This window comes from Pontibacter deserti (assembly GCF_023630255.1).
Classification (GTDB): domain Bacteria; phylum Bacteroidota; class Bacteroidia; order Cytophagales; family Hymenobacteraceae; genus Pontibacter; species Pontibacter deserti.
In genome coordinates, this window is the sequence record NZ_JALPRS010000001.1 from 1,038,085 (window position 1) to 1,153,427 (window position 115,343).

At 43.8% G+C, this 115,343-nt stretch carries 106 protein-coding genes and 2 tRNA genes (2 of these 108 only partly in view); 74 read left to right on the forward strand and 34 right to left on the reverse strand.

Annotated features, from left to right (window positions below):
- The 8 genes from MJ612_RS04460 to bshB1 all read left to right on the forward strand — a co-directional run.
- Positions 1–317, forward strand: the 3' portion of a protein-coding gene (locus tag MJ612_RS04460; protein ID WP_317233037.1) for an START-like domain-containing protein. 88 nt of this gene lie to the left of the window's left edge; only the last 317 of its 405 coding nucleotides appear in the window; the start codon falls outside the window, past its left edge; the stop codon is at positions 315–317.
- Positions 318–422: 105 nt separating this feature from the next.
- Positions 423–1,838 (forward strand): LptF/LptG family permease, encoded by a 1,416-nt coding sequence (locus tag MJ612_RS04465; RefSeq protein ID WP_187029826.1) that lies wholly within the window; start codon positions 423–425, stop codon positions 1,836–1,838.
- Between the two features lie 110 nt (positions 1,839–1,948).
- On the forward strand, positions 1,949–2,224 hold the full coding sequence (gene rpsO, locus MJ612_RS04470; protein ID WP_187029828.1) for a 30S ribosomal protein S15: 276 nt from the start codon (positions 1,949–1,951) through the stop codon (positions 2,222–2,224).
- A gap of 135 nt (positions 2,225–2,359) precedes the next feature.
- A complete protein-coding gene (pnp, locus tag MJ612_RS04475) occupies positions 2,360–4,501 on the forward strand; it encodes a polyribonucleotide nucleotidyltransferase (protein ID WP_187029830.1) in 2,142 nt (713 codons plus the stop codon).
- Between the two features lie 186 nt (positions 4,502–4,687).
- The gene (locus tag MJ612_RS04480) at positions 4,688–5,551 is read left to right on the forward strand and encodes a sigma-70 family RNA polymerase sigma factor (protein WP_025605096.1); all 864 of its coding nucleotides are present in this window, start codon (positions 4,688–4,690) and stop codon (positions 5,549–5,551) included.
- A gap of 150 nt (positions 5,552–5,701) precedes the next feature.
- A complete protein-coding gene (trxB, locus tag MJ612_RS04485; RefSeq protein ID WP_187029832.1) occupies positions 5,702–6,640 on the forward strand; it encodes a thioredoxin-disulfide reductase in 939 nt (312 codons plus the stop codon).
- A gap of 140 nt (positions 6,641–6,780) precedes the next feature.
- Positions 6,781–7,830 carry a M23 family metallopeptidase gene (locus tag MJ612_RS04490; RefSeq protein ID WP_187029834.1) on the forward strand — a complete coding sequence of 350 codons (1,050 nt, stop codon included), beginning with the start codon at positions 6,781–6,783 and terminating at the stop codon, positions 7,828–7,830.
- A gap of 12 nt (positions 7,831–7,842) precedes the next feature.
- Positions 7,843–8,562 carry a bacillithiol biosynthesis deacetylase BshB1 gene (gene bshB1 / locus MJ612_RS04495; RefSeq protein WP_187029836.1) on the forward strand — a complete coding sequence of 240 codons (720 nt, stop codon included), beginning with the start codon at positions 7,843–7,845 and terminating at the stop codon, positions 8,560–8,562.
- 69 nt (positions 8,563–8,631) lie between these two features.
- Here bshB1 and accC read toward each other — a convergent pair whose 3' ends face one another.
- Positions 8,632–10,131 (reverse strand): acetyl-CoA carboxylase biotin carboxylase subunit, encoded by a 1,500-nt coding sequence (gene accC, locus MJ612_RS04500; RefSeq protein ID WP_187029838.1) that lies wholly within the window; start codon positions 10,129–10,131, stop codon positions 8,632–8,634.
- Between the two features lie 209 nt (positions 10,132–10,340).
- On the opposite strand from accC, the gene MJ612_RS04505 reads away from it, so the two are divergent.
- Positions 10,341–11,579, forward strand: a complete 1,239-nt coding sequence (locus MJ612_RS04505; RefSeq protein ID WP_187029840.1) for an aminotransferase class I/II-fold pyridoxal phosphate-dependent enzyme — start codon at positions 10,341–10,343, stop codon at positions 11,577–11,579.
- 106 nt (positions 11,580–11,685) lie between these two features.
- Positions 11,686–11,877: a histone H1 gene (locus MJ612_RS04510; RefSeq protein ID WP_162344393.1), complete on the forward strand. Its 192-nt coding sequence runs from the start codon at positions 11,686–11,688 to the stop codon at positions 11,875–11,877.
- Between the two features lie 79 nt (positions 11,878–11,956).
- On the opposite strand, the gene tyrS is transcribed toward MJ612_RS04510, so the two are convergent.
- Complete coding sequence (gene tyrS, locus MJ612_RS04515) at positions 11,957–13,261, reverse strand: tyrosine--tRNA ligase (RefSeq protein WP_187029842.1); 1,305 nt, start codon at positions 13,259–13,261, stop codon at positions 11,957–11,959.
- A 257-nt stretch (positions 13,262–13,518) separates the two neighbouring features.
- Here tyrS and MJ612_RS04520 point away from each other — a divergent pair, with 257 nt between their 5' ends.
- The 10 genes from MJ612_RS04520 to trmB all read left to right on the forward strand — a co-directional run bounded on the left by MJ612_RS04520 (position 13,519) and on the right by trmB (position 25,477).
- Positions 13,519–14,244: a hypothetical protein gene (locus MJ612_RS04520; protein ID WP_187029844.1), complete on the forward strand. Its 726-nt coding sequence runs from the start codon at positions 13,519–13,521 to the stop codon at positions 14,242–14,244.
- A gap of 85 nt (positions 14,245–14,329) precedes the next feature.
- The gene (gene holA, locus MJ612_RS04525) at positions 14,330–15,376 is read left to right on the forward strand and encodes a DNA polymerase III subunit delta (protein ID WP_187029846.1); all 1,047 of its coding nucleotides are present in this window, start codon (positions 14,330–14,332) and stop codon (positions 15,374–15,376) included.
- Positions 15,377–15,591: 215 nt separating this feature from the next.
- Positions 15,592–18,651, forward strand: coding sequence for a tetratricopeptide repeat protein (locus MJ612_RS04530; RefSeq protein WP_187029848.1), 3,060 nt, complete (start codon positions 15,592–15,594; stop codon positions 18,649–18,651).
- Between the two features lie 29 nt (positions 18,652–18,680).
- On the forward strand, positions 18,681–20,369 hold the full coding sequence (locus tag MJ612_RS04535) for a TonB-dependent receptor (RefSeq protein ID WP_187029850.1): 1,689 nt from the start codon (positions 18,681–18,683) through the stop codon (positions 20,367–20,369).
- 6 nt (positions 20,370–20,375) lie between these two features.
- Positions 20,376–21,503 (forward strand): HU domain-containing protein, encoded by a 1,128-nt coding sequence (locus MJ612_RS04540; RefSeq protein ID WP_187029852.1) that lies wholly within the window; start codon positions 20,376–20,378, stop codon positions 21,501–21,503.
- Position 21,504: 1 nt separating this feature from the next.
- Positions 21,505–22,212: a MotA/TolQ/ExbB proton channel family protein gene (locus MJ612_RS04545; RefSeq protein ID WP_250419052.1), complete on the forward strand. Its 708-nt coding sequence runs from the start codon at positions 21,505–21,507 to the stop codon at positions 22,210–22,212.
- A gap of 2 nt (positions 22,213–22,214) precedes the next feature.
- The gene (locus tag MJ612_RS04550; protein WP_187029854.1) at positions 22,215–22,613 is read left to right on the forward strand and encodes an ExbD/TolR family protein; all 399 of its coding nucleotides are present in this window, start codon (positions 22,215–22,217) and stop codon (positions 22,611–22,613) included.
- A 14-nt stretch (positions 22,614–22,627) separates the two neighbouring features.
- The gene (locus MJ612_RS04555) at positions 22,628–23,506 is read left to right on the forward strand and encodes a TonB family protein (RefSeq protein ID WP_187029855.1); all 879 of its coding nucleotides are present in this window, start codon (positions 22,628–22,630) and stop codon (positions 23,504–23,506) included.
- A gap of 9 nt (positions 23,507–23,515) precedes the next feature.
- Complete coding sequence (locus MJ612_RS04560) at positions 23,516–24,808, forward strand: bifunctional folylpolyglutamate synthase/dihydrofolate synthase (RefSeq protein WP_187029857.1); 1,293 nt, start codon at positions 23,516–23,518, stop codon at positions 24,806–24,808.
- 3 nt (positions 24,809–24,811) lie between these two features.
- Complete coding sequence (gene trmB, locus MJ612_RS04565) at positions 24,812–25,477, forward strand: tRNA (guanosine(46)-N7)-methyltransferase TrmB (protein ID WP_187029859.1); 666 nt, start codon at positions 24,812–24,814, stop codon at positions 25,475–25,477.
- Between the two features lie 148 nt (positions 25,478–25,625).
- Here trmB and trpF read toward each other — a convergent pair whose 3' ends face one another.
- Entirely contained in the window at positions 25,626–26,246 is a 621-nt protein-coding gene (gene trpF / locus MJ612_RS04570) for a phosphoribosylanthranilate isomerase (protein WP_187029862.1), read from the reverse strand.
- Positions 26,247–26,476: 230 nt separating this feature from the next.
- Here trpF and mnmA point away from each other — a divergent pair, with 230 nt between their 5' ends.
- From mnmA to MJ612_RS04595, 5 genes are all read left to right on the forward strand, one after another.
- Positions 26,477–27,607 (forward strand): tRNA 2-thiouridine(34) synthase MnmA, encoded by a 1,131-nt coding sequence (gene mnmA, locus MJ612_RS04575; protein ID WP_187029864.1) that lies wholly within the window; start codon positions 26,477–26,479, stop codon positions 27,605–27,607.
- On the forward strand, positions 27,604–28,323 hold the full coding sequence (locus MJ612_RS04580) for a hypothetical protein (RefSeq protein ID WP_187029866.1): 720 nt from the start codon (positions 27,604–27,606) through the stop codon (positions 28,321–28,323). Before mnmA ends, MJ612_RS04580 begins: the two co-directional genes overlap by 4 nt.
- 6 nt (positions 28,324–28,329) lie before the next feature.
- The gene (locus MJ612_RS04585) at positions 28,330–29,979 is read left to right on the forward strand and encodes a S8 family serine peptidase (RefSeq protein WP_187029868.1); all 1,650 of its coding nucleotides are present in this window, start codon (positions 28,330–28,332) and stop codon (positions 29,977–29,979) included.
- Positions 29,980–30,047: 68 nt separating this feature from the next.
- Positions 30,048–30,704 carry a ribulose-phosphate 3-epimerase gene (gene rpe / locus MJ612_RS04590; RefSeq protein WP_187029870.1) on the forward strand — a complete coding sequence of 219 codons (657 nt, stop codon included), beginning with the start codon at positions 30,048–30,050 and terminating at the stop codon, positions 30,702–30,704.
- 13 nt (positions 30,705–30,717) lie between these two features.
- Complete coding sequence (locus tag MJ612_RS04595; RefSeq protein WP_187029872.1) at positions 30,718–33,150, forward strand: TonB-dependent receptor; 2,433 nt, start codon at positions 30,718–30,720, stop codon at positions 33,148–33,150.
- Between the two features lie 57 nt (positions 33,151–33,207).
- On the opposite strand, the gene MJ612_RS04600 is transcribed toward MJ612_RS04595, so the two are convergent.
- Positions 33,208–34,077: a DUF2911 domain-containing protein gene (locus MJ612_RS04600; RefSeq protein WP_187029874.1), complete on the reverse strand. Its 870-nt coding sequence runs from the start codon at positions 34,075–34,077 to the stop codon at positions 33,208–33,210.
- Positions 34,078–34,555: 478 nt separating this feature from the next.
- Between MJ612_RS04600 and MJ612_RS04605 the strand changes: the two genes are divergently transcribed.
- The 13 genes from MJ612_RS04605 (at position 34,556) to MJ612_RS04665 (ending at position 52,115) form a co-directional block, all read left to right on the forward strand.
- Positions 34,556–39,457 carry an HYR domain-containing protein gene (locus tag MJ612_RS04605; protein WP_187029875.1) on the forward strand — a complete coding sequence of 1,634 codons (4,902 nt, stop codon included), beginning with the start codon at positions 34,556–34,558 and terminating at the stop codon, positions 39,455–39,457.
- Between the two features lie 333 nt (positions 39,458–39,790).
- Positions 39,791–40,642: an ATP phosphoribosyltransferase gene (hisG, locus tag MJ612_RS04610; RefSeq protein ID WP_222619601.1), complete on the forward strand. Its 852-nt coding sequence runs from the start codon at positions 39,791–39,793 to the stop codon at positions 40,640–40,642.
- A complete protein-coding gene (gene hisD / locus MJ612_RS04615) occupies positions 40,642–41,922 on the forward strand; it encodes a histidinol dehydrogenase (RefSeq protein ID WP_187029877.1) in 1,281 nt (426 codons plus the stop codon). Before hisG ends, hisD begins: the two co-directional genes overlap by 1 nt.
- Entirely contained in the window at positions 41,923–42,978 is a 1,056-nt protein-coding gene (gene hisC / locus MJ612_RS04620) for a histidinol-phosphate transaminase (protein ID WP_187029879.1), read from the forward strand.
- A 67-nt stretch (positions 42,979–43,045) separates the two neighbouring features.
- A complete protein-coding gene (gene hisB, locus MJ612_RS04625) occupies positions 43,046–44,140 on the forward strand; it encodes a bifunctional histidinol-phosphatase/imidazoleglycerol-phosphate dehydratase HisB (RefSeq protein WP_187029881.1) in 1,095 nt (364 codons plus the stop codon).
- A gap of 320 nt (positions 44,141–44,460) precedes the next feature.
- Positions 44,461–45,870 (forward strand): anthranilate synthase component I family protein, encoded by a 1,410-nt coding sequence (locus tag MJ612_RS04630; protein WP_187029883.1) that lies wholly within the window; start codon positions 44,461–44,463, stop codon positions 45,868–45,870.
- Position 45,871: 1 nt separating this feature from the next.
- On the forward strand, positions 45,872–46,435 hold the full coding sequence (locus tag MJ612_RS04635; protein WP_187029885.1) for an anthranilate synthase component II: 564 nt from the start codon (positions 45,872–45,874) through the stop codon (positions 46,433–46,435).
- A gap of 83 nt (positions 46,436–46,518) precedes the next feature.
- Positions 46,519–47,529, forward strand: coding sequence for an anthranilate phosphoribosyltransferase (gene trpD, locus MJ612_RS04640; RefSeq protein ID WP_187029887.1), 1,011 nt, complete (start codon positions 46,519–46,521; stop codon positions 47,527–47,529).
- 44 nt (positions 47,530–47,573) lie between these two features.
- Complete coding sequence (trpC, locus tag MJ612_RS04645; RefSeq protein ID WP_187029889.1) at positions 47,574–48,389, forward strand: indole-3-glycerol phosphate synthase TrpC; 816 nt, start codon at positions 47,574–47,576, stop codon at positions 48,387–48,389.
- Positions 48,386–49,018, forward strand: a complete 633-nt coding sequence (locus MJ612_RS04650; RefSeq protein WP_187029891.1) for a phosphoribosylanthranilate isomerase — start codon at positions 48,386–48,388, stop codon at positions 49,016–49,018. The genes trpC and MJ612_RS04650 overlap by 4 nt, the downstream gene beginning before the upstream one ends.
- Positions 49,019–49,145: 127 nt before the next feature.
- The gene (trpB, locus tag MJ612_RS04655; RefSeq protein WP_187029893.1) at positions 49,146–50,336 is read left to right on the forward strand and encodes a tryptophan synthase subunit beta; all 1,191 of its coding nucleotides are present in this window, start codon (positions 49,146–49,148) and stop codon (positions 50,334–50,336) included.
- Positions 50,326–51,108: a tryptophan synthase subunit alpha gene (trpA, locus tag MJ612_RS04660; protein WP_187029895.1), complete on the forward strand. Its 783-nt coding sequence runs from the start codon at positions 50,326–50,328 to the stop codon at positions 51,106–51,108. Before trpB ends, trpA begins: the two co-directional genes overlap by 11 nt.
- A complete protein-coding gene (locus MJ612_RS04665; RefSeq protein ID WP_187029897.1) occupies positions 51,105–52,115 on the forward strand; it encodes a bifunctional 3-deoxy-7-phosphoheptulonate synthase/chorismate mutase in 1,011 nt (336 codons plus the stop codon). The genes trpA and MJ612_RS04665 overlap by 4 nt, the downstream gene beginning before the upstream one ends.
- 183 nt (positions 52,116–52,298) lie before the next feature.
- On the opposite strand, the gene MJ612_RS04670 is transcribed toward MJ612_RS04665, so the two are convergent.
- The gene (locus MJ612_RS04670; protein WP_187029899.1) at positions 52,299–54,347 is read right to left on the reverse strand and encodes a S9 family peptidase; all 2,049 of its coding nucleotides are present in this window, start codon (positions 54,345–54,347) and stop codon (positions 52,299–52,301) included.
- Between the two features lie 313 nt (positions 54,348–54,660).
- Between MJ612_RS04670 and hisH the strand changes: the two genes are divergently transcribed.
- The 4 genes from hisH (at position 54,661) to hisIE (ending at position 57,503) form a co-directional block, all read left to right on the forward strand.
- Positions 54,661–55,242 (forward strand): imidazole glycerol phosphate synthase subunit HisH, encoded by a 582-nt coding sequence (gene hisH / locus MJ612_RS04675; RefSeq protein WP_187029901.1) that lies wholly within the window; start codon positions 54,661–54,663, stop codon positions 55,240–55,242.
- Entirely contained in the window at positions 55,239–55,961 is a 723-nt protein-coding gene (gene hisA, locus MJ612_RS04680) for a 1-(5-phosphoribosyl)-5-[(5-phosphoribosylamino)methylideneamino]imidazole-4-carboxamide isomerase (protein WP_187029903.1), read from the forward strand. Before hisH ends, hisA begins: the two co-directional genes overlap by 4 nt.
- On the forward strand, positions 55,955–56,713 hold the full coding sequence (hisF, locus tag MJ612_RS04685) for an imidazole glycerol phosphate synthase subunit HisF (RefSeq protein WP_187029905.1): 759 nt from the start codon (positions 55,955–55,957) through the stop codon (positions 56,711–56,713). Before hisA ends, hisF begins: the two co-directional genes overlap by 7 nt.
- A gap of 184 nt (positions 56,714–56,897) precedes the next feature.
- Positions 56,898–57,503, forward strand: coding sequence for a bifunctional phosphoribosyl-AMP cyclohydrolase/phosphoribosyl-ATP diphosphatase HisIE (gene hisIE / locus MJ612_RS04690; protein ID WP_187029907.1), 606 nt, complete (start codon positions 56,898–56,900; stop codon positions 57,501–57,503).
- Between the two features lie 67 nt (positions 57,504–57,570).
- Here hisIE and MJ612_RS04695 read toward each other — a convergent pair whose 3' ends face one another.
- Both MJ612_RS04695 and MJ612_RS04700 read right to left on the reverse strand, forming a co-directional pair.
- The gene (locus MJ612_RS04695; protein WP_187029909.1) at positions 57,571–58,437 is read right to left on the reverse strand and encodes an alpha/beta fold hydrolase; all 867 of its coding nucleotides are present in this window, start codon (positions 58,435–58,437) and stop codon (positions 57,571–57,573) included.
- Between the two features lie 33 nt (positions 58,438–58,470).
- On the reverse strand, positions 58,471–59,037 hold the full coding sequence (locus tag MJ612_RS04700; RefSeq protein ID WP_187029911.1) for a TetR/AcrR family transcriptional regulator: 567 nt from the start codon (positions 59,035–59,037) through the stop codon (positions 58,471–58,473).
- A gap of 207 nt (positions 59,038–59,244) precedes the next feature.
- Between MJ612_RS04700 and MJ612_RS04705 the strand changes: the two genes are divergently transcribed.
- A complete protein-coding gene (locus tag MJ612_RS04705; RefSeq protein ID WP_187029913.1) occupies positions 59,245–60,054 on the forward strand; it encodes a metallophosphoesterase in 810 nt (269 codons plus the stop codon).
- A 130-nt stretch (positions 60,055–60,184) separates the two neighbouring features.
- Positions 60,185–61,108, forward strand: coding sequence for a universal stress protein (locus MJ612_RS04710; protein ID WP_187029915.1), 924 nt, complete (start codon positions 60,185–60,187; stop codon positions 61,106–61,108).
- A gap of 16 nt (positions 61,109–61,124) precedes the next feature.
- Here the strand turns inward: MJ612_RS04710 and MJ612_RS04715 are convergent, their stop codons facing one another.
- Complete coding sequence (locus tag MJ612_RS04715) at positions 61,125–61,751, reverse strand: carbonic anhydrase (RefSeq protein ID WP_187029917.1); 627 nt, start codon at positions 61,749–61,751, stop codon at positions 61,125–61,127.
- A gap of 252 nt (positions 61,752–62,003) precedes the next feature.
- On the opposite strand from MJ612_RS04715, the gene MJ612_RS04720 reads away from it, so the two are divergent.
- A complete protein-coding gene (locus tag MJ612_RS04720; RefSeq protein WP_250419053.1) occupies positions 62,004–63,254 on the forward strand; it encodes an aspartyl protease family protein in 1,251 nt (416 codons plus the stop codon).
- Positions 63,255–63,266: 12 nt separating this feature from the next.
- On the opposite strand, the gene MJ612_RS04725 is transcribed toward MJ612_RS04720, so the two are convergent.
- On the reverse strand, positions 63,267–63,554 hold the full coding sequence (locus MJ612_RS04725; protein ID WP_250419054.1) for a hypothetical protein: 288 nt from the start codon (positions 63,552–63,554) through the stop codon (positions 63,267–63,269).
- 520 nt (positions 63,555–64,074) lie between these two features.
- Here MJ612_RS04725 and MJ612_RS04730 point away from each other — a divergent pair.
- The 8 genes from MJ612_RS04730 to argH all read left to right on the forward strand — a co-directional run bounded on the left by MJ612_RS04730 (position 64,075) and on the right by argH (position 72,584).
- Entirely contained in the window at positions 64,075–64,773 is a 699-nt protein-coding gene (locus MJ612_RS04730) for a GNAT family N-acetyltransferase (RefSeq protein WP_187029919.1), read from the forward strand.
- Positions 64,774–64,794: 21 nt separating this feature from the next.
- Positions 64,795–66,006 carry an argininosuccinate synthase gene (argG, locus tag MJ612_RS04735; protein WP_187029921.1) on the forward strand — a complete coding sequence of 404 codons (1,212 nt, stop codon included), beginning with the start codon at positions 64,795–64,797 and terminating at the stop codon, positions 66,004–66,006.
- Entirely contained in the window at positions 65,988–66,998 is a 1,011-nt protein-coding gene (gene argC, locus MJ612_RS04740) for an N-acetyl-gamma-glutamyl-phosphate reductase (protein ID WP_187029923.1), read from the forward strand. Before argG ends, argC begins: the two co-directional genes overlap by 19 nt.
- 150 nt (positions 66,999–67,148) lie before the next feature.
- The gene (locus tag MJ612_RS04745) at positions 67,149–68,300 is read left to right on the forward strand and encodes an aspartate aminotransferase family protein (protein ID WP_187029925.1); all 1,152 of its coding nucleotides are present in this window, start codon (positions 67,149–67,151) and stop codon (positions 68,298–68,300) included.
- Between the two features lie 2 nt (positions 68,301–68,302).
- Positions 68,303–69,256, forward strand: coding sequence for a Rossmann-fold NAD(P)-binding domain-containing protein (locus MJ612_RS04750; RefSeq protein WP_187029928.1), 954 nt, complete (start codon positions 68,303–68,305; stop codon positions 69,254–69,256).
- A gap of 85 nt (positions 69,257–69,341) precedes the next feature.
- Entirely contained in the window at positions 69,342–70,136 is a 795-nt protein-coding gene (gene argB, locus MJ612_RS04755) for an acetylglutamate kinase (protein ID WP_187029930.1), read from the forward strand.
- Positions 70,137–70,138: 2 nt separating this feature from the next.
- Positions 70,139–71,203 (forward strand): M20 family metallo-hydrolase, encoded by a 1,065-nt coding sequence (locus tag MJ612_RS04760; RefSeq protein ID WP_187029931.1) that lies wholly within the window; start codon positions 70,139–70,141, stop codon positions 71,201–71,203.
- A 46-nt stretch (positions 71,204–71,249) separates the two neighbouring features.
- Complete coding sequence (argH, locus tag MJ612_RS04765) at positions 71,250–72,584, forward strand: argininosuccinate lyase (RefSeq protein ID WP_187029933.1); 1,335 nt, start codon at positions 71,250–71,252, stop codon at positions 72,582–72,584.
- Between the two features lie 17 nt (positions 72,585–72,601).
- Here argH and MJ612_RS04770 read toward each other — a convergent pair whose 3' ends face one another.
- Entirely contained in the window at positions 72,602–73,309 is a 708-nt protein-coding gene (locus MJ612_RS04770) for an MCP four helix bundle domain-containing protein (RefSeq protein WP_250419055.1), read from the reverse strand.
- Positions 73,310–73,487: 178 nt separating this feature from the next.
- Here MJ612_RS04770 and MJ612_RS04775 point away from each other — a divergent pair, with 178 nt between their 5' ends.
- From MJ612_RS04775 to MJ612_RS04805, 7 genes are all read left to right on the forward strand, one after another.
- The gene (locus MJ612_RS04775) at positions 73,488–74,204 is read left to right on the forward strand and encodes a cysteine peptidase family C39 domain-containing protein (protein WP_187029935.1); all 717 of its coding nucleotides are present in this window, start codon (positions 73,488–73,490) and stop codon (positions 74,202–74,204) included.
- A 7-nt stretch (positions 74,205–74,211) separates the two neighbouring features.
- Positions 74,212–75,684 (forward strand): RimK family protein, encoded by a 1,473-nt coding sequence (locus MJ612_RS04780; RefSeq protein WP_187029937.1) that lies wholly within the window; start codon positions 74,212–74,214, stop codon positions 75,682–75,684.
- Positions 75,677–76,936: a carboxylate-amine ligase gene (locus MJ612_RS04785; RefSeq protein ID WP_187029939.1), complete on the forward strand. Its 1,260-nt coding sequence runs from the start codon at positions 75,677–75,679 to the stop codon at positions 76,934–76,936. Before MJ612_RS04780 ends, MJ612_RS04785 begins: the two co-directional genes overlap by 8 nt.
- Positions 76,930–77,658, forward strand: a complete 729-nt coding sequence (locus MJ612_RS04790) for an N-formylglutamate amidohydrolase (protein ID WP_187029941.1) — start codon at positions 76,930–76,932, stop codon at positions 77,656–77,658. The genes MJ612_RS04785 and MJ612_RS04790 overlap by 7 nt, the downstream gene beginning before the upstream one ends.
- A gap of 206 nt (positions 77,659–77,864) precedes the next feature.
- Positions 77,865–78,467, forward strand: coding sequence for a YqaE/Pmp3 family membrane protein (locus MJ612_RS04795; protein WP_250419056.1), 603 nt, complete (start codon positions 77,865–77,867; stop codon positions 78,465–78,467).
- A gap of 151 nt (positions 78,468–78,618) precedes the next feature.
- Complete coding sequence (locus tag MJ612_RS04800; RefSeq protein ID WP_187029943.1) at positions 78,619–79,572, forward strand: DnaJ C-terminal domain-containing protein; 954 nt, start codon at positions 78,619–78,621, stop codon at positions 79,570–79,572.
- 22 nt (positions 79,573–79,594) lie between these two features.
- On the forward strand, positions 79,595–79,951 hold the full coding sequence (locus tag MJ612_RS04805) for a hypothetical protein (protein WP_187029945.1): 357 nt from the start codon (positions 79,595–79,597) through the stop codon (positions 79,949–79,951).
- On the opposite strand, the gene MJ612_RS04810 is transcribed toward MJ612_RS04805, so the two are convergent.
- Positions 79,926–80,687: a pseudouridine synthase gene (locus MJ612_RS04810; RefSeq protein WP_187029947.1), complete on the reverse strand. Its 762-nt coding sequence runs from the start codon at positions 80,685–80,687 to the stop codon at positions 79,926–79,928. The genes MJ612_RS04805 and MJ612_RS04810 overlap by 26 nt on opposite strands.
- A 163-nt stretch (positions 80,688–80,850) precedes the next feature.
- Here MJ612_RS04810 and MJ612_RS04815 point away from each other — a divergent pair, with 163 nt between their 5' ends.
- Complete coding sequence (locus tag MJ612_RS04815; protein ID WP_187029949.1) at positions 80,851–81,051, forward strand: hypothetical protein; 201 nt, start codon at positions 80,851–80,853, stop codon at positions 81,049–81,051.
- Position 81,052: 1 nt separating this feature from the next.
- On the opposite strand, the gene MJ612_RS04820 is transcribed toward MJ612_RS04815, so the two are convergent.
- Positions 81,053–81,313 carry a hypothetical protein gene (locus MJ612_RS04820; RefSeq protein ID WP_187029951.1) on the reverse strand — a complete coding sequence of 87 codons (261 nt, stop codon included), beginning with the start codon at positions 81,311–81,313 and terminating at the stop codon, positions 81,053–81,055.
- Between the two features lie 181 nt (positions 81,314–81,494).
- Here MJ612_RS04820 and MJ612_RS04825 point away from each other — a divergent pair, with 181 nt between their 5' ends.
- From MJ612_RS04825 to MJ612_RS04845, 5 genes are all read left to right on the forward strand, one after another.
- Positions 81,495–81,923 (forward strand): hypothetical protein, encoded by a 429-nt coding sequence (locus MJ612_RS04825; RefSeq protein ID WP_187029953.1) that lies wholly within the window; start codon positions 81,495–81,497, stop codon positions 81,921–81,923.
- Between the two features lie 133 nt (positions 81,924–82,056).
- Positions 82,057–82,332, forward strand: coding sequence for a GIY-YIG nuclease family protein (locus tag MJ612_RS04830; RefSeq protein ID WP_187029955.1), 276 nt, complete (start codon positions 82,057–82,059; stop codon positions 82,330–82,332).
- A 99-nt stretch (positions 82,333–82,431) separates the two neighbouring features.
- Positions 82,432–83,430, forward strand: coding sequence for a cation diffusion facilitator family transporter (locus MJ612_RS04835; protein WP_187029957.1), 999 nt, complete (start codon positions 82,432–82,434; stop codon positions 83,428–83,430).
- Positions 83,431–83,525: 95 nt separating this feature from the next.
- Positions 83,526–84,197 carry a peptide-methionine (S)-S-oxide reductase MsrA gene (gene msrA, locus MJ612_RS04840; RefSeq protein ID WP_187029959.1) on the forward strand — a complete coding sequence of 224 codons (672 nt, stop codon included), beginning with the start codon at positions 83,526–83,528 and terminating at the stop codon, positions 84,195–84,197.
- Positions 84,198–84,272: 75 nt separating this feature from the next.
- On the forward strand, positions 84,273–84,680 hold the full coding sequence (locus MJ612_RS04845) for a phage holin family protein (RefSeq protein ID WP_187029961.1): 408 nt from the start codon (positions 84,273–84,275) through the stop codon (positions 84,678–84,680).
- Positions 84,681–84,736: 56 nt separating this feature from the next.
- On the opposite strand, the gene MJ612_RS04850 is transcribed toward MJ612_RS04845, so the two are convergent.
- The 5 genes from MJ612_RS04850 to MJ612_RS04870 all read right to left on the reverse strand — a co-directional run bounded on the left by MJ612_RS04850 (position 84,737) and on the right by MJ612_RS04870 (position 90,262).
- Entirely contained in the window at positions 84,737–84,994 is a 258-nt protein-coding gene (locus MJ612_RS04850; RefSeq protein WP_187029963.1) for a TFIIB-type zinc ribbon-containing protein, read from the reverse strand.
- Between the two features lie 289 nt (positions 84,995–85,283).
- On the reverse strand, positions 85,284–86,414 hold the full coding sequence (locus MJ612_RS04855; RefSeq protein ID WP_187029966.1) for a tetratricopeptide repeat protein: 1,131 nt from the start codon (positions 86,412–86,414) through the stop codon (positions 85,284–85,286).
- 73 nt (positions 86,415–86,487) lie between these two features.
- Positions 86,488–89,037, reverse strand: a complete 2,550-nt coding sequence (gene gyrA / locus MJ612_RS04860) for a DNA gyrase subunit A (RefSeq protein WP_187029968.1) — start codon at positions 89,035–89,037, stop codon at positions 86,488–86,490.
- An 80-nt stretch (positions 89,038–89,117) separates the two neighbouring features.
- Positions 89,118–89,276 carry a hypothetical protein gene (locus MJ612_RS04865; RefSeq protein ID WP_187029970.1) on the reverse strand — a complete coding sequence of 53 codons (159 nt, stop codon included), beginning with the start codon at positions 89,274–89,276 and terminating at the stop codon, positions 89,118–89,120.
- 212 nt (positions 89,277–89,488) lie between these two features.
- Positions 89,489–90,262, reverse strand: a complete 774-nt coding sequence (locus MJ612_RS04870; protein ID WP_187029973.1) for an SDR family oxidoreductase — start codon at positions 90,260–90,262, stop codon at positions 89,489–89,491.
- A gap of 77 nt (positions 90,263–90,339) precedes the next feature.
- On the opposite strand from MJ612_RS04870, the gene MJ612_RS04875 reads away from it, so the two are divergent.
- Positions 90,340–91,068, forward strand: a complete 729-nt coding sequence (locus tag MJ612_RS04875; RefSeq protein WP_187029975.1) for a hypothetical protein — start codon at positions 90,340–90,342, stop codon at positions 91,066–91,068.
- Positions 91,069–91,123: 55 nt separating this feature from the next.
- Here the strand turns inward: MJ612_RS04875 and MJ612_RS04880 are convergent, their stop codons facing one another.
- The 6 genes from MJ612_RS04880 to MJ612_RS04905 form a co-directional block, all read right to left on the reverse strand.
- The gene (locus MJ612_RS04880; RefSeq protein WP_187029977.1) at positions 91,124–92,140 is read right to left on the reverse strand and encodes a metal-dependent hydrolase; all 1,017 of its coding nucleotides are present in this window, start codon (positions 92,138–92,140) and stop codon (positions 91,124–91,126) included.
- An 80-nt stretch (positions 92,141–92,220) separates the two neighbouring features.
- Complete coding sequence (locus MJ612_RS04885) at positions 92,221–93,387, reverse strand: hypothetical protein (RefSeq protein ID WP_187029979.1); 1,167 nt, start codon at positions 93,385–93,387, stop codon at positions 92,221–92,223.
- A 130-nt stretch (positions 93,388–93,517) separates the two neighbouring features.
- Positions 93,518–93,590, reverse strand: a tRNA-Thr gene (locus MJ612_RS04890).
- A 58-nt stretch (positions 93,591–93,648) separates the two neighbouring features.
- A tRNA-Thr gene (locus MJ612_RS04895) sits at positions 93,649–93,721 on the reverse strand.
- Positions 93,722–93,846: 125 nt separating this feature from the next.
- Positions 93,847–96,000 (reverse strand): DUF349 domain-containing protein, encoded by a 2,154-nt coding sequence (locus tag MJ612_RS04900; protein ID WP_187029981.1) that lies wholly within the window; start codon positions 95,998–96,000, stop codon positions 93,847–93,849.
- Positions 96,001–96,030: 30 nt separating this feature from the next.
- On the reverse strand, positions 96,031–96,603 hold the full coding sequence (locus tag MJ612_RS04905) for a YqgE/AlgH family protein (protein ID WP_317233038.1): 573 nt from the start codon (positions 96,601–96,603) through the stop codon (positions 96,031–96,033).
- 225 nt (positions 96,604–96,828) lie between these two features.
- On the opposite strand from MJ612_RS04905, the gene pdxH reads away from it, so the two are divergent.
- From pdxH to MJ612_RS04925, 4 genes are all read left to right on the forward strand, one after another.
- The gene (gene pdxH / locus MJ612_RS04910) at positions 96,829–97,479 is read left to right on the forward strand and encodes a pyridoxamine 5'-phosphate oxidase (RefSeq protein WP_187029983.1); all 651 of its coding nucleotides are present in this window, start codon (positions 96,829–96,831) and stop codon (positions 97,477–97,479) included.
- Between the two features lie 51 nt (positions 97,480–97,530).
- Positions 97,531–98,829, forward strand: coding sequence for a DUF1015 domain-containing protein (locus MJ612_RS04915; protein WP_187029985.1), 1,299 nt, complete (start codon positions 97,531–97,533; stop codon positions 98,827–98,829).
- Positions 98,795–99,379 carry a Maf family nucleotide pyrophosphatase gene (locus tag MJ612_RS04920; RefSeq protein ID WP_187029987.1) on the forward strand — a complete coding sequence of 195 codons (585 nt, stop codon included), beginning with the start codon at positions 98,795–98,797 and terminating at the stop codon, positions 99,377–99,379. Before MJ612_RS04915 ends, MJ612_RS04920 begins: the two co-directional genes overlap by 35 nt.
- A 139-nt stretch (positions 99,380–99,518) precedes the next feature.
- Entirely contained in the window at positions 99,519–100,703 is a 1,185-nt protein-coding gene (locus tag MJ612_RS04925) for a class I SAM-dependent rRNA methyltransferase (protein ID WP_187029989.1), read from the forward strand.
- A gap of 174 nt (positions 100,704–100,877) precedes the next feature.
- On the opposite strand, the gene MJ612_RS04930 is transcribed toward MJ612_RS04925, so the two are convergent.
- The 9 genes from MJ612_RS04930 to sdaAB all read right to left on the reverse strand — a co-directional run bounded on the left by MJ612_RS04930 (position 100,878) and on the right by sdaAB (position 109,685).
- Entirely contained in the window at positions 100,878–102,272 is a 1,395-nt protein-coding gene (locus MJ612_RS04930; protein WP_187029991.1) for a methyltransferase RsmF C-terminal domain-like protein, read from the reverse strand.
- Between the two features lie 141 nt (positions 102,273–102,413).
- Entirely contained in the window at positions 102,414–102,806 is a 393-nt protein-coding gene (locus MJ612_RS04935; protein WP_187029993.1) for a (deoxy)nucleoside triphosphate pyrophosphohydrolase, read from the reverse strand.
- A 22-nt stretch (positions 102,807–102,828) separates the two neighbouring features.
- Positions 102,829–103,446 (reverse strand): hypothetical protein, encoded by a 618-nt coding sequence (locus tag MJ612_RS04940; RefSeq protein WP_250419057.1) that lies wholly within the window; start codon positions 103,444–103,446, stop codon positions 102,829–102,831.
- A gap of 244 nt (positions 103,447–103,690) precedes the next feature.
- Entirely contained in the window at positions 103,691–104,131 is a 441-nt protein-coding gene (locus MJ612_RS04945; protein ID WP_187029995.1) for a VOC family protein, read from the reverse strand.
- Between the two features lie 186 nt (positions 104,132–104,317).
- Positions 104,318–105,001 (reverse strand): DUF2625 domain-containing protein, encoded by a 684-nt coding sequence (locus tag MJ612_RS04950; protein WP_187029997.1) that lies wholly within the window; start codon positions 104,999–105,001, stop codon positions 104,318–104,320.
- 126 nt (positions 105,002–105,127) lie between these two features.
- Complete coding sequence (locus MJ612_RS04955) at positions 105,128–106,117, reverse strand: NAD(P)H-dependent glycerol-3-phosphate dehydrogenase (protein ID WP_187029999.1); 990 nt, start codon at positions 106,115–106,117, stop codon at positions 105,128–105,130.
- An 18-nt stretch (positions 106,118–106,135) separates the two neighbouring features.
- Positions 106,136–107,524, reverse strand: coding sequence for an efflux RND transporter periplasmic adaptor subunit (locus MJ612_RS04960; RefSeq protein ID WP_187030001.1), 1,389 nt, complete (start codon positions 107,522–107,524; stop codon positions 106,136–106,138).
- A 6-nt stretch (positions 107,525–107,530) separates the two neighbouring features.
- Entirely contained in the window at positions 107,531–108,985 is a 1,455-nt protein-coding gene (locus tag MJ612_RS04965) for a TolC family protein (protein WP_187030003.1), read from the reverse strand.
- A gap of 22 nt (positions 108,986–109,007) precedes the next feature.
- Complete coding sequence (gene sdaAB, locus MJ612_RS04970; protein ID WP_187030005.1) at positions 109,008–109,685, reverse strand: L-serine ammonia-lyase, iron-sulfur-dependent subunit beta; 678 nt, start codon at positions 109,683–109,685, stop codon at positions 109,008–109,010.
- A 324-nt stretch (positions 109,686–110,009) separates the two neighbouring features.
- Between sdaAB and MJ612_RS04975 the strand changes: the two genes are divergently transcribed.
- The 3 genes from MJ612_RS04975 to MJ612_RS04985 all read left to right on the forward strand — a co-directional run bounded on the left by MJ612_RS04975 (position 110,010) and on the right by MJ612_RS04985 (position 113,286).
- Positions 110,010–110,975 carry a tryptophan 2,3-dioxygenase family protein gene (locus MJ612_RS04975; RefSeq protein WP_187030007.1) on the forward strand — a complete coding sequence of 322 codons (966 nt, stop codon included), beginning with the start codon at positions 110,010–110,012 and terminating at the stop codon, positions 110,973–110,975.
- 276 nt (positions 110,976–111,251) lie between these two features.
- On the forward strand, positions 111,252–112,829 hold the full coding sequence (locus MJ612_RS04980; RefSeq protein ID WP_187030009.1) for an NAD(P)/FAD-dependent oxidoreductase: 1,578 nt from the start codon (positions 111,252–111,254) through the stop codon (positions 112,827–112,829).
- Positions 112,830–112,923: 94 nt separating this feature from the next.
- Positions 112,924–113,286 carry a CoA-binding protein gene (locus tag MJ612_RS04985; protein ID WP_187030011.1) on the forward strand — a complete coding sequence of 121 codons (363 nt, stop codon included), beginning with the start codon at positions 112,924–112,926 and terminating at the stop codon, positions 113,284–113,286.
- A gap of 139 nt (positions 113,287–113,425) precedes the next feature.
- Here the strand turns inward: MJ612_RS04985 and MJ612_RS04990 are convergent, their stop codons facing one another.
- Entirely contained in the window at positions 113,426–114,250 is an 825-nt protein-coding gene (locus MJ612_RS04990; protein WP_187030013.1) for an SDR family NAD(P)-dependent oxidoreductase, read from the reverse strand.
- 153 nt (positions 114,251–114,403) lie between these two features.
- Positions 114,404–115,343, reverse strand: the final stretch of a protein-coding gene (locus tag MJ612_RS04995) for an ABC transporter permease (protein ID WP_317233039.1). The gene runs 1,628 nt beyond the window's last position; only the last 940 of its 2,568 coding nucleotides appear in the window; its start codon lies beyond the right edge, outside the window — the gene reads right to left on this strand; its stop codon occupies positions 114,404–114,406.

Here is a 115,343-nt window from a genome sequence, read left to right on the forward strand (position 1 = left end):
GCGGTTTGGCAGAATGGTTTTGCGACGATGTAAAAGTAGAAGCAAACAAAATATACAATTTCATCTGGGACGGTCGCAGCCATTTTGCTGAAATGACTGGTTTCCGTACTAACCGATCCGTACGTTTCCTTTTCCTGGATGAAAATCGCCAGCATGTTTCTGATCCATCTTATATAGACTTCTCAATTGAATCGAGTGAGCTTACACAGGAGCAGTTTCTGAAAGTAATAGATTATTCTGAAGAAGAAGACCAGGAAGAACTGGCCGAACTTTGGGAGCACCTGATGCAAAACCTGAGAGAAATAGTAGGCGGGTAGCGCACGGTCTGGTTCTGCTGCGTATCTTTGCACGATTTTTGGGGCCTGGGTGTTACTTTATAATCCGGCAGCTCCATGCAAGGCCGCTACGGTTTTTTTGCTCTCATGAAGAAATTAGATAAACTGATTATACGGTCGTTCATCGGCCCGTTTATACTTACATTTGCTGTAGTAGAGTTTATACTGCTCACACAGTACATGCTAAAATACCTCGACGAGTTGGTTGGTAAAGACCTTGGTGCGAGCGTGTTTGGCGAACTCCTTTTCTACTTCAGCCTTAATATGGCTCCTGTAGCCCTGCCGCTGGCGGCGCTGCTTTCGTCGCTTATGACCTATGGTACTTTAGGCGAGCACCACGAACTAACTGCCATCAAAACTTCCGGTATTGCTCTGCCACGCATCCTGCGCCCGGTTTTCTTTTTTACAGCAGTACTCGCAATTTGCGCCTTTTTCTTCAATAATAATATAGTACCTAAAGCTAACCTCAAAGCTTATAGTTTGCTTTGGGATATCAGGCAGACCAAACCTACCATGAACTTTAAGGAGGGTGCTTTTTATAATGGTCTACCGGGGTATAGTATAAAAATAAATGAAAAGCTAGGAGACGGAGGTACGTTACGCGATGTAATGATCTATGATCATACCCAGGGAGGCAATAATTCCAGGGTTATACTTGCCGACTCCGGGCGTATGTACACCCAGCATAATGAAAAGTATCTCGTTTTAGAGTTGTTCAGAGGTAATATTTATGTGAATCAGAACGACGGGACTTTCCGTGGATCCAACGAACAGTTTGTTCGACAGCGTTTTGATGAAAGCAAGATCATGTTCAATCTTTCTTCTTTTGACCTAAGCCGTACCCGCGAAGAGTACTTTGCTGAAAACAAAATGATGAAGAACATCACCGAACTTAAAGTTGTGACAGATTCTCTTACTAAACAGAATACTGACGAGCTCGCTAAGTTTGTAACCAATGTAGATCCTTTTTATATGTATATGAAAGTGGATACTACGCGATCTAAGTTTGGCGGCAGAGCAACTATCAATAAAGAAGTAATTAAAGAGTTGCCGGAGCCAACTTTATCTACAATGGTGATGGCTAAAAATAAAGCCCGAAATATTAAGAGTTTTACATCCAGTTACATTGAGCGCGTAAACAGCACAGTACGCGAAGCCAATAACTTTGAAATTGAGATCTGGAAGAAATATACTCAATCAGCCAGCATCCTGGTAATGTTCCTGATAGGGGCTCCGCTAGGTGCTATTATAAAGAAAGGTGGTTTGGGGGTACCGGTAATCATTTCGATCGTCTTCTTTATAGTTATGTATGTGCTTTCTATACTTGGCGAGAAATGGGCACGCGAGGGATTGGTACCTGTGCCGGTAGGGATGTGGGCATCTAATGCTATACTTATACCTATAGGCTTGTTCTTCCTGTACCAGGCTCGAAACGACTCCAGTTTATTGGAAATTGATTTCTGGCGTAAATTACTTACCAGGCTGAAGCGCAATAAATTGTAATTCCTGTTAAAAATAGAGCAGGTAAATAGTTTTTGATTAATTTAATTTTTTATATCTTTGCGGCTTATACGGCAATCTCATAGATAAAAACAGATTGATATTTATACGAAATGAAATTAACTACTGAAGCGAAACAAGAAATTTTCGAAAAGCACGGCATAAGCAAGTCTAAAACTGACACTGGTTCAGCTGAGTCTCAGATCGCGCTTTTCACTACACGCATTACTGATCTTACAGAGCACCTGAAGATTCATAAAAAAGATTTCAGCACCCGCCTGGGCCTTCTGAAACTGGTAGGTAAAAGAAGAAGATTGCTTAACTACCTTCAGAAAATCGATATCGAAAGATACAGAGCTATCATTAGCGAGCTAGGTATCAGAAAATAAACTATTTGGATTAGGGAATTCACAAAGGGAATTCCCTAATCTTTTTTATACCACTTCCGAATTCCTTCTTTGCCAGTACCCGACAGTGGCCGCAATGGGCAGCCCTGTTTTTTGATGCTAAAAAAATAATTGAAGATGTCACAAAACGCGATTACAAAAACTATCTTTCTTCCGGATGGCCGGGAGATAACTATTGAAACTGGTAAATTAGCCAAACAAGCCGATGGCTCTGTTGTGGTGAAAATGGGAAACACCATGCTGCTTGCTGCTATTGTTTCCAATAAAGAGGCCCGTGAAGGCGTTGACTTCCTGCCACTTTCTGTTGACTATCAGGAGAAGTTCGCTTCATCTGGTAAAATCCCTGGAGGTTTCTTAAAAAGAGAAGCTCGTCTTTCTGACTACGAAATATTGGTTTCGCGCCTGGTAGACCGTGTGCTGCGTCCGCTGTTCCCGGATGATTATCATGCTGAAACACAAATGACGATACACCTGATCTCTGCTGATACGGAGATTATGCCTGATGCACTTGCAGCTCTGGCGGCATCTGCTGCACTGGCTGTGTCTGATATTCCTTTTAACGGACCGATCTCTGAAGTACGTGTTGCTCGTATTGATGGCCAGTTAGTTATTAACCCTACTGTTTCTGACCTGCAGCGTGCTGACATCGATATGATGGTTGGTGCTTCTATGGACAGCGTTGTGATGGTAGAAGGTGAAATGAGTGAAGTTTCAGAGGCAGAAATGCTGGAAGCTATCAAATTTGCCCACGATGCCATTAAAGTTCATTGCCAGGCACAGCTGGAGCTTGCTGAGATGGTAGGTAAACTGCAGAAACGTGAATACTCTCATGAAACGCATAATGAAGAGCTACGCGAAAGAGTACGCACTGCTACTTACGATAAAGCATATGCTGTTGCAATGCGCGGTAGAGCTAACAAAGCTGAGCGTAAAGAAGGGTTCGCAGCTGTTCTGAATGAGTTTGTGGAGTCTTTGGGTGAGGAGCATGGTTATGATATGACCATGATCAAAACCTATTACCACGATGTTGAGAAGGAGGCTGTTCGTAACATGATTCTGGATGAGCGTGTGCGTTTAGATGGCCGTAGACTAGATGAGATCCGCCCGATCTGGTCAGAGGTGAACTATCTGCCTGCTACACACGGTTCAGCGATCTTTACTCGTGGTGAGACTCAGTCTTTAACTACAGTAACCTTAGGAACAAAGCTGGACGAGCAGATGATCGACAGCGCAATGGTATCAGGTACAAATAAATTCTTATTACACTATAACTTCCCTGCATTCTCAACTGGTGAGGTGAAGCCGAACAGAGGTCCTGGCCGTCGTGAGATCGGACACGGTAACCTTGCGCTTCGTGCTCTTAAGAAGGTATTGCCAGCAGATGCAGAGAATCCATATACTATCCGTATCGTTTCCGACATCCTGGAGTCTAACGGTTCTTCATCTATGGCTACAGTTTGTGCAGGTTCACTTGCACTAATGGACGCTGGTGTACCTGTTAAAGGTGGCGTATCTGGTATCGCAATGGGCCTTATCACAGATGAGAAGACTGGCAAATTTGCAGTGCTTTCTGATATACTTGGTGATGAAGACCACCTTGGTGATATGGACTTTAAAGTAGCTGGTACTAAAGATGGTATTACTGCCTGCCAGATGGATATTAAAGTTCACGGTTTATCTTACGATGTACTTGGCCAGGCACTTGAGCAGGCAAGAGGCGGACGTTTGCATATCCTGAACGAAATGAGCAAGACTATCGCTGCTGCTAACGCAGATTACAAGCCGCATACGCCACGTTCGTTCAACATGATCATCGATAAGGAGTTTATCGGTGCTGTTATCGGACCAGGTGGTAAAGTAATTCAGCAAATTCAGAAAGATACTGGTGCTACTATCATCATCGAAGAGAAAAACGAGAAAGGTCACGTAAACATCTTCGCCAGCAACCAGGACTCAATGAACAGCGCAGTTTCTAAGATCAAAGGAATTGTTGCTCAGCCTGAAATTGGTGAAGTATACATTGGTAAAGTTAAGTCTATACAGCCTTACGGTGCCTTTGTTGAGTTTATGCCAGGTAAAGATGGCTTACTTCATATTTCTGAGATCAAGCACGAGCGTGTGGAAACTATGGACGGCGTACTGGAAGTAGGCGAGGAAATAAAAGTTAAGCTTATCGACGTAGACAAGAAGACTGGTAAGTTTAAACTGTCTCGTAAGGCTATACTTCCGAAACCGGAAGCTCCTCAGCAAAATCAGTAATATTTTCAGGGCTCCTGATGCTGCAACAGGTTGACTGCTATGGCATCAGGAGTTTTTATTTTTGGATTCGCGTACAGGTTCTTGATTTTATTCGTAATATGTAAGAACTTTGCGCGATTTTCTGATGTTACCAAACCTGAGAGCCCAAATAAAAATTTCACATTTTTGCAATTATAATATACTCTGATGAGACAACTCAAGATAAGCAAACAGATCACGAACCGCGAAAGCCAGTCCCTTGATAAATATTTACAGGAGATTGGTAAAGTAGATTTGCTTACACCAGACGAGGAGGTTTCGTTAGCACAGAGAATCAAAGAGGGAGATCAGTTTGCACTTGAGAAACTAACAAAGGCTAACTTACGCTTCGTGGTATCTGTAGCAAAGCAGTACCAGAACCAGGGGTTGTCTTTAGGTGACCTTATCAACGAAGGTAATCTGGGTCTGATCAAAGCAGCGAAGCGTTTCGACGAAACAAGAGGTTTTAAATTCATCTCTTATGCCGTATGGTGGATCCGTCAGTCCATTCTGCAGGCTTTGGCCGAGCAGTCGCGTATTGTGCGTTTACCATTGAACCGTGTGGGTTCACTTAACAAGATCTCTAAGTCGTTTTCAGAACTGGAGCAGAAATTCGAGCGTGAGCCTTCACCTGAAGAAATTGCTGAAGTACTGGAGCTGACAACTGCTGAAGTAGTTGATACCCTGAAGATTTCAGGCCGCCACGTATCTGTGGATGCCCCGTTTGTGCAAGGCGAAGAAAACCGTTTGCTGGATGTTCTGGAAAACGAAGACGAAGAATCACCAGACATGGGTCTTATGAATGATTCGCTTCGTAAAGAAGTACAGCGTGCACTTTCTACTTTAACCAAGCGTGAAGCTGATGTAATAACATTATACTTTGGCTTGAACGGAGAACACTCGCTTACACTGGAAGAAATAGGTGAGAAGTTTAACCTGACCCGTGAGCGTGTTCGCCAGATCAAAGAGAAAGCGATCAGAAGACTTCGCCATACATCAAGAAGCAAAGCACTGAAGCCATACTTAGGTTAACCCTGAAGTATACTTAGCAAAAGCCCCGGCCAGAAGCCGGGGCTTTTGTCGTTTATAAGATGTTGTTTAGGCTATTTATGCCAACAGGATGCAGGCAAAGGAGCAGATTTTTTGTATACTTGCATCCAAAATAAATTGCACCGTATTTCCATGGAAATAGAAAGAGTTAAATGCCTTATTATCGGTTCTGGCCCTGCCGGTTATACCGCTGCTATATATGCATCCAGAGCAGGTCTTAAACCTGTTTTATATCAGGGTTTACAGCCTGGTGGTCAGCTTACCATTACCAACGATGTAGAGAATTATCCTGGCTATCCGGATGGAATAAACGGACCGGCGATGATGGAGGATTTCAGAAAGCAGGCAGAGCGATTTGGTACTGATGTGCGCTATGGTATTGCCACTGCAGTTGATTTTTCCGGGCAGCCGCATAAAGTAACAATTGACGACCAGAAAGTAATTGAAGCCGATACTGTGATCATTTCTACGGGTGCATCAGCTAAGTGGCTGGGTCTTGAATCAGAAGCTAAACTGAATGGGAACGGGGTTTCTGCATGTGCTGTATGTGATGGTTTCTTTTACCGCGGACAAGAGGTAGCTATAGTTGGTGCCGGTGATACTGCTGCTGAGGAAGCTACATACCTGGCAAACCTTTGCAAAAAAGTTTACATGATCGTGCGTCGGGAGGAAATGCGTGCCTCGATTATTATGCAGGAGAGAGTAAAGAAGACCCCAAACATTGAAATTCTGTGGAATTCTGTAACAGATGAAATCTTAGGGGATGATGTGGTTACAGGCGTGCGCGTTAAGAATGTGCTGACTAATGAAACAAAAGAGATTGCGGTAAGTGGTTTCTTTGTAGCAATAGGACATAAGCCTAATTCTGATATTTTTGCGGAGTACCTCAACCTTGATGAAAACGGTTACATTCGTACCATTCCAGGCACTTCCAAAACGAATATAGATGGTGTTTTTGCATGCGGCGATGTACAGGATTATACTTACCGTCAGGCAGTTACGGCGGCAGGTTCTGGTTGCATGGCTGCACTGGATGCAGAACGTTACCTTGCCGCAAACGATTTGCACTAAATTTTTATAGTAGTAGCGCCATATACCTGCACTTTATTTTAATTTATAGTGTTGGTGTGGCTACAATAAAGTGGCTTTGAAGAAGTTTATGAATGCGAAAAGCGCAAGCATAACCATCAGAATGCCTAATTGAAAAACCAATGCCAAAGTTTAAAAGTCCCTTATCAGTTGTACTTTTTCTATTCTGCTTATTGTTCCTTGCTAATGGCGCAGTAGCACAGAAGAAAGCCAAAGACCTGTTTAAGGTAAAATCTCCTAAAATTCAGTACGTTCGGCCTGATACAACTATACTTATAAAGTATGAAGAGTTTGACGATGAGAACTCTGATGCAGGCAAGTCTATTAATTTTAGTCCTAAAAAGGAGCTATCTATAGTTAGTGAAGACACAAGCGAACTGGACCTGGGTGAGCAGCATATCCTGGAAGTATCAGACGAAGTTTTGATCGATTCATCCTGGATCAGGATTGCCGGCTATTATGCCATCTGGGATACACGGAATATCAATCCGTACCGCATGGATGCTAGGCAGCTAAAAGATACAGTAGATGTGAAATTGTATGATCCGCGCGCGAACCGTAACTATAAAATGCCATTGGTATCTACGCCTGTAACAAGTCATTTTGGTCATAGAGGTTACCGCTGGCATTACGGTACCGATATAGACCTTGACACGGGGGACAGCATTTTCTCAGCTTTTGATGGTGTGGTGCGCATAAACAAGTGGGATGGTAGCGGCTATGGTAATTACATTGTAGTGCGTCACTATAACGGCCTTGAGACACTATACGGGCACATGAGTAAAGCCATAGCTAAACCTGGCCAGTTTGTAAAAGCAGGTGAAATGATCGGTTTAGGTGGTAGTACAGGTCGTAGTTCCGGCCCACATCTTCACTACGAAGTACGTTACCAGGGTAACCCGATGGACCCTGAGAACATCTACGACTTTCCTGATTACCTCTTAAAAGGTCAGAACTTTCAGATTACTTCTGCGCTGTTTAATTATTATAACAAAGCTAAAAGAAGCTCATCCAGCAGCGGACGCAGATCATATTATCATACGATTCGTAAAGGAGATACTTTATCAGGAATTGCCAAAAAATATGGCGTATCTGCAAGCCAAGTAGCAAGACTTAATGGCATGAGTACCCGTTCCACCTTACGTGTTGGAAGAAAGTTACGTGTGAGATAACAATACAAAACTATGAAATTAGATATACTTACTTTTGCCGCCCACCCAGATGATGCTGAATTAGGTTGTGCCGGTACTATCATAGCCCATATTGCTGCCGGTAAAAAAGTAGGTATTGTTGATCTTACAAGAGGGGAGCTCGGAACACGTGGCACCCCTGAAACCCGTGCTGCCGAAGCAGAAGCGGCATCTGAGATTATGGGATTATCTGTGCGGGATAATCTTGATTTTGCTGACGGTTTTTTTGTAAACGATAAAGCACATCAATTAAAGATTATAAAAAAAATACGGCAATACAAACCTGAGTTGGTTATTATGAACGCCATTCACGATCGTCACCCGGACCACGGGAGAGGATCACAGGTAGTATCTGAAGCTTGTTTTTTGGCTGGACTTAAGATGATCAAAACTTCAGGACCTGACGGAGAGAAGCAGGAGGCATGGCGTCCTAAAGTAGTGTATCATTTTATTCAGGATCGGTATATTAAGCCAGACGTGATTGTAGATATTACTCCTTTTTGGGATAAGAAACTGGAGAGTATTCGGGCCTTCAAATCCCAATTCTTTAATCCGGAAGACACCTCTGAAAACACATATATTTCCTCACCGGAGTTTATGGAGTTCCTGGAAGCAAGAGCCAAAGAATACGGGCATGCTATAGGTGTAAAATACGGGGAAGGATTTACTGTGGATCGCCACATTGGAGTTAAGAGCTTATTTGATCTGATCTAATATAGTTCAGGTATAAAAAGAAAGGGCGCTATTAACTATAGCGCCCTTTCTTTTTATTTATACTTACGGTTAGGTTCTGTTCTTTCTCCAGTTTGAAGTCTTAGGTGCGTTATGCACAGCACCATTTTCTGTTAGCTTTGGCTTTTGTTTCTGCATCAGCATAGCAGCGAGGGCCACAGCTATTTCTTCTTCAGCTTCAGATGCCTGTGGTTTTAAAACATCTGGTGTAAAGTAGCGCTCAATAAATTTAGTGTCGAAGTTACCGCTTACAAAGGCCTCGTGCTGCAATACATACTTACCAAATGGGAGCGTGGTTTCTATACCTGTTATCTGGTATTCATCAATCGCACGAATCATTTTCTCAATAGCTTCCTGACGATCCTTACCAAATGTAACCAGCTTCGCGATCATCGGATCATAGTAAATGGGTATATCCATACCTTGCTCAAAGCCATCATCTACACGTACCCCTAAACCTTGCGGACGCTTATACGTTTCCAGTTTTCCAATATCAGGTAAGAAGTTATTGGTAGGGTCTTCAGCATAAACGCGCAACTCTAACGCGTGGCCATTTATACTTAATTCTTCCTGACGAAAAGCTAAGGTTTTCCCTTCTGCTACCTGTATTTGCTCGCGTACAAGGTCTAAACCAGTAATTTGTTCAGTTACCGGGTGTTCTACTTGTAAACGGGTGTTCATCTCTAGGAAGTAGAAGTTCAGGTTCTCATCAACTAAGAACTCAACGGTGCCGGCTCCTACATAATCGCAGGCTTTCGCTACATTCACGGCACAGCGGCCCATTTCTTCCCTCAGTCCAGGTGTAAGTACAGCAGATGGTGCTTCTTCAATTACTTTCTGATGGCGACGCTGTATAGAACACTCACGCTCAAATAAATGCACAATGTTCCCATGTGTATCACCTAACACCTGAATTTCGATATGGCGAGGGGATCCGATATATTTTTCAATAAATACGGATCCATCGCCGAATGCAGAAGTAGCTTCGCTTACAGCTAACTGCATCTGTTCTTCGAAGAACTCTACACTCTCTACCACACGCATACCTTTGCCACCACCACCGGCACTGGCTTTGATAAGTATAGGGAAACCTATTTTCTGTGCGATCAGCTTTGCTTCTTCTACATCAGTAATGGCATATTCGGTGCCAGGCACCATAGGGATGTTATACTTGGCAACAGCAGCTTTGGCGGCCAGTTTGCTACCCATCAGCTCAATGGCTTCCGGCGACGGACCTATAAAGATTAAGCCAGCTTCTTCTACAGCCTTGGCAAATCCAGCATTTTCAGAAAGGAAGCCGTAACCCGGGTGAATAGCATCTACGTTTAACTGCCTGCAAACATCAATAATAACATCACCACGCAGGTATGATTCGTTAGATTTTGGTCCTCCTACGCAAACCGCTTCGTCTGCAAAACGTACATGCAGTGCGTTGCGGTCAGCTTCGCTATAAATAGCAACTGTTTTAATGCCCATTTCCTTAGCGGTACGCATTACACGAAGTGCAATTTCGCCACGGTTGGCAACTAATATCTTATTTATTTTTCTCATGCCGGAGCTGTGGTTAATCTGAGTTCAAAGAAACGGGTTTGCAGCCAAACTTAAAAGCCATATATTTAAAAAAGCCTTTTACTGCAAAGGTTTACATTGTAATTGATAGCACAAAAACTTAAATTTGCGCTGCTTTATGCAAAAATTCGTATGAATGCATATTAAGCACATTAAGACTGAAATATCCCGATAACTAAATTATTACTCAAGTGGATTTATTTGAAAAACTGAAGACCAACAGAGGTCCGTTAGGTAGCCACTCCCATTATGCGCATGGTTACTTTACTTTTCCTAAACTGGAAGGGGAGATCGCTCCACGCATGAAATTCAGGGGCAAGGACGTTCTAACCTGGAGCCTTAACAACTATTTAGGTCTTGCTAACCACCCGGAAGTACGTAAAGCTGATGCTGAAGCTGCTGCAGAGTGGGGTATGGCTTACCCGATGGGTGCCCGCATTATGTCTGGTAACTCTAACCACCACGAAAAATTAGAAGCAGAACTGGCCGAGTTTGTTCAGAAGCCGGATGCGTTGCTTTTAAACTTCGGTTACCAGGGTGTGGTATCTATTATTGATGCCTTAGTTGATCGCCACGATGTAATAGTTTACGATGCAGAGTCGCATGCCTGTATAATTGATGGTTTACGTCTGCACCAGGGCAAGCGCTTTGTGTATGCGCACAACGATATGGCCAGCCTTGAGAAACAGTTAGAGCGTGCTACGCGCTGGGCTGAAAATACAGGTGGTGCTATACTTGTGATTACAGAAGGTGTATTTGGTATGTCTGGTAATCTGGGCAGCCTGGATGAAGTGGTGAAGTTAAAAGAGAAGTTTCAGTTCCGTTTATTTGTAGATGATGCACACGGCTTTGGAACGATGGGTAAGACTGGTGCCGGTACTGGTGAGCACTTAAACTGCCAGGATGGTATCGATGTATACTTCTCTACGTTTGCCAAGTCAATGGCCAGCATTGGTGCCTTTGTGGCTGCTGATGAGCAGGTGGTAGAGTATCTTCGCTATAACATGCGTTCGCAAATCTTTGCTAAGTCGTTGCCAATGCCTTTGGTAATTGGTGCCCTTAAGCGTTTAGAGTTACTGCGTACCAAACCTGAGCTTAAAGATCAACTATGGACAGTAGTAAACGCACTTCAGTCTGGCTTGCGCGAAAAAGGCTTTAATATCGGTACAACAACTTCGCCTGTAACACCGGTATTCCTGAACGGCCAAATTCCTGATGCTACGCAGTTAACGCTGGACCTACGTGAAAACTATAACATCTTCTGTTCAATAGTAGTGTACCCGGTGGTACCGAAAGATGTGATCATGCTGCGTCTGATACCTACGGCTGCGCACACACTGGATGATGTAAAAGAGACGATTGATGCCTTCGAGAAAATTGCACAAAAATTGGACAAAGGCTTGTACTCTAAGTCACCGGTTACCGCTTAGTTTGCTCTAAAGGCATATATTAAATTTCTTTAATTTTTGCTTGTTATTACTAAATGTGTATATTAGAGCTATTAAACCAAATGTTTCACTATAACAAATAGCTCTAATGAACAACAACTTTAGCAAACTGAGAGACCTTGTTATGTCGCTTGAATCCGATTTCGAAAAGTTCTACGACAAAAACAACGCTGCTGCAGGTACACGTGTACGTAAAGGCATGCAGGATCTGAAAAACATGGCTCAGGACATCCGTAAGGAAGTTCAGGACATGAAAAACAGCACTGCTGATAAAAAATAGTAATCAGACAGACTACTGAAAATAAAAAAGGTGAACTGAAAAGTTCACCTTTTTTTATTCATAATTTATTGATTTATAGCTAGTTAACCTTTACCAGGTAATAATTCTTTTTACCTTTTTGTACAACCAGGTATTTGTCCTGAAGCAGCTCATAGTTTACAGGCTCATCAGGGTTCTGTACTTTCTGGCGGTTTACACTTACCCCACCATTCTTGATCATGCGCTTAGCTTCACCCTTCGATTCGAAGATCTGGCCGCTGGTTAAATCAGAGAGCAGGTCACTGATGCCTGGGGCTTCAGCGTAAGCAGATTTGCTAACTTCTATCTGCGGCACTCCCTCGAATACAGAAAGCAGAATTTCTTCTTTTAACCCTTTTAGTGTCTCTAAATCGCCTTTTCCAAATAAAATTTCTGAAGCTTCTATCGCAGCTAAATAATCTTCTTCAGAATGCACCCGAATTGTAACTTCTTTAGCTAAGGCTTTCTGCAAAACACGCAGGTGAGGAGCTTGTTTGTGCTCTTCTGTCAATCGTTCAATTTCATCTTGAGGAAGTAAAGTATAAACCTTAATTAGTTTTTCCGCTTCTTCATCAGAGAGGTTAAGCCAGAACTGGTAGAATTTGTATGGTGAAGTTAAAGTAGCATCCAACCAAATGTTGCCGCCTTCAGATTTTCCGAATTTAGTACCATCCGATTTTGTTACCAGCTTTCCTACTAAAGCATAAGCTTTGCCACCATCCATACGACGGATGAGCTCAGTGCCGGTTGTAATGTTACCCCACTGATCGGAAGCACCCATCTGCAGTTTAACCCCTTTGTTTTTATACAAATGATAGAAGTCGTAGCCCTGTATCAATTGGTAGGTAAATTCTGTAAATGATAGGCCTTCGGCACGGTCACCATCTTCGTCGGCACTGATTCGTTTTTTCACTGAATCTTTGGCCATCATATAGTTTACCGTAAGGTGCTTACCTACCTCGCGCAGGAAGCCCAGAAAGCTGAATTCTTTAAACCAGTCGTAGTTGTTCACAATTTCAGCAGAGTTGGTTCCGGCGTTAAAGTCCAGGAATTTCTCCAGCTGTACTTTTATACTTTCCTGGTTGGCACGCAAAGTATTTTCATCAAGTAGGTTCCGTTCAGCAGACTTGCCTGATGGGTCACCGATCATACCAGTTGCTCCACCAACCAATGCTACAGGCTTGTGGCCAGCACGCTGCAGGTGCACCAGCAACATAATAGTAGCCAGGTTACCAATATGTAAAGAGGAGGCAGTCGGATCGAAGCCAATGTAACCAGTGGTCATACCAGAAGCTAATTGCTCTTCGGTGCCTGGCATGAAATCATGGAGCATGCCTCTCCATCTTAATTCTTCTATCAGATTCATTTATAGTTCAAGCTTTCTATTCAAGGCAAATATATAAAAGAGTTGGAAGTTAACACGGGCTAAATGCTTTTCTTAAGCTATAGTTTACAGTATAGGCTCTTATAGTTTAATGCAATTTAAACTTGTAACCACCTTTTTCAAGTGTTTAGTACAGCACTTTCTGCTGTTTACTATAAGTTAGTTATATGGCCGAACAAATACTATAAGCTGTAGTACAAGAAAGCAAACCTCTGCTGGTATACTTATTTGATACTTCAATGACTTTACCTGCTGCACCGCTAATTGATCCAGCCTTGGCTGACTCCCGGGTATCTAGAATTGAATATCTTATTCTGGGTATAGTTGCTGTGCACATAGCTTTAGGCATTGGCAGTTTCCACTACAACAGGAGCTTCTTCGACAGGTATATAGTGGAAGACGGGTATATTGAGAACATCACTGCACTTACGTTGCTGTTTATTTCTGTCATTTTATGGATAGCTGCTTATAGAAACAATGGGGTTTTACGACTTGCCCTCGGCTTTGTAGCCCTGGTGTTTTTATTCGGAAGCGGGGAGGAGATTTCATGGGGGCAACGCATCTTAAATTTTCAAACACCTGGCGAGTTAAAAGATGTGAACACACAAGGCGAGTTTAACCTACATAATATTAAACTGAATGATGTAAAGCTGAACAAGCTGATCTTTGGTACAGTGATGTATACAGGCATTATTTTATACTTTGTTATTTTGCCAGCGCTGTATCAGTTCAGGTCTTTTTTTCATACCCGCAGCTATATGCTTTTGCCGTTGCCTAAGTTAGAGTGGGGGATCATGTACCTGGGTATCTTTCTGGTGCTCTTCTTTATACCACATGGTAAACTCTGGGAACTGCAGGAGTTTACCTTTTCTGTTTTTTTGCTTTCCTCTCTGTTTTTCCAGTTCAACCCCAAGTTCTATACGTTGGTGTCAGGAGGCAGGGCTAATTATACTTTTGCCGGCTAATAATTGGGGTTTATACTTTCATTTTAACCCTTATGCCTTAAATTTGTGTAGCAGAATTTTTACTACTTAGCCCTACCTGTTACACATGGCGCACACCCCCGAGAGTATTTTAGAACAACTCCAGAAACGCAATTTTGCTCCCGTATACTTCCTGCAGGGCGAGGAACCTTATTACATCGACCTGATTTCGGACTATATAGAGCAACATGCATTGCAGGAGCACGAGAAAGGCTTTAACCAGGTAGTTATCTATGGTAAGGATGTGGATGTGGCAACGGTACTACTACAGGCAAAGCGCTTCCCGATGATGGCCGACCGCTCGGTGGTTATAGTTAAAGAAGCCCAAAGTATACAGGATATAGACAAAGAAGAAGGAGCGAAGCAACTCGAAGCATACCTGCAGAATCCGTTACCTTCCACCATACTGGTGCTCGGGTACAAGCACAAAACACTGGACGGCCGGAAGTCTATATCAAAGGCTTTTGCGCAGCACGCTGTCATGCTGACTACCAAAAAGCTTTATGACAACCAGGTGCCGGCATGGGTTAACAGCTACCTGAAATCTAAAAATATCAAAGCTACGCCGCAGGCAGTACAGCAACTCAGTGATTTTATAGGTGCAGACCTGTCAAGGTTAGCAAATGAGATAGACAAGTTGTTACTGAACCTGAAGCCGGGGCAGACAATTGATGAGCGTGTAGTACAGGAAAATGTAGGCATCAGTAAAGAGTATAATATCTTTGAACTGCAGGCTGCTATCATTGCCCAGGATGCTTTAAAGGCAAACCGCATTGTAAATTACTTTGAGGCCAATCCCAAAAATAACCCGGTAATTCCTAACATAGGTATGTTGTTTTCGTTTTTTACGAAACTCCTGAGCCTGCAGGCTGCCACTGATAAATCGGAAGCTGGTATTAAAAAGTTGTTAGGACAGCAAGCCTGGAAGGTAAAGGAATACCAGTATGCCATGCGCATTTATCCTATAAACAGAGTTGCAGATATCATACATTTTATCAGGGTAGCGGACCTTCAATCGAAAGGTATAACCGGGGGCGATATGAGTGAAGCTGATATTCTGCGGGAGTTGGTGTTTAAGATTTTGCATCCGGTGCCCAAAGCGTTACCTGTTTAATATTTCAGGAATAGCACAATATTTTAGTTTGCCGGACATTATATACTAGTAAAGCTATGTTTTGTGCTGTAGCTGCATTTATTGGTGTTGCGGCAGGAGAGGTCGCCAAAAATTGTTAACTTTGACTGAAGTGGCACGTACAGTTCGCCATTTATACTTTACTTGATATCAAAACGATTAAGCCTGGTTAAGCCAGGCCGTTTTATGAACATACTATGAAGATAGCGTACAAAATAGCACTGGCTTCGGTACTGGCAGGTGGCTCGCATGTGGTGGTAGCCCAGAATACGCAGGTATTTACGGCCAAAGACAAATACTTCCATGAGGGGTTAGAACTTTTTGATCGTGCCAAGTATGGCGCTGCCCAGGAAGCCTTCCGCAAGTATATTGAGCTGATCGGAGACGATGCAAAAACGGCAGATGCGCAATATTATTACGCGCTGAGTGGTTTATACCTGCTACACCCGGACGCTGAACAGCTTATACTTAACTTTGCTAAAAATTACCCGGCTCACCCCAAAACAGCCCTGGCTAATTATGAACTTGGCCTGTACTACTTTGAGCAGAAGGACTATAAGAAAGTAGTAGATCTGCTAAAGCAGGCACCAACACATCTTTTAAGTATAAAACAAAACAAAGAGCTGGAATTTAAGCTGGGTTATTCTTATTTCGCTACTAAGGATTTTGCGAACGCTAAAATATACTTTGATAAAAACAAAACGAACGGCTTCAGAGAAGAAGAGCATCGTTTTGCTTATGCATCAAACTATTATTCGGGCTATATTTCTTACCGCAACGGTGATTATGCTGCTGCCAAAGCAGACCTGAAAATTGCTGAAAAGAATGAAGCATACGCGCAGATCGTGCCTTACATGATCACTGAGATCCTGTATAAGGAAAACGATGTGTATGAAGTTATTCGTTACGGTGAAGCCTCCCTTGCACGCACCCCGAAAGTTCAGCAGTCTGACGAGATTGCGCTTTTAGTTGGAGATGCCTACTACCAGCGTGCCGATTATAAAACTGCTGACAAATACTTTAACCAGTATGCGCAGGGCAAAAAGTCGCTTGACCCTGTAGTGCAGTATAAAATTGCCTATACCGACTATAAGAACAATAACTATAAAGATGCTATTGTTAATTTTAAAGCGGTAGCGCTTAAAAAAGATGCACTTGGCCAGAATGCAGCTTATTATTTAGGTTTATCCTACCTGCGCGAAAACAACAAGCAATTTGCATTAACAGCTTTTGACCAGGCCCGCAAAAACGACCACGACAAAGATGTAACAGAAGCATCGACACTTAAATATGCTCAGGTAAACTATGAACTGGGTAACTATAGAGAAGTAATTAATTCACTTACCAGCTTCAGTAAAGATTACCCGGACTCTGACCAGGCAGCTGAAGCAGACGACTTATTAAGCGAAGCATATTTCAGCTCTAACAACTATCCGGAGGCAATCCGCCACATAGAGAGCATGCCGAAAAAGAGCTGGAAAATACTGCAGACGTACCAGCGCGTTACCTACTATCATGGCGTAAATCTGTTTAACGAAGCTAAATTTCCTGCTGCCGTTGCGATGCTTGATAAGTCGTTGCAGTACCCTTATGATAAAGAAGTAACAGCCGCCAGCCACTTTGTAAAAGGCGAAGCCTATTCTGTTGGCCAGCGCTACGACGATGCCATTAACAGCTATGCTGCCGTATTCCGTAACACAACTGCTGGTAAATCAGATTATTACCTGAAGTCGCGCTATGGCATCGGCTATGCATACTATAACACCAAACAGTACGACAAAGCATTGCCTCATTTCCGTGAGTTTGTGAACGGCACTAAACCAAGTAACCCGAATCACTACGATGCCATGCTGCGCCTTGCCGATCTGTACTATGTAAGCAAAAACTATAAGCAGGCAGAAGATCTGTACGAGAAAGTAATTGCTTCTAACTCACCGGATAAAGATTATGCCTACTTCCAGCGTGGGGTATTGGCAGGTATAAATGGTAATAAAGCCCAGGCAGAGCAGAGCCTGAAAAAAGTACTGAACGAGTTCCCGCAATCGCGTTATGCCGATGATGCTCAGTACCAGGCTGCCGTACTTGATTTTGAAGCTGGTAACTATGGCCCGGCTGTGGAAGGATTCACACAACTGATAAACTCTGGTTCTTCAAGCAAATTGTTGCCTAACGCACTTCATAAACGCGGGCAGGCATATGCTAACCAGGGCAAGCACAATGAAGCTATTCAGGATTACAAACGCGTACTGGATGATTTTCCGACCTCTAAGATAGCAAGCGGTGCGCTTTATAGTTTACAGGAATCGCTGGCTGCCCAGAACCGAAGTGAAGAATTTGACGCATACCTGGCAAAGTATAAGTCCAATAACCCGGAAAGTACAGCTCTAGAAAGCATTGAATTTGAAGCTGCTAAAACGCTATACTTCAACGAGAAATATGAGCAGGCAATAACTAAACTGGAAGCTTATTTAACTGCTTATCCGAAGAGCCCATATGTAAGTGATGCCCGCTACTTCCTGGCAGATTCATACCTGAAGAAGGATAACCAACAGGCTGGCTTACAGCGCATGAAAGAAGTAATTGCCGAAAACAAATCGGAATACGTTAACCGTGCGATACAAAAAGTTGCTGATATCGAGTTTGCTGCTAAAAACTATACAGAAGCTATAAAATACTATAGCCGCCTGCGCGATGTGGCTGCTAACCGCAAAGAGCAGCAGAATGCACTGACCGGTCTGATGATGAGCTACTATAACACCAACGATTATGCAAACAGCAAGCGTATAGCCAGCGAACTGATAAGCCAGGGGAATGCAGCGATCAATGCTTATAATACAGCCATGCTTTACAGAGGTAAGTCAACGTACGCTCAGGGTGACCTGGCGCAGGCACTGAAGGAACTCCGTGAAACAGCAGGTGCGGCATCGGATGTACATGGCGCTGAAGCTCAATACCTGGTTGCTGAGATTCTGTATAAGCAGAAGAAGTATAAAGAGTCGCTGGATGAAGCATTTGCCTTTAATAATAAGTTCTCGAGCCATGATTACTGGCTGGGTAAATCGTTCCTGATAATTGCTGATAACTACACCGCCCAGAATGAACTGTTCCAGGCTAAAGCAACCTTAAATTCTATTATCGAAGGCTCTCCTGTAGCAGAGATAGTGGAAGAAGCGAAGCAGAAACTGGAGAAGCTAAATGGTGGTAGCGGCAATGATACCACCAAAGTGAACAATGGTGGTGAGCAGGAGCAGAAGTAACATACAGTATAAGACAGAGAAGCATCAAAATGAAGAATAAGATAAGAAAAGCATCGCTGGCCATTGTGTTGTGTGTTGGCTACGCATTTATGAATTCGGCCCATGCTCAGAACAACGGCTGGGGCGAAGGAGCAAAGCTGGAAGATGCTGAAGTAGTAGTAGAAAAGAACCGTGTAATTGAGCTGCCTAATGCAGCCCGTAACTTCGAGAAATTTAAAGTTGAACCACCAACCGTAGCAGATAAAACAATCCGTTACCGCTTTACCGACTATCGCTTGCCAGAGCAGGATATAGAACTGCAGATGCGCGTGCTAACTATAAAGCAGGACGAGCTGACCAAATTATATGGCAACTACCTGAAGGCAGGCTTTGGAAACTATGCTACTTTATACTTAAAAGGTTATTTCCATAACAAGCGTTCTGAAACAGCATCTTATGGTGCAGAGGTTAGCCATGTTGGATCAGCACGTGGCCCGGAAGTACAGGGTCAGTCGGCGGTTTCGAATAGCAGCATTGGTTTGCATGGAGAGCGCTATTTGCCGGGCTTTACCATTGGTGGCCGGCTAGGCTATGAGCGAGACAAGAACCATTTCTATGGGTATGCTCCAGCACTGAAAGATGAAGTAGACAAAGATACAACTAAGCAGATATTTAACAGGATCAATGCGAACGGTTATATCCATAACCAGACGTCAGATTCGCCGGTGTTGTACAAGGCAGGAATAAAGCTAAATTACCTGAACGACCGCTTTGACATGAGCGAAGCCAACGTTGCCCTGAATCTGAATTCAGAATATACTATCGATACGCTTTCAGGATTCAGAGTAGATGCTGACTTGTCGTTCGTATCACATAAAGATTCGAGCAGTGTATCTCGCCCTTTCTTTAAACTTAATCCAAGCTACGAGCGCCAGTTTGGAGTTGCCCGCATAATGCTGGGGGCTAATGTAGCCTATACTGGGGATGAAGTAAATGATGCGCGCAAGTTCAATATCTATCCTCAGATAAGATTAGGGTTAGAGCCTATAGAAGATAACCTGCTGATCTATTTCGGTTTAGGTGGTGATTTGCAAAGAGTTACTTTATATGAACTAACAAAAGAGAATCCTTGGATCGCTCCTAAGGTAGAAGTAGCTGATATTAATAAAGGTCTGGAAGTATATGGAGGTTTTTCGGCTAACTTATCCAACTATGTGCACCTGACCGGGCGTGTAGCTTACCAAAATTACCGTAACCTATACTTCTACAACAACTCCAGAGCTGATTCTACCAAGTTTGACCTGGTTTATGACGATGGCGTAACAAATGTTTTAAATATTTATTCGGAGGCAGTTTTCGATTATATCGATGAAGTCCGCCTTGGTTTAAAGCTTGATTATAACAAGTATAACACAGCATCATTAGACCAACCCTTCCACCGTCCGGATCTGATGGCGAGTGTTTTTGCGACCTATAACTTCTACGATAAGATTCTCTTTAATTCAGAACTTTACTATATTGGGAGTTCATTCGGACGTGTGTACAGACCAGATGGTTCTTTTGTAACACGCGAGACGGACAACATTATAGATCTTAACCTGAAAGCGGATTACAAGTTTACGAATACCTTTACTGTATTCCTGATGGCCAATAATTTATTGGGCAACAAATACGAAAGGTTTGTAAATTACCCCGTGAAGAGTATAAACGTGATAGGAGGCGTTACCTATTCATTCTAGTAACCTATGGTAGCAAAGCACATTAAGTCCTTGCTCTATGACCACGACTGTGTCATCATCCCGGGATTTGGCGGGCTGATAACCCGTTACGTACCGGCCGTGGTACACCCGGTAAAACATACCATTACACCACCTTCCAAACGGGTGGCTTTTAATGAGAAGCTGATCTTAACAGATGGCCTGCTCATCAACACAATTGCTTACCATAACAGCATATCGGCTGTTGAGGCGCAGCAGTTAGTGGCAGCATTTGTTAATCAGGCAAACGAAAAACTTAAAACCGATAATCGCTTTGAACTAAGTGATATTGGTATTTTCCGTTATAATGCCGCCCATCGCCTTGAGTTTGAATACAGGGAAAGCGATAACCTGCTGGAAGCAAGCTTCGGTTTACCGGAGATAACTGCAAGACCGGTTAGAGCAGAAGAATCTGTAGTACTGCGCACCTTACTGAAAGACCGTGAACCGGCACAAGCACAACAAGGCAATAAATTTAAACGCCGCCTGCGCAGAGCTTATAGTGCAGCTGCTGGTCTTGTAATTGCCGGCCTTACCGGCTCAGCATTATACTTGTTATCTATACAGACAGAGTATAACCTTAGTAGTCTTAATCCTATCACCTTATTTACCTCGGGTACGTTTGGCAATCAAACCATGCCTGCCACACGCTATACTTCAGATTACTTACCACTTTCTTTAACTGAACGCCAGTTAGCGTATCAGGAAGTTTTACGTTCTACTGAGTTTGGTATAGCTGATCTGCCATTACTTGAAGAACAAAATATAGCTGATGAAGTTAACATAGTTGACACTGTTGCTTTAAATGCGCTTGCTGAACCTGAAATAAATCAGGAAGTTATAGTTGAAGAGCCTGCTGAGCCAGTGCTTACAATTAATGAAAGAACCGGTCGTTTTTATATCATTACCGGTGGTTATGCCCGCATGCAGAATGCTGAGGCTGGCCGCGACGAAGTAAGAGAGAACGGCCACGATGGCAAAGTGCTTACACCATTAAAAGGCAGCAGATTATTCCGCGTATCCGTAGCTGATTTTGCTACTGCCGAAGAAGCACAGGCTGCCATGAACGAATACAGAAAAACATACGGAAACTCAATCTGGGTACTCAATAACTAACATGACATCACTCTTATTACAAATTACTACCGGTGCACCAGCCGATACTACTGCTCTTGCAGAAGGTACCGCAGCTGCAGCTGATACATCCGTTTCTCTTATTGATCTGGCCATGTCAGGCGGATGGGCCATGTATCCGTTGGCTATACTTTCGCTGGCTGCCGTTTATATTTTTGTAGAGCGTTATTTAACGCTTAAAAAAGCAGCCAAAAACCCTGAAGGTTTTAACGACCGCATTAAAAGCATGGTATTGGCTGGCGATATAAATGGAGCTAAAATGCTGTGTGCACAAACTAATACGCCTGTTGCCCGCATGCTTTCTAAAGGTATAAGCCGCATCGGTAACCCACTTAAAAACATTGAAACTTCTATTGAGAACGTAGGAAAGATCGAGATTAGCCGCCTGGAGCGTAACCTGGCCGGTCTGGCAACTATAGCAGGTGCTGCTCCGATGCTAGGCTTCCTGGGTACTGTAACCGGTATGATTCAGGCATTCATCGCAATTGCTCAGGCCGAAGGTTCTATCAGCCCGAAATTACTTTCTGGTGGTATCTATGAAGCGATGGTAACGACAGCTGCTGGTCTTATTATTGGTCTTCCGGCATATGTTGGATATAACTACCTGGTTGGCCGTATTGATAACATTGTGCATTCCATGGAATATTCGTCTATTGAGTTCCTTGATCTGTTACAAGAACCACAACTATAAGCATGAATTTACGCTCAAAAAACAGGATAAACGCAGAATTCAGTATGTCGTCTATGACGGACATCATTTTCCTGCTGCTTATCTTTTTTATGCTTACTTCTAACTTCGTTACACCTTCGGGTTTGCCGGTTAGTTTGCCTTCCAGCAAAACATCCAACATCGTAATGCAGAAAATTAGCGTTACTATAACAGGTGACTTAAAGTATTACTTGAATGAACAACCGATTGCCCTTGCTGACATCGAACCACAATTGGCAGCACTTTTGCAGGAAACTCAGGAGGGGGAAGGTGTTGTTGTGTTACATGTAGACAAAACAGTGCCTGTAGAGCACTTAGCTCGCGTGGCCGGTATTGCTGCCAACCTGAAAGCAAAAGTAACACTGGCCACGTTGCCAGAATAAGTATAAAATAAATTATGTCAGTAGCCTTATCACAGGAAGAAAAGAAGAATGAGCGTATTGCCGCAGGCGTAAGCGTGGCAGTGCACATACTTCTGCTTTTGCTTCTGATTTACGTAATGGCCTGGCGCGCTCCCGATCCGCCTGCCGCAGAACTGGGTATTGAGCTTAATTTCGGGATGGATAACGTAGGAAGTGGGGATATACAAACTACGGCTACTCCAAACGAGTCGAAGAACGTGGAAGACAGCAAACCTGCGCCTACTCAACCTGATGCTCGTCCGGAACCAAAACCAACCGTTACGCCAACACCGCCACAGCCTGTAGAAACGCCCAAAGTGCAGACTACAACTGCGGATGCACCTGTTTCAGTTAAAGAGGATGTAAAGCCACAGCCTAAGCCGCAACCAAAAGAGGAAGTGGTAAAAAAAGAGCCTGAAAAACCAAAAGCGTTGTACCCGGGCAAACCTACTACCAGTACTGGAACCGGTAAAAGCGGTACATCAAACGAAGCGACTGGTAACAATAACGGCGATAACCCGGGCACAGTAGGCGACAAAGGCTCACCGGATGGTAAACTGGATGCCAAAGCCCTTTATGGTAAATCTGGTGGTGGTGCAGGTGGTTCGTTAAACATGGCCGGATGGGGCTGGGGAGATATACCGAAACCACGCGATAACTCAAGCGAAACCGGTAAAGTAGTAATTAAAATCACCATTAACCCGGATGGTACTGTAGAGAATGCAAGAGTTGTGGAATCTACGGTATCTGCGCAAGTGGCAGAGATATATCGTATGGAGGTATTTAAGAAAGCAACTTTCGTGCGCCTGGGCGGCAATGATGATTATGGAAAAGGAGCCACAGGCTTTATAACTTATACAATCAAAACCAGATAGCCTATCTTAATGACCTATCAGGAAGTTTTAGATTACCTATACCAGCAATTGCCGATGTTTCAACGCATCGGCAATGTTGCTTTTAAGAAGAGCCTCGACAATATTATTGCTCTTTGTGATGCGATGGGGAACCCGCAGCATACCTTTAAAACAGTACATGTTGGCGGCACCAATGGCAAGGGCAGTAGCTCTCATATGCTGGCAGCTATACTTCAGGAGGCTGGTTATAAAACAGGGCTTTATACTTCGCCACACCTTAAATCCTTTACAGAACGTGTTCGCATTAACGGTGTAGAGTTGCCAGAGCAATACCTGATCGACTTTGTAGAGAAGTATAAGTCGCTGTTCGAAGAGGTGCAGCCATCCTTCTTTGAAATGACGGTGGCGCTGGCATTTAAATATTTTGCTGATGAGCGGGTTGATGTAGCAGTAATTGAAGTAGGTTTGGGCGGCAGACTGGATTCTACAAATATAATTACCCCGGAAGCTTCTCTTATCACCAATATTGGTTTCGATCACCAAAATCTGCTGGGCGATACATTGCACGCCATAGCTTCAGAAAAGGCAGGTATCATTAAACCGGGCATTCCGGCAACTATAAGCCTTAAACAGCCTGAAATTGAAGATGTATTTAAGGCAAAAGCAGCAGAGGTTAAGGCACCTTTATACTTTGCTACTGACAACTATCAGGTAGTACTTAAGAGCCATACGTTAGAGCAACAGGTATTTGATGTATACAGGCAAGACCAATTATACTTATCTGATCTGAAGCTTGACCTGACCGGAATTTACCAGCGCTACAACCTGCCGGGCGTGTTGCAAACCATAACTATACTTTCAGAGCATGGCTTTAATATATCAGAAGTTGCGATAAGAAACGGACTGGCAACTACCAAGCAACTGACTGGGCTGAAGGGGAGATGGCAGGTGTTGGGTAATCATCCCTTAACTATTTGTGACACTGGTCATAATGTGGATGGAATTAATCAGATACTTACACAGTTACATAGCCTGCAGCCAAAGCAGGTGCACTTTGTGTTCGGGGCAGTTAACGATAAAGATGTTACTACCATACTTGAGATGCTTCCGAAGAGTTATACCTACTATTTTTGTCAGGCAAGTATACCAAGAGCATTGCCTGTTACTGAATTACAGCAAAAGGCCGAAAGCGTTGGTTTACAAGGCAAAGGTTATACATCGGTGGCAGATGCTGTTCAGGCTGCAAAGGAAAATGCTGCTCCGGATGAGGTTATTTTTATTGGCGGCAGTACCTTTGTAGTGGCAGAGATTGAAGAACTATAAATAATGGGAAGATCTAAATTAGCGAAATTCGCAACGATAGCTGAACGCGACAACGTGGTGCAGGATGGCGATGAGAAGTATGGGAAGCTGGCCGGTAAGTGGCGTTCAGAGCACTTTAGCAACAATAACCCGATTATATTGGAGATTGGCTGTGGCCGGGGAGAGTATACCGTAGGTATGGCCCGTCTGCATCCTGAAAAGAATTTTATAGGCGTTGATATCAAAGGAAATCGTATCTGGAAGGGGAGTTCTTTGGCTGTTGAAGAAGGGCTGGAGAATGTAGCGTTCCTGCGCACATTCATCGAAACTGTTTCAGATCATTTTGCTGAAGGCGAAGTGGATGAGATCTGGATCACTTTTCCAGACCCACGCCCGAAAGACCGTGACATAAAGCGTCGCCTTACTTCGCCTCGTTTCCAGGAAATGTATAGCTACATGCTGAAGCGTGATGGCATTATTCACCTTAAAACCGACAACCAACCGCTGTTTGATTATACTTTAGAAGTGTTACAGGATCGAAAAATAAAGCACTTGGTATCTACAACGGATCTTTATACTTCGGACCTGCAGGAACATACTATGGGAATATATACAACCTATGAAAAGCGTTACCTGGCCGAAGGTATAGCTATCAAATACCTGCAATACAAACCGGTTAAGGAAGTTTAGGAAGTAAGAGTTTGTGAGTTAAAGAAGTAAGAAGTGATTTTATAGTTTGAACAAAAAACGTAAAACAAACAGAAAAGCCCGCTCAATTTATACTTGGGCGGGCTTTTCTGTTTGTAGTTAAAGTATACTTCTTAAACTTACTAAACTCCTAGTCTTCCAATTCTTCAAATATTTCCTGTAATTCGTCGAAGTTCTTGTAGCCCGGACGAATTTCCTGACCGCCTTGTAAGCCAATACCTGTTGGTTTTATCTTTTTGATGATATGGCTTACGTTGTCTTTCTGGAGTCCGAAACCGATATAAACCTGGTGTTTCTTAGCTACTTCACGTAACAGCTTTTCATTGGTCTCATCAATGCTGTTAAAGTCAGTCGAGTAAATAATGAAGCTATCTACGTAAGGGCTGTACAGGTCCATCATCTCCAGCAACTCGCTTTCTACAGTATCTTTATTGATGAAAACTTTTTGAATCACCGGGCGATTGATCTCTTCAATCTCATCGATCAGGTAAGGCGTATCCAGCTGTATCAAGTCAAGGTTAAATTCTTCCGCCATCTCGTTTATGATATCAGGCTTGGCTCTTTCAAACTCACCAGCCAGTTTCACGCCCGATACCCAACCCGCAATTTCTTTCAGGGTTTGCGGCTGCACGCGCTCCGGGTCGTCCAGTTTCAGGTTAAAACCTATTACATCTACACCCATGCCAGCACAGTAGCGTGCATCGCTCAGGTTGTTTACTCCATTTACTATTACTGAGGTACGTAAGCCCATATAAAGTTATACTTAAACAATAAGTGCAATTCCTTGTTATACTTTCAACTGCCAAAGTAAGCCCGATTCAGTTTTTAATGCCACATTTTTTTAACTTTTTTAGCATACGATGCTATTACAGCTAATGGCACGACTCCAATATTCGCTCCCCTGAAATCTTTATTACTCCCTGGTTGTTGCTATATTTGTATCAAAATTTAAAGAAGTAGTATTTTTAGTACCTTACATACATGAGTAAATTAGGAAGGGTTTTAGTTGCCATGAGCGGCGGTATCGATAGTTCTGTAGCAGCAGTAATGTTACACGAGCAAGGATACGAAGTGGTTGGTATGACCATGAAAACCTGGGATTATGCCTCAAGCGGCGGTAACAAAAAAGAAACTGGCTGCTGCTCCCTTGATTCTATCAACGATGCCCGTAACATAGCGGTACAATTAGGTTTCCCGCATTATATTATTGATATCCGTGAAGAGTTTGGCGATTTTGTGATCAATCATTTTACAGATGAATACCTGGCCGGTCGTACACCTAACCCATGTGTGCTTTGCAATACGCACATTAAATGGGATGCCTTGCTTCGTCGTGCTGACCAGTTGGGCTGCGATTTTATAGCAACAGGGCATTATGCCAAGATTCGGGAAGAAAATGGCCGTTATGTGATCTCTAAAGGCCTGGATGAGAACAAAGATCAGTCTTATGCGTTATGGGGAATTTCTCAGAAAAGCTTAAGTCGTACTATTTTCCCGTTAGGTGGTTTACGTAAATCAGAAATTCGCCAGATGGCCATGGACCGTGGTTTTACCGAACTTGTAAACAAACCTGAGTCTTACGAAATCTGCTTTATACCTGACAACGATTACCGTGGCTTCCTGAAACGCCGTATTGAAGGCCTGGAAGAGCAGGTTGCCGGTGGCGAATTTGTGCTGGAAGATGGTACAGTAGTAGGCAAGCATGAAGGTTATCCGTTTTATACGATAGGTCAGCGTAAAGGCCTTGGGGTAGCGCTGGGTTTTCCGGCATATGTTACCCGCATCGAAAAAGACCTGAACCGTGTGGTATTAGGTAACTTTGAAGATCTGGCTAAAAACGCCATGACAGTGGGTAAACTGAACATGGTGAAGTATGAGAACTTGATTGACAGGCCAATACCAACTATAACTAAGGTACGTTATAACGACCCGGGTACTGATGCGATCATTGAACAGGAAGGAGATAAAATGAAAGTTCATTTCCTGCACGGCGTTCACGCGATTGCTCCTGGTCAGGCTGCCGTATTCTATGAAGGCGATGATGTAGTTGGTGGCGGATGGATTGAAACGAACTATAACCTCGACTATACTTTAGACGTTCTCCCATCATGATAAAAAAATTGTTGTGCTGGTTTGTACTCGCTTTCGTTGTAGTTAGCTGCGACGAAAGCGATGTTACACCTGATCCGGTTGCCCGTGGCCTCAACTTTTATCCGTTAGAGGTAGGCGATTATAAGATCTACGATGTAACTGACATACATTACCAGAACAACAAGCCAACAGAAACCCGCTTCCAGATGCGTGAGTGGGTAGCCGATTCTTTTCTGGATCAGACAAACACCCTCACTTATAAAATTATCCGCTCTGTAAGGCCAAATGCTGAAAGCGTATGGGTGGATGATTCTGTAATGGTTGTAACCAAGAACAACAGCAGCGTTATACTTACTAAGGATAACACAAAGTATGTAAAGCTGGTATTCCCGGTAAAAAATGGCAAAACCTGGGAGGCTGATGCATTCAACAATAATTATGTGAATGACGATGAGCGGGAGAAACATACCTATGCAGGCCTTGATCAGCCTTATACCTTAGATGAACTGGTATATGATAGCACTGTTACAGTTATTCAGGGCGAACCGCTGAATACCGTAATTAACTTTGATGACCGTAAAGAAGTATATGCCCGGGGTATCGGTAAAATTTACCGCTTGTTTAACCGCAAGGTTTTTGATACCTGTGATACCGAAGAATGCCCTGACGAAGGGGAGGATTATATTCTGGACGGTCATGAGCGCCACGAAGTACTGATCGAGTACGGTAAACTATAAACCATTATGCAAAAGCTGTTACTGCTTACGCTGCTTTATTTTTGCTTTGGCATGCTGCATGCCCGGCAGACTGATGAGCCTAAGAAGTACCTGATTTACCTTGCAGATAAAAACAATACCCCTTATTCTATTCAACATCCGGAGCAATTTTTAAGCACAAAATCTATTGCCCGCCGACTACGCCAGCAAATACCGGTTACAACCAGAGATCTGCCTGTAGACCCAGCCTATGTACAAAGTATAAAAAGCAAAGGAATTGAAGTATGGTATACTTCCCGCTGGTTTAATGCAGTTGTCATACGGGCTACGCAAACGCAGCTCACCGAAATTAACTCACTGCCTTTCATAAAAGGTACCAGAGCCCTGAACCGGCTGTCATCTTCCTCAGAAAAAGCAGTAACAAGTATAAAGTATGATCTTAGGGTAACATCTGAAGCTACCGGACCTTCCCTGGAAGATAAAGACTACGGAAAGACATTTCATCAGGCAGAGATGTTAGGTGTTACTGATCTGCACGAAGCTGGTTTTCATGGAGAAGGAATGACCATAGCCGTTTTTGATGCGGGATTTCCTGCTGTAAACTCAATTCCTGCTTTTGCGCACCTTTTTCAGGAAAACCGAATAGCAGGTACCTATGATTTTGTTGAGAAAAAGAAGAACGCTTTTAGTGCTAATTCGCATGGTACTATGGTGCTCTCGACAATGGCAGCGTATGCTCCCGGTTTAATGATCGGAACAGCTTACAAAGCAAACTACCTGCTGCTACGTACCGAAGATGCCGCTACCGAACATAACATAGAAGAAGTAAACTGGTTGCTTGCTGCTGAGTACGCCGATAGTGCCGGAGCCGATGTGATCAACTCCTCTCTTGGTTATTCTGTATTTGATGCTCCATCCGTAAGTTATACTTACGACCAGATGGATGGGAACACAGCTATAGTTACGAAAGCTGCCGACTTTGCTGCTGCCACTGGTATGTTAGTAGTAGTAAGTGCCGGAAACGAAGGTAATAAAGCCTGGCAATACGTTACCGCACCTGCCGATGCCGATTCTGTACTCACCGTTGGTGCTGTTGATTCGCTGGGTACAGTTGCTTCGTTCAGTTCCCGTGGGCCAGCTGCAGATGGCAGAATCAAACCTGATGTAGTAGCAATGGGAGCCAGTGTTTATGTTCTTAATACAGCTGGCAATATTGTCAAGAGCAATGGTACTTCTTTTTCCGGGCCAATCATGGCTGGTTTTGCAGCTTCCCTGTGGCAGGCTTATCAAACCCGGTCCAATTATGAGATCATCCAGTTTATCCGTCAGCTAGGGCATCTTTCCGGAGCTCCGAACAACACACTTGGGTATGGCATTCCTAACTATAGCCGTACCGTTACCGGATTACCCACACCAGGCAGCAACAATGGAGTGATGGTAGTAAACCCGGTAACCGGTAATGAACTCGTGCTATTATTATCTGAGCCCTGGACAAATCAACGAGCGGAACTACAGCTACTGGATACAACAGGAAAGTTAATCCTGAAGAAACAGTTGCAACCTAACCTAGAACGGCAAACCCTGGATTTGCAGCCACTGGCGCTTCAGAAAGGCGTTTACCTTTGCCGCATAAGTTCCGGTAAACAGATTACTACCGTACGGTTCGTTAAATTATAGGGTTTATACTTGCCCATGTAGTCAAGTATAAATTTAAATCTTATTGATAAATCTATACCTTTGCCGGCATGAGACCTCTAATTGCCCCTTCTGTACTAGCTTCTGATTTCGCAAACCTGCAATCGGAAGTAGAAATGCTTAACAAAAGCCAGGCTGACTGGCTGCACATCGATATTATGGACGGCCGTTTCGTGCCGAATATCTCCTTTGGCTTTCCGGTAATGCAGGCTATAAAAAAGCATGCCCAGAAGCCAATGGATGTGCACCTGATGATCGTAGAGCCGGAATTATACATTGAGCAGTTCCGTGCAGCAGGTGCAGACGTTATTTCAGTACATATCGAAGCCTGCAACCACCTGCACCGTACCATTCAGCAGATCAAAGCGACAGGTGCCAAGGCCGGAGTAGCTGTAAACCCGCATACTTCTGTAACGCTGCTGGAAGATATTATCGCTGACCTGGACCTGGTTTGCCTGATGTCTGTGAACCCTGGCTTTGGTGGCCAGAAGTTTATTGAAAACACATATCGTAAAACAGAAGCTTTAAAGAACCTGATCATACAGCGTAATTCTCAGGCGCTTATTGAAATTGATGGTGGCGTAAACCAGCAGAATGCACCACAGCTTTTAAATAGTGGAGCTGATGTTTTAGTTGCTGGCAGCTTTGTGTTCTCAGCCGCTGATCCATTAGGCACTATTGCCAACCTGAAGCACGTATCTAAATAATAGTTTAAACCTGATGCTGAAGTACCTGTCGGTATGGTGGATATTGCTTTTGCCGCTGGGTACGCTGGCTCAACAGGGTACTATAAAAGGTACTGTTCGTACGCCCGATAATAAACCTCTTGAGCTGGCTACAGTTGGCATCAAAGGAACATCTATCGGTAAGCAGACAAACCCCACAGGTGACTTTATACTTCAGGTGCCTGCAAATCAGCAACTGGAGGTGGTTGTGCGATACCTTGGCTACAAAGAGCTGATACGTAAGGTAGAAGTAGCGACAGGTGAAACTATAACCTTACAACTTACCCTGGAGCCTGATCCTAAACAACTTAATACGGTTCAGGTACAGGGAAAACGCGATAGTGATACAAGAGAGCAAGCCAGCACCACTACATTAGACCCACGCCTAACCAAGAATCTGCCTTCAGCTTATGGCGACTTCAATAAGATACTGGTCACACTTCCAGGCGTAAGCAGCAACAACGAGCTTTCAAGTACATATTCTGTTCGTGGCGGTAATTATGACGAGAACCTGGTGTATGTGAATGGCATTGAAATATACCGCCCGTTTCTGGTGAGCAATGCACAGCAGGAAGGCTTGAGCTTTGTAAATCCGGACCTGGTTGACAATATTGAATTTTCTTCCGGTGGCTGGCAACCTGAGTATGGCGATAAGCTTTCGTCGGTGTTAAGTATAGCTTACAGAAGACCCACCACTTTTGCTGCAACTATTACCGGTAGCCTGACCGGCGGCGCAATTCACTTAGAAAATGGTTCTAAAAACAGGAAGGTCTCTTACTTGCTGGGGGTGCGCCACAAAAACGGCCAGTATATGCTGCAAAGCCTGCAAACTGATGGAGAGTATAAACCTAAATTCAGTGATGCGCAGGCCTATGTAAGTTTAGATTTAAGTAAAGGAGCGGAACAGGCCGGCAAAACTACACTTGGTATACTTACCAGTTATGCCAATAACGATTTTCTTGTAATCCCGGAATCCAGAGTTACTACATTTGGTACACGACAGGTGCCTTTACGGCTTTATGTAGGTTTTGATGGCCGTGAGAAAATGAATTATAACACGTACCAGGCCGGAGTGAACCTGGCCCACCAGTTTACATCAGGCTATACTTCGGAGCTTATACTTTCAGGAGTAGAGTCTCGGGAGCGGGAATTTAGGGATATAGAAGCCGGCTACCGGATCTGTGAAATGGATAACAGCGGTAATTTTGAAGAATGCCAGATGGTGCTGGGGGTTGGCAGCGAATTTAATCATGCCCGAAATGCCTTGTTAGCCCGAATATTTACCGCAGAATTAAGAAATACATGGCAGCTCAATCAGCGCAATCAATTGCAGTTCGGGGTAAAAGTAGGATCAGAGAAGATAGAGGATGAGCTGGATGAGTACGGATTTACTGACTCTGCGGATTACGTTTCCCAAACGTATACTTTACAATCCGGATTTAATCAGAATACTCTTCGTTATAACGCTTACCTGCAGCACTCATTTGATCTGGATACGCTTAAGACCCTTACTTATGGTGTACGTGCGAGTTACTGGGACCTGAACGGGGAATGGCTTTTCTCACCACGGGTACAGTATTCATTTATTACAAAACATAATCCTGATCTATCCTTTAAAGCGGCATTGGGTGTGTATTACCAGCCACCATTTTACCGAGAACTCCGCAATTTTGAAGGTACAGTCAACAAAGAGCTGAAGGCGCAGAAATCTGTACATGCCATAGTGGGTAGCGATTACCTATTCAAAGCCTGGAACCGTGATTTTAAACTTACCACAGAGCTATACTATAAACATCTGACAAATGTAGTGCCGTATGACATTGATAACGTGCGGCTGCGATACTATGCCCTGAACAATGCGAAAGCATATGCTGCAGGTCTGGATGTTCGGGTAAACGGAGAGTTTATAAAAGGAGCAGAATCTTGGTTTAGCCTGGGCTTACTTACCACTAAAGAAGATGTGCAGGGTGATTCTGTGAATGTTTATGGTGCAGAAGGGCAGGAAACGGGCAGAGTGGAACAAGGCTACATCAGAAGGCCATCGGACCAACTGGTAAATATTGGTGTATTTTTTCAGGACCATTTACCTGACAACCCTACTATAAGAATGTACTTGAACCTTGTGTATGGAAGCGGTTTGCCATTTGGGCCGCCCCGCCAACCTGAGTTTAGAAGCTCATTTTCAGGCAAATCCTACAAACGCATTGACATAGGTTTCTCAAAAGTGCTGGTGATGGAAAACGACTTGCTGGATAAAAACAGGTTCGCTTTAGAAAGTTTATGGATAGGATTGGAAGTGCTGAATATTATAGATGCCAATAACAGAGTATCTTATACTTATGTAAATGATATGAATGGGATAACGTATGCTGTTCCTAATTATCTAACTGGTCGTCGCCTGAACGTCCGTTTTGTTGCTAAATTCTAGCAAGTATAAAAGCAATAAAAAGGAGCCTTCATTGCTGAGGCTCTTTAAGTAACATCCTTACATTTTACGTTTTTTCCAGGAATTGTAAGCATTCTCAATATCCTGGGCATATGTCTGATAACTTTCTGGTTCTTCCTTCCCGAGTTTTATAGCTTTAGCTGTTAAATCTGCAGCCATTTCGTATTCTTTATTTAAAGCATAAAGCTTTGCCTTAACCCAGTTATTAAAGAATGTTTCTTTGATAGAGATCGATTTGTTTATCAGTTCAAGTGCTTTCTGGTGAAGTTCTTTACGCGCTACCATATAATCAGCGCATTGTGCCCAGATATACCAGTCATCAGGAGCAGCTTTCTTCAAAGCTTCTTCTATGTTTGCAAGCGCTTTTTTCTCGATCTCAGTTTCAATGCGCAACGAGATCTGCGAAGTTTCCCAGGTAAGGTTCAGGTAACCAGTGTTCATGCCGATATCAGAAAAGCTGAACTGCATGGTTTCGTGGTGTGGTACTTTCTTAGGGTTTACCCTAACATAAGCTACATCCTGCAGTTCGTCGTAACCTTCTAATCCCCATAAGGTTGTATCGCGGTTTAAAACCACATTCCATACACTGTCGCTTTCCGGAAGTATAAAGAAAGAATATGTTCCGGCAGGCACACGTTCGTGGTTCAGGAACAATTCATCGGTAAAGGTGATGAGAGTAGCTTCGTTGGCACCGGCCCGCCATAATTTGCCATAAGGCACTAATCCTCCAAATATCTTTCGGCCTTTAACACCGGGCGCATGGTAACGGATAGAAATATCAGTTAGACCAATGGTTTGTTTGATTTCTGCTGCCGGGCTAGGCTGTGGTAATCTTACCTGAGCAGATGCAATATTGCAGGTACTAAGTATATATAGTAGAAACAGTAGACTTAACAGGTACCTTTTCATGGGTAATGAATATTTAAAGTTTTCGGAGCTACTATATTAACCCGAAAAACCTTGCCATTTATGAGTTTTACTTAAAGAATTACAAAGGTAAATCATAACCTCCAAACTTCCTGCTATACCTAATATTCTGTTACAAAAGATGATAGCATAATTTTAATTTAAAGAAATTGTTCACTTGCCATTTCCATCTGTTTACAATCCTAATAACTCCTTCTACATTTTATATAGCCTCACCTGAACTTAATACAACTTTTTCTTATTTTATTTGTATAATATCTGAAATTATTATAAACCCTTCATTATAAATTACTAAAACATCTTATTGTACAAAGTGCTAGTCTTGTAAATAGACAAGTACATATTATTCAGGTTTACTTCTTAAACTGTTGCAGGTAAACTTTGCCCTAATGTTGCGCTATAGGCTGCCTGTAGCGAGATAAACTGGAGAAAAAGTAACTATAAATTAACCCTCTATCATATGAATGTTAGAACTCTACTAAATCAAAATTTTAAATGGCGGGTATTGTATCTCGCAACGTTCATCGCCACTTTATCTATTATAGGAGTAAGTGCACTAGACATATATCAACCCTCAGTAACCTCTGATAAAGAGGATTACTATCCTGGCGATACTGCACATATTACTGGTTATGGTTGGACGCAAGACCAAATTGTTTATGTAGAATTAAAGGAAGAACCGGATTACCCGGATTTTCATAAATATGAAGTAACTGTTGATTCAAATGGTACTTGGAGAATTGATTATCCAATTGAATGGCGGCATTTAGGTGTTAAATTCACGGTTGTTGCCGTCGGTAAACAAAGTGGTTATACTACCACGCATATTTTTACCGATGCACCGAGGGTAGGATCTGTTACCATTTCCCCAATTATAAGAGAAACCTGCATACCTACAGGTAGTAATACCAGTACCGTGACTTATATAGTTGACCCAACCCGTGGATCCGCACAAGGCTCAAATGGTAATACCACAGTTGGATTCTGTATTACAGGACTTCCATCAGGGGTAACTTCTTCATTTGATCCAACAACTGTAAGTTCAACTGGACAAGCTGATTTTCCTGCGACAACCTTAACTTTAACAACTACATCGAGTACTCAAGCTGGGACTTACATTTTCACTGTGAAAGCTTTTAATACAAGCTCAGGTAATTGTAACACTGCTCTAGATTTTGCTATTGCAACTGGTACGTTAATTGTGAACCCCACTCCAAATGCTCCATCAGCGCCTTCTCCTCAAGCTTTCTGTTCAGCAGATGAACCAACTGTTGCTGATCTAACGGCTACTGGTTCTAACCTGCAGTGGTATACATCTGAGAACGGTGGAACTGCTTTAGCTTCAACAACTGCTCTTGCAAGCGGTAACTACTACGTTAGCCAGACTACCAACAACTGCGAAAGCGCCAGAACTACTGTTGCAGTAACGGTAAATGAAACTCCTGCTACACCAACAATTACGGCTGAATCAAACACGACTGTATGTCCAGGTAGTTCTGTTATATTAACTTCTTCTACCTCAAGTGGAAATCAATGGTATAGGAACCGAACTGTTATTTCTGGAGCAACGAACCAATCATTTACAGCAAGTGAGAGTGGATCTTATACAGTTGTTGTAACATCAAATGGCTGTTCTTCTGCTGCATCTGATCCTGTTGTAGTAACAGTTGAAGATAACACTCCTCCAGCAACGCCAACTATAGCTGCTGCCACAGGTGAGTGCTCCGTTACAGTAACAGCTCCAACTACAACAGACAACTGTGCAGGCACCATTACTGGTACAACTACCAATCCTACAACTTATACAGAGCAAGGTACCTATACAATTACCTGGACCTTTGCTGACGGCAATGGCAATACCACAACTCAGACCCAACAAGTGATTGTGGATGATGTTACAGCACCTGAACTAACAGCAGCTGAGAATCAGGAAGTAGCATTGAACGATAACTGTTCGGTTATTATCCCGGATGTGAGAGGTACAGCTACTGATAACTGCCAAAGTGTGACTATCACGCAAACTCCAGCTATTGGCGCAGTAGTGAAAGCTGCAGATGGTCAACAGATCAGTGTAAATATTACTGCTACCGATGCTGCAGGTAATACCGATGATGCAACCGTAACACTTACAGCACAGGACTTAACGGCACCAACTATTACAGCACCAGCAGATGTGCAGGTCTCAGCAAATGCTTCCTGCCAGGCCTCTGATGTAGCATTGGGTACGCCAACAACAGCCGATAATTGCACAGTAGCTTCTGTAACTAACAACGCACCAGCAACCTATATTTTAGGAGAAAACCGGGTAAACTGGACAGTAACTGACGCGGCTGGCTTAACGACCACCGCTACACAGATCGTAACAGTGGTGGATAATACTGCACCAGCAGCACCAACTATACTTGCTGCCAGAGGTGAATGTTCTGTAACTGTTACTGATGCGCCAACTGCTCAGGACAATTGCGGTGGTACAATTACCGGCACAACTTCAGATCCGCTGACCTACACACAGCAGGGTGAATACACCATTACATGGTCTTTTAACGATGGTAACGGAAATACTTCAACTGCTACTCAGCAAGTTATAGTTGATGATGTGACAGCCCCTGTGGCACCTGTTTTGGCTGATGCTACAGGCGAGTGCTCCGTAACCGTGACCGCTCCAACAACAACCGATAACTGTGCGGGAACTATAACTGGTACCACTACTAGTCCAACCACTTACAATGAGCAGGGCACTTATACCATCACCTGGACATTTAATGATGGCAATGGCAATACAATTACTGCTACTCAACATGTGATTGTAGATGACGTAACTGCGCCGGTAATAGCTGCTGTTGAGCCTGTAACTGCGCCAGCAGACGCAGACCAATGCAGCGCTACTCTAACTATAACTGCCCCTGAAGTTACTGATAACTGCGAAGCTAACCCAGTTACAGGAACAAGAGATGACGGAGCAGCTTTAGACGCGCAGTATCCGGTAGGTACTACAACTATAACCTGGAATGCAACCGATGCGAATGGCAATGCAGCCACTCCGGTAACGCAAACAGTTACGGTTAATGATATACAAGCTCCAACTATAACAGCACCGGCCGATGTTGAAGTAGCAGCGGACGCTTCCTGCCGAGCCTCAAATGTAGCACTAGGAACACCAACTACAGTCGATAATTGCTCAGTTGCTTCAGTATCGAACAATGCTCCTTCTAGCTTCCCGCTAGGCGAGACCCAGGTAATCTGGACAGTAACTGACGCGGCTGGCTTAACTGCTACCGCTACGCAGGTAGTTACTGTTGTAGACGAAACTGCTCCGGTACTTACAGCCGCTGCCGATCAGGAAGTTACCTTAGGTGAAAATTGCTCAGTAATTATACCTGATGTTAGAGGCACTGCCACTGATAACTGTTCTGCTGCAACCATTACCCAGTCTCCTGTTGCAGGTACAACAGTAGCGGCTGTTGATGGTCAGCAAATAATTGTGACCGTAACTGCTACTGACGTGGCAGGAAATAGCTCGACCGATCAAGTGACGCTGACAGCCCAGGATGTAACAGCTCCGGTTCTGACCGCAGCTGCTGACCAGAATGTAGAATTAGGTGCCAGCTGCTCTATAGTTGTTCCGGATGTGACTGGTTCGGCTACTGATAACTGCCAGGGCACAACTATAACGCAAGCTCCGGTAGCTGGCACTGTAGTAAACGCCACTGATGGCGAACAGATCGCTGTTCTGGTAACGGCCACAGATGCTGCCGGAAATACCGATACAGATGAGGTAGTACTAACAGCTCAGGATATTACAAATCCAATAGTGGTAGCAGGCTCAGACCAGACATCTGGCACCGATTCCGGTGCTTGCACGGCAAGAATTGCCATTCCTGATGCTACATTCAGCGATAACTGTGCTGGCAGCCAGCTTAGTTGGGAAATGACTGGCGCAACAACTGGCAATGGTAACGGGCAAATAGGTACCTATACTTTCAACAGTGGTGTAACTACAATTACTTATACTGCTACTGACGCAGCTGGCAACACAGCTACTGACCAACTGTTAGTAACGGTAACTGACGATGAAGCTCCGGTGGTTACTGCCCCAGCAAATATTGTAGTCTCTACAGATCCGGGTAAGTGTGGTGCAGTAGTTAACTATACTATGTCAGCTTCTGATAACTGCTCAAATGTTACTCCGGAAATGACAGCCGGTCTTAGTTCAGGAGCTACATTCCCTGTAGGAACAACAACAGTAACTTACGAAGCCTCTGATGAAGCCGGTAACAAGACTACTCAAAGCTTTACTGTAACTATTCAAAATGCTGCACCATCCAATTTGGTTATTACCGGTCCGGTTTCTCCAATTCAGCTTGGCTCAGATGTAACACTTAAGGCATCATTCACCGATGAGAACATAGCATCTGCAACCTGGGATTGGGGTAATGGAGCTACCACTACGCAAGCAATAACTGGTTCCCCAATTTCAGCTACTTATAAGTATGCGCAACCTGGCGTTTATACTGTAGGACTCACAGTTAAAGATCATTGCGGTGAAAGCACTTCAACTCAGTTTAACTATGTAGTTGTATTTGATCCTAACGGTGGATTTGTGACTGGCGGTGGCTGGATTGATTCACCTCCGGGTGCTTATGTAGCCAATCCTACGCTTGTTGGTAAAGCTAACTTCGGTTTCAATGCCAAGTATAAAAAAGGCTCAACTGAAGTGGATGGTAACACAGAATTCCAGTTCAAAGCAGGTGATCTGCACTTTAAGAGCTCTGCACACGATGCAATGACCTTGGTTGTTGCAGGCTACAAAGCGATGTATAAAGGTGTAGGAAGTGTAAATGGTAATGATAACTATGCTTTCATGGTTTCTGTAATTGACGGTAATCTTAAAGGTAAAGCAGAAGCCGACAGATTCAGGATTAAGATCTGGGACAGACGAAGTGGCGCTATTGTATATGACAACCAGTTAGGTGCTGCCGATAATGCGGATGCAACTACAGCTATTGGCGGAGGCTCCATCGTGATCCATGATGCGAAAGGTGGTTCTCTATCAACCTCTACTACTGCCAGGTTGGTTACGCCATCCACAATCCAACAGGAAACAGGCAAATTCTACAATTACCCGAACACATTTACTGACAGAACAACGATAGCCTTCAGTTTAGACAGAGAGGAGAGCTATAGTCTGGAAGTATATGATATGCGAGGAGCTTTGATCAGAAAAGTAGACATGGGCGTAGCGAAAGCTGGTAAGCTGTATGAATATGAATTTGATGGAACCAACATTTCAAAGGGTATCTACATTGCCAGATTAGTAACACCTTCAGGGGCAAGATCAATTAAGATGTTACTTAGCAAATAAACCTGTTTATCAGACCAACTATAAAGTGCCGGTTTCTTTAGGAGCCGGCACTTTATTTTTATTAGGCCTTTCAAACTTTTCCTGCATTTTATAGTTTACTAAAAAATCCTGCTTACTTTTGCAGCACATAATGCGCAACACCACGTTACATAGCATCCTTTCTACTCCGGCAACTACTTTTGCTTGTGGTATTGCTGCGCACATACATCATTTCCATCATTCCTCGTAAGAGGAATCCAATTAACATATAGCCCCCGTTGGGTGTATACCCATTTATACGTTGCAGGAAGCAGGGTATAGATCGCCTTTATTTTCATTTTCAGAATAATATTTATGCTTCGTATAGCTATCCAAAAATCAGGCAGACTCAGTGATGATTCGCTTAAACTGATCCGTGAGTGCGGCATCTCGTTCATCAGCAGCAGCCTGAAACTAAAAACAGAATCAACTAATTTTCCGCTCGAGATACTCTTTCTCCGCGACGATGATATACCTGGTTATGTAGCCGATGGCGTGGCCGATATTGGTATAGTTGGCCAGAATGTGCTGGTTGAAGAAGGCATGCAGGACCTGACCGTAGAGGAGCTTGGTTTCTCGAAATGCCGTCTGTCGCTGGCTGTGCCTAAAGCCGATAACTATAGTTCAGTAGAAGACCTGAACGGGAAGAACATCGCTACATCTTACCCTAATTTGCTGCAGTCTTACCTTTCAGAACGCGGGGTGCAGGCCAATATTCATACTATAAGCGGGTCTGTAGAGATCGCGCCAAGTATAGGTCTGGCTGATGCTATTTGTGATATTGTGAGCTCTGGCAGTACACTTATCAGCAATGGTCTGAAGGAAGTGGAACGCGTATTTAAATCGCAGGCAGTACTGATCGCTAACAAAGCACTAAGCGGAGAAAAGCAGGAGATACTTGACAAGCTTTTATTCAGAATTCATGCGGTGCAACGTGCCCAACGCGCTAAGTATATTTTGCTGAACGCGCCAAACGATAAGGTAGCAGAGATCTCAGAATTGCTGCCTGGAGTTAAGTCACCAACTGTACTTCCGTTGTTAGAAGAGGGATGGAGCTCGTTACACTCTGTTGTAAACGAAGACGATTTCTGGGAAATTATTGAGAAACTGAAAGCGACAGGGGCACAGGGAATTCTGGTTGTTCCAATCGAGAAAATGATCATCTGATGAAAAAGATCCTATACCCGGAAACTATAGTTTGGCCTGAGCTGGCAAAGCGCCCTGTAAAAGATCTGCAGGAACTGGAGCCAACCATACGCAGCATTTTTAAGCTGGTGCAGGAGCAGGGCGACGAAGCTTTGTATCAACTCGCAGAAAAGTATGATGGCAAACGTCCGGAGCAATTACTCGCTACAGCCGAAGAACTGGCATCTGCAGAAAGTGAAATAAGCCCGGAACTGAAAGAAGCGATACTGCAGGCTTATAGTAACATTCAGCTTTTCCATTTGCAGCAGGCAGAACAAATGCCTATAGTGGAAACGATGCCGGGTGTAAACTGCTGGCGTAAAAGTGTAGCGATCGAGAAAGTAGGTTTATACATTCCGGGAGGAACGGCACCGCTTTTTTCTACGTTGCTGATGTTGGGTGTGCCTGCTAAACTAGCTGGCTGTAAGCAAATTATACTTTGTACACCGCCATCAAAAGAAGGTGCTATTCATCCGGCCATTCGCTATACGGCTGCTTTACTGGGCATCGAAACTATAGTGAAAGCAGGTGGTGCACAGGCAGTGGCAGCACTGGCTTTTGGTACGGAAAGTGTGCCGGCTGTGAGCAAAATATTCGGACCCGGAAACCAGTATGTAACCATGGCGAAGCAGCTGGTAGCGCAACTAGGCGTGGCTATCGATATGCCGGCTGGTCCATCGGAAGTATTGGTGATGGCCGATGAAACTGCTAACCCTGCTTTTGTGGCGGCAGATCTTCTTTCACAGGCCGAACATGGACCAGACTCTCAGGTGGTGTTGCTGAGTACTTCTGAAACTATAGTTGACGAGGTAATCGCTGAAATTCAAAAACAATTACAGGAACTGCCTAGAGAAGCAGTAGCAGCCCAAGCACTGGAAAACAGCATGGCTATAGTTCTGGAAAATGCACAACAAATGCTGGACTTCTCGAATCTATATGCACCAGAGCACCTCATACTTGCCATTAAAGAGCTGGAAACTGTAGCAAATGGCGTGGTAAATGCGGGCTCGGTTTTCCTTGGCAACTATACACCCGAAGCAGCCGGCGATTATGCGTCTGGTACGAACCATACGTTGCCAACCAATGGCTATGCCCGTGCCTACAGTGGCGTGTCGCTGGATAGCTTTGTAAAGAAGATCACGTTCCAGCACATCACTACAGAAGGTTTGCAGAACATTGGCAGAACCATTGAAGTGATGGCCGAAGCCGAAGGGTTGCAGGCGCACAAAAATGCAGTAAGTATCAGATTAAAGACGCTATAAATGTTTGATCTAGAAAGTATAGTTCGCCCGAATGTATGGCGCATGAAACCCTATGCATCGGCCCGCGATGAGTTTAAAGGCACTGCCAGTGTATACCTGGATGCCAACGAAAATAACCTGGGCAGTTTAGCCGGCAGCAACTATAACCGCTACCCGGATCCGCACCAGAAAGCGCTTAAAAGTAAGATTGCAAGTATAAAAGGAGTGAAGCCTTCGCAGATATTCCTGGGAAATGGGTCTGATGAAGCGATTGATCTTTTGTTCCGTATGGTTTGTCGCCCAGGCCAGGACCGTGCATTATTTTTACCGCCAACCTATGGCATGTATGAAGTGTCGGCTAACCTGAACGATGTGGAGCTGGATACCGTGCAGCTGACTGCTGATTTCCAGATACCGGTGGCCGAAGTTTTGAGAAATGTGAAGCCTGAAACAAAACTCATCTTCATTTGCTCGCCCAACAATCCGACAGGTAATTCTATTAAATCAGAAGACATTGAAGCCATACTTGACAATTTTGACGGTCTGGTTGTAGTTGACGAAGCGTACATTGATTTTTCGGAGGAGCCAAGCTGGACCACCCGACTACAGGATTTTCCAAACCTTGTAGTGCTGCAGACTTTCTCCAAAGCATGGGGAATGGCTGGCCTGCGCCTTGGTATGGCCTTCGCTTCCGAAGAGATCATTACGCTGCTCGACAAAATAAAGCCGCCGTATAACATAAACGAAGCTACCCAGGAACTTGCCCTGAAAGCCCTTGATCAGGATGAGCAACTGAAGTATATGATCGAAGAGATTATCCAGGAACGACAGATGCTGGAGACGGCTCTGCCCACCTTGGCTATAGTTGAGAAAGTGTATCCTTCAGATGCCAACTTTATACTTGTAAAAGTAACTGACGCTAATAGCCTTTATAGTTACCTTTTAAATAAGGGAATTGTGACCCGTAACCGCTCCAGTGTGCCCGGCTGCGACAATTGTCTGCGCATATCTGTTGGTACCACCGACGAGAACCAGCAACTATACCAGGCAATAGCAGAATTTAAGACGCAAGATTGAAGACACAAGACACATGATTTGTGCAGTCTTACGTCCTACGTCTTGTGTCTTACATCCATTAAATAAAATGAAAAAAGCATTATTTATAGATCGCGACGGTACCATACTTGTCGAGCCCAAAACCGATTACCAGGTAGATTCTTTTGAGAAGTTTGAGTTCATCCCGAAAGTGATCCGCAATTTGTACAAGATCTACACCGAACTAGATTACGAGTTTGTGATGGTTACCAACCAGGACGGGCTTGGTACTGACTCTTACCCGGAACATACTTTCTGGCCTTATCAGAATAAGATGCTGGATATACTAAAGAGCGAAGGCGTAGTGTTTGAAGATATCTTGATTGACCGCAGCTTCGAGCACGAAGGATTGGAAACGCGCAAGCCCGGCATCGGGATGATGAAAAAGTACCTGGAAGAAGAGTATGATCTGGCGAACAGCTACGTGATCGGCGACCGCCTGACTGATGTACAACTGGCGAAAAACCTGGGCGCAAAAGCTATACTTCTTGCCGATTTTCAGAGCGAAGACGCTGCCCTGAACACCAACGATTGGGACGAGATCTATACTTTCCTGAAGCTGCCAGAGCGCAAAGCAAGTGTCCGCCGCCAGACTTCCGAGACTGATATCCAAATAGACCTGAACCTGGATGGAACCGGAAAGTCAGATATTAAGACTGGCCTTGGCTTTTTCGACCACATGCTGGAGCAGCTGGCCCGCCACGGAAACGTAGACCTGAGAATAGCTGTTAAAGGTGACCTGCACATAGACGAACATCATACCATAGAAGACACTGGTCTGGCCTTGGGCGAAGCTTTCCTGAATGCGTTGGGAGACAAAAAAGGTATTACGCGCTATGGCTTTTTACTCCCTATGGACGACATACTGGCGCAGGTGGCGATTGATTTTGGAGGTCGGCCGTGGATTGTTTGGGATGCCGAATTTAAACGCGAAAAAATAGGAGACATGCCAACCGAAATGTTTTTCCACTTCTTCAAATCTTTCTCCGACACCGCTAAATGCAACCTGAACATCAAAGCAGAAGGCCAAAACGAACACCACAAGATTGAAGCAATCTTTAAAGCTTTTGCCAAAGCCATACGCATGGCGGTACAGCGTAACCTGAACGATAATTCTTTGCCATCAACAAAAGGGGTTTTATAATTTGTTAGTTTACAAGTAGTTGCGGGTCTGTTTTAACCTAAGTATAAGCAATAGCTTAAAAATAAAACTGAAGTATAGTTTGCTTTTGAAAAATCGGGGCTTACATTTGTGACTTCGCAACTATAAGCGCTGCGAAATTAAACTGAACATGATCCAGAATCTTCATCTTACTGCATGGTGGTGGCACGTTACGCAAAATATCGTGAACAGCCCGGCTATGCATTTTTTGAAGAGATAGTATAGTCTTAAGCCAAAGGTATCAAAGGCCTGCTGTTCACCTGAACAGCAGGCCTTTTTTGTTTTTAGCCCAAACCAGAACCATGCGTAACTATAAAATAACAACCAACTATAAACGATTGCTCGCAGATACACTTACCCCGGTTAGTGTATACCTGAAACTGCGCGACCGTTACCCAAACAGCATTCTGCTCGAAAGCTCTGACTACCACGGTGCAGAGAACAGCTTCTCGTACATCTGCTGCAGCCCGATGGCAAGTATAAAAGCCGAAAATGAGGTACTGACGGAGCTTTTACCGGATGGAAGTATAAAGCAGACGCCTATCACAAAGGATGTAAATGTGCCGGCGCAACTGGCTGCTTTTGCGCGAAGCTTTGAGGTGGAGCAGAATGGGTTTAACTTCATCAACAACGGCCTGTTCGGGTATATGAACTACGATGCGTTGCGCTACTACGAAGACATCGAGCTAAACCTCCGCCCGGACCGCCAGCAACTGCCGGATTTATACTACGCGGTGTATCGCTACATCATTGCCATCAACCACTTCACCAACGAAGCCTATATTTTCTCGCACAACTATGATAAGAGCGACGATGATGGTATTGCGCAATTAGAGGCCCTGCTAAACAGCCGAAACATCCCGATCTATACTTTCAAAACTACTGCAGAAGAAGCTTACAACATCAGCAGCGAAGGGTTTTTGAAAAATATTCAGAAGGCCAAAGAGCATTGCTTCCGGGGCGATGTGTTTCAGTTGGTGCTTTCCAGAAGGTTTGAGCAGGCCTTCCAGGGAGATGAGTTTAATGTGTATCGGGCGCTTCGTTCGGTTAATCCTTCGCCATACCTGTTCTACTTCGACTACGGCAGCTTCAAGATCTTCGGTTCTTCTCCGGAGGCGCAACTAGTGATCAAAGAAGGTAAGGCCAGCATTTTCCCGATTGCAGGTACTTTCAGAAGAACCGGTGACGACGCTGCCGATGCTGCACTGGCTGAAAAGCTGTTAGCCGACCCTAAAGAGAATGCAGAACACGTAATGCTGGTTGACCTTGCCCGCAACGACCTGAGCCGCAACGGCCACAGCGTAGAAGTAGAGACTTTCCGCGAGATCCAGTATTACTCGCACGTCATTCACCTGGTATCTAAGGTATCCGGTCAATTGCACGACCAGGAAGATTCGCTGCAGATGGTGGCCAGTACTTTTCCGGCGGGTACGCTTTCCGGAGCACCTAAGCACAAGGCCATGCAATTGATCGACAAGTACGAAACAACTAACCGTGCTTTTTACGGTGGCTGTATTGGCTTCCTGGATTTTAACGGCAACTTCAACAGTGCCATCATGATCCGCTCGTTTCTGAGCAAAGATTACAAGCTGTTTTACCAGGCTGGAGCCGGTATTGTGGCGGCTTCTAACCCGGAGAGTGAACTGCAGGAGGTAGATAATAAGTTAATGGCATTAAGACGTGCGCTTCAACTGGCACAGGAGATAAATTAATATGAACGTTCTGGTAATCGATAATTACGACTCATTTACTTACAACCTGGTACACCTGCTGCAGGAATTAGGCGCTAATGTAACGGTGCGTCGCAACGACAAAACGACTTTGGAAGAAGTAGCAGGTTTTGACAAGATCATGCTTTCTCCCGGTCCGGGAATACCCGACGAAGCTGGTATGTTGAAAGAGATTATCCGCAAGTTCGGACCAACGAAAAGCCTGTTCGGTGTGTGTTTAGGACATCAGGCAATAGGTGAAGTATACGGTGGCAAGTTGTTTAACAGCAACGAAGTATGGCACGGCGTAGCTACGCCAATTCGTGTGGTATGCGAGGAGGAACCACTATTCACGAACCTGCCAAATCAGTTTAACACCGGCCGATACCACTCCTGGCTGGTAGAGCAGGAATTACCCAAGTGCCTGGTGCCAACAGCAGTAGATGAAACTGGGAACATCATGGCGCTGCGCCACAAGGAATATAATGTGCGAGGCGTTCAGTTCCATCCGGAATCAGTGCTGACCGAGCATGGTAAGGAGATCATCAAGAACTGGTTAATGGCTTAACTGTCATCTTGACGATAGGAGAGATCTGAATTGGAAAGTATAAGATTTATCGCTCTGGCTCGAAATGACAAAATGTAAGCAACATGAAAGAAATACTCAATCACCTATTTGAACATAAAACGCTGAGCAAAGAGCAGGCGCGGGAAGTGCTGGTAAATATTGCAGGCGGCAAATATAACCAGAACCAGATCTCTAGCTTTTTAACGGTGTACATGATGCGCAGCATTACCGTGGAGGAGCTGGAAGGGTTCCGGAATGCACTGCTGGACCTTTGCCACCGCGTAGACTTGTCGGCTTATAACCCTATTGATCTGTGCGGTACGGGTGGTGACGGCAAGGATACGTTTAATATTTCCACGTTGTCATCTTTTGTGGTGGCTGCCAATGGTATACCTGTAGCCAAGCACGGTAATTATGGTGTGTCTTCGTCCTGCGGTTCCTCCAATGTGCTCGAAGCACTGGGTATAAAGTTTACTACAGACATCGATAAGCTGGAGCGAAGTATAGACAAGTATAACATCTGTTTCCTGCACGCGCCGCTGTTTCACCCGGCCATGAAGAGTGTGGGGCCGATCCGGAAAGATCTGGCAGTGAAAACTTTCTTCAACATGCTCGGTCCAATGGTGAATCCGGCTTTCCCGAAACTGCAGATGGTGGGAGTTTACAGTTTGGAGCTTGCCCGCATGTATAGTTACCTGTACCAGCAGCAGCCCGATGTAAAGTACAGCATTATCCATACTTTGGATGGCTACGACGAGATCTCTCTGACCAGTCCGTTTAAAGTCATCTCTGATAACCAGGAGTCCTTGCTGGACGCAGAGGCACTTGGTTTGCCGCGCCTGCAGCACGAGCAGATCAAAGGGGGAGAAGGCATTGCCGAATCGGCGGAGATCTTTTTAAAGGTACTGAAAGGTGAAGGAACATCTGCACAGTCTGCCGTAGTTTCCGCCAACGCCGGAATGGCTATACAATGCGCCCGACCTGAACTCAATCCTGTGGAAGCTGTTTTGCTAGCTAAAGAAACGCTGGAATCAGGAAAAACTTACGTGTTATTTAACAGCTTTATAAACGATAAGAATTTTGTGGAAGCTTGATCATCTTCATATCTCCACATCTCCTAATTTACAAATCAAAAGACATGAACATACTCGACGAAATCATTGCCCATAAATACAAAGAAGTAGCTGAACGCAAAGACTTATACCCGGTAAAGCTGCTGGAGAAAAGCCTGTACTTCGAGACACCTTGCCTGTCGCTGGAGCGCTACCTGTTGCGCCCGGACAAAAGCGGGATCATTGCCGAGATCAAACGCAAGTCCCCATCCAAAGGCGATATCCATCCTTACGTATCGGTGGAGCGCACTTCTATTGGGTACATGCAGGCAGGCGCTTCGGCTTTGTCTATCCTTACCGATACCAACTACTTTGGAGGCAAGAACGAAGACCTGGTAACAGCCCGCAAGTATAATTTCTGTCCAATCCTGCGCAAAGATTTTATGGTTGATGAATACCAGATCGTTGAGGCAAAATCAATTGGTGCCGACGCCATATTGCTGATCGCAGCCGCTCTGGAACCTGCTCGTCTGAAAGAACTGGCTGCTTTTGCCCGCTCATTTGGTTTAGAGGTATTGTTGGAAGTACACAATAAGGAAGAACTGGACGAGACTCTGAACGAGTTTGTAACGGTAGTTGGCGTGAATAACCGAAATCTGAAAACATTTAAGACAGATGTGGGCTTATCGTTTGAACTGGCGCAGTACATTCCTGCTGGTATCACTAAAGTTTCGGAGAGTGGCTTGAGTCAGGCGAAAACAGTGGTTGAGTTGCAGCAGGCTGGCTACAACGGCTTCCTGATTGGAGAGACGTTTATGACCGACAGCCGTCCTGAGCGTGCTGCCGCTGCTTTTGTAAAAGAACTGCGCCAGTTACAGGAGCTTAAAGCACAGGTAGTATGAAAGTAAAAGTATGCGGCATGCGCGAGCCGGAGAACCTGAAGCAGATCTCAGCGCTTTTGCCGGATTACATAGGCTACATCTTTTACGAAGGATCCAAACGCTATTGTGAAGGAACTATAACTCCAGGGCTATTAGCCGAACTGCCGTCAAGTATAAAAAAGGTAGGTGTCTTCGTGAATGAATCCACTGAAGTTATACTGGACACAGCCCGAAAGTATAATCTGGAGGTAATACAGCTGCATGGGAGAGAAACTCCAAGACAATGCAAAGAATTGCAAGAAGCTGGCTTAGAAATTATAAAGGCCTTCTCGGTAGATGATAGCTTTGTTTTTGAAAATGTACTGCTCTACGAAAGGAACTGCGACTTTTTCCTGTTCGATACCCGTGGAAATAATTACGGCGGTAACGGAACAGTCTTCGATTGGGAAATACTAAAAGGTTACTTATCTGATAAGCCATACTTCCTGAGCGGCGGACTGAACCTGGAAAACCTGAAAAGCCGTGAATTTGAAAGAATCTGGCCGAAGCCTTTTGCGCTGGATGTAAACAGCGGTTTTGAGCTGGAGCCCGGAGTGAAGGATGTAGAGAAAGTGAAGGAGCTGATTAAACTTATTAAAGAGAAGAGTTAAAACTGTCATCTCAACGATAAGAGAGAACTGAGTCAGATTTCTCATTCCATTCGAAATGACAAAAAGTATAAATGACAATAGCTACAAATTAGTCTTGTGTCTAACGTCTAAAATCTAACGTCTGATTATGAACTATAAAGTTGACGAAAACGGCTTCTATGGCAAGTTTGGTGGTGCATACATACCAGAAATGTTGTACCCGAACGTGGAGGAGCTGCGCCAGAATTACCTGAAGATCATGGCAGAGCCGGATTTCCAAGCAGAACTGCAGAATTTGTTGAAAGATTATGTAGGCCGGCCAACACCGCTCTACTTTGCCAAGCGTCTTTCTGAAAAGTATAACACTAACATTTACCTGAAACGCGAAGACCTGAACCATACTGGTGCGCACAAGATCAACAATACAGTTGGACAGGTGCTGATGGCAAAACGACTTGGCAAAAAACGCATTATTGCCGAGACAGGTGCTGGTCAGCATGGCGTGGCTACGGCTACAGTTTGTGCGCTGATGGGGCTGGAGTGTATCGTGTACATGGGTGAAGTAGACATTCAACGTCAGGCACCTAATGTGGCCAGAATGAAAATGTTAGGCGCTACTGTATTGCCTGCTACAAGTGGAAGCAAAACCCTGAAAGACGCCACCAACGAGGCCATCCGCGACTGGATCAACAACCCGGAAGATACTTATTACATCATCGGTTCGGTTGTCGGTCCGCACCCGTACCCTGACATGGTGGCGCGTTTTCAATCAGTTATTTCAGAAGAGATAAAAGCACAGCTGAAGGAAAAAACCGGCAGCGAGAACCCGGATTATGTGGTGGCTTGCGTGGGCGGTGGCAGCAACGCAGCAGGCGCTTTCTACCATTACCTTGATACGCCGAAGGTAAAACTGGTTGCCGTGGAAGCAGCTGGCCTGGGTGTAGATTCCGGTGAGTCGGCAGCTACGTCGGTACTAGGCAGAGAAGGTATTATACACGGCAGCCGCACCTTGCTTATGCAGACAGAAGACGGACAAGTAACGGAGCCTTACTCTATTTCGGCGGGTCTGGATTATCCTGGCGTAGGTCCGCTGCACGCGCACCTGCACCAGTCTGGAAGAGCCATTTTTGAAAGTATAACCGATGACGAAGCACTGCAGGCCGTATTGGAACTGACAAGGTTAGAAGGAATCATACCTGCATTGGAAAGTGCCCACGCCCTGGCAGCACTTGGCAGAATAGGAGCAAAGCCTGAGGAAACTATAGTTGTGAACCTTTCCGGCCGCGGCGACAAAGATTTAACCACCTACTTAGACAGATTTGAGCTCCATGGGAAATAGAATAAAGACACTCTTTGAACAGAAGCCGCAGGGATTGCTGTCGCTATACTTTACAGCCGGTTATCCGAACTTAGAAGATACTGTTCCGATCATCCTGGAGCTGGAAAAGAATGGCGTTGACCTGATCGAGGTAGGTATGCCTTTCTCTGATCCATTGGCCGATGGACCTACCATACAACAAAGCAGCGAAGTTGCCCTGCGTAATGGCATGACCATCCCAAAGCTGTTTGAGCAGTTGAAAGACATTCGCAAGCACACTCAGATTCCGCTGGTGCTGATGGGCTACCTGAACCCGGTTATGCAGTATGGCGTGGAGCGCTTCTGCCAGAAAGCCAGAGAAATCGGTATAGATGGAATCATCCTGCCGGACCTGCCGCTTTCAGATTATGTGCGGGAGTATAAGGAGTTGTTTGAGCAGAATAACCTGAGCAAAATTTTCCTGATCACGCCACAAACTCCGGAGCAGCGCATTCGTGAGATCGACAGCCACACCAATGGCTTTGTGTACATGGTTTCCTCTGCGTCGGTAACGGGCAGCACGAACGGCAATGCTGTGGTTAACACAGGTTATTTCGAGCGGGTAGGACAGATGGGGCTTCGGAACCCGGGCATGATCGGCTTCGGCATTCATAACCGCGATACGTTTTCGCAAGCCTGCAACCACGCACGCGGCGCTATCATTGGCAGTGCCTTTATCAAAGCATTGGCACAGGAAGGTAGCCTAGAACAAAACATCCAGACATTTATCCAGAGCATTAAACAAGAAGTATGATCATACAATTGCAGCAAGGTATACCTGCTGAACTGAAAGAAAATATCCTGCAGCAGATAAAAGCTGTCGGCTTTAAAGGCAATGAAGTCCTGACGCAGGAAGGCCATTACATTGTAGGTATAGGCAAGAAAGATTTCGATATCCGCACGATTGGTCAGCTGCCCGGCGTGGCAGACATTCACCGCGTGTCGGATGAGTATAAACTGATTTCTCGCAAGTGGAAAGTTGAACCAACCCGCATTGACTTAGGTAATGGCGTGGTGATTGGCGAAGGTCAGTTCAGTATTATGGCCGGACCATGCTCCATCGAAAGCGAAAAGCAGATTGAGCTGGTGGTGCAGCACCTGGTAGAAAACAACGTGAAGATCATGCGTGGGGGCGTGTTCAAGCCGCGTAGTTCGCCCTATGCTTTCCGAGGGCTTGGGCTGGAAGGCTTGCAGATGTTCCACCGCATTTGCCGTGAGAATGGGATCAAGATCATTACCGAAGTAATGCAGGTATCGCAGATCGAAGACATGATCGATTATGTGGATGTGTTCCAGGTAGGAGCCCGCAACAGCCAGAACTTTAACCTGCTGGATTCTCTTGGTGCGGCGCAGAAGCCTGTGCTATTGAAACGAGGAATTTCCGGTACGCTGGAGGAACTGCTGCAGGCTGCAGAGTATATTTTTTCAAACGGAAACGAAAAGATTATGCTGTGCGAGCGTGGTATTCGCTCTTATGAAAATTCCTACCGCAATGTGCTGGATCTGAATGCAGTGCCAGTGCTGAAAGCTAAAACACATTTACCGGTAATAGTTGATCCTTCGCATGGTATCGGCTTGCGCGATTATGTAGAAGAAATGTCGTTGGCAGCTGTAATGGCAGGGGCTGATGGCGTGATCTACGAAACACACCAGAAGCCGGAGGAAGCTTTTTCAGATGGTCAGCAGACGTTAAATTTTAAAGAATCGGAAAGGCTGATCCGACGTATGCGCCAGGCTTATGCTTTAAGGGAGAGTTTCTAAAGAGAGCTCTCCCCTTGAGGGGAGTTAGAGGGGTGTTAATTTAGCAGGTGACTTTTACAACTGGATTTACACCCCTATTGAGCAATGCTCGCAACTCTAAAGCTCTCGCTTTAAGTTTTCCTCAAGGGAACAGTCTCACACAAATAAAAAGCCCGGTACTTAACAGCACCGGGCTTTTATACTTTAGTTGTTGGCTGGTTTCAGCGTTTCGTCTAACCATTTAAAGAACTCACGCTGCCATACAATCGCGTTTTGCGGTTGCAGTACCCAGTGGTTCTCGTCTGGCAAGTATAACAGGCGGCTCTTAATGCCTTTCAGCTGTGACAGTTGGAATGCTTGTAAGCCCTGTTCAATACCTACACGGAAGTCCTGCCCACCCTGAACGATCAGGATTGGGGTGTTCCATTTGTTGGCGTGCTCGATCGGGTTAAACTCTTTGTAAGCCTGAGGGGCTTTGGTTTCCCAATACGGGCCTTTCAACTCGTTGTTAGCAAAGAAAAGCTCTTCTGTAGTGCCGTACCAGCTGCGCATGTCAAACAAGCCGTCGTGTGCGATAAAGGTTTTGAAGCGATTTTCGTGCAGACCAGCCAGCATGAACACCGAGTAACCGCCGTAGCTGGCACCCACAGCGCCCAGTCTGTCTTTGTCAACGTACTTTTCTTTGGCAACATCATCAATGGCAGTCAGGTAATCGCGGATGGCTTGTCCGCCCCAGTCGCCGCTGATCTGGCGGTTCCATTCATCGCCGTGACCCGGCATGCCGCGTCTGTTTGGTGCCACCACAATATATCCGTTTGCAGCCATCAATTGCATGTTCCAGCGGTAAGAGTAGTACTGTGTAAGCGCCGACTGCGGACCACCCTGGCAGTAAAGCAGTGTCGGGTACTTCTTGTTCGGGTCGAAATCCGGAGGGTAAACTACCCACGAGAACAGGTCTTTGCCATCGGTAGCTTTGGTAACGCGTGGCTCTACTTTGCTCAGTGAAAGCTTGCTGTAGATCGCGTCGTTCACATTGGTCAGTTGCGTCAGTTTACCAGATTTCAGGTCTACTCTGTAAAGTTCTGCAGCGTGGTTCATGTCAGCGCGCGACACGATCAGGCTGTTACCTGACTGGCCTGCAATATCATTAATATCAAACTGCCCTTTGGTAAGCTGCTTTATACTTTTAGCCGAGAACTTGCCAAGGTTTTTCGGTAGCGATACTTCAAAAATTTGGATCGTACCTTTAGTTGGCGCTACAAACCAGATCTTGCTGCCATCTTTGCTCCAGGTAAAGGAATTTATAGTTTCATCCCAGTCTTTGGTCAGGTTATACTTCTGTCCGGTTTTGGTGTCGGAAATGATCAGGTCGTTCTGGTCGGCTTCGTTACCGTCTTCGTCCATCGCCAGCCAGGCAAGCTTGGTAGCATCTTCCGAAAAGGCAGGAGCGTTGTCGTAGCCCATATTGCCTTCGGTAAAGTTAGTTGTTTTGCCAGTGGCTATGTCGTATCGGTAAATATCCGTGTTGGTGCTTACAGCGTATTCTTTGCCGAACTTCTTCTTGCTTACATAAAGTATAGCTTTGCTGTCCGGGCTCCAGATCATGTCTTCCAATCCACCAAACGGCATTTGCGGCGTATCGAAAGGCTCATCTTTCATAATGTCGGTAGCCGTGCCGATCTTGCCATTGTTGTAAGGGGCAAAGAAAACGTGCTGAAACTTACCATCTTCCCAGGTATCCCAGTGGCGGTAGTTCAGGTCGTCGTACACGTAAGCGTTTGATTTCTTCAGCTCAGGGTAAATATCGGTGCTGTGCACATTTTTCACTTCTACCTCGCGCGTAAACATAACATGCTTTCCATCTGGCGAGAAGCGCACGTTGCTCAGGCTGCCCTCAAGGTTTGTCAGTTGCTTTGGCTCGCCTTTACCTCCTGTTAGTTGCCACAGCTGGCCTTTGTGCAGGTAAATGATATCGCCTGTTACCTTGTCTACTTTAACTATACTTTCGCCACCTTTCGCTGATGTGATCTGCGTGGCTTGTCCGCCAGAAACAGGAATACGGTAGAGGTTGCGCTCACTGCCGTTTTCTTCCATATTTACATAGCCAACGCTGTAAATAACTGATTTGCCATCGGGCGTTACCGTCTCAGCCGAAACGCGCCCCAGCTTCCAGAGCAGTTCCGGAGTCATGCGCTGTTGTGCCTGCGCTATACTTACAGCAAACACGCCAGCCAGTATCAATGTCTTTTTCATACTTCAAATGTAACTTAATTGGCTGTATTCTGAAATTATACTTAAGCGAAGAGATTGCAAGATTTTGTAGTTCCTGAACTATACTTGTCTTATATTTGCAGCAATGAAAGGCACAATGGCTCATATGCACCATCATCATGCACGAAGCAACAGTTTCGGAGCCAATAGCCTATGGATTTGCTAGAAGTATAAATTCAATATATCCAAAAGCCTGACTCCGAAACGAGTCAGGCTTTTTTGTTTTTGGATTAATCAGGATTTATACTTCAGCACTCATTCGTAATTCGTAATTATTAATTCGTAATTAATTAACATGAACTTAGTTATAGTTGATTACAAGGCAGGTAACGTGCAATCGGTGATGTTTGCGCTGGAACGGCTGGGAATAAATGCCACCCTGAGCTGCGACTTCGAAACTATAAAGTCTGCCGACAAGGTGATCTTTCCGGGCGTAGGCGAAGCGTCATCGGCCATGGCCCAGCTGAAAGCCCGCAACCTGGAGAAGCTGTTGCCGACGTTGGAGCAGCCATTCTTTGGTGTTTGCTTGGGCATGCAGCTGCTTTGCCAGCATTCTGAAGAAGGCAATACCGATCTTCTGGGTATTATTCCGCTGCCGGTTAAGCGTTTCGAAACAGACTTGAAAGTACCGCACATGGGCTGGAACCAACTGGAGAAGCTGCAATCGCCACTTTTTGCAGGTATAAACGAAGGCGAGTATGCCTACTATGTGCACAGTTATTACGTGCCTCTTTCGGAGTATACCATTGCCCAGACCTCGTACCCGGAGCCTTTTTCGGCTGCCTTACATTATAAAAACTTCTATGCTGCGCAATTCCACCCAGAGAAAAGCGGACCTGCCGGCTCTCAAATCCTGAAAAATTTTTTAGCCCTATGATGGAGATCATCCCAGCGATAGACATAATCGGCGGCCAGTGCGTGCGCCTCACCGAAGGCGATTTTGCACAGCAAACCACCTACGACAGCAACCCACTTGAGGTAGCCAAACGTTTTGAAGCAAGTGGTATCAAACGCCTACATTTAGTAGACCTCGATGGTGCGCGTGCCAAGAAACCGGTGAACCTGGCAGTACTGGAAAGTATAGCGGCCAACACAGGCTTAACCATAGATTTTGGTGGTGGACTTCAGTCGGATGAGGCGGTGAAGCAGGCATTTGACGCTGGAGCCGCGCAGATTACAGCCGGAAGTATAGCGGTGCGTGAACCGGAAACGGTGAAGAACTGGTTAATAAAGTATGGCCCGGACAAGATCATCATCGGGGCAGATTTTAAAGGCACCAACATCGCCATCAGCGCCTGGACCGAAGAGAGCAAATACCCGTTGCAGGACTTCATCTCAGGTTATTTGAAAACGGGAGCCAAGCTGTTTATCTGCACCGATGTGAGCAAAGACGGTAAATTGCAGGGACCATCAATCAATACCTACCGTCATCTGAAACTGACACTACCGGAAGCCGGTATTATTGCCAGCGGCGGCGTTACCACAGTAGAAGACCTGGAGCAACTACAGGAGATCGGGGTTAAAGGTGCTATCATTGGCAAAGCCATTTATGAAGGCACCATTTCATTAAAAGATTTAGAGCAATTCCTATGTTAACCAAACGCATTATTCCTTGCCTTGATATAAAGGATGGCCGCACCGTAAAAGGCATACGCTTCGAGAACATCCGCGACGCAGGTGACCCGGTGGAGCTGGCCAAATGGTATGCAGAACAGGGCGCTGACGAACTGGTTTTCCTTGATATTACCGCCACCAACGAAGAGCGCAAGACCTTTGCCGAACTTGTGCGCGATATTGCCCGCCACATCGATATTCCTTTCACAGTTGGCGGTGGCATTAGTGCGGTTGCTGATGTTGAACTGCTGCTGCAGGCCGGTGCTGACAAAGTATCCATCAATTCAGCTGCTATCAAGAATCCTAATCTGGTTAAAGATCTGGCGAGCCGATTCGGGAGCCAGTGCGTTACCGTTGCCATCGACACTAAGTATACAGAAGCCACCGGCTGGAAAGTATATACCCGCGCTGGCACCGTGGAAACAGAATGGGCAACTGTAGACTGGGCAAAAAAAGTGGTTGAACTGGGCGCCGGTGAAATTCTACTGACAAGTATGAACAACGACGGTACCAAAGCAGGCTTCGCACTGGACATCACAAAAGTAGTTTCAGAGGCTGTTTCTGTTCCGGTTATCGCTTCTGGCGGTGCTGGCAACATGCAGCACTTTGCAGACGCTTTCAATAAAGCACACGCCGACGCCGCTTTAGCAGCCAGCCTGTTCCACTTCCGCGAACTGGAGATACCAGACCTGAAGCAGTTCCTGAAAAAGCAGGGAGTGGATGTGAGGATATAAAATATCTGGCGCCGGAATTTTTCCGGTGACTTGAAGTGTGCGTGAGTCTCCAGACTCACTATTGTAAACTATAAAATAAGCGAGTCTGGAAACTCGCATACACAGTAGGCACGAGATGAATTCTCGCGCCAGGGTCAGAAGGAAGTATAACTTTCTAACTCTCTAACTTCTAAACTTTCTAACTATGTTAGATTTCGATAAAATGGGTGGATTGGTGCCCGCTGTGATACAGGACGAACAGACAAGCCAGGTGCTTATGCTGGGCTACATGAACCAGGAGGCACTGGAAAAAACGCAGCAGGAGGGACTGGTAACATTCTTTTCACGCACCAAAAACCGCCTCTGGACCAAAGGCGAGACATCCGGCAACACCTTGCAGGTGATAAGTATAGCCGAAGATTGCGACAACGATTCGCTTCTGATCAAAGTGAAACCCAACGGCCCGACCTGCCATACCGGTGCAACCAGCTGCTTTGGTGAAGAAAACGCCTCCAGAAGAGCAAAGGCCATTCAGTTCATAGCCCAACTGGAAGATGTGATCCAGCAGCGTAAAGTTAATTCGGCGGAAGGGTCTTATACAAATTTCCTGTTTGAGAAAGGCGTAAACAAAATAGCCCAGAAAGTAGGAGAGGAAGCTGTAGAAACTGTTATTGATGCGGTAGCAGGAAAACTAGATACCATGAAAGGCGAAGCTGCTGACTTGTTGTATCACCTACTAGTGTTGTTGGCTGCCACTGGCTTAGAACTAGCTGATGTGGTGGCCGTGCTGCAGGAGCGACACAAGAAGTAAGGAGTAGAACTATTATGTAAAACAGTGTCAAGTATAAGTTATACTTGACGCTGTTTTTGTTTTATACCTAACCAATAAATCGCTGTATCGCTTCGGCTATTTCGCCTCCACGTTCTTCCTGCACAAAATGGCCTGCTTTATACTTTATCACTTTTGTCTCCGGAAATTCCTGTTGCCATTTATCCAGAAAATGCAGCGGCAATAGTTTATCCTTTTCGCCCCAAAGTATAAGTTTGTTTATACTTCGTAGTTTCTCACGTTGCTCCCATAATTCGGCAAAATATGCGTTAGAGTCGTGTAATGCCACTGCAAATTTCCAGGTACCTAACCGGGCTTGCGGCGAAGTAAATGGCTTCAGGTAATGATTGTGCACATCCTTAGTCAGGTGTTTGCGCTCGTGGTAGCCTTTGGGTAGCAGAAAACGTGGCGAGAAACCTAATTGCAAATACATAAAACGACCCACACCTCCGCTCAGGAATTTGCTTACTTTCATCATCTGTTTTTCTTCTTCCAGGTTCCACATCCAGGTGTTCAGTATTACCAGGTTCTTCACGTTCTCAGGGTGGCGCAGGGCGTAACGCAAACCTATCGGGCCTCCGAAATCATGCACAACCAGCGTAATGTTCTTCAGTTGCAGATGGTCTATTAATCGTTCCAAGTTATCGGCATGGGCCTCGGGTGTGTAAGCAAAATCCATCTCAGTTGGTTTATCAGATAAGCCGAAACCTAAATGATCGGGGGCAATGCAGCGGTGGGTTCTGCTTAGCCGCTTTATCTGCTGGCGCCACAAGAAAGACCAAGTTGGCGTTCCGTGCACAAAAACTATGGCATCGCCAGTCCCTTCATCTACATAATGCATATTGCCTTGTGGCAACTGCAACGTGTGGTGCGCGAACGGGTAAAGTATACGATCAAGCCATTTAGGAGAATTCATAGTTCTGTATTTTTTAGTTAGCAGAGCGGCACATTAGTGCTTTTTATACTTCATTATCAGCAAGGTAGCTACGTCGTCAATTGGGTAATTGTCATAGAGCAAAAAATGGTGAGCCATTCCGTCAATGGAAGCAAAAAGAAGTTTAGCCTCCAGATCAGGAAATGGGATACTGGCTTCAACCAGATTCTTTTTTATCTGTGTTTTAATAAAAGAGGTTTGTTCATTCATCTGGTTCACCAGTTGCTTTACCACTTCCGACTGCATTCTTATCCCGTGTAGCAGCTTCCAGAAGTCCTTTTTCTCTTTCAGGATCTTAATTGTCTGGCGGATGTGGTGCTCTATACTTGTCTGTGGAGTCTGATCATTATCTGTTTTTAGCAATGAAGCTTTAATGTCTTCATAGCCTTGTTTAAATATTTCTACAAGAAGTTCATCCTTACTTTTAAAATAATTATACATCAGGCCAAGCGAAATTCCTGCTGTTTCAGCTATTGTTCGGATTGATGTTTTATCGAACCCCTTTTGAGAAAATAGCTGTAGGGCTGTTTCAATTATTAAATTTTTACTCGCTTCTCTACGTTGGTTTACTTCTAATTTCATATATGAATGAACGTTTGTTCAACAGCAAAGTTATCTTTTTATCTATGTAAGTTGCGGTCATAGGTAAGGAAATATGAGATTGGTGACTTTATTTATAGAACCTTTCAGAATGCGTATACTCAAAACATCTCAATCTCATTAGTTTAACACAAACCTATCTGGCCTGTTTTCAGTTATATCTAAGTCTGACAGAGAAATTTGTGTGAGATGGTTCAGATTAAGGACATCAGCGGATATTTGGTTCATAACGATGAGAGTGGCCCCTTTGATATCATCGGGGATGTACACGGCTGTTTTGATGAACTAAAAGAACTGCTTGAAAAACTAGGCTATCATATTTTATTTGATGATGCTACTAATAGCTATACTGTCACCCCGCCTGCTAAACATAAAGCTATATTTATTGGAGACTTAGTAGACCGTGGCCCTAAATCTCAGGAAGTATTGCGACTTGTAATGGATATGGTTGATGCCAACCAAGCTTATTGTGTAAGTGGAAACCATGACGATAAATTATACCGCAAACTTATAGGAAGAAATGTGCAGGTACGGCATGGACTGGAACATACAATGGAGCAATTAAGCCATTGTAGTGCTGAATTTATAGCGCGTATCCGTAGTTTTCTAGGGTCGTTACCTCATCATATTTTGCTGGATGATGGCCGCTTGGTAATTGCCCATGCCGGCTTAGCGGAGCACCTGCACGGTAGCCATAATCGTTCGGTTCGGGATCTTTGTTTATATGGACCAACAACCGGAGAATTAGATAAAATGGGTTTGCCTGTACGGCTGGACTGGGCTGCGAATTATACCGGACATGCAATAGTTGTGTACGGTCATACACCTGTTCAGGAACCTAACTGGCGTAACAACACTATTAACATTGACACCGGTTGCGTATTTGGTGGTAAATTAACTTCACTCACTTACCCTGACCATATACTTACTTCTGTTCCGGCTCATAAAGTATATGCTGAACCTGTTCGGCCATTCCTGCAACATAACATTAGTGCCTAAATAGAACTGTTAGCACCGGGTTATAAATAAATTCTGATTTAAGTACACTATTGTATTCTGTCAACGTACCTTAATTATCAGGTATCAAACCTCTTATGATCGGTATTCTGTCAGATAAATCTACATAATTATGGATGAGCTGAAAAACCTGCTGGTAGCCTTAGACCATACCAAAATGGACGAAGTGCTGGTTTGCTATACTGCCTTCTTGTGTTCGCTGATGCCCATAGAAAAGGTTCATTTTGTACATGTGCGCCGGCGTCAGGAAATACCTATGGAAGTTCTAAAGAACCTGAATATAACAGAAAATACCAGTGAACCAGAGTTCCCCATAGAAGAAATGGAGCAGTTGGTGCGTCTTTATATGTCAAGCAATAACAAGGTACGGACAGATGTACAGATTTCAGATGGCTCACCTATAAAAGAACTCCTAAAATTAATTAAAGAAAAAGATATTGACCTGGTTGTTTGTGGTAGAAAGCTTCGGCTTCACGGGAGCGGAATTTTACCGCATAAACTGGTGCACTCCGGTAAAACCAGTGTGGTACTTGTGCCTGAAATAGCATCGCCGGAATTAAACCGAATAGTAGTAAGTATTGATTTCTCTGAATACTCCTTGATGACAATACGCTACATCTTACAGATGACGAAGATGCTTCCTGAACTTGAGATCATCTGCCTGCATGTATACGAAGTACCTTCAGGTTATATTACTTTAGGTATAACCCACGATTTATTTGAAGAACAGATTCGTCGGTTTGCAGAAGAAAAATATCAAAAATTGCTCACTCAAATTCCTGAATTAAAAGAAAGAGCCTATCTGAAACTTGTAAGAAAGAACATACCGGAAGATACGGGCGAAGTGCTGGTGTTGGAAGCAAAACGGGCCAAAGCGAATCTTCTGGTAATAGGTGCTCGTGGTTTATCCGCAACCTCTCTGTTTCTTATGGGCAGCGTAACTGAAAAAGTAATTCGTTATAATGCTGAAATTCCGTTGATCATATTCAAAAAGAAAAACGAAAGCCTAGGGTTTGTAGATGCTTTGATCGGATAGATTATAAACGCTTAAGTTATGGCATTATACCCAGCGCCTGCCACTCACTGATCGGTAGTTTAAGATCTTTAATTAAACCGTTTTCGATATCCAGTACCCAACCATGAACAGTAGGGTATTTTAATGTCTTGTAAGCGCGGTGCATAACCGAAGTAGTACAGATGTTTTTAACCTGTGCCAGCACATTAAGTTCAGCAAGTTTTTGCAGCCGTTCTTTTTCTGTTGGCATGTTATCTATTTCCTGGCGATTCTGCATGTATATATCGCGGATAGGGCTTACCCAGTTCTCCACCACGCCGGTAGCTGTTCCTTTGTAGGCGGCCTCTACACCACCACAGCAATAATGCCCGCAAACTACAATGTGTTGCACATCCAACGCTTCTACAGCATACTCCAGCACAGCTAGCAGGTTCATATCTGTCAGCGATACCTGATTAGCTACATTACGATGTATAAAAAGTTCGCCGGGCTCTGTCTGGGTGAAGCTGGAAATTGGCATCCTGCTGTCAGAGCATCCGATATAAAGAAAAGGAGGTTTCTGCCCCTGTGCCAGCTGCTTGAAATACTCAGGTGTCAGTTCAAGCTTTTCGGCTACCCATTTCTTGTTATTGGCTATTAGATCATCGTACTCGTGGTAGTGCATGGGCTTTTAGTTAAAGTAAAGTAGCATACAATTAAGCGTAGCTAGCCTGTAAAGATAGACAAGATAATCTTAGCAGGTATAGGTTTGTTCATCTCTACTACCTCATTACTAAGTTAATGTACCTTCAGTTTTAGATGCTTTGTACTCTACAAAACAATATACGCCATTGTAATTAGTTTTAATTAATTTGATTATAATCAGGATATTACGTATATTATCATTAAATGTAATAAGTAGCTAAACCTGCCCGATATGACAAAAGCATTTTACCCAATGTTGCTTTGTCTGCTGCAGTGCTTCCTTGTAATAATAGGGGCACAAGGGCAATCTGTTCCTGTTGATACAGCTTACTTTACACATAATCATAAAAAGCTTAAGATTCCTTTCAAACTGGCGCATAACCTGATCGTCATACCTGTCTCTATCAATGATTCTAAGCCTCTTAATTTTATACTTGATTCTGGTGTAAACAGTACACTTATCACTAAATTGGATTATACTGACTCGCTTAGTTTAAACAACTCTACTAAGATTACCGTGCAAGGGCTAGGAGAGGGCTATACCATGGAAGCATTGATCTCCAGAAGTAACAGCATGCAACTAAAACATATCAGGGGCGAGAATCAGGAGGTATATGTATTGCTGGAAGATGTTTTTAACCTTTCCACCCGAATGGGAATGCCCATACATGGTATAATAGGCTATGATATCTTTAAAAACTTTATAGTTAAGATTAATTACAGTGCCCAGGTTATTACGCTCTACAGACCCGATGCCAAGATCAGGATAAACAAAAAAGCAGAAGTTCATCAACTACATATTGAAGACTGCAAACCATATGTTTTTGCAAAGGTCAGGCAGTATAACGGCGACTCTTTAAATGTGAAACTGGTAGTAGATACAGGTGCCAGCCACTCCCTGTCGTTATACCTGCCAACCCATGAAAAACTGAAGTTACCTCCTAAAGTGATGGAAGCTTACTTAGGACGTGGACTTAGTGGCGACATACACGGAAAAATTGGTAGAATAGATGGTATGTCCTTAGGACGATATGATTTTACTGATTTACCAGCATCATATCCTGACGAAGAAGCTATAAGGCTTGCGCTAAATGTGGCTAACCGAAACGGTAACCTCGGTTCAGATATTTTAAAGCGATTTAATGTAATATTCGATTACCCACACAACAGACTCATCCTGTACCCAAATGGGAAGTATAAACAACCATTTAGTTACAACATTGCAGGTTTTGAAGTAAGCACTCCTATGCCGGGCATAAATGTTTATGTGGTATCAAATGTGTCTAAAAATTCCGCAGCGCAAGAAAAAGGCATCGAGGTTGGGGACCAGCTAGTATCTATAAACGGGCAGGACTGTAAAGATCTGGATTTAAACAGAATACTCAATTACCTGGACGGAAGGCCGGGCCAGCAGCTGCGTCTCATCTTTAAGCGGGACTTGAAACCTTATAAAGTAAGTTTAACCTTACAAAACAGGATCTGACAAACTAAGTCTCTATTTGGAGACCTGCTGAAAATCCTGCAGAATTTGCAGGACAAGCAAAATACCCGCCATTATGATAAGGAAAATTCCGGTATACATCCTGGCTTTAGGAATGGGTTTAGTTTCTACATCACCAAACTCATTTACACTGCTGAAGCGAAGGTTGCTTAACAGGAGACCGTTCCCGAAACTGAGCCAGATTGCAGCCGTTAGTGCCTGTCCGAACAGGAAAAGTGTAACCAGTCCAATCACAGAAAATAAGATGCCGATCATGACCGGCAGGTTCAGGTTTTTCATCATCTTAAAACAGAAATGCTGCAAGTTAAGCTATAAACAGGCAATGCCAATATAACTATAGCTGTAGCATGTATTAACTATAACAAATTTATATGATGTATAATTTTTAATTGAATTTTGGGCGGAATGTTGTTTAATAAATTTTTTAATGAAAACATTTGCACGGCTTTAGCAGTATTTAAACGCTCAAGCTGTTTTACATTTAAATTAAGAAATGAAAAAAAAGGTCCTTTTATCTGGCGCTAAGCCAACGATAAAACACGCTGCTACGAAGCGTGCGACTTTTTCTGCCCGCGTATGCAGGGCAGTTTTTAGGATTACCTTTTCCAATTTCAGGCTCAGGCCCTAGGCCGACGTTCTATCTGATCACCTATGCGGTGATCTTGCTTCCCAACCATCGTTTATTCCTGTTTTAATGCGTGTAAGCTCAGCTTTTTCGAAAGGCAGCTCAAGGCATTTGTACATTCAAAATTTTGCTTAACTGGCTGTTAGCGCAGCCAGACCGTATATTTTCTATACTTAAATGACCAATTTACCCACCTTTATAGTTACTGTGGCAAATGAAAGTCACGTGGGATATGCGCAAACTATCTGCGATGAAATGGAAGCTTCTGCCAAGGCACGGGGTACCGGTATAGCCAAGCGCAAACCGGAGTACGTTGCCCTGAAAATGACGGAAGGTAAAGCCGTAATTGCATTGCACCCCGATGGCAAGTGGGCCGGTTTCTGCTACATTGAGACGTGGGGACATGGAAAATACGTGGCCAACTCTGGCCTGATCGTGTCGCCGGAGCTGCGCAAAAGTGGCCTGGCTCGTCAGATCAAACAGAAAGTATTTGAGCTCTCCCGCACCAAGTATCCGGATGCCAAGATATTTGGTTTGACAACTGCTCTGGCGGTTATGAAGATTAACTCAGGTCTTGGTTACAAACCGGTTACTTATTCTGAACTGACAGATGATGAAGATTTCTGGAAAGGTTGCCAGAGTTGTGTGAACTTCCCGATACTGACGAGCAAGAACCGCAGCAATTGCCTATGCACGGCCATGCTCTTCGACCCGGCGCAGGAACCGACTTTTATTCCATTGCCAGTGGCGGAGCAAAAGCCTGCTGCTAAAGCTACAAGTTTGCAGGAGCGTTGGGTACGATACCGTCAGCGTTTATCGATTCAACCTATGCAATTACCAGATCAGGATAAAGACGAAAATAAGCAAGCCTCATAAGGCCATCAAAGTATAAAAATCATGAAGAAAGTTTTGTTAGCCTTTAGCGGCGGATTGGATACATCTTATTGCGTTATTTACCTGTCGCAGGAACTGGGGCTGGAAGTTTATGCGGCTTTAGTAGATACCGGTGGTTTTTCTGCGGAAGAAATTCAGGAGATTGAGCGCCGTGCTTATGCCTTGGGTGTAAAGCAGTTCACACATCTTGACGAGAAGGAAAGCTACTACAAAAGCTGTATCAAGTATATGATCTTTGGCAATGTGCTGAAGAACAATACCTACCCGTTGTCGGTAAGTGCGGAGCGTGTTACACAGGCGCTAAGTATAGCCAATTTTGCCAAAAACATTGGGGCAGATTATGTGGCCCACGGCAGCACAGGCGCTGGTAACGACCAGGTTCGTTTTGATATGGTGTTCCAGGCGATCATCCCAGATGTGGAGATCATCACGCCGATCCGTGACATGAAACTATCGCGTGAGGAAGAGATCGTATACCTGCGCCAACATGGAGTGGAGATGGACTTCACCAAAGCACAATACTCAATCAACAAAGGCATCTGGGGTACATCAGTAGGCGGAAAGGAAACACTCACATCACACCTGCCATTGCCTGAATATGCTTACCCTACACAGCTTACAAAACACGATGCGGAGCGCGTAACTATACATTTCCAGAATGGTGAGCCGGTTGGGTTAAATGATGAAGTATTTGAGAGCCCGGTACAGGTAATTCAGCGCTTACAGGAAATTGCTGGACCGTTTGCTATAGGCCGCGACATTCACGTTGGCGATACCATCATCGGCATCAAAGGCCGCGTTGGTTTTGAAGCTGCTGCACCAATGGTGATCATCAAAGCGCACCACACACTAGAGAAACACACGCTTACCAAATGGCAACTATACTGGAAAGACCAGCTAGCAACCTGGTATGGTAACTGGCTGCACGAAGGCCAACTGCTGGACCCAACCATGCGTGATATCGAAGCTTTTCTGGAGAGCACACAGAAAACCGTAACCGGTAAAGTGCATGTGCTACTGGCGCCTTACCGTTTCCAGGTAGAAGGTATAGAAAGCGAGCATGATCTGATGAGCGACAAGTTTGGCAGCTACGGCGAAATGAACCGCGCATGGACAGCCGACGATGTGAAAGGCTTTACCAAGATATTCGGTAACCAGACCAAACTATACCACAACGTTAACAATACCACGGCAGCATGGGTAACCGAAAAGTAAAGGCTGGCATTATTGGCGGTGCCGGCTACACCGGTGGCGAACTGCTGCGCCTGTTGCTGAATCACCCGAATGTAGAGCTGGTTTTCACGCACAGCAAAAGCCAGGCAGGCAAGCCTGTTTATTCTGCCCATGCCGATCTGTTAGGTGAAACTGAACTATACTTCAGCGACTCATTTGAGCAGGAAGTGGATGTGCTGTTTTTGTGTGTTGGTCACGGCGAAGCGAAGAAATTCTTAGCTGAAAACAACTTTGCTGAAAGTATAAAGATCATCGACCTGAGCCAGGATTTCCGTTGGAATGGGGAAGCTGGTAAAGCTCAAACTATAGACACTACTGGTAGAGCATTTACCTACGGTTTGCCGGAAATGCTCCGCGAGAGTATACAACAGGCACAGCACATTGCTAATCCGGGTTGTTTTGCTACAGCCATTCAACTGGCATTGCTGCCATTGGCATCTAAAGGTTTGATTACCGAAGAAGTGCATGTAAGTGGTATTACAGGTAGCACCGGAGCAGGGCAGAGCCTGAGCCCGACATCGCATTACAGCTGGCGCAGTGGTAATATCTCCAACTATAAAGTGCTTAACCACCAGCACCTGAATGAGATCCGTCGCAGCCTGAACGAATTGCAGCCAACGCAGGAATTACCAGCAATCCATTTTGTGCCTTATCGTGGTCCTTTTACACGTGGTATACTTTGCACCAGTTACCTGCCTTGCGGCCTGACTATAGACGAAGCACAACAACTATATAGCAGCTATTATAGTACACACCCGTTCGTGGCGCTGAGCCCGGTTACACCGGATCTGAAGCAGGTAGTAAATACAAACAAGTGCATTTTATACCTGGAGAAACAGGGCGAGATGCTTGTGATCACCAGCATGATCGATAACCTGCTGAAAGGTGCATCGGGCCAGGCAGTGCAGAACATGAACCTGCTTTTTGGTCTGGAAGAAACTGCCGGATTAAAACTGAAACCTTCAGGATTTTAACGCCTGAAATAGCCCCCGCTCGCGGGGTGCGAGCAAGGGCAAAAGCAGAAAGTGAACAATTAACAATACAACAACCAACAATTAGCCATATGTACGTAGAGTACTTCCTTTATTGTCTTACTTCTTACATCTAATTCTAAAGTATAAACCATGAACCTCTTCGACGTTTATCCTCTCTTTGATATAAATCCGGTGCGTGGCCAGGGCTGCTACGTTTGGGACGACAAAGGCACCAAATACCTCGACCTGTATGGCGGCCACGCTGTAATTTCTATCGGGCATAGCCACCCGCACTACGTAAAACGCATCGCCCGCCAACTTTATGATATCGGTTTTTACTCTAATTCGGTACAAATGCCGATGCAGGAAGAACTGGCTGCTAAACTCGGAGAGCTAAGTGGATACCCTGATTATGGTTTGTTCTTATGCAATTCTGGCGCCGAAGCCAACGAGAACGCTATCAAACTGGCATCTTTTCATACAGGCCGCAAAAAGATCATCGCATTTAAAGGAGCCTTCCATGGCCGTACTTCTGCTGCCGTTGCCGCCACCGATAATCCTTCTATCATAGCACCGGTAAACGAAACAGAGAATGTGATTTTCCTGCCTTTAAACGACCTGGATGCGTTTGCGCAGGCTATTAACAAGTATGGCTCTGAGCTGGCGGCTGTAATTGTGGAGGGTATACAGGGCGTAGGCGGAGTTCATATTCCTGATACAACTTTCCTGAAGGCATTAGCTGCTGGTTGCGAAAGAGTTGGTGCTTTATTGATTCTGGATGAAGTGCAGTCGGGTTATGGCCGCTCAGGTAAATTCTTTGCACACCAATACGCCGATGTGAAGCCGCAGCTTATTACGGTGGCTAAAGGGATGGGCAATGGTTTCCCGATTGGTGGTGTATTGATCAGCCCGGATATTGAAGCGAAACATGGCATGCTGGGTACTACTTTTGGTGGTAATTACCTGGCTTGCGCTGCCGGTATCGCGGTGTTGGAAGTGCTTGAAAAAGAACAACTGATACAACATGCCAAACTGCTTGGCAACCGCTTACTGCACGAGATCGAAAGGCTACCAAACGTGCGCGAAGTACGTGGTTTAGGTTTGATGATAGGAGTGGAGCTGGAAGAACCTTGTGGCCCAATTCGAAAAGAGTTGCTTGAGAAGTACCAGATTTTCACTGGCTCATCTTCTGATAAAAATACGCTGCGTTTATTGCCGCCATTGTGCATGGGAGCCCGCGAAGAAGACAAGTTTTTAACATCGTTCGAGGCTATACTTTGCAAGCTGGAACCACAACTATAACTATGAAAAAATATACTTCTGTGCACGATGTTACTGATGTTTCTTCATTAGTAAAAGAAGCGCTGCACCTGAAAGAAAATCCATATAAGTATAAATCGCTGGGCGAAAATAAAACGCTTGGTCTTATCTTCCTTAACCCGAGTTTGCGCACGCGCCTGAGCACGCAGAAAGCCGGACAGAACCTGGGCATGAACGTGCTGGTAATGAACCTGGACAAAGAAGGCTGGGCACTTGAAACGCAGGATGGTGCCATCATGAACGGAACTACGGTTGAGCACATCAAGGAAGCTGCTGCTGTAATGGGCCAGTACTGTAATATCATCGGCATCCGCTCGTTCCCGAAACTGCAGGACAGAGAAGAAGACTACAGCGAAGACCTACTGAACAAATTCATTTCTTATGCCAATGTTCCGGTTGTAAGCCTGGAGTCAGCTACGCGCCACCCACTGCAAAGCCTTGCCGACCTGGTAACTATAACCGAACAAAAACCAGCTGGTAAGAAGCCGAAAGTAGTGTTAACCTGGGCTCCGCACGTGAAATCGATTCCGCAATGCGTATCTAACTCTTTTGCCGAGTGGATGCAGCAGGCCGATGTAGAACTGGTAATTACAAACCCGGAAGGCTACGATCTAGCAGATGAATTTACAAAAGGCTCTACCGTACTGCACAACCAGGATGAAGCGCTAAAAGATGCTGACTTTGTATATGTAAAGAACTGGTCGAGCTACGAGCAGTATGGCAAGGTGCTGACAGATGGTGAAGGCTGGATGATGACCAACGAAAAGCTGACTCTAACCAACAATGCCAAAGTAATGCACTGCCTGCCGGTACGCCGTAACGTAGAGCTAAGCGACGAGATCCTGGACGGAGCAAACTCACTGGTACTGGAGCAGGCTAATAACCGCACTTATGCTGCTCAGGCAGTACTTAAGCGCATGCTGGAATCTTTGAAATAGACACAAGATTAAAGACACAGGACATAAGATTAATATCTAAGTTTGGTTTAAAGTCTTGGGTCCTTTGTCTTGAATCCCTAATAATATGCTGACTATAGTTAAGATTGGCGGAAACGTCATTGATGATCCCGGGTTGCTGCACCGTTTTCTGGTTGATTTTGCGGCAGTAACTGGTCCTAAGTTGCTGGTGCATGGCGGCGGTAAAATAGCGTCGGCCATTGGCCAGCGGCTGGGCATCGAACCAATACTGGTAGACGGTCGCCGCATTACAGATTCTGAAACCCTTGAAGTGGTTACGATGGTATACGGCGGCTTGGTAAACAAAAATATTGTAGCACAACTACAGGCTTTGGGCAGCAATGCTATTGGCTTAACCGGTGCCGATGCCAACATCATTAAAGCCGAAAAGCGCCCTGTTAAAACGATTGATTATGGTTTTGTAGGCGATGTAAAAGGCCCTGAAAGTATAAACGTACAGGCGCTGAATGCCATGTTGCAGGCTGGTTTTACGCCTGTTGTAGCTCCACTTACGCACGACGGCAATGGCTCACTACTTAATACCAATGCAGATACCGTAGCTTCTGTTTTGGCAATAGCTCTGGCGCAGAAGTATAGCGTGCAGTTGCTTTATTGTTTCGAAAAGAAAGGGGTACTGGAAGATGCTGCGGATGATAAATCTATAGTTGAGTTGCTGACGCCGGACAAGTATAAAGAGATGCAGGAGAAGGGACAAGTGTTTGCCGGTATGTTACCGAAACTGGACAATGCTTTTGCTACACTGCAAAGCGGCGTAAGTATCGTAAAGATCGGACAGTCTGAAGATGTGCTGGCAATGGCCGAAGGTAAAAGTGCCGGAACAACTATAGCGCTGGAAGTATAACTATGACTGAAAAAGAGCTATACCCACAGGCGCTGCAGCTGTTGCAGGAACTGATTAGCATTCCTTCATTTAGTCGCGAAGAAGATAAAACTGCTGACACCATTTATACTTTCCTGGAGCAACACGGCGTAAAGGCAGAGCGACAGGGAAACAATGTGTGGGCTCGTAACCAGCACTTCAAACCGGAACTGCCAACTATACTGCTTAACTCGCACCATGATACTGTAAAACCAAACGCCGGTTATACTATAGATCCGTTCACGCCATCTATAAAAGACAGCAAACTATACGGGCTGGGCAGTAACGATGCTGGTGGTTGCCTGGTGTCCCTGATCGCTACGTTTTTATACTTTTATCCGCAGCAAAACCTGAAGTATAACTTTATACTAGCAGCCACCGCCGAAGAAGAAATTTCCGGGACAAACGGACTGGAATCAATACTTCCGCAACTCGGTGAAATAGACTTTGCTATAGTTGGCGAACCTACGCAAATGCACCTGGCCGTTGCCGAAAAAGGACTGCTGGTACTGGACTGTGTTGCCCACGGAAAAGCCGGACACGCTGCCCGTGAAGAAGGAGTCAATGCCATTTACGAAGCCCTGTTTGATATCGAGTGGTTCCGCAACTATAAATTTGAGAAAGTCTCGGAAACGCTTGGACCGATAAAGATGAGCGTAACAGTGTTGCAGGCTGGTTCGCAGCATAACGTGGTGCCGGATACCTGCAAGTTTACCGTAGATGTGCGTGTTACAGACGCTTATAGTTTGGAAGAAGTCTTGGATACTGTAAAGCAGCATGTAAAAGCGACCGTTACGTCGCGCTCCGTTCGTTTGCAGCCATCAGGTATTCCGCTTACACATCCTATAGTTCAGGCTGGTATAAAACTTGGTCGCAATACTTACGGTTCACCCACTACTTCTGACCAGGCGTTGCTTCGTGTGCCATCTGTAAAACTTGGTCCCGGCGACTCCGCTCGCTCACACACTGCCGACGAGTACATTGAACTACAGGAACTAGAAGAAGGTATCCCACTCTATATTCAGATGCTTGAAAAAGTAGTTTTATAGTTACCAGATCAACAATTTAACAATACAACAATCAATAATTTACCACATGAAACTCTGGCAGAAAGATATACAGGTACAGGAAGAAATAGAACGTTTTACGGTTGGCAACGACCGCGAAATGGACCTGGAACTGGCACCGTTTGATATACTTGGCTCGCTGGCGCACACGCGTATGCTGAACCAGGTTGGTCTGTTGGAGCAGAAAGATCTTGCTGCCGTACAACGCGAGCTGAAACAACTCTACGCCGAAGTAGCACAAGGTAATTTTTTGATTGAAGATGGCGTGGAAGATGTGCACTCACAGGTAGAGTTGCTACTGACGAAACGCATTGGCGAAGCCGGTAAAAAGATACACAGTGGCCGCTCCCGCAACGACCAGGTTTTGCTTGACCTCAAACTATACATGCGCCACCAGTTGCGCCAGGTGGTTGAAGCCACTGAGACTTTGTTTCATACTTTACAGAACCTCAGCGAGCAGCACAAAGACAAACTGTTGCCGGGTTACACGCACCTGCAGGTTGCTATGCCATCATCTTTTGGTTTATGGTTTGGCGCTTATGCCGAGAGTTTAATTGATGATTTGCTGGTTGTCCAAGCTGCTTACCGCATCAGCAATAAAAACCCGCTTGGCTCGGCAGCCGGTTATGGTTCGTCTTTCCCGCTTAACCGCCAGCTAACTACTGATCTGCTGGGTTTCGAGAGCCTGAACTATAACGTGGTTTATGCGCAGATGGGACGAGGCAAAACTGAACGTGTAGTAGCTACTGCACTGACAACTATAGCCGCAACTATAGGTCGTATGGCCATGGACTTATGCCTCTACATGAGCCAGAACTTTGCCTTTGTAAGCTTGCCTGATGAACTGACTACAGGCTCCAGCATCATGCCACACAAAAAGAACCCGGATGTGTTCGAGCTGATCCGTGGCAAGTGTAACAAACTCCAAGGACTACCAAACGAAATCGCCCTGCAAACAGCTAACCTGCCATCAGGTTATCACCGTGATATGCAGCTTCTGAAAGAGAGCCTTTTCCCGGCTTTTGGTACACTGCTCGACTGCCTGCAGATGGCGAACTACATGCTGCCAAAGCTTATTGTTAAAGACAACATCATGCAGGACGAAAAGTATAAATATGCCTTTAGCGTGGAGGTGGTAAACAACGAAGTGCTGCAGGGTGTGCCTTTCCGGGATGCATATAAAAAGGTAGGATCTGCCATAGCCAATGGTACTTTCGAAGCGCCAACACAAGTGCACCACACCCACGAAGGTAGTATAGGCAACCTGTGCACCGAGCAAATTGCAGTGCAGATGCAGCAGGTGTTACAGGCCTTTGATTTTACGAAAGTTGATGCCGCTGTAAATGCACTATTGGCAGAGTAGCAGCTCATACTTTATACTTAGTTCAGGTGGAATTTCTGGGGCTTAATATTATTTAGTTTACGCGACGTTTGCAGGAGCGTACCTACTATAAGCGCAACTATAACGGCTAAGCCAATTACAAGGTAGGAGAGCACCTTCAGCATTTTTACACTTCTGTCAGCCGACTGGTAAAGCTCCTGCCCAACATCGCCCTGCACGCGGATGAGTGCGTGCAGCGGCTCTAGTAAATTCTGAAATGCAGTGTAGCCGTTTGTTAAGTATAATTTCCTGGCAAGCCCTTTATTCCCATTTGTACTCAACTGCAATATACTGTTCTGTACCTGTACCAGCTTTGTGAATTGGGATTTATAGGCAGTCAAGTTTTTTTGCTCCTGATCAACAAGGTAAGTGGTTTCATACTTCTCCATCAGTGCTTCAATGGCCTTGGTATTGGCATTTATATGTTGATGTAAACTGTCCTGACTGTAGATATTATCAGCCAGAATATGTTCCTCCAGTAACATACGGTTCTGGTAGTACCGCTCCAGTATTTCCGAAATGTCAAGCGATGGTATCAACCTGTCCTGGTACACCGACTGAAATTTGCGGCCTACCTGCTCCATACTATAGCTCACAAACCAGTTCGCGAAAACTATAATCACAAACATCGATAAAAAAGCAACCGCTACTTTATGGCGCTGCTTAAAACTGAAACTCCATCTCATGGTCTGGTTCTTGGTGCTCACTGTAACCAAGTTAATCATTCTGAAGCGAATAAGTATACTATTATCACTATAAGTATAGATCGCATCTTTAAATTACAATACTTTGATCATACTCAATCTTGCTTTATTCTAATAACTTATAGTTAGTACAGCGTATAAGGGTGCACACTGTTTCTTATAAAACACAAAGCAGAACATAGTGATCCCGATAAAGATACATACCCAACCCGACGATTCAACCTGTGGCCCTACCAGCCTGCATGCCGTCTATAAGTATTTTAAAGATCCTATTCCGCTTAGCGAGGTGATAAAGGAGGTGCCGTACCTGGATGAAGGAGGTACCCTGGAAGTTTTGCTAGCCTGCCATGCATTGCAACGTGGATATAAGGCAACAATATTTACTTATAACCTTAATGTTTTTGATCCAACCTGGTTTGGGCTCTCAAATGATGAGCTTATTTCTAAACTGGAGGAACAACTGGAGATAAAAACAGGTAAAAAACTTAAAAGGGCTTCTAAAGCTTACATTGAATTTCTGAAGCTTGGCGGAACACTCCGCTGCGAAGATCTTACTATATCTTTATTAAGAACCTTTTTTGATAATGGTATTCCGATGCTAACGGGTTTAAGTGCAACATACCTGTACCGGAGTGCCCGCGAATTTGCCGATGAAGCTGGCAATTCTGTTTATGATGATGTTCGTGGTTACCCGATGGGTCATTTCGTGGTGCTTTGTGGCTTTACCGATGATCTGCAACATGTAGTGGTAGCCGACCCTTACCCTGAGAACCCATACTTTAACAATAATTATTACGAAGTCGGACTTTCGCATTTGCTCAGTTCCATCATGCTGGGCATGTCAACCTTCGATGCAAACCTGCTGGCCATTGAGCCAAAAGAACCCTTAACTGAATAACCTCAACATGCGAAAAATAGTAGTTGTCGATTACCCAAAAGACTGGGAAACGAAGATAGAAGACGTAGAAGTTGTTGATGCCCAGACTTACCTGACAGATACTACTTATACAGATATAAAAAACGCCAGGATATTTAATCTATGCCGATCATATAAATACCAGAGTGCTGGCTACTATGTGTCGTTGCTGGCCGAGGCGCGTGGTCATAAACCTATACCAAGCGTAACTACCATGCAGGACCTTAAAACGCCAACTATAGCGCGAGCCATCACCATGGAAATAAACGACCTGGTACAGAAAAGCCTCGGCAAACTGAAGTCAAAAACATTTACGCTGAGTATATACTTCGGGCAGAACGTTGCTGAGAAGTATGAAAAGCTTTGCAAGCAACTGCATGATCTGTTTCAGGCTCCGCTTTTACGGGCTCAGTTTGTTTATAAGGATGAATGGGTACTGCAAAGTATATCGCCTATACCGGTAACTGAAGTGCCCGAAAACCATAAGCGATACATGGTACGTTTTGCGAAAGCATACTTTGCCAGACATCGTTTTGCAGGCGCACGAATTGCCCGTAAAGTATACGACCTGGCTATACTTGTTGATCCCGAAGAAAAAGCTCCGCCATCTAATGAACGCGCCATTCAGAATTTCGTAGAAGCGGCAGAGCAACAAGGTTTTTACACCGAACTTATCACCAAAGACGATTACCGCCGACTGGCTGAGTTTGATGCCCTGTTCATCAGAGAAACTACTTCCGTAAATCACCACACGTATAAGTTTGCCCGTAAAGCGTTTGCTGACGGGCTGGTGGTAATAGACGATCCGGTTTCCATACTGAGGTGTACCAACAAAGTATACCTGGCTGAACTGCTTACCAAAGCGAAAGTACCTGTTCCGAAAACCATGATTATCCATAAAGATAACCGGGAGCAGGTAGAGGCTGAGCTAGGTTTACCCTGTGTATTAAAGAAACCGGACAGTTCCTTCTCGCAAGGCGTGGTAAAGGCCAACAACAAACAAAGCCTGGAAAAGAAACTGGATGAGATGTTGTCTGATTCAGAATTGATTATAGGCCAAGAATTTACACCAACAGATTTTGACTGGCGGATTGGGGTACTGGACAAACAGCCGCTTTATGCCTGCAAATATTTTATGGCAAAAGATCATTGGCAGATCTATAACTGGAATGGCAAAAAGAAACAGGACGAAGAAGGAGATGATGAAGTAGTGCCATTTGAGCAAGTACCATTTCATGTGCTACATACGGCACTAAAAGCTGCCAACCTGATAGGCGATGGCCTGTATGGGGTTGATATTAAAGAAATAGACGGAAAAGCTTACGTAATAGAAGTAAACGATAACCCAAGTATAGACTCGGGCTGTGAAGATAAAATACTGAAAAAAGAACTATATGCTGCTATCATCAAATCCATTAAACGACGTATTGACAACCATAAAAACTTCAGAACCGATGAGTAGCCAACCCAAACGCATCCTGCACCTCTTCGAAGGCTTTGGCGTGGAGCTGGAATATATGATCGTGAGCAGGAAAGACCTGCATGTACTGCCTATTACTGATAAACTGATTTATGATGAAGTAGGGCAATACATTTCTGATGTGAAGTTTGGTGAAATAGCCTGGTCTAATGAACTGGTACTGCATGTAGTGGAACTGAAAACACAGGGGCCGGTAAAGTCGCTGGAAGGGTTACATCTTAAGTTTCAGGAGCATGTGCAGAAGATAAACCAAATGCTGGAAAAGCACGATGCCATGCTGTTGCCAACAGGTGCACACCCTCTCATGAACCCGGACACTGATACGCAACTATGGCCACACGAGCATAATGCAGTGTACGAAGCTTATAACCGTATCTTCGATTGCAAAGGCCACGGTTGGGCAAACCTGCAGAGTACACACCTGAACCTGCCTTTCGCTAACGATGAAGAGTTTGCCAGATTGCACGCTGCTATTCGTATGCTCTTGCCTATACTTCCGGCTTTAAGTGCATCATCTCCTATACTTGATGGCAAGGTTACCGGCATGTTTGATTCACGTTTGGAAGTATACCGCCACAACCAAGGCAAAATTCCAAGCATTACAGGTAAAGTAATACCGGAACCAGTATTCAGTAAAGCAGATTATGAAGAGCAGATCTTGAATAAAATGTATGCTGATGTGGCCCCGCATGACCCTGAGGGAACGCTGCAGGAAGAATTTCTAAATTCGCGTGGCGCTATTGCCCGCTTTGAGCGCAATACCATAGAGATCCGCTTATTGGATATACAGGAAAGCCCGGTTGCTGACCTGGCTATAGTTCAGGCAACGGTAGCTGTTCTACAGGCATTGATAGGGGAGCGATGGGTGGCTTTACAGGAGCTTAAAACGTTTGACGAACACAGGCTTTCCAGAATATTAGTACAGGTCATTTCTAATGGCCAGGAAACTATACTTACTGATCTGGAATTTCTGCGATGTTTTGGATTTGAGTGTACTGATAACTGTACAGCCGGAGAACTATGGCGACACCTGGTCAAAGAATGCATCGTGTTGGAAGAACAACCTGAAGTGCAACATGCGCTTAATGTGATACTTTCGCGTGGAAACTTGGCCAAACGAATTTTAGATGCTACTCAATTAAACCCTGACAATTCAACTATCGCAAAAGTATATACACAGTTGGCGAAATGCCTGCAGAAAGGTGGCGTGTACTTACCTGAAAAACCATGCTAAAATTATTGCTGACCTGCGAACACGGAGGTAACCGGATACCGGAAGTTTATACTTCTTTTTTTGAGGGAAAAGAACAGTTGTTGGCGTCGCATAAGGGTATTGATATTGGTGCACTGGAATTATTCAGAACACTTGAGCCCTTAGCAGATAAATCTTTTTTTTCTGAAACATCCAGGTTACTTGTAGAGCTTAACCGCTCCCTGAACCATGCAAAATTATTCTCTGATATAACCCGGGAACTGGATGATACCATAAAATCAGCTATCCTGAAAGAACATTATTTCCCTTATCGTGAGGAAGTAGAGCACCTGATCCATGATTTTGTAATGGCTGGAAGGCAAGTACTGCATGTAGCAGTGCATACCTTTACTCCCGAACTGGACGGACAAGTTCGTGATGCCGATATTGGCTTGCTTTATGACCCTAAACGCAAGCTGGAGCAAACCTTTAGCCGCACCTGGAAACAGCAGCTTCAAAAGCAAAGCAGCGAATTACAGGTGCGGTTCAATTATCCATACTTAGGCATTGCGGATGGTTTCCCGACTTATCTGCGACGAAAGTTTACCGAAGAACAATACATTGGAATTGAACTGGAAGTAAACCAGAAGTTTAAGTTAAATCAGCCTGAAGTATGGGAAGAAGTAAAGCAGGCTATTTATACTTCTCTGCAGGCTACTTTAAAACAGTTCAGACCAGAGCTTTCTGAAGAAGAGGAGATTTGAAGTATAAGTTGGTTCGCCTTACTACTGGTGAATTGATTAATATAAATTCATTAAGCATTTAGTTCATCTGCCAATCGTCTCCTAAAGCATTCATTTACCGATTAATAACAACCAAATCAATATTTAAATAGTATTACGAACATTATAACATATATCTATAGTTACAGATCCTTTACAGCATTATTTTCATCATTAATACTTAAACTATGAACATTAAAAGTTTACTTCAATTAGTCCTGATATTTGTTGCCGGACAGCTATTCTTTGCTTGTAGCTCAGTTAAATATTATGAGTTTGCCGGAAACAAACAAGCTCCATATTATGAATCTAAGCAAAAGCAAGAACCTGCCACAAAACCAGTAGAAACTGAGAGCTTGGCTAAAATAGCCATAGAGGCAGCTGAGGATAAAGCTGTTGTAAAAGCTGATGCACAAAAATTATTAGCTTCTACAGAGTCAAAGGTTGTAGCTGCTCCAGCTAAATTAGCTCCGGTAACCAACGTAGCAGAAACTGCTGCAGCAAACAAAACTTTAGCTGAAGCTGAAGCGCTTGAACTGGTAAAAGAGCGCGTAGCCAGCATGACAAAAGCTGAGAAAAAAGAGCTTAAAAAGGAATTGAGAGAAGCAATGAAACAGAGCGGGTCCCGAGTTTCTATTGTAGAGGTTATTTTGGCTGTATTATTGCCTCCATTGGCGGTCTTCCTGCACGATGGTATAGGAACCTCGTTCTGGATAAGCATAATACTTACACTGCTATTCTGGATTCCGGGAGTGATTTACGCCTTGCTTGTAGTAACAGATACGATCTAAATAGCAACTATAAAGTATAAGAAAGCACCTGCAAAGGTGCTTTTTTTGTATCCGGCTAATTTTCAACCGTGCGTAAACCGGTGTGGCTTAGTCACGTTTTATACAATGTATCAGCAGTGTGTTTTATCTGAAGTATAGCAACACATAAACCATGGACTACAAGGACTATTATAAGATACTAGGCGTAACCAAATCAGCGTCTCAGGCTGAAATTAAAAAAGCTTACCGCGCGCTGGCCAAGAAATATCACCCTGATAAAAATAAAGGTGACAAAGCTGCTGAAGATAAGTTTAAGGATATAAGCGAAGCTTATGAAGTGCTCGGTGATGAAGAAAAGCGCAAACAATATGACCAGCTAGGTGCCAACTGGCGGCAGTATCAGAATGCAGGAGCCGGTGGATTTGGTGGCAGGGGAGGCCAGTACGAGTATTACGGAGGTGGACAGCCTGGTGGTTTCCGCGGTTTCGAAACTGATGCTGATATGTTTGGTGGCGGCTTCTCTGAATTTTTTCAGCAGTTTTTTGGGGGCGGTGGTGGCTTTAGCCAGCAAACAGGTGGCAGAGGCCGGACTCATGCAGCCAAAGGGCAGGACTATGAATCTGAGATGGAAATTTCGTTGCAGGAAGCCTATCATGGTGCCTCGCGTTTAATAAACCTTCAAAATCAGCAGTTGCGCATTACTACCAAACCAGGAGTTGCAGACGGGCAGGTGCTTAGAATAAGAGGAAAGGGTGCACCAGGTCCGGGGGGCGGCACTGCTGGAGACCTGTATATTAAAGTGCTGATTAAGCCGGACCATAACTTCGAACGCAAAGGCAACGATCTGTACACTACTTTACCGGTAGACATGTACACAGCTATACTTGGAGGGGATGCCCATGTGCGTACACTAACAGGACAGCTTAAGTTAAAAATACCAGCCGGAACACAGAGTGATAAAAGCCTGAGGTTAAAAGGAAAAGGCATGCCTGTTTATGGCAAACCTGACCAGCACGGCGACCTTTACGTAAAGATAACTGTAACGCTGCCAACGCACCTGAGCGAAGAAGAAAAAGAGCTGTTTCAGAAGCTGAGAGAAATACATCAAGCTAAGAAAGCAGCATGATAACCAAAATATTAATGCAACTATGTTAGCAACCTTAGACCAATTACAGTACAACAGCCTGATCAGTAACTTTCTGGACAGCATGGCAGAGAGCCACCTTACTTTTTATGCCAGCGACCTGCTGGAAAAGCATGGCTGCCAGAGCCGCGAAGAATTAGACCAAGCCGTAAAACGTACCACTGAAGTTTGTAGTTGCATGCATCTTCCGTTACAGGAAAACATAAAAACAGTATACCGCGCGCAGAACGGGCAGGTAGTGCAAGACTGGCGTTTGTCTCCAATGGCCTACATGTTACTTGTAATCAATGCAGATTCTAAAAATCAACTGGTGGCCCAGTTACAGGTAGAGCTAATCAAGCGCGCGCTTCACAAGGAGTAGCGTCTGTTGCCTGTGTAAGAACTGCATTATGTGCTACCAGTAATTCCTGCCAGTTAAATTCACAGCACAACCTGGACATATTTGCAGAAAGCGGTGCATTTATATGTATCTGTTTATTAGTAAACGGATGCACAAAGTATAGATCTGAAGAGTGCAGCAGCATACTTGAGCTGTTAAGTTCTTCCAGAAACATCTTGTTGTGCCGCCAGTCGCCGTGCTTTTTATCTCCAATTATATAGTGCCGGATATGCGCAAAATGTTTGCGTATCTGGTGCATGCGTCCGGTTTCAGGTTGTACCTGTACCAAACTATAGCGGGCTGTAGCATATCGGCCCACAGGTATAGGTAATTCTACAGTTGCTATTCTTTTATAGTTTGTGATGGCGTCCTGTGCCTCTTTATGCTGATGATCTTTATCTGGCCGGATTGGATTGTCAATTGTAGCCTCTTCTAAAATATAACCACGTACAATTGCATAGTATACCTTCCTGGTTTCCCGTTCTTCAAAAAGCTTTACCAGCGGCGCAGCTGCTTCAGGTGTTTTGGCAAATAATAACACGCCGGATGTGCCACGGTCCAGGCGATGAATAGGATATACTTTGTGTCCTAACTGATCGCGGAGCATCTGCAAAGCAAATTCCTTTTTCTCTTCTGCTATGCGTGTGCGATGCACCAGTAACCCATGCGGTTTATTTATTGCCACATAATGGGCATCTTCAAAGATAATATCTAACACAGTATAAGCTTATTAAGAGTGCAAAGGTAGCAAGAATTACCAGCCAATTTAAAGGTTAAGAAAGGAATGCGTTATACTTTACACTAACGTAGCCGTAAAAACTCCCTAAATAATCTTAAACAGGTAAACACGAACCTGTAACTTTACAGTTCTAAACTTACTTATGGCGTTAGCATTAAATAATCTTCGGAGAGGGAAAAAATACAGGCTGCGAAACCACGGCGAGGTATTCGAGTTTTGGGTGATTGATATTTTTGAAGAGGATATTTTTAAACTGAAAGACTTACATACACTTGATCAGTATTTCCTGCACGACCTGACACAGTATGGGAAAGGCAAAGATTATGATTTACAGGAATTATAGTTCAGGCTTTAACAACTTTACCTTTTAAGTCCCAGTGGCTCTTCTGTATCTGTTGGCTGCCAGGTTTTCTTACAATTTTACGCACATACCTTTCTCCTGATATAGCTCCGTCTTCTCTGCGTGTGCCTATAAACAAGGTTACCGGCTCACCATTCTCATTTGTTATAAACGTAAGATCCTTGCCTAGCATACGATCATCAATGCGTGCATCCGGGGTAAAAGTCTTTTGCAGGAAATATTCTATTTTTTTATTCAGACCCATAGTTTTCTATACGGAACAGGCATCCGCAGGGATAATAACCAACTGCAAGTATAATTGCACAAAAAAAGCACTAATTTATATTTAACATTACTATATAGTTGGTGAATAGCGACACAATTAACAGCCCTGTACAGTATAAGTAAACTACTAAATTGTTAAAATACTGGAGCGTAGCGGTTACATGGAAAAAATTATACTCGGAAAGCAGTTGAGTGCGCCACAGGCGGCTGACTTCCTGAAATTGTACGAGTGTGATGGGAATGAAATTCTTCTTGCCGACTGGTCTGGTGTGCTTGATGCAGGCAGGGCACGACTAGGATGTACCGCTATACTGAATGCCTTAAGCCAGCAACCATTCCCGAAGATATTAAACAACAACTCAAAAGTTACAGGTCATTACCCGGGGGCAATAGACTGGGTAGGCAAAGTATGGTTTCCGGAAATGTATAAGTTAGGGGTCCGCTATTTTGCCTGGGTATACTCGCCTGCGTTTTATACTCAGATCGGGACGGATGAAATCATAAAGTTGAGCTCAAAAGTAGAGATCCAAACTTTTTATGAAATAAATCAGGCCTATGACTGGCTGCTGGAAAAGAAAGTTTCAGTATAAGCCTGGATAGAACATTATTTAGAGTGTGTAGCCTGCAATACTAAAACTTTAGAAACGTTTGTGAAAGTGAAGCAACGATGCTGCCAACATCAGCAATTTCTATACGTATAGTTTCATATAAATATAGCTAACTATGCAAGCGAACAATAACCACTACTTTGTTTACATTTTCGGGGGAGAAACTGAGACAAACCTACAGATAGGTATGGCCGGAAATATACAGCAACAACTGCAACAGACGCAGCAGAATACAGATCTACCAAAAAAGCTGGTCTATTATGAGCATTATGATCGCGAAGCCATGGCCCTGGCACGTGAGAAGCAGATAAAGGAAAGCAGCCATACTGATAACAAGCGCCTGATAGAGTCTATGAATCCAAACTGGCTGGACCTAAGCGATCTGCTTTAACTACAAGTATTAATTTATTGACAGCCGGTAAAAAGGCTGTTTGGCAGGTAATTTTGTATCTTTGCAGCTCATCATTTTAAATACCTGCCTAAATTCCTGATGCTACAAACTATAAGCCGCCTGCGCGAAAACATAAGACTACAACTGGTTGTGGTTACGGTGGGTGTACTGTTACTGGTAGCTAAGTTTGTAGCTTATTTTCTTACAAATTCAAACGCTATACTTACTGATGCTCTTGAATCGATCATCAATGTTGTAGCAGGTGGGTTTTCACTGTATAGCCTGGTGCTTTCTGCACGTCCACGCGACGAGAACCATCCGTATGGCCACGGTAAAATAGAATTTATTGCCGCTTCTCTTGAAGGTTCACTTATACTTGTAGCAGGTGCAATAATAATCGTTAAGTCAGTTTATAACCTTTTTGAGCCGCACACGCTTCACCAACTCGATATTGGTATTTTACTGACAGGTATTACAGGCGTAGTAAATTTTATAGTTGGGTATTTTACAGAGCGCAAAGGCCAGCAGGTAAACTCTCTTGTTTTAGTAGCAGGAGGGAAGCACCTTAAATCAGACGCATACTCAACTGCTGGTATACTTCTGGGGCTCGTTCTCATCTTTTTTACTGGTATGGTATGGCTGGATAGTGTAGTGGCAGTTATCTTTGGAGGGATTATCTGTTATACCGGCTATAAAATTATCCGCTCTTCAGTAGCAGGTATTATGGATGAAGCTGATTACGAATTGCTGCAGCGAATTGTTAAAGTATTGAATGATCATCGCCGCGATAACTGGATTGATATCCATAATCTGAGAGTGATTAAGTATGGTGCCACGCTTCATATTGACTGCCACTTAACAGTGCCCTGGTACTTAAATGTAATGGAAGCCCACGATGAAGTAGAAGCATTGGGCAAACTTATCAGAGAAAAGATAGACGAAAGTATAGAACTCTTTGTGCATACAGATCCATGCATAGAGCCATCGTGCAACATCTGCAGCAAACCAGATTGTGAGGTACGCCAGCATGCTTTAAAAGAACGTGTAGAGTGGGACTTTGAAAAAGTAATAGCCGACCGTAAACACAGTTTATATTAAGTACGAAACAATATACTTTACTTATAGTTGATAAAGTATAAGCTTCTTACTTGTTGGTAGATAAGTAGGCAGTAAGTTGGTTTAACCTGTGTTTTATGGCTACTCTTTATTCTTCCCTGTTTATTCCTTTGCTGATGTTTTTTACATCCTGTCAGCAAAATTCTTCTGAACAACTTTCTACGGAGCAGGAGATAAGTTATACATTATCAGCTGATACAACAGGATTAGCAAAAGCCACTTTTGCTGGTGGTTGTTTCTGGTGTACTGAAGCATATTTTGAGCGTTTGGTAGGAGTGGAGGCCGTTATTTCCGGGTATTCCGGTGGTCTGGAGAAGAATCCTACTTATAAACAGGTAAGTGCTGGGCTAACTGGTCATGCAGAAGCTGTGCAGGTATATTATCATCCTGAAAAAATATCATACCAGGAGCTGGTAGAAGTATTTTTTGCGACACATGATCCAACCACACTAAACCGCCAGGGACCTGATGTTGGGAAGCAATATCGTTCAATAGTATTTTACAGAACACCTGAAGAAAAGAATATAGCGACTAAGTATATCAGCAGATTAAGCGCATCAGGTAAGTATAAAAACAAAGTCGTTACAACAGTAGAGCCACTCAAGCGATTCTGGCAGGCAGAAGCATATCACCAGGACTATTATGAACGTAATCCTTCTGATCCTTATGTTGTAAGTATAGCCCGCCCTAAAGTAAAAAAATTTGAAACCAACTATAAAGCCAAACTAAAGCCACAATTCAGGAAATAAGCTACTTGTTATCAAAACATGGTTTTATTGCGTAGTATAAAATCTAATTGATAATTTATACAAAACAATACAACTATGGACTTCATTATTAATCTGTTAGTGACAGCAGCTGTCATTCTGATTCTTTCTTATGCTATGTCGAGTGTGCACGTAAAAAGCTTCTGGACCGCACTTTGGGTAGCTTTTCTTACGGCCATTTTTACTGCTACAATTGGCTGGTTATTAGGCGGTTTGCTTAACCTGGTAACTTTCTTTTTACTGGAAGCTATCGTAGGTTTAATCGTTACAGCGCTAATGCTAAAGCTAGTCGATAAGCTGGTTGGAAACTTTAAAATAGATGGATTTTTGCCGGCACTGATCATTGCCATAGCTGTAGCCATAGCTTTAGCCATAGTTGGCTGGCTGCGTGGCGATAACGAAGAAGAAGAATATGCTCAACTTGAACAGAAGCCTCAAACAGAGCAAATCTTTCAGCAAGTATAGTATTTAGTTATAAGTATAAAAGCCTGTGCAGTTTAATTGCACAGGCTTTTTTGTTATCAAAAGTCGAAAAAATCGCTTAGAAAGGATTCTTTTTTCTTGTGCGGATGCTTTTTGTTACCATATTGATCGTAACCATAGCGCTTGTAATCAGACTCGTAATTTTCTTTTTTAGAATAATGTTCGCCTGAGCGTTCTATAATCTTTTCCAACTCGCCACGGTCTAGCCAGATACCACGGTATTTCGGGCAATAATCAATTTCAACTCCGTTTTTATCGCTCATTAAAAGCGTTTCGTTACAGGTAGGGCATTTCATAAGCTAGATAGTTGTTTAACTTAAATATACTTAGGTATCATTAGATTTCCGAATCAATTCAGGAGTGTATAGCTTTATGTAGTTGCATTACCGACAAACAGTAGCTTAAGCAGGTTGAACTACTCGTTAAGAAAATATCAATCGTATTTAACATAAAGTATATTATCAGTGACACTTATTTAGATTGTATAAATCAGTCTTATAATTTATATTATGTTAAGTAATGTGTAGAGCAATTAAAAAGGGAGACTAGTTGCCTCCCTTTTTGAATATTCTTTAAGCTCTAAAACTATTTCAGCTTTTTATTAATCCTCTCTGCATCAGCCTTACGACCTAAGCGAGTATAAACTGATAATAAGTTTTTAAGTGTAGCCTGATCTTCTGGCTGAATTTCAATAGCTTTCTCGAAATATGGTACTGAAGCTTGGAAGTGTTTGTTAGCCTCTGCTTCTACAGCTTTACCTCTTTTCTGGTAAGTAGCGTAATCCATCTTTTCAGCTTTCTTCGCAACGCTTACACCCTTGTTAAATTCAAGAACTGCTAGGTTATAGTAAGCATCAAAGTTTTTAGGATCTACTTCAATAGCCTTCTGATAGCTCTTATAAGCTGCATCCAGTTTTCCTTCTTTCTCTTGTAAGTTACCTAGTACGGCATAAAGGCTGGCATTTTTAGGATCTTTCTCAATAGCTTTCTCTAATTTAGCCATTGCTTCGCCACCACGGTTATTTTTCAGGTAGTAACGCAGCTCTTCCTGCATCAGGTATACGCTATTTGGATGCTCCTTTAAACCATCAGCTAAGGCAGCCATTACTTTATCATCACTTGCCTGAGTTTCCTGAAGCAACTGCACTCTGGTTTTGTAAACATCTTCAGTTTTGTGGCCAAGTGTAATAAGCTTATCATAATAAGTCATTGCTCTTGGGTAATCCTTCTTTGCAATGGATGCTAATGCCGCATATTTAACAGCTGTAGTATCCGTAGGATTTACTCTTGAAGCAAGATCATAGTTTGAAATTGCCTGATCCCACTCTTCCTTGTTATGATGTTCAACCGCCTGATTTAATACCTGACCATAAAGCATCTCTAAGCGAGCAGGTACCTGCTTGCCGTACTGACCATCTTTACCATCAAGTTCTACTGTTTTGTTATAAGACTCCAGAATAATTTCAGGAGTTTTCTCAGTGGTCATTTTACCATAAACCGGGTGACCAACCATGTCCTGATAAATTGTACCACGTGTAAACCAGGTCTTAGCCTTATTTTTTGTTTTATCGTGTGCAATCGCTTTATCAATCTCAGTCTGTGCTTTGTCAAGCGTACCATTTTTCTGGTTAAGAATGGCACTGTTCACAGCCGAGTTCTGTGCACTTGCCACTGAAATAGTAGCGGCAGCCAGGGCAGTTAAAAGTACTTTTTTCATGCTCGTTTATGAAAGGTTTGTGTTTGTTGTTTAACATTAAAGGAATTTAAATAAATTCCTGCTATTCAGTATTTTATACTTCTTCAGTTGTTTCAGGATCAATCATAGTGTCTGGCTGTAAGGCATCTTCAGGCGCTAGCTCCGATTGCAGCATTACCACCTCCTCTATTTCATCTTCATTCTCCATCTCAACTTTCGCAACCGAAGAGATCTTGTCACCTTCATTCAACTTAATCAGGCGTACACCTTGTGTTGCACGGCCAATAACTCTAATGTCAGCAACTCTCAAACGAATTGTTATACCTGAACGGTTAATTATCATCAGGTCGTCGGTATCAACCACACCTTTTATTGCCACCAGTTTACCGGTTTTCTCTGTTACGTTCAGCGTTTTTACACCTTTACCACCACGGTTCGTGATGCGGTACTCTTCAAGTAAGGAGCGTTTACCAAATCCGTTTTCAGAAACAACCAACAGTTCAGTTTCAGGGGTTTCTACACAAACCATACCAACTACTCTGTCATCTGGTCCGGCAAGTGTTACGGCACGCACACCAGCTGCGTTACGTCCCATCGGTCTAACCTGTGTCTCATTAAAGCGGATAGCTCTCCCCGACTCCAGTGCTATAATAATTTCACTGTTTCCTGTGGTAAGCTGTACATCAAGCAATCTGTCGCCTTCGTTAATCGTGATGGCGTTTATACCATTCGTTCTCGGACGTGAATAAGCTTCTAAAACTGTTTTCTTGATGGTACCCTGTTCCGTGATGAATACCAGGTTATGGTTCAGTACAAAATCCTGGTTCTTCAGGTCATGTACATTCATTACTGCACGTACCTTGTCTTCACGTTCAATCTGGATCAGGTTCTGTATAGCGCGTCCTTTAGTGGTTTTACCGCCCTCCGGTATCTCATATACTTTTAACCAGAACACCCGGCCAAACTCAGTAAAGAACATCATGTGGTGGTGCGTACTAGCAACAAACAAGTGCTCAGTAAAATCACTTTCTTTAGATGCCGCAACGCCTCTTGATCCAACTCCGCCACGGCTCTGGCTACGGTACTCGCTTAAAGAAGTACGTTTAATATAACCTTCATGAGAAATAGTGATCACCATGTTTTCTTCAGGGATCATATCCTCGTAAGAGATATCACCAGTGCTGGCCTCGATGCTGGTTCTGCGAACATCACCATAGCGCTCTTTTATTTCAGCCAGTTCATCTTTAATGATCTGCATACGCAGACCTTCATCATTTAATACAGAAGTAAGGTAATCGATCAGTTTCATGATCTCCTGGTACTCTGCCTGTATTTTATCACGCTCCAGACCAGTAAGGCGCTGTAGTCGCATATCCAATATGGCACGAGCCTGAATCTCAGAAAGGCTGAAGCGTTCCATTAAGCCATTTCGGGCGATCTCCGGGTCGCGGGAGGCACGAATCAGGTTAATTACTTCATCCAAATTATCCAGCGCTATCAGTAAACCTTCCAGAATGTGGGCACGTTTTCTTGCCTCATCCAGCTCGTACTGTGTTCTGCGGATAACTACTTCATGCCTGTGTTCTACGAAATGTAAGATCAGGTCTTTCAGGTTCAGTGTCATCGGACGACCTTTCACAAGGGCCACGTTGTTTACACCAAATGAAGACTGAAGTGCTGTATACTTATACAGGTTGTTAAGTACAACGTTAGGTATAGCATCACGCTTCAGGTCATACACAATGCGTAAACCATCACGGTCTGACTCATCACGTAGATCCGAAATACCTTCAATTTTCTTTTCATTGATGAGCGCAGCTGTCTTCTCTATCAGAGATGCTTTGTTCACCATGTAAGGAATTTCAGTTACAATGATCTGTTCTTTACCTGTAGATGTTGTTTCAAAAGTAGCTCTGCCACGCATTAACACACGTCCACGACCTGTTTCAAATGCAGACTTCACACCATCATAACCATAGATAATACCACCGGTCGGGAAGTCCGGAGCGGTAATATAATGCATCAGTTCTGCAATGGTAATATCACGATTATCAATATAAGCGATGATACCATTGATTACTTCTGTCAGGTTATGCGGCGCCATGTTAGTGGCCATACCTACTGCAATACCAGATGTTCCGTTAACCAACAGGTTTGGGAATTTAGCCGGCATTACACTTGGCTCTTTCAGAGAGTCGTCGAAGTTTGGTACAAAATCTACTGTGTTCTTATCCAGGTCGTTTAGCAGTTCGTCAGCAATACGCTTTAAACGAGCTTCTGTATAACGCATGGCAGCCGGCGAGTCACCGTCAATAGAGCCATAGTTACCCTGTCCGTCTACAAGTGGGTAACGTAATGACCATTCCTGAGCCATACGAACCATTGTATCATAAACAGAGGCGTCGCCGTGAGGGTGATACTTACCAAGCACCTCTCCTACAATTCTGGCGGATTTCTTATAAGCTTTATTATACGATACCCCCAGTTCGGACATACCATAAAGCACACGGCGGTGCACTGGTTTCAATCCATCCCGAACATCAGGTAAGGCTCTCGAAATGATAACAGACATTGAGTAGTCGATATACGCACCGCGCATCTCATCCTCAATGTTTATTGGTATTATTCTTTCGCCTTCATTCATGTTTTGCTGTATAAAAGTTAGTTTTTAATAAAAAGTAATAGCTGGCAATTTAGCCAAAAAACAAGATTTAACTATATAGGTTAATTCTTATTTTTACTCTTGTCTTTCTCGTTCTTCTTCTCTTTATCTTTCTTGTGCTTAGTCTTTTCACCATATTTCAGGTTCTGTTTTCGCCATAGCGGAACACCTCTATATTCGCCTTCGCCATGAGGATGCACCATGCGTACATTACACTGCATGATTGGACAGGCTGGTCTACAGGAAAAAATTGATAAAGAAATTAAGGAAATAAAAACAAGAAGAATCCGATTAGTTGCCATGCTTTGGTGTTTAAGAGAGCAACGAATTCATTAGTTACTCTCATATCCTTAACATACAAATTTACACTTTTTTACTCAGTAAAACCAGCTTTTAACCTATACTTTAATCGTTTTTTAAGCTTAAAAAGCTACTACTGTGGGTGAAAACCATTTATGGTAAATCCTCCATCTACAGCTATCGTCTGACCAGTAATATATGCGGCAGCTGGCATGCATAGAAAGGCTACAGTAGCAGCCACATCCTCCGGCTTACCAATTCTACGTAATGGTGTTCTGTTGATCACGTTAGTATAGAATTCTTCGTTCTGCAGCACAGTTTGAGCAAGTGGCGTACTGATGTACCATGGTGCAACCGCATTTACACGAATATTGTCTGCAGCCCACTCAGCTGCCAGGTTGCGGGTAAGCTGTGTTAAAGCAGCTTTTGTCATGCCATAAATACTGCCTGTACGCACATGTGTAAGCCCGGCTACTGATGTTACATGAACTATATTGGCCTGCTCAGACTTACTCAAATACTGGTAAAGCAACCGATTTAGCTCAAAAGCTGAACGCAGGTTTGTGTTCATTAAGTAATCATATTCTTCGGTAGTATATGCCGCTGTGGGTTTCCGGATATTAGTACCGACATTATTAATTAGGATATCGAGGCTACCCCAATTAGTATCAACCCAGTTTAATAGCTTTTCACGCCCCTCTGTAGTGCTCATGTCTGCAGCTAATATGTGCAGCAGGTTACCGCTATTTTCGCTTTGTAGCTTCTCCAGGTCCTGTTGGTTACGGGCTACTGCCAGTACCTCTGCTCCTAGCGCTAAAAACTCTTTTACGGTTGCTTCGCCTATACCTTTAGAGCCACCCGTTACTATTGCTTTCTGTCCGGTTAAGGACCATCTGTTATTGTTCATCAAATTAGTTTGTCTCTATTATAAAAGTAATATATTTACTCTATTTAAATTACTATATTTAAAACAAACTTATTAAAATGAAAAAGATGAAAAAAGTTAAGTTATTTACCCTTTCTCTTACATCAAGTATTTGTCTATTGTGTATTAATGCTCAAGCTCAGATTACAAACTATACTAATCAAGATAGCTTTTTTGGGAATGGAGGGTTTATACATAGTGTTACTCCAAATTCTAAAACTATAAAAGGCTCCCCCTTCATTTTTGATTTTTGGTATGATGCTACTATTATATCTACCAATAACCAAGAGTTTGAGAACATTAAAGTGAAGTATAACATTCATCTGAATGAGGTTTTAGCATTAAGACCAACAGGAGATTCTGTAGCTTTAAATAATAATTTTATTAAAGAGTTTGTTATTACGGATTTGAAGATGAATAAAATTCGTTTCAAAAGATTACCTAATATCAATACAAATAATGCTTCTTTGAGAAATGCGTTTGTTAATATAATATATGAAGGTAAAATATTATTCATTGCTGAAGTAAAATCAAAAATATTAAAAGCTGAAAAAGTACAAGGAGGGTATGGTACTTATCGAGAGACGGATGAATTTACAAAGGAGACTACTTACTATTACATTGATAAAGATAAAAGTCCTATAGAGGTAAAATTAAATAAGAAAAGTCTTTTAACTGTTTTATCAAATAAACAAGATGCTATAAAAGCCTTTATATCTAATGAAAAAATTGATGCCAATACTGAACAAGGTTGGGTGAAAGCACTAGCTTACTACGAGACACTATAAGGCTGATATTACTATTTACCTAATTAAAAAAGAGCAGGCTATCAACCTGCTCTTTTTATTTGTTGCCCATAATTCTGCGCCAGTAATCCTTGAAATATGCTTTATTAAGCTTAGGACGATTATTTATTTCTTTAAATTCTAAAGAACCATTTAGATTTTGCCAAACATGATAAACAAACACATAGCCTCCTCCTTCTTTACGCCAGTCATCGAATTTACCAAAGCGTAAGTCGTTAATATAAACTCCTTTTTCAGCTGGAACTACAGTATAATAACCCTTTGTAATTTCAAGTAATCTTTCGAGGCGGGGATTGCCACGGTAAGGCTTAAGCAGGTGTTTGTTTTGTGGTTCATAGCTATACTTTACATTTTTATCTTCGTCAAAGAGAGAGTAGAATCCATTATAAAAGCCTCCGTTACCTTTAACAGTTACTGACCAGAATATAGTATTAAGTGGAGTTGGTTTGCTGATGTACGAACTATAGGCTATGCCCTGCCTTTGCAGGTTCTGCTCGAACACGTTATTTGCAGCAGCTTTGGCTCCAAAAGAAAACAATAAATAAGCTGTGCTTAAAGCCAGACCAGTATAGTTAAGAATGCGGCGCTTCCGGTTATTTTTATTATAAAATCCGGTAGCGAAAACAAATCCCAGAAACGGCAAAGTATAAAGCGGATCAATTACAAAGATGTTATAGAACGCAACTCCGTACGTACTAAAGGGCCAGAAAAGTTGTGTACCCCAGGTGGTACAGCTATCAAGTAAGGCATGGGTTACAAAACCCCAGAAAAAGAGCCAGCCCCACTCCTGCCATATAGATGAGTCCTTTTTGTTAAACCGCTTTAATAACAGCCCAAGTAACGGCGAAACCACTATAGCAAATAAAAACGAATGCGTAAGCGATCGGTGAAAACTTAGCTGCCCCACCATATCCAGTAAAGGATTAGCCAGGATATCGAGGTCAGGAATAGTGCCTGCTATACCTCCCCAAAGCAGTGATTTGTTGCCTAACTTTTTGCCAAGTATAACTTCGCCAACCGAAGCGCCTAATACAACCTGTGTAAGAGAATCCATGGGATAAAAATATAAAAACCTTTGCTGCTATACATCAAGTTAAGTATAGCAGCAAAGGTTTATACTTCAAATAAGTTTTATTACTTAATAATTGGCATGCGTTTAAATTGTTTTGTTCTGTCGAAGAGGTAACGGAAGGTAGCATGTGTCTTATAAATACGGCCTCCAATCTGCTCCACAAGGTGCATCATTTTAGGGTTAAAATCTCCGATCCAGTTCATTTGCAAATCTACGTAAGGTATAGACGGATTACTTTGCACAACTTTGCCCGCTTCTACAATCATGGCAGCTTCTACGCCTTTACTCTGATGTTCCGGTGTAATTCCGAATACAATACCATACATGGTTTTGCAAGCACCTCTCCACTTATGAAATATAAATTTTAGCTTACCCCACAGGTCCATTTTACCATTTACATACTTAAATAGCATGTTAAGTTCAGGTATAGCTATAAAGAAACCAACAGGCTCATTATTGTAATAGGCGAACCACATAATTCGCTCATCGATAACCGGTTTAAGCGTTTTCATGATGGTGGCCGCCTGTGCTTCTGTCATTGGTTTTACACCTTCATGTTTTGCCCACCCTTTATTATAAACAACTCTGAAATCTTCGGTAAATTTGGCCAGAAATTTTTTATCCATGTGCCGGAAAGAGTAGGCTGGGTCTGCAAGTATACGGTTTGCCTTGTCGTTATACTTCTGCGGAAGCGGATCATCTACCATACGGTGGTATGTATATTGCTTAAAGTATAATCCAAACCCATAATTTTCTAGTAACCGCTGGTAGTATGGGTAGTTATAGTGCATACCGTAATTTGGTGCATAAAAGCCGTCAATAAGCAATCCCCACCACTTATCACGATCACCCAGGTTTATAGGTCCATCCATTGCTTCCATGCCTTGCTCCTGTAACCAGTTTTTGCAGGCATCTAATAGCATATTGGCAGCTTCCTGATCATCAATACAATCAAAGAAACCCATACCACCTGTGGGCTGATCGCCACCTTTTGAGGTTTTAGGATTTATAAATGCAGCAACCCGGCCTATTGATTTGCCTTTGGCATCTTTCAGTATCCAGCGTATAGCTTTCCCATCCCGCAACAGTTTATTCTTCTTAGGGTCAAAAACACCAATTATATCTTTGTCTAAAGGCCGGATATAATTCGGATCTTTTTTATAAAGGTCAATCTGAACCTGCAGAAATTCTTTCTCAAGTTCCGGAGTGGTTACTTCTATGAGTTGCATAAAAGAGGAATTATACTTTTGAGATCAGAAGCCAAAATAAAGGATTATACCTGATATATCATAGGCTTCGGGTATGGTAGGTATAGAAACAAAAAAGCCTTCAGATTTCTCTAAAGGCTTTCCCTTGCTGAGCCCCCAGTCGGAATCGAACCAACGACCTACTGATTACAAGTCAGTTGCTCTACCAGCTGAGCTATGGAGGCTTGTACTTATGTTTGCATTAAAAAGCACATGCAGTACAAACATGTGCTTTTTGAGAAGAGCCCCCAGTCGGAATCGAACCAACGACCTACTGATTACAAGTCAGTTGCTCTACCAGCTGAGCTATGGAGGCTTACTCTGATGTGCCTTAGTGTTCTAAAGCGTTGCAAAGGTATGGGCTATTTTTAATTCTGCAAATACCTGCTGCAACTTTTTTTATAGCTTTTACCTAATGTTTTGAATGTCAGGTATAAAAAATTAGCCTCTGAAAGCCTTTAGCTGACGATTTAGTTGTTCTATACGGTGCTGCGCGTCTGCAATACGTCCTTCATACTCTTCACGCAATTTATCTGCATTTTTAGATCTAGCAAAGAATTCAATGTTAGTCCGTAATGTTTGTATATCGTTTTGCAGTTGCGTTATCTCACGACGGATGTTCTGCTCCTTATGATGTAGTTTTTGTGCTGCATCCGGGCTACTCTTCAGACGTTCTACCTGTAGTTTCACCACCATTTCATTACGCTCCTCAAGGCTCAGGCTAGGTACACGCTCCAGGTAGTTCTCCATCAAAGCGATAAACTTCTCTTCCACTTTCGGAGTACTGCGTTGGTTACTCTGATCAAGAGCCCGCCACTGGTTTAAAAACTGCTGATATTCTTCTAAAGAAGCAGGTGCAGTTGGCTGTGAAAGCTTCTCTGATATTCGGTCTGTAAGTGCCATTTTTTCAGAAGAAAGCTTTTCCTGCTCTGCTGTGCGGCTCTGCTCCTGTACCTGTTTGCGATCGAAGAATTCGTTGCAGGCACTTCTGAATCGCTGCCAGATTTTATCTGAATACTTATCCGGAACACGACCTATCGTTTTCCATTTCTTTTGCAGCTGAATCAGTTTTTCTTTGGTAGCATTCCAGTCAGTGCTGTCTTTCAGGACTTCAGCTTCCTCGCATAGTTCAGTTTTCAGTCGTAGGTTCTGCATTTTCTGTTCATCCAGCCCTTTAAAGAACTGATTCTTATGCTGAAAGAAAGCCTTATAGTTGCCCCAGAAGTTTTTATTTATCTCTTCGGCATACTCTTTTGGCACAAGTCCGGCTGCATCCCACTCTTCTTTTAACTTCTGGATTTCATCTGTTTTATCACGCCACTCATTTATGCGGTCGGTGTTAAAGCCCTGGTAAGTTTGTAAACGTTCCAGTAAGGCACGTTTTTTCTCCAGGTTCTGCATCTCATGTGCTTTGCGATCTTCCTGGTAAGCTTTGCGGCGGGTATGTACTTTCTCCGAAGCTTGTATAAACCGCTCCCAGATCGGATCACGCTGGTCGTTTGGAACAGGCCCAATGTTCTTCCACTCTTCGTGTAGGTGGCGTAATTCTTCCAGTGCTTTATTGATAGACTGCTCGTTCTCCAGTGCCTCGGCGCGTTCTATTAACTGTATTTTCGCGTCCAGGTTACGCTTACGATCGAGCTCTTTCAGCTCATAAAAGATGCTACGGTTGTTGTAGAATATATCGAGAAGCGCATGATAAGAATCCCATAGTTGTTGGGCGGCTCCTGCAGGTACTGGTCCTATACTTTTCCATTCAGCCTGTAGCTTTTTAAGCTCATCGCTGCTGCTTTTAGTTTCTGCCGATTCTACCAACTCACGCAGGCGTGAAAGTAGTTCCTGTTTGCGTTCCAAGTTGCGCTGGCGTTGTTCTTCGGTTTGCTGGCGTTCCTGGTGTCTTGCGTCTCGATAAGCAACCAATAGTTTCTCAAGGTCCTGGTGCTCGGGTGTTGGGTGATATTCAAAATCTTCTTCAGTTCCACCCTCCTGCTTAAAACGCAGCAGCGCTTCAGTTTTCTCACTCTGGAAGCGCTGGTCGTAGTGGCGCTGCAGTTCGTTTATAGTCTTATGATTTTTACGAACATCACCTCTCTTCAGTGTATTGGCAAGCAACGACCGTAATTCTTCTAAAGATGACTGGCTGTAATCAGTATGATCTTCATCGTCTTCCTGCTCCTCATATTCATGTTCTACAAGTGTGGATCCTTGGGGCTTTTCGGTAATAGCAACCTGACTTTGTTCTGAAGCAGTCTCTGATTCAACTTCAGCAGATGCCTGAGTATTTACAGGGGCGGCAGTTGTCTCTGGTTCAGAAGTATCTGCAATAGCATCTGCCATTATTTCTGTGCGTACCTCTGACTCAGCAGCTTCATCCGGAGTTGTGAGGTTAGGCATTACCTCCGGCTGCTCCTCTTTAGGAACCTCAGCCGATTCGGTATGCTGCGCCTGTTTACCGGCATTTATTTCAGCCAGGCGTTTTTCGATGATACTTTGCGGCGATTCAGGCTGTTGCTTCTGTTCATCAGCTGCATTTTGATTCTCAGGTTTGTTAACCTCAGCTCCGGTAGTGTCCAGATCCTTGTTTTCTGTAGTCATGATTACGGCTAAGTTTACAACGTAATAACTTTAGTTCAGGCGAGGGTCTACCGGGTAATTCGATAGTACCTTATACTTGCCTCCCATTTGGCGCAGGATGCTTCGCCAAAGAGTATCTGCCTCTAAATTAAACAATTTATTCACAGCATTGTTATTTACTATCCAAACATTTTTATCAATTTCCTCTTGTAATTGCCCTGGCGTCCAGCCAGAATAACCCAGAAAAAAGCGAATATCAGCAGATGTAACTATACCTGAGCCTATCATGGTGCGGAGCATTTCAAAATCGCCGCCCCAGTATAGGTCCTCGCCCAGTTTAACTGCTTGCGGCAAATTACTAAGCCGGTGTATGTAGTGCAGGGTGTTATACTGAACCGGGCCACCAATGCCCAACGTTACATCAAATGCATCATTATATATATCAACTACATCAGATAGCTTTAGATTAGATAAACGATTTAGCACCAGGCCAAATGTACCTTCATCTTCGCTATGGTTGCAAAGCAATATCACAGAACGCTCGAAGTTCGGATCACCGAGGAAAGGCTCTGATATAAGTATACTTCCACTCTGAGGCTTTATCAACCTTGCTTCATCCATCATTTTGGTTTGCTTTAGGTGTTTAGTATTGTACACTTTTATATCTGTAACCATTACAGATTGTTATTTTTATTACGCAAAGATTGCGTGTGGGTAACAGTTACGCTACCATAAGTAAAGTATAATTCTTATAAACTGCCATCAAAATGTGACGGATTATCCGAAACGAATATAAAATTGTTTAAGGCAGCGGATATTTTTATAATTTTGAACAAACTGACCAAGCCTATGTCTTTGTTACCAAACATTGCTGCTATTCGCAGAAACTACTCCATGCAGTCGCTTACAGAGGCATCTGTTGCCAAAGATCCGATCAGCCAGTTTAAAATTTGGATGGAAGAAGCCATTGCTGCCGAAACAACCGAGCCTACTGCCATGGTGCTTTCTACGGTAAATGAGGTAGGTAGGCCATCTGCACGTGTAGTTTTACTGAAAGAAATTAATGCAGATGGCTTTGTATTCTTTACAAACTATAAAAGTCGTAAGGGGCATGATTTGCAGGAAAATCCGTTTGCAGCCATTACTTTTTTCTGGGCAGAACTGGAAAGACAAGTACGCGTAGAAGGCCGTATCCGGAAAGTTGATGTTGCCGTTTCAGATGCTTATTTCCAGAGCAGGCCAAAAGGAAGCCAGATAGGAGCCTGGGCATCGCCACAAAGCCAGATTATTGAGAATCGTGATGTGCTGGAAAAAGCAGATACTATGTTTACACAAAAATTTGCTGCAGCGGAAACTATACCAAGGCCGGACCATTGGGGTGGTTATATACTCACTCCTGATTTAGTTGAGTTTTGGCAGGGCCGGCCAAACCGTCTTCACGACAGAATTGTTTATGAGATGCAGGACCAGAACTGGCATTTAAAACGACTGGCACCTTAATTAATCTGGTGTTGTCCATTAACTAAAAGCTATACTACCTCACCCAACAAAATGGCAGAGATATTACCCTTAAAAGCCTGGCGCTACAATCACTCCATCGATCACAGAATTGAAGATCTGACATCTCCCCTATTCGATGTTGTATCTGCAAAGCAACGGGAAGCACTTTACCAGAATGCTTATAATAGTATTCATTTATCAGTGCCTCGCGGCGATCAGCCTGCCGAAGCAGCAGCCGAACTGCTACAGCAATGGAAGGAAAAAGGTGTACTTGAGCAGGACCCGTTGCCTGGTATTTATGTTTATTACCAATATTTTAAACTATCGGGTAGCGACAAAGAATATTGCCGCAAAGGTTTTATCTGTCATATAAAGGCGTATGACTGGAACGAGCTCGTTTTGCTTCGTCATGAAAATACTATTCCGAGTGCCGTAAACGATCGTATTGATCTGCTGGCAAAAACGGAGTTAAACAGCAGTGCCACCCATGGCTTGTATACCGATCCTGAATTTATATTGGAGAAGTATATGGATGAAAGTATAAAGTCGCCAATCTACGAAACAGAAGATTACCAGGGGGTGCGCGATGTGCTGGCTATCATACACGACCACGATGTGATACAGCTTTTTATGGATGTGCTCAGCGAGAAGCAGGTGTTACTGGCAGACGGACACCACCGTTACGAAGGTTCGCTGGAATACCGAAAACGTATGATGGCTCAGAACCCAGCACATACCGGCTACGAAGCTTACAACTATCACCTGATGTACCTGACCAATACCGAAGCGGATGATTTACGCATTTTACCTACGCATCGGGTGCTGGAACATATACACATGTCGGATGAAGAGTTCCTGGACCGATTAAGTGAATATTTTATAGTTACTCCAAAAGAAGATCCCTTTGAGTTGAATGAAGTAATTGTTGGAAAGAAGTGGGCTTTTGGTTTATACTTGTCAGGCAATGCTTTTAAAATTCGACTGAAGCCTGAAGTGCATGAATTGATTAACTGGAATTTCCCGGCAGAAGTTAAAGACCTGGACCTGACAGTAATGCATTACTTTATTTTTGAGCGGATACTTGGTGTTTACAGGGAGGAGCAGCGGAACATGCAGGGCCTTAGTTACGAGCGTAACTTTACAGCTTGCATCAGCAAAGTAGATAGTGGTGCGGCACGTCTTGCGCTGATCACAAACGATGTATCGATGGAGCAGGTAAAACGCGTATGCTATAGTGGCGCCATCATGCCTCAGAAATCAACGTTCTTCTATCCAAAGGTTATCTGCGGATTTTTATTTAGCTCGATTAAAGAAGATGAATTTATTACGGCCCCTGCTGCTTGCCTCTAACTCTCCACGACGCAAAGAACTGCTTGCCGGATTAGGTCTTACGTTTGATGTGAAAGTAAAGGAAGTTGAAGAAGATTTCCCGGACCACCTGCTGCGTGAAGATATTGCTACTTATTTGGCCTCTCATAAAGCAGATCAATATGTTGAGGATATACAGAACCACATTCTGATAACAGCTGATACTATTGTTTGCTTAGGCGATAAAGTGCTGAACAAACCTGCTGATTATACTGAAGCTTTTTCTATGCTTCGCTCCCTTTCCGGTACTTGCCACGAGGTAATTACCGGCGTTTGTATTCTTACAAAAGAGAATAAAACGGTGTTCAGCGATACGACCAAAGTATACTTTAAAACCCTCACCGACCAAGAGATCGATTACTACATCACCAACTACAAACCTTTTGATAAAGCTGGCGCTTACGGTATTCAGGAGTGGATAGGTATGATAGGTATAGAACGCATAGAAGGTTCTTATTTTAATGTGGTTGGCTTACCGGTGCAGGAGCTTTACCAACGACTTGTAGAACTTGGCTATCTAATTGTTGATTGATAGTTGCTGATTGTTTATTCTCTTCTATAGTTTATTGAATTCAACGGTTTATACTTATCGCTTCTATTTAGCTACCTTTGCAAAAAATATACTTGCTGAGATTATTTAAAACAATCAGCAATAAACAACCAGCAATTACATGTCTTTTATAAAATTATACTTAGCCCCAGGCAAAGAAAATTCTCTTAAGCGTTTACATCCCTGGGTATTTTCAGGTGCAATTCGCAAAGCAGACGGCGAGCCCGAAGAAGGTGAAATAGTGGAAGTATATTCCAGCAAGCGCGAGTTCTTAGGCATGGGCCATTATGCCCTTGGGTCTATTGCTGTGCGTATCTTTTCTTTTGAGCAGGTTGAGCCGGATTATACTTTCTGGAAAGGCAAAGTGCAGCAGGCTTATGATTACCGCAACCGTCTTGGCCTGATCGATAATCCTGATACAGATGTATACCGACTGATATACGCTGAAGGCGATGGCGTACCGGGGCTTATAGTTGATATGTACAAAGATACGGCTGTAGTGCAGACGCACTCACTGGGTATGTACAATGTGCGTGAGTTTGTTACCAAAGCACTACAGGAAATCTATGGTTCAAAGCTGCGTGCCGTGTATGATAAAAGTGCAGAATCGTTGCCACAAAAGTCGGTTACCAATGCAGTTAATGGTTACCTTTTCGGTGAATCAGAAGGCGGTGTAGTAGTTACGGAGAACGGCAACAAGTTCTTTATTGACTGGGAAAGCGGGCAAAAAACCGGTTTCTTTATTGACCAGCGTGAAAACCGTGATCTGCTGGCTCGCTATGTAAAAGACAAGTCTGTGTTGAACACGTTCTGCTATACTGGTGGCTTTTCCGTTTATGCTTTAAATGCTGGGGCTAAAGAAGTACATTCTGTAGATGTTTCTAAAAAAGCAATTGAGCTGACAATTAAGAACGGAGACATGAGCCAGGCACCAGAACGCCATGAAGCTTATGCTGTAGATACGTTTGAATTCCTGAAAGGCAAGGAAGACCTATATGATGTGATCGTACTGGATCCCCCTGCTTTTGCCAAAAGCCAGAAAGTTCGCCACAATGCCTTGATGGGTTACAAACGCCTGAACGCCGAAGCAATGAAAAAGATAAAGCCGGGCGGTATTCTTTTCACGTTCTCCTGCTCGCAGGTGGTAGATAAATACCTTTTCGACAGCACCGTAATGGCAGCTGCTATTGAAGCTGGCCGTAACATAAAAGTGATGCACCACCTCTCCCAGCCTGCCGATCACCCGATCAGTATTTTTCACCCGGAAGGTGAGTATTTAAAGGGTTTAGTGCTGTTTGTAGAATAACATTTATAGTTACAAAGTTAACTGGAAACATAAAGTAAAAGCCGGAGCAAGTATAAACTGCTCCGGCTTTTACTTTATGTTTCTTTAAATGTCATTTCGAACAAAGTGAGAAATCTATTTGAACTAAAATTTGATTTAGCTCTCTCCTTTCGTCGAGATAACAAAAGTGTTCTGTTACTCCAATACTGATTTTTCCGGTAGCTCAGCTGGTAGATCCATCCTGATGCGCCATTCTTTTGGGTAGTAGTTATTAATGCGGTTACCAATTTGCTTAGCCCAACCTAGCGGGTAGCCATTATACTGCAGCAGTACCCAGTCTGTACCGTTTGTACCTAAGTTGATATCTTCTTTTCTTAAGTATCGGATAGCCTGCTCCAGATTCAAATCAAAAGTACCAAATTCGTTTTTGTTAAGGTGCTGCGATAAGGCGAGCGGCTGGAGGGGTTTAACTTTCTTACCGGCTACTTCTGCTATCTGTGTGCCACCATATATCACGTATAATTTCTGGTATACTTCGTCGGCAGCTTCGAACAGGTTTTCAGGCAAAGTAAAGATCATCTCGTTGTGCTGCACCCACGCAAAGTCTTTGGAAGTTACAAGCCAATCCTGCACCAAAGCCTTTTCTTTTTTGCCTGCTTCTGTTAGTTTATACTTCTTCTTTTTACCGGAAGTATAACGCTCCTCCGGTTCACCGCGCTTACGCATCACGGCCAGAAAAAAGCCTTCGCCCTGCACGGCATGCGGGTAAAAACGGTAGCCTTCTACACCTTTTAATTCAGACCGCACAATCCCCCAACTGGCATCAAGATCAATCTTTATACTTTCAGCATTTTGCTGCGTTGCCAGCCAGGCCATGTTTTCTTCATTCTCGGCTTCGTTCCAGGTACAGGTACTGTAAATCAGAATTCCACCAGGCTTCAATGCTCCCCAAACATCAGTTAAAATACGTTGTTGGCGCCGGGCACAAAGTATAACATTATCTTCCGACCACTCTTCCACTGCCTGCGGATCTTTCCGGAACATTCCTTCTCCGCTGCACGGAGCATCAATTACCATCACATCAAAAAATTCCGGCAATCTACCAAAGTCCCGAGGGTCGTTGCTGGTTACAAGCACATTACCGGAACCCCACTTGGCAATGTTTTCGGCAAGTATAGTGGCGCGGCTTTTTATCACTTCATTGGACACAAGCAAACTGTCTTTAGAGATCAGGCTGGCCAGGTGTGTTGATTTTCCGCCAGGGGCACCACACAAATCCAGTACATGAAGCGATTGAGACAGGTCTGTAGTTTGTTTCAGTGCCTGCTCCAGGAACATTGAGCTGGCCTCCTGCACATAATAAGCTCCGGCATGCAACAGTGGGTCTAAGGTAAAAGAAGGCCGTTCAGAAAAGTAATAACCGGTTTCGGACCAAGGTACCCGGGAAAGATTTACAGCAGAAGTATATTTCTGTTTATTTAACCGGATACTGACTGGCGGCGTTTGCTGCAGTGCCTGCTGAAATTCAGGAAAGTCAGCGCCTAATAGCCGCTGCATGCGTTTTTCAAAAGTTTCCGGGAGTTGTGCCATGCCGTAAAGATACGGCTAAATCAGGGAAGTTGCTTATAAGAACAGTTTCTGTGTTTAACCCACCCCTGCCCCTCCCTAGAGGGGATGTTTCCACTGAACCCAATTCCCCTCCTGGGAGGGTTAGGGGTGGGTATAGGTATACTATAGTTCCTGCTTCAGCCGAATATATTCTTCAACTATAGGTATGTCGGCGGGGCACCAGGTATAATCTAGCAGTGCATCTATACTTACCCAACTATAAGCCATATGCTCGGCAAGTATAATTTCTCCGGATTGTAGCGCGCAGGTATACGGTATCAGTTCTATAGTTTTAAAGCCATAGGTATGAGTTACCGGCGTCAGGCGTTGTTGCGGAAGTATAAGCAGGTTCAGCTCTTCCTGTATCTCCCGTACCAAAGCACCGGTTTCTGACTCACCGGCATCTATTTTACCTCCCGGAAACTCCCACAACAGTGGCTGAGCCATCTGACTGCTGCGCTGTGTTATCAGCACTTTGTTGTCTTGTTCTATGATGGCGCAAACAACCTGTAACATGAGAGTTTCCGGAGATAATAATCTATTTACGGCGAGGGAATACGCCACTGATAGTTATACCAAAGGAATTAGCCGAGTAGATAGTGTTTTCTTTGTCTGTATAGTTCATGATGGTATAAGAAATACCAATTCCGCTATAGGCAACTTCGAAAATAGCGCCGGTGCTTGCATCAAACGTAGCGTTCTCGCCCAATCCATCTGTATTTAATTTCACAGCCTGATGCTTTACTATACCTGCTCCTAATCTCAGTTTCTCCATAGCCATCCAGTTTGCAGTAAATTGAAGTGGCACACGCGTTAAACGGATATGGGCATTGTCGGCTGCGGTAGTTACATACTTATAGCCAACAGTAGCCCGTAAACGCAGTTGCTCCAGTTTCCTGAACTGAAACTCGGCCCCTACTGCTACTGATACGCCCTGCCCAGCGTTAATAGACTGATCATCACCATTGGTAAAAATTACTTTGCCTACCTCATCGCCGCCAAACTCAAAAGCACCGCCTATTAGTAAGCGTACAGGCTTATAGTTTGAATAATCTTCTACAGTAGGTGGTGCAACCAGCGTAGAATCGGAAACCTGAGCATTGGACTGGTAATAGCTACCAAGTCCTAAAAGACCAAGAAGTAAAAATTTTTTCATATAAAGATTGTAAGTTGTAGCTAAAAAGTACCGTAAAATTAGAGAATATTTTAATTCCAGATATATAGTAAATAAGAAATATAAAGTAGTTATAACAATGGATACAGGTAAAAAATAAAAGCACCTACCGAGTATGTAGATGCTTTAAATTTTAAGATCCTGCTGTTTTTGTTGGCTGGTCGGCTTTTAGTTAGAAGCAATTATAATATACAATTTTGAACGTATATTTTTAGTTTTTGACAGCTTAGTTCAGCTTACTGTCAATGGGCTCCCATAGTTCAATCTTGTTACCTTCAGTGTCCATAATATGGATAAATTTTCCATAGTCGAAGGTCGAAATACTGTCAAGTATAGTTACTCCGTTTTCTTTGAGTTTCTCTACAAGGCCTTCAATATTCTGAACACGGTAGTTAATCATGAATTCCTTTTTTGAAGGCGCAAAATATTCACTTCCTTTTTTGAAAGGACTCCATTGTAGATAATTTATCTCGTCAGGACTGTCAGTGTTGCGTGATTCAAAAGTTGCTCCCCATTCATTTACCTCAAGACCTAAATTTTGGGCATACCATTCTTTTGTTTCCTGCGGATTGTCAGAGAAAAAGAAAATCCCTCCAATTCCGGTTACCTTAGGGGTTGTGTCGTTAGTTGAAGCTGTGCCTTGGTTCTGATTTATCTTCTCTTCCATTTTTATATGTCGGGTTACAAATTATAAGAACTGGTAAAATTGAAGTGTCCTAAAAGTAATAATCAATTCGACTTTCTATTTTTTAGGTTGTGTTATCTTTAAGCAGATGAATAACGGCTTGTGTAAAAGGCGAACGAGGCGTAGCCGAAGTATGACTTGTATACCTTGTTGGCATGTGCCTTTTTATTACTTCTGTTCCATGTATAGATTCCAAAGCTCTTGCATAGGCACAGCTCTTCTACTTACCTTATTCAAATCCTTACCTTCTGCTGTCCAGAGAAAAGGGAAACAATGGATGCCTTTCTTACCATCAACTTTTTTTACTTCTTCTCTCCAGTTTTCCCACCTGAGCCCTTTATAAAATTCGTTGATGTCACCTGCAAAACAAAAAGATAAAAAATCAGAGTAACCTATTCCTAATGACTCCCACTCCAGATTGTCAGGCGAAAAGTAGAATACCTTACCTATCTCTTCCTGCCTGAATGCTCCCGCGTTGATGGCGAAGAAACCACCAAGCACATCATCAGCTATCAAAAGAAAAGAGGGCTGTTCTCTATCATTTGTAAAAGACTTCCCCCTGTTCCACTCCATGATGCTCCTGTCAAGCTTCTCAGAACCTGAGCCTAAGATGCGTATCCAACCATCATCAACCAGTATTCCGCCAGATTCATAAACGATTGCTCCCATCGGTGAGCGGGTAGTAACCTGCAACTGTAACAGAGCGTTCTCCGCCTTCTGCTGTTGTTTAGGCAGAACTTCTACTTTGTTACTCGCTTCTTTTAACCAGTCCTGCACTAAAGCCCATCCTGAGTCTTCTTTGTCTAGAAGTTCTGATAAAGGGCGAGAACTACCGCTCTGTGCATTAGCCATAGTTAAAGAAGATAAAAGCAGAAATGTGGATACAACTATCTTTTTCAATTTATGATTTAGGTTAATGCCAACTAGTAGATAAACGAAAACATACGCTTATCTGTACTATAGACGTAATAGAATACCTTACTTCAGCTTATCTTTCAGAATTTCAAACTCGACTCCTGGCGAGATGCGCTCATAAAGTATAAGGTACACAGCATTAGTGATCGGCATATCTACGTTAAGCTTTTTGTTAAGCTCGTAAATGCTTTTCACGGCATAGTAACCTTCAGCTACCATGTTCATTTCTACCTGTGCCGATTTTACAGAATAGCCACGGCCGATCATGTTACCAAAGGTGCGGTTCCTGCTGAATTGTGAGTATGCAGTTACCAATAAGTCGCCTAAGTATGCGGAGCCGCTTAATGATCGGTGCTGAGGCATCATGGTATCCAGGAAACGCTCGATCTCAAACATGGCATTTGATACAAGCACCGCCTGGAAATTATCGCCATAGTTAAGGCCACGCGCAATACCACAGGCCAGTGCAATAATGTTTTTCATTACAGCGCAATACTCAATACCATCCAGGTCATCCAGCGGGTTGGCTTTTACATAGCGGTTTCGGAGCAGCTCACAGAAATGCTCAGCAGTTTTTATATCATGCGAGCCGATGGTAAGGTATGATTGTTTTTCCAGGGCAACTTCTTCGGCGTGGCACGGGCCGGCAATTACCAACTGGTGGCTGTTCGGAACATTAAAATGCTGTTCTACATAATCTGTAATAAGAATGTTTTCATCCGGAATCATCCCTTTTATAGCAGAAACAACCACTTTGTTCTGTAAAGCATCTTCCGGAAGATCGGCAATTGCTTCCTCTACAAAAGCTGCCGGAACAGCAAGTATAACCCAGTCTGCTGCGGCCACTACAGCCTGTATGTCTGCATTTGGCTTTACATAATTAAGATCGAAAGATACCCCGCTTAAGTAGCGCGGGTTATGCTTATAGTTGATCAGGTGCTGCACATCGTTTTTATTGCGCATCCACCAATGTACCTGTGATTTATTTTCAGATAAGATCTTGACAAGGGCCGTTGCCCAACTGCCTCCACCTATAACGGCTATTTTTTCCAATGTTATGCTATTAGTACCTTATTCTTCTTCGCCTTCCTCTTTATCAGCCTCTGTTTTGCTGATCTCTTTTGGGTCTTTTACAATTACTTTGCTCTTATCTTTCAGTGTTTTAGATACTGCTCTGAAAGGACCTGAAACCACTTTCTGACCTGGCTTCACGCCACTGATGATCTCTATATTATCAAAGTCGCTGATGCCGGTTTTAACTTTCTGCGCTTTTACAGTATTGGTAGCCGCATCGTAAACAAATACGATCTCGTCTACTTTTACAGCAGCGCGCTTCTCTGCTTCCTCGTCATTTTGCTGGGCAGGGCCGGCTTCATTTACCTTATTTTTCTTCTCTTCTTCGGCCCGTGTTGTTACTGCCGACAAAGGCACAGAAAGAGTGTTGCTTTTACGTTCGGTGATGATATCTACTGATGCGGTCATACCCGGTCTGAAAGGGCGGGCACTTTTAGATGATAAGTGTCTATAAGACTCATTCAGCAAGCGGATACGAACTTCAAATTCAGTTACAGCTTCCAGGGTAGTGGCATCTTTGGCTGTATTTGCAATGGCTGTAACTATACCTTTAAACTTCTCATCGCGGGTGGTATAAGAGTCCACTTCAACTATAACCGAATCGCCAAGCGCTACACGTATAATGTCATTCTCATTCACATTTACGCGTACTTCCATGTTGTTCAGGTTAGCGATGCGCATAATTTCCGTACCGGCCATCTGCGATGTACCTACCACACGCTCACCGCGCTCTACATTCAGTTTAGATACTGTTCCGCTTACAGGGGCATAAATGGTCGTTTTGCTCAGGTTTTCACGGGCTTCTTTAAGCGATGCCTGCGCATTCTGCACACCAAATTCAGCTGCGCGTATACTTTGCTTCAGCGATTCTATTTCCTGCTTACCGGAGTTATAAGCGGCTCTGCTTTGCTCAAATTCTGCATCAGAGATTACTTTCTGGTCAAACAGTTTTTTGTTGCGCTCATACGCCTGCGCTACCTGTACCTGGTTAGCCTGCGCCTGTGCCAAACGTGCTCTTGCCTGAGATAACTGAGCTCTGGAAGAATTAACGGTAGCCTGTTGCGCATCTACAAACGACTGGTAATTATCAGGGCGGATACGGAGCAGCAACTGGCCTTTTACCACCGAGTCGCCTTCTTCCACGTTCAGCTCTATAATCTCTCCCGACACATCCGGGCTGATCTTAACTTCTGTTTCTGGCTGTATTTTACCGGAAGCACTTACTTTTTCAACTATCTCTGTCTTTTTAGCATCCGACAGTACTACTTCCACTCCTTCTTCCTTACCTATCCAGCCGGCTTTTTTAGCTACAACTATAAGTACAATTGCTATTACTAATACTGTAATTAAAATGGGAATGAGACGTTTCGATCTTTTAGCTGCCATGATTGTTTATAAAGTGATTTCTTTACCCTGGTAAAAGTCCAGTACCTTAAGCTTGAAAGTATACTCGTATTTGGCTTGAATTAAGTTTGATTGGGCTGTGCGATAGTTTGTGGTTATTACATAAAAGTCCACAGTATTTATCACGCCGCTATTCAGGCGCAGCTCCGCGTTTTTATAGCTCTTTTCGAGAGCAGTTAATTGTTGCTTGGCTGCCGTATACTTGCGCTGTGCGGCAAGGGCATCTACATACGCCTGTTCTATAGTTTGGCGAAGTTGGTTGCGCTCCAGATCAGCATTGAGTTTGGCGTTTAGCTGCCCTAGCTTGGCACGCTGCACATTATTGCGGGCAAGCAAACCGTTGAATATCGGAACTGTTAAATTAAGGCCAATCTGTTTACCAATCGTATTCTTTAACTGTTCACCTAGTGGATAGTCTATTTCATTTAATTTAGGGACATAGTAAATGATTGCTTCTGTTCCTTCTTGATTACTATATCCTAATTGTATAGGTCTATACTCTCCAGTATTCTCAAATAATGGATTCTCGCTATTATAAAAGGAGTTTACATTTGCATTCAAAGAGAGTCTTGGATAGTAGGCACCGCGGGCAATCGCTAATCCCTTGTCTGCACTCATAACTCTTAAATCAGCAGCTCTTACGCCAGGCTGGTTTTGCAGGGCTGCATCATAAACAAGCGCAGGTTCTACAAGCACTGGCAACTGATCTGGTTCCGGTACTTCAGGAATCACTATCTCAAAGTCACGTGCCTGGTCACTTTCCAGGTTTAAAAGTTGAATAAGTGACAGGCGGGAAATATCCCGCTGATTTCTAGCAGTAATGATATCTAAGTCGTCGGTAGCTAGTTGTGATTCCAGGTCCAAAACAGCCACTTCCGCCACGCTGCCTGCTTTAAACAAGATCCGGGTTCTGTCTAGTTGCTGCTGCGTTGTGCCGCGCTGTAGTTCTGCTGTTTTAATTAACTCTTCAGCAAACAGTACATTCAGGTAAGAAGTGATGATCTGTAATGAGATATCATCCTGAATTGACTGAATATCAAATTCACTTGCCTGCAGGTCCAGATCACGTTGTTTGATCAGGTTGGTTTGCTGTAAGCCCATAAATAGCGGTACAGAAGCATCTGCACCAATACCTAACGAAGTATATTCATTAACACGCAGCTCTTGTACTGTTGGGTCAACGGTTGTACCAGAGCTGAATGCGCTTTGTGCAGATCCGTTTAAACTAGGCAAACGATCCAGCTTGGCCTGTTTTAGGTCAATTGCGGTTACGTCGCGGTTAATGCGGGTTTGCTTTACCTGCAGGTTATTTTTTTTGGCGTATTCAATGGCTTCGGGTAGCGTCCAGCCGCCTTCGCCGGGATTGTCCTGCGCAAGTGCTGGTGCTGAGAACAGCATAGAACCCAAGGCAAGGGTTAGCAACAAATTAGTAGATTTCTTCATAGTTTTAGGTATTAAGGGTCGGTTATAGATCAATATTAGGAATATAAACCACGTGTTTTACCCAGCTCAGCTGTTTCAGGTATTCCAGGGTAATTGGCTTTATACCTGAGTCCATTTCGATAAACTGGCGGGCCATCTCATTCTTTCCTTTCCTTGACACGTTCATGGTAGCTATGTTGCAATCGTCGTGCGCAATAACAGAGGCGATAAAAGCTATACTTCCCTTTACATCGTCGGCATCAATTATAAGCGTATGTAGGTTAGCAGAGAAACTGGCCGTAAAGCCATCTACCTCTACAATCTGGATCACACCACCGCCACGGCTCTGGCCTATAACTTCTACTTCACGGCCCTGTGCTTTCAGATTAAGCTTTATGGTATTCGGGTGCATGGTAGAGGCATTGCCTACCGATTTAAAAGTATACTTCAGGCCACGCTCTTTTGCATGTTCAAAAGCTTCTTTTATGCGTTTATCATCTGTTTTAAAATCAAGCAGGCCGGCAACTATAGCCCGGTCGCTGCCGTGGCCCTCGTAAGTGCGGGCAAAGGAATTATAGAAAGTGATAGTGGCTTCTTCGGGAGCGGCACCAAGTATACGGATAGCGGCTCTGGCGATGCGTACCACACCAGCTGTATGCGAACTGGACGGACCGATCATTACGGGACCAATCATATCAAAAACACTGCTTTTTTCGGCCATAATAGGTAAGCGTATTACTAAAATATCGTAAAAACCAAATTTATAAATAAACTCTCAGTATTTTAGCAAGGAAGGTATAAAATAGGCTTATTTCTACGAACTATACTTCTAGCTATACGAACTCCCCTGCCTGCTCCACAAACACTTGTGCAGTGTGCCTGAAATTGCTGCTATACTTGGCAAATGCTCATAATTCCGGACTAGCTGCTTATTTAGCACGTAAAATTTAAAGAGAAACAGATAATATTTAATAAATGACATGTTGGAGCCACCGGATTTTCTTACTTTGCAATTTTAAAGTGCATCTCACCAATATAACCAACTATGGACTACAACTTTAAACCAGAAGTGCTCGAACAATTAAAGCGCCTGGAAGAAAAGTATGTGCCTTTAGGCCAGGATCTGGCAGCATACCTGGAAGGCCTTTACCACACGGATTTCCTGAATTACTGGGATTACATCCACCTGGATACGCTGCTTAGCCTGCAGAACCCGCGCACCACTATTCCGGATGAAAAGATCTTTATCATGTATCACCAGATAACGGAGCTATACTTTAAGCTTTGCCTGGAAGAGTACAGACAAATAGGTGAAGACAAGGCAATTACTGCAGAGATATTAACTAAACGCTTAAAGCGCATAAACCGGTATTTTGATAACCTGATCAATTCGTTTGATGTGATGGTGGATGGCATGGATCCGAAGCAGTTCCTGCAGTTCCGGATGGCGTTGATGCCGGCAAGTGGTTTCCAGTCGGCACAGTACCGTTTAATCGAAATCGCTTCTACAGATCTAAGAAATCTGGTGGCTAAAGACAAGCGTGCTGTACTTGGTTTGCAGAGCACACAGGAAGAAATGATTGGCTGTATTTACTGGAAAGAAGGTGCTACAGAGGTTGCATCCGGAGCTAAAACACTTACTCTGATCCGTTTTGAGGAAAAGTATACAGACCAGTTAATTGCCTTTGCAAAGGAGTATGAGCATAAGAATGTGTGGAGCGTTTATAAGCGCCTGCCTGAAGAAGAACAGCAAAACGAAAGGCTTAAAAAACAAATGCGCGACCTTGACAGCAACGTGAACGTAAACTGGCCGCTGATGCACTATAAATCTGCAGTTCGTTATTTGCAGCGCGACCCGGATGTAATTGCAGCAACCGGCGGAACCAACTGGATGAAATACCTGCCTCCAAAGTTCCAGAAGCGCATTTTTTACCCAGAACTATTCAACGAGCAGGAAATTGAAGAATGGGGTAAAGGATGGGTAGACAGAGTACTGAACGGAGAAATTTAATGGCTGATTGGTAAATTGTTTAATTGTCATTTCGAGCCTGTGCGAGAAATCTAATACAACTTATAGTTGAATCAGATCTCTCCTATCGTCGATGGCAAACAATTTAAGATTGACCTCACAGTGTTTGCCAAGCCTGTGAGGTCTTTTTTATTGTCTATTGAATTTGCTTTACCTTTGCTGTGTTATCATAAAACTATAGCTGAGTTAACAATTTAACAATTCAGCCATTCAACAATTAAATTAAAGAGTTTAAGGTTAACTACCTTACCTAACTACATGAGAAAAAAAGAACTCGAGCTGGTACTGGCTCCTGAGGTAGCTTTTGATGCTGCTCAACTTGAACACGAATTACTTACAAGTGCCAGACTTCGTCCTGAAGATGTTAAATACCTGCACCGCATTAAGCGATCTATAGATGCACGCGGCCGTCAGGTACTGGTACGTGTTAAAGCCGATCTATACTTAGATACTCCTCCTACAGATATTATTTCGCCGGTTTATAGGTACAAAGATGTCTCTAAGGAGAAGCAGGTAATTATAGTTGGTGCCGGTCCGGCAGGTTTATTTGCTGCTTTGCGCTGTATTGAGCTTGGACTGAAACCCATCGTGCTGGAGCGCGGCAAAGATGTCAGAAGCCGCCGCCGTGATCTGGCTGCCATCAACAAAGAGCATGTTGTTAACCCGGATTCTAATTATTGCTTTGGGGAAGGGGGTGCCGGTACCTACTCGGATGGCAAACTATACACCCGTTCTAAAAAACGTGGCGATCTGCTCCGTATACTTCAGATTTTTGTGCAGCACGGCGCTACGCCAGATATACTTTTTGATGCGCACCCACACATCGGTACCAACAAATTGCCTAAGATTATTGAAGCCATACGCGAAACAGTGCGACAAGCTGGTGGTGAAGTATTATTTGATAAGCGCGTGATCAACTTTATAGTTGAAGGCGACGAAATGAAAGGCGTGGTAACGCAGGATGGGCAGGAATATACCGGAGAGTCTGTTATACTTGCTACCGGCCACAGCGCCCGCGACATTTTTGAAACGCTGCATGCATCTGGTGTAACTATAGAAGCCAAACCTTTTGCCATGGGCGTGCGCGTAGAGCACCAGCAAAGCCTGATAGACAGCATTCAGTATAAGTGTGAGGATCGTGGGCCTTACCTGCCGGCATCGTCTTATGCGTTGGTTCAGCAAACGGTTTACAACAACAGGCAACGCGGCATTTTCTCTTTCTGCATGTGCCCGGGTGGTTTTATAGTTCCTTCGGCAACTGCTCCCGGCGAAGTGGTGGTTAATGGTATGTCGCCGAGCCGCCGCGACTCTAAATTTGCCAATTCCGGTATAGTGGTGGCTATTGAGCTGGAAGATATGGAGCTGGATAAATATGGTCCGCTGGCTGGCTTGCGTATGCAACAGGCTTTAGAGCAGAAAGCATGCGCAATGGCTGGGGGTACGCAGGTTGCTCCTGCCCAGCTATTACAGGATTTTACCCGTGGCAAAGTAAGCAGCTCTTTGTTAGAAACATCGTACCAGCCTGGCCTTGCTTCTGTAGATGTGAATGAGCTGTTCTCGCCGGACATGGCTTACAGGCTACGTGAAGGCTTTAAAGGGTTTGGCAACAAGATGCGTGGTTATTTAAGTAATAATGCCCAGATAGTTGGTGTTGAGAGCCGTACCTCGTCACCGGTGCGTATTCCGCGCGACAGGGAAACGCTGGAGCATGTGCAGATCAGGAATCTATATCCTTGTGGTGAAGGTGCCGGTTATGCAGGCGGTATTGTATCGGCAGCGATGGATGGTGAACGTTGTGCTGAAATGATTGCGGCAAAAGTAAAAAGGGCACTATAATATTGCACCGGCTTTAGATTCATTTGGTTTAAAACTAAAGTATAAAACTAACTGTAAATAAAGCGTATACTTTGTTTTACTTAAAGTAATAACTATGAAAAAGACAGTAGTTTTGGGAGCTACCGATAATCCTTCCCGCTATGCATATAAAGCTGTACACCGGCTAAAAGAGCATGGCCATGAAGTGGTGCCGGTGGGCATCAAAAATGCTTCTGTTAACGGGCTTCAGATCATAACAGATAAAACACAGAAAGTTGATAACGTGGACACTGTTACCTTGTATGTTGGGCCACAAAACCAGCCGGTTTGGTATGATTATATTATTTCGTTGAAACCGAAGCGTATTATTTTTAACCCGGGCACCGAGAACCGCGAACTTGAGCAACTTGCCGAAGATAACGGAATTGAAACAATGCATCATTGTACGCTGGTAATGTTGGCAAGCAGCACATATTAAATTTTTTCAGGGTAAAGTATAACCCAGCAAAAAAGTAATTCGTATAAATAAATGTAAGTTAAGCAGATGGCATTTGTTGTCTTATGTTTAACAAAGAAAAAGGGATCTGAACAAGATCCCTTTTTTGTTTTCACTGGTTTTATAGTTTACTCTCCGGAGTAGCCGGCTTTTCTTCCATCTGGTAACGCATTGTAGAGGCTAGTGCACTGTCCGGCAAAATGTTAGAGGCCCCCGCCTGTACTTTGTTCATCATGCCGGAAACTATACGAGACTCTCCTTTCATTAAGGCTGTATATCCATCTTTGGCAACCTCCTCGGGTGAGGAAAGCGGTCCGTTGGCTGCGCGTGTATTTTCAGCATCAGCCTGCTTAAAGAAGTTTGTGTCGCTCGCGCCAGGGCAAAGTGCTGTAATGGTAATGTTTTTGTCTTTCAGTTCATTCTGTAAAGCTTCGGTAAAGGAAAGTACGAAAGCCTTGGAAGCTGCATAAACCGACATTAAAGGAGATGGCATAAATGAAACTATAGAAGCCAGGTTAAGGATCTTGCCATCGTTACGGGCTACCATATCTTTTAAGAACAGTTTTGTTAGATGTACTACACTGGTTATATTCAGCTGTATCAATTCCAATTCACGATCGAGCTCTGTTTCATGGAAGAAGCCATGCACCCCAACACCGGCATTATTTACTAAAACGTCAACTTTTATTCCTTTCTGTTTCAGTTCATCATAAATTTCCTGGGGCGATTCGGGCTGAGACAAGTCCGATTGCACAATGCATACCTGCTGTAACTGATACTGATCCTGCAGACTGAAGCCAAGCTCTCTTAATCTGTCGCCGCTACGTGCTACAAGCACCAGGTTATACTTGTCTTTTGCAAAGAGTTTGGCAAATTCCATCCCGAAACCGTTGGATGCACCTGTAATGAGAACCGTCTTCTGATTGTTTCCTTCCATTGTTTTCATAGTTTGATTTTATACTTCTGATTAACACACTTGCTAATGCCGGAAGTATAAGTTTACCATAGTAACAAGCTGAAGGTTACTTCATAAGTATAAACTCAGGTATAAATGGTTTAACAATGGGTGATGTAGAGAAGCAGCAGCGTGAAGACAAAACTATACTTCGCGGCGCAACACTTCCAATGGCGGACGACTCAGAATACCACGGCTGTTTAAAATGCCAATTATAACAGTAAGTAAAGTTATACCTATAAACACTGGTAAAAGCGGCCACAATACAGGCACAAAGTTTACTTCAAAACTGAACACAGCCAGCGCCCAACTTGCAAAAACAGCCAGTACAACTCCGGTACCCGAAGCAAGAGCACCTAGTAAAAGATACTCAAACGCTGTAATGGTAAGAATTTGTTTGCGGCTGGCACCTAAAGTACGCAGCAGAACGCTCTCCTGCACCCGCTGAAATTTACTGATGTTTACAGATCCGATTAACACCAGCAAACCTGTACTGATACTGAACAAAGCCATAAACCGGATCACAAAAGAAATTTTACCCAGGATATCATCTAATGTCTGAAGTATAAGATCCAGGTCTATCGCAGAAACATTCGGGAAGCGCTGCACCAGCGAACGTTGAAACTGTGCCGATTGCTGATCTGATCTGGTACGTGTCATCAGGATATGGAACTGCGGGGCATCTTCCAGTACGCCCTTCGGAAAAAGTACAAGGAAATTACTTTGTACCCGGTTCCATTCTACCTCTCGCAGGTGAGCCACACGCGTGGGCATCATAGCACCCTGCACATTAAAGATCATGGTATCTCCAAGTGCCACTTTAAGTCTTTCGGCATAACCTTCTTCTACCGAGATAGGTATAACTTCCGTATCTGCTGAAACTTCTCCCTGCCACTCTCCTTCCGCACTCGTTTCTGAATCAATTAACGTATCGCGGTAAGTTACTCTATACTCGCGCGTAAAAGCCCAGTCAGGCACACCTAACGTAGTGTCTTCCCGCACATCAGCTGCAGTTAAACCCTTCATTTCTTCTAGGCGCATGGTAACTACGGGCACCAGTTGTTGCACTGGCAAACCTGCAGCT

What these genes read in the sequence shown, in the direction of transcription:
- MJ612_RS04465 (WP_187029826.1), top strand. Translation starts at nt 423, where the DNA reads ATGAAGAAATTAGATAAACTGATTATACGGTCGTTCATCGGCCCGTTT.
- rpsO (WP_187029828.1), top strand. Translation starts at nt 1,949, where the DNA reads ATGAAATTAACTACTGAAGCGAAACAAGAAATTTTCGAAAAGCACGGC.
- pnp (WP_187029830.1), top strand. Translation starts at nt 2,360, where the DNA reads ATGTCACAAAACGCGATTACAAAAACTATCTTTCTTCCGGATGGCCGG.
- MJ612_RS04480 (WP_025605096.1), top strand. Translation starts at nt 4,688, where the DNA reads ATGAGACAACTCAAGATAAGCAAACAGATCACGAACCGCGAAAGCCAG.
- trxB (WP_187029832.1), top strand. Translation starts at nt 5,702, where the DNA reads ATGGAAATAGAAAGAGTTAAATGCCTTATTATCGGTTCTGGCCCTGCC.
- MJ612_RS04490 (WP_187029834.1), top strand. Translation starts at nt 6,781, where the DNA reads ATGCCAAAGTTTAAAAGTCCCTTATCAGTTGTACTTTTTCTATTCTGC.
- bshB1 (WP_187029836.1), top strand. Translation starts at nt 7,843, where the DNA reads ATGAAATTAGATATACTTACTTTTGCCGCCCACCCAGATGATGCTGAA.
- accC (WP_187029838.1), bottom strand. Translation starts at nt 10,131, where the DNA reads ATGAGAAAAATAAATAAGATATTAGTTGCCAACCGTGGCGAAATTGCA.
- MJ612_RS04510 (WP_162344393.1), top strand. Translation starts at nt 11,686, where the DNA reads ATGAACAACAACTTTAGCAAACTGAGAGACCTTGTTATGTCGCTTGAA.
- tyrS (WP_187029842.1), bottom strand. Translation starts at nt 13,261, where the DNA reads ATGAATCTGATAGAAGAATTAAGATGGAGAGGCATGCTCCATGATTTC.
- MJ612_RS04520 (WP_187029844.1), top strand. Translation starts at nt 13,519, where the DNA reads ATGACTTTACCTGCTGCACCGCTAATTGATCCAGCCTTGGCTGACTCC.
- holA (WP_187029846.1), top strand. Translation starts at nt 14,330, where the DNA reads ATGGCGCACACCCCCGAGAGTATTTTAGAACAACTCCAGAAACGCAAT.
- MJ612_RS04530 (WP_187029848.1), top strand. Translation starts at nt 15,592, where the DNA reads ATGAAGATAGCGTACAAAATAGCACTGGCTTCGGTACTGGCAGGTGGC.
- MJ612_RS04535 (WP_187029850.1), top strand. Translation starts at nt 18,681, where the DNA reads ATGAAGAATAAGATAAGAAAAGCATCGCTGGCCATTGTGTTGTGTGTT.
- MJ612_RS04540 (WP_187029852.1), top strand. Translation starts at nt 20,376, where the DNA reads ATGGTAGCAAAGCACATTAAGTCCTTGCTCTATGACCACGACTGTGTC.
- MJ612_RS04545 (WP_250419052.1), top strand. Translation starts at nt 21,505, where the DNA reads ATGACATCACTCTTATTACAAATTACTACCGGTGCACCAGCCGATACT.
- MJ612_RS04550 (WP_187029854.1), top strand. Translation starts at nt 22,215, where the DNA reads ATGAATTTACGCTCAAAAAACAGGATAAACGCAGAATTCAGTATGTCG.
- MJ612_RS04555 (WP_187029855.1), top strand. Translation starts at nt 22,628, where the DNA reads ATGTCAGTAGCCTTATCACAGGAAGAAAAGAAGAATGAGCGTATTGCC.
- MJ612_RS04560 (WP_187029857.1), top strand. Translation starts at nt 23,516, where the DNA reads ATGACCTATCAGGAAGTTTTAGATTACCTATACCAGCAATTGCCGATG.
- trmB (WP_187029859.1), top strand. Translation starts at nt 24,812, where the DNA reads ATGGGAAGATCTAAATTAGCGAAATTCGCAACGATAGCTGAACGCGAC.
- trpF (WP_187029862.1), bottom strand. Translation starts at nt 26,246, where the DNA reads ATGGGCTTACGTACCTCAGTAATAGTAAATGGAGTAAACAACCTGAGC.
- mnmA (WP_187029864.1), top strand. Translation starts at nt 26,477, where the DNA reads ATGAGTAAATTAGGAAGGGTTTTAGTTGCCATGAGCGGCGGTATCGAT.
- MJ612_RS04580 (WP_187029866.1), top strand. Translation starts at nt 27,604, where the DNA reads ATGATAAAAAAATTGTTGTGCTGGTTTGTACTCGCTTTCGTTGTAGTT.
- MJ612_RS04585 (WP_187029868.1), top strand. Translation starts at nt 28,330, where the DNA reads ATGCAAAAGCTGTTACTGCTTACGCTGCTTTATTTTTGCTTTGGCATG.
- rpe (WP_187029870.1), top strand. Translation starts at nt 30,048, where the DNA reads ATGAGACCTCTAATTGCCCCTTCTGTACTAGCTTCTGATTTCGCAAAC.
- MJ612_RS04595 (WP_187029872.1), top strand. Translation starts at nt 30,718, where the DNA reads ATGCTGAAGTACCTGTCGGTATGGTGGATATTGCTTTTGCCGCTGGGT.
- MJ612_RS04600 (WP_187029874.1), bottom strand. Translation starts at nt 34,077, where the DNA reads ATGAAAAGGTACCTGTTAAGTCTACTGTTTCTACTATATATACTTAGT.
- MJ612_RS04605 (WP_187029875.1), top strand. Translation starts at nt 34,556, where the DNA reads ATGAATGTTAGAACTCTACTAAATCAAAATTTTAAATGGCGGGTATTG.
- hisG (WP_222619601.1), top strand. Translation starts at nt 39,791, where the DNA reads ATGCTTCGTATAGCTATCCAAAAATCAGGCAGACTCAGTGATGATTCG.
- hisD (WP_187029877.1), top strand. Translation starts at nt 40,642, where the DNA reads ATGAAAAAGATCCTATACCCGGAAACTATAGTTTGGCCTGAGCTGGCA.
- hisC (WP_187029879.1), top strand. Translation starts at nt 41,923, where the DNA reads ATGTTTGATCTAGAAAGTATAGTTCGCCCGAATGTATGGCGCATGAAA.
- hisB (WP_187029881.1), top strand. Translation starts at nt 43,046, where the DNA reads ATGAAAAAAGCATTATTTATAGATCGCGACGGTACCATACTTGTCGAG.
- MJ612_RS04630 (WP_187029883.1), top strand. Translation starts at nt 44,461, where the DNA reads ATGCGTAACTATAAAATAACAACCAACTATAAACGATTGCTCGCAGAT.
- MJ612_RS04635 (WP_187029885.1), top strand. Translation starts at nt 45,872, where the DNA reads ATGAACGTTCTGGTAATCGATAATTACGACTCATTTACTTACAACCTG.
- trpD (WP_187029887.1), top strand. Translation starts at nt 46,519, where the DNA reads ATGAAAGAAATACTCAATCACCTATTTGAACATAAAACGCTGAGCAAA.
- trpC (WP_187029889.1), top strand. Translation starts at nt 47,574, where the DNA reads ATGAACATACTCGACGAAATCATTGCCCATAAATACAAAGAAGTAGCT.
- MJ612_RS04650 (WP_187029891.1), top strand. Translation starts at nt 48,386, where the DNA reads ATGAAAGTAAAAGTATGCGGCATGCGCGAGCCGGAGAACCTGAAGCAG.
- trpB (WP_187029893.1), top strand. Translation starts at nt 49,146, where the DNA reads ATGAACTATAAAGTTGACGAAAACGGCTTCTATGGCAAGTTTGGTGGT.
- trpA (WP_187029895.1), top strand. Translation starts at nt 50,326, where the DNA reads ATGGGAAATAGAATAAAGACACTCTTTGAACAGAAGCCGCAGGGATTG.
- MJ612_RS04665 (WP_187029897.1), top strand. Translation starts at nt 51,105, where the DNA reads ATGATCATACAATTGCAGCAAGGTATACCTGCTGAACTGAAAGAAAAT.
- MJ612_RS04670 (WP_187029899.1), bottom strand. Translation starts at nt 54,347, where the DNA reads ATGAAAAAGACATTGATACTGGCTGGCGTGTTTGCTGTAAGTATAGCG.
- hisH (WP_187029901.1), top strand. Translation starts at nt 54,661, where the DNA reads ATGAACTTAGTTATAGTTGATTACAAGGCAGGTAACGTGCAATCGGTG.
- hisA (WP_187029903.1), top strand. Translation starts at nt 55,239, where the DNA reads ATGATGGAGATCATCCCAGCGATAGACATAATCGGCGGCCAGTGCGTG.
- hisF (WP_187029905.1), top strand. Translation starts at nt 55,955, where the DNA reads ATGTTAACCAAACGCATTATTCCTTGCCTTGATATAAAGGATGGCCGC.
- hisIE (WP_187029907.1), top strand. Translation starts at nt 56,898, where the DNA reads ATGTTAGATTTCGATAAAATGGGTGGATTGGTGCCCGCTGTGATACAG.
- MJ612_RS04695 (WP_187029909.1), bottom strand. Translation starts at nt 58,437, where the DNA reads ATGAATTCTCCTAAATGGCTTGATCGTATACTTTACCCGTTCGCGCAC.
- MJ612_RS04700 (WP_187029911.1), bottom strand. Translation starts at nt 59,037, where the DNA reads ATGAAATTAGAAGTAAACCAACGTAGAGAAGCGAGTAAAAATTTAATA.
- MJ612_RS04705 (WP_187029913.1), top strand. Translation starts at nt 59,245, where the DNA reads ATGGTTCAGATTAAGGACATCAGCGGATATTTGGTTCATAACGATGAG.
- MJ612_RS04710 (WP_187029915.1), top strand. Translation starts at nt 60,185, where the DNA reads ATGGATGAGCTGAAAAACCTGCTGGTAGCCTTAGACCATACCAAAATG.
- MJ612_RS04715 (WP_187029917.1), bottom strand. Translation starts at nt 61,751, where the DNA reads ATGCACTACCACGAGTACGATGATCTAATAGCCAATAACAAGAAATGG.
- MJ612_RS04720 (WP_250419053.1), top strand. Translation starts at nt 62,004, where the DNA reads ATGACAAAAGCATTTTACCCAATGTTGCTTTGTCTGCTGCAGTGCTTC.
- MJ612_RS04725 (WP_250419054.1), bottom strand. Translation starts at nt 63,554, where the DNA reads ATGATGAAAAACCTGAACCTGCCGGTCATGATCGGCATCTTATTTTCT.
- MJ612_RS04730 (WP_187029919.1), top strand. Translation starts at nt 64,075, where the DNA reads ATGACCAATTTACCCACCTTTATAGTTACTGTGGCAAATGAAAGTCAC.
- argG (WP_187029921.1), top strand. Translation starts at nt 64,795, where the DNA reads ATGAAGAAAGTTTTGTTAGCCTTTAGCGGCGGATTGGATACATCTTAT.
- argC (WP_187029923.1), top strand. Translation starts at nt 65,988, where the DNA reads ATGGGTAACCGAAAAGTAAAGGCTGGCATTATTGGCGGTGCCGGCTAC.
- MJ612_RS04745 (WP_187029925.1), top strand. Translation starts at nt 67,149, where the DNA reads ATGAACCTCTTCGACGTTTATCCTCTCTTTGATATAAATCCGGTGCGT.
- MJ612_RS04750 (WP_187029928.1), top strand. Translation starts at nt 68,303, where the DNA reads ATGAAAAAATATACTTCTGTGCACGATGTTACTGATGTTTCTTCATTA.
- argB (WP_187029930.1), top strand. Translation starts at nt 69,342, where the DNA reads ATGCTGACTATAGTTAAGATTGGCGGAAACGTCATTGATGATCCCGGG.
- MJ612_RS04760 (WP_187029931.1), top strand. Translation starts at nt 70,139, where the DNA reads ATGACTGAAAAAGAGCTATACCCACAGGCGCTGCAGCTGTTGCAGGAA.
- argH (WP_187029933.1), top strand. Translation starts at nt 71,250, where the DNA reads ATGAAACTCTGGCAGAAAGATATACAGGTACAGGAAGAAATAGAACGT.
- MJ612_RS04780 (WP_187029937.1), top strand. Translation starts at nt 74,212, where the DNA reads ATGCGAAAAATAGTAGTTGTCGATTACCCAAAAGACTGGGAAACGAAG.
- MJ612_RS04785 (WP_187029939.1), top strand. Translation starts at nt 75,677, where the DNA reads ATGAGTAGCCAACCCAAACGCATCCTGCACCTCTTCGAAGGCTTTGGC.
- MJ612_RS04790 (WP_187029941.1), top strand. Translation starts at nt 76,930, where the DNA reads ATGCTAAAATTATTGCTGACCTGCGAACACGGAGGTAACCGGATACCG.
- MJ612_RS04795 (WP_250419056.1), top strand. Translation starts at nt 77,865, where the DNA reads ATGAACATTAAAAGTTTACTTCAATTAGTCCTGATATTTGTTGCCGGA.
- MJ612_RS04800 (WP_187029943.1), top strand. Translation starts at nt 78,619, where the DNA reads ATGGACTACAAGGACTATTATAAGATACTAGGCGTAACCAAATCAGCG.
- MJ612_RS04805 (WP_187029945.1), top strand. Translation starts at nt 79,595, where the DNA reads ATGTTAGCAACCTTAGACCAATTACAGTACAACAGCCTGATCAGTAAC.
- MJ612_RS04815 (WP_187029949.1), top strand. Translation starts at nt 80,851, where the DNA reads ATGGCGTTAGCATTAAATAATCTTCGGAGAGGGAAAAAATACAGGCTG.
- MJ612_RS04820 (WP_187029951.1), bottom strand. Translation starts at nt 81,313, where the DNA reads ATGGGTCTGAATAAAAAAATAGAATATTTCCTGCAAAAGACTTTTACC.
- MJ612_RS04825 (WP_187029953.1), top strand. Translation starts at nt 81,495, where the DNA reads ATGGAAAAAATTATACTCGGAAAGCAGTTGAGTGCGCCACAGGCGGCT.
- MJ612_RS04830 (WP_187029955.1), top strand. Translation starts at nt 82,057, where the DNA reads ATGCAAGCGAACAATAACCACTACTTTGTTTACATTTTCGGGGGAGAA.
- MJ612_RS04835 (WP_187029957.1), top strand. Translation starts at nt 82,432, where the DNA reads ATGCTACAAACTATAAGCCGCCTGCGCGAAAACATAAGACTACAACTG.
- msrA (WP_187029959.1), top strand. Translation starts at nt 83,526, where the DNA reads ATGGCTACTCTTTATTCTTCCCTGTTTATTCCTTTGCTGATGTTTTTT.
- MJ612_RS04845 (WP_187029961.1), top strand. Translation starts at nt 84,273, where the DNA reads ATGGACTTCATTATTAATCTGTTAGTGACAGCAGCTGTCATTCTGATT.
- MJ612_RS04850 (WP_187029963.1), bottom strand. Translation starts at nt 84,994, where the DNA reads ATGAAATGCCCTACCTGTAACGAAACGCTTTTAATGAGCGATAAAAAC.
- MJ612_RS04855 (WP_187029966.1), bottom strand. Translation starts at nt 86,414, where the DNA reads ATGAAAAAAGTACTTTTAACTGCCCTGGCTGCCGCTACTATTTCAGTG.
- gyrA (WP_187029968.1), bottom strand. Translation starts at nt 89,037, where the DNA reads ATGAATGAAGGCGAAAGAATAATACCAATAAACATTGAGGATGAGATG.
- MJ612_RS04865 (WP_187029970.1), bottom strand. Translation starts at nt 89,276, where the DNA reads ATGCAGTGTAATGTACGCATGGTGCATCCTCATGGCGAAGGCGAATAT.
- MJ612_RS04870 (WP_187029973.1), bottom strand. Translation starts at nt 90,262, where the DNA reads ATGAACAATAACAGATGGTCCTTAACCGGACAGAAAGCAATAGTAACG.
- MJ612_RS04875 (WP_187029975.1), top strand. Translation starts at nt 90,340, where the DNA reads ATGAAAAAGATGAAAAAAGTTAAGTTATTTACCCTTTCTCTTACATCA.
- MJ612_RS04880 (WP_187029977.1), bottom strand. Translation starts at nt 92,140, where the DNA reads ATGGATTCTCTTACACAGGTTGTATTAGGCGCTTCGGTTGGCGAAGTT.
- MJ612_RS04885 (WP_187029979.1), bottom strand. Translation starts at nt 93,387, where the DNA reads ATGCAACTCATAGAAGTAACCACTCCGGAACTTGAGAAAGAATTTCTG.
- MJ612_RS04900 (WP_187029981.1), bottom strand. Translation starts at nt 96,000, where the DNA reads ATGACTACAGAAAACAAGGATCTGGACACTACCGGAGCTGAGGTTAAC.
- MJ612_RS04905 (WP_317233038.1), bottom strand. Translation starts at nt 96,603, where the DNA reads ATGATGGATGAAGCAAGGTTGATAAAGCCTCAGAGTGGAAGTATACTT.
- pdxH (WP_187029983.1), top strand. Translation starts at nt 96,829, where the DNA reads ATGTCTTTGTTACCAAACATTGCTGCTATTCGCAGAAACTACTCCATG.
- MJ612_RS04915 (WP_187029985.1), top strand. Translation starts at nt 97,531, where the DNA reads ATGGCAGAGATATTACCCTTAAAAGCCTGGCGCTACAATCACTCCATC.
- MJ612_RS04920 (WP_187029987.1), top strand. Translation starts at nt 98,795, where the DNA reads ATGAATTTATTACGGCCCCTGCTGCTTGCCTCTAACTCTCCACGACGC.
- MJ612_RS04925 (WP_187029989.1), top strand. Translation starts at nt 99,519, where the DNA reads ATGTCTTTTATAAAATTATACTTAGCCCCAGGCAAAGAAAATTCTCTT.
- MJ612_RS04930 (WP_187029991.1), bottom strand. Translation starts at nt 102,272, where the DNA reads ATGGCACAACTCCCGGAAACTTTTGAAAAACGCATGCAGCGGCTATTA.
- MJ612_RS04935 (WP_187029993.1), bottom strand. Translation starts at nt 102,806, where the DNA reads ATGTTACAGGTTGTTTGCGCCATCATAGAACAAGACAACAAAGTGCTG.
- MJ612_RS04940 (WP_250419057.1), bottom strand. Translation starts at nt 103,446, where the DNA reads ATGAAAAAATTTTTACTTCTTGGTCTTTTAGGACTTGGTAGCTATTAC.
- MJ612_RS04945 (WP_187029995.1), bottom strand. Translation starts at nt 104,131, where the DNA reads ATGGAAGAGAAGATAAATCAGAACCAAGGCACAGCTTCAACTAACGAC.
- MJ612_RS04950 (WP_187029997.1), bottom strand. Translation starts at nt 105,001, where the DNA reads ATGGCTAATGCACAGAGCGGTAGTTCTCGCCCTTTATCAGAACTTCTA.
- MJ612_RS04960 (WP_187030001.1), bottom strand. Translation starts at nt 107,524, where the DNA reads ATGGCAGCTAAAAGATCGAAACGTCTCATTCCCATTTTAATTACAGTA.
- MJ612_RS04965 (WP_187030003.1), bottom strand. Translation starts at nt 108,985, where the DNA reads ATGAAGAAATCTACTAATTTGTTGCTAACCCTTGCCTTGGGTTCTATG.
- sdaAB (WP_187030005.1), bottom strand. Translation starts at nt 109,685, where the DNA reads ATGGCCGAAAAAAGCAGTGTTTTTGATATGATTGGTCCCGTAATGATC.
- MJ612_RS04975 (WP_187030007.1), top strand. Translation starts at nt 110,010, where the DNA reads ATGGACTACAACTTTAAACCAGAAGTGCTCGAACAATTAAAGCGCCTG.
- MJ612_RS04980 (WP_187030009.1), top strand. Translation starts at nt 111,252, where the DNA reads ATGAGAAAAAAAGAACTCGAGCTGGTACTGGCTCCTGAGGTAGCTTTT.
- MJ612_RS04985 (WP_187030011.1), top strand. Translation starts at nt 112,924, where the DNA reads ATGAAAAAGACAGTAGTTTTGGGAGCTACCGATAATCCTTCCCGCTAT.
- MJ612_RS04990 (WP_187030013.1), bottom strand. Translation starts at nt 114,250, where the DNA reads ATGAAAACAATGGAAGGAAACAATCAGAAGACGGTTCTCATTACAGGT.